This window comes from Paenibacillus xinjiangensis (assembly GCF_059686975.1).
This window is the reverse complement of sequence record NZ_JCAALS010000001.1, coordinates 115,344-230,686: the sequence shown is the minus strand read 5'-3', so window position 1 is coordinate 230,686 and position 115,343 is coordinate 115,344. Positions and strand designations below refer to the sequence as shown.

Below are 115,343 nucleotides of genomic sequence, written 5' to 3'. Positions count from 1 at the left end.
CAACGTATGCGCCTGTATCAGACTTATCCATTGCCTCTCGCAAAAACACAGGGACTGGCGACTGCAGAGCACCGCCCAACTCTTCAATGCGGAGGCCAGACGAGTTAAGGTCTTTTTGTGATATGACGAGTCCAAATGGTAAGAGCGGGTGTTTGACCAGCATTTCATGCTGCTCATCATCCGAGAACGTACGTAAGAAGGCGGTACCGTAAAAGACATCGACACGAGCGGACAATTCTTCATACAGCCGCTTGAGATCCGCGTTTGCAACCCAGTGCTCAGCGTCGGAGAGAGAAAGATCAAGTTGCTTTTGCCAGAACGATTCTTGTGCCGCCTCCAAAGTTAAGGTCTGATCGCGCATCATCACTTCCAATTTGGTAACATGGCGCGTGGCATCGACCCCATTTAATGCCAACAAGTCTTCTTGGAGGATACGTGAAAGGTCCCGTTTTACCCGCTCTTCATCTGCTTCGCGCGTTGAAATGTTCTTTTCAAGCTCACGTACTTTCTCGCTAGCAGCCTGCTGACGCGCGAGGGACTCGGAAAGCCGCGCATTCACACTCGACACCTGAAGCGCTGCTTCTTCGACATTATCACGTGCTTCTTCTTTTTTCTCCCAGGCATCGCTTCGCTTGCGTGTCGCATCATTTAGCAGTTTTGAAGCTTCTTTTGTTAGGTAGGCTTCGTAGCGACGCTCATACGCCTCATTTTGCCTTCTGAGTTCTGCGATCTCAGCCTTGTTTTGTTCGATTTCGCGTACAGCCGTCCGCTCTTTATCATCGTGCTCAAGTTGACGTTCTCGAAGTTTCGAGCTTAATGTCTCGTAACGTCCCATCTCTTCGGATATGTGATCGCGGAGCACTTTCCAGGCAGTTTTTGCGGCTTCTTCCGCTTGGTGTAACTGCGCTGCACCATCCCCTTTTTGCGCAGCGAGAACACGCAGCGCATCAATTTGCTGATCCAACTGATTTATAGCTGACATTTCATCCTGCCATTTTCGTGCTAGCACCGATAGTTTGGCTATTTTTTCTTCGCTTCTTGAAGCCTCACAATCCTGATTAATTTCTGCAAAGAGCAATTTACCTTTTTCAATGTCTGTGTTAATCTGCTCCATTTCACGATGCTGCTTGGCATAGATAACGTTATCTTTTTCGTAGCGAAGCTCATCCTCCGCCTTTTTTTCCTCTACAATTCGGACAGCGATTTTAGCCAGTGTATCCTCTTCTTCTTGTTGCAGATGAAGAAGTGCGCTATGCAGCTTATGTCCTTTCAGTTCTAGTTCTTTTTGCATGTGTTCCTGCCCTTTAAGCGCACCAGCTTCCTCCTTCAAAGGTCGAATGGCACTTAAAAACTCATGATGCGCCCCTTCGCGAGTTAACAATATCGGCAAGTTTTTAGCTATCGAAAGGTTACTTTTAAAAATCTCAACCAAATCGTCCATACCTGGTTGCTGGTTTAACCTTAAGCTCACTGCAGGCACGATTTTATAGCGCCATAAATTTGAGTCATCTTCAGCTTTTTCAAAATATTTTCCAATGCCGCCTTCGTTCTTATTGATTTCCTTTAGAATGTCCCAGTCTTTTTGATCAATCCCATAGGAAAGAAGCAGCTCAATATAGCGCTTGAGTCGCTCGTACGTTTCAAAACCAGCTTCTTTGAGCCTCTTTACCGTCACCTCATAATCTGTAAGATCCAGCAAAGGAAACAAGCCCACGTCATCGATGTCGCACAATTTGGTGTACATGGTGTATTTAGGAACAACGTTTGCCTGACGCTCTTCATCATCGCTTAATACCGTTTGCCGCTCTGCTGAAAACAAACCGCCTGAAATGAGGTACCCAGCGCCGCTGTCAAGCTCCCATTCCACAAGTACATGGAATACATAAGGAACGAATTTTTCTTTGTCGTTATAGAAGAACTGCTGGTACAATCGGTTGTTCTTTTCGCCCCACGAAGTGCCAGGCATCATTATTTGAAAGAGGGATTGAAGAAGTACTCCTTTCCCGCCGCCATTCATAAACGCAATCAGTGTGTTAACGGCTTCCTGACCGTCATTAAATTCAAAAGTTTGATCGTCGTACCGTTTACGCATCCCGTCGTATCGGAGCCCTGCAATGCGAAGGCGGTTGATCCTAGGCATGGACATCGGCCTCCTCTTTACTGAGCTCTTCTTCCCGCGTTAAAAACGAGATGACCTCTTGGTAACGATCATCATCACTGTAGGCGAAATCAATGCGATCAAACAGCTCTTGTCGGGGGTAGACATGTGCCACTGCTTCGTTTGCCACATAGATAAGCCCTTCTTCTTCTAAAAGTTTAAAAGCTGTGCGGATGAGACCGATGCGAGTACGGATGTTTGGACGTGTTTGGGTCGCGATGTCGGTGTCTACTTCAAGACCGTTCCATAGGGTCACCATTTCACCTGTTGCAAGGCCGCTACGCTCATCAGGTGCAAGGTCTGTCTCCCATTTACTCACCAAGGAATCAACCGTGCGCTCCATAGCATAATAGGTTACGCCTTCGCGGCGAGCTTTCAGTTTGACCGCTTGGTTTCTCGCGATACTAGCTAGATACACCATAAGGATGATGGAGATCGCATAAAAATACTTGCGGGTTTTCACGTCCGCGTATTTGCTCTTTAAGTGCGTAAGGTGCGTAGCAAAGACCGAACCATCTGCTCTAGCCACTAGATGGAGGCGCTTTGGTGTTTCTATCACTTGCGTGCCCGACTGCCTTGCCAAAAGATGAACGGCATTGCGCACGCCTTCTTCGTAATATCGGCTAAACGTCCCGCTGACTTCTTCCACCACTTTGTGTTTTAAAAGGTCAAAATACACCTCGGATGCTTTTTGGACGATTTCAAGGCTCAAAGAATAGCCCTCCTTAAATTCTTTATGTTAGGGTAAGCAAAAATGGAGTCATCGTCACATTGCCCCACAAAAGCGGCGGCGCCTTCGGGTCATAGTCGCTGATCAGCTTTTTACCGAGCAGAGCTTTTAAGGTTCCATTTTTTTGCATCAGCAGAGACAAAAGCACTTCTCGCTCGTCATCACCTGCTTGGAGCGTCTCAGACCGATGTGAAAACGTCTCAATCGTTATTGGCTCCCGTGTAAAGAGCATCCACAGCTCGCGCGATGCCTCTTCAGCCACCCAAAGCGCTTGTACGCTTTCGCTCAATTCAGGAAGCTGAGAAAGCGAAAACGAGCCGTTTTCAAGAAGGGACAAAAAGACAGGCTCCCACGCTGTTGTGACTAGTGGCCAATTGACGGTGCGCTTTAGCACCTCACCGCGATCTTCTTCATCCGTCTCTTCTTCCTCTTCAATAAGCGTCTCCTCCTCATCTTGTTCTTCCCATAGCCACGGAAGTGGTAGCATAAACTCGGGGAGCGGCGAAAAAAGTGAAGATAGCAGATAATAGGCCGATTCGTTGGATTGCATTCGCCCGCTTATCACATAGGGCTCATACAAATGCTCCGTAAAGCTGAGAACTCCTCGATCCCAAAATAGTGCAGGATTCTCGCTTTTAAGCCATATTTCCATTGCAATGCTATGAATGACAAGCCTAGCAAACTGATCGTGAACAGCGCGCGTTCGCTCCACCATCTCGCGAAGTAACGGCAGATCGTGCTCGTGATCCATATGATCAGAGGCGGCCTGAAGCCGATCGATAAGTGCCAAAATGTTCCGAAACTCTTTTTTCTCCGATTCGAACTGTTTTTCGATAGCTTCTTTGTTTTCTTCTCGCTGCTTATTTTCACTAAGCACTAATACTTTGGGGTCGTTCGCAATCTCCTGCTGGAACGCCTTTTCTTCAGAAATAAGTCGGCGGACTCGCGAGAGAAGCACTTCGAGGCTTCGTGTTGCTTTTTTGTAGTTTTTATTTTTAATGAGCTGTAAGCTGTAAAGTTGCTCAACCGTGATGGAGAACGCTTCGGAAATTTCGCGGCTTATAAAAATCATCTCTTGGGCTTCATCGGTGAGTTTGTAGACGATGCCGCCGCCTTGCGCCAGATCCGAAAAGAGCGGATCCATCGTAACATACCGAAATTCGGTGGTCTCCCATGCTTTTTTACTCTCGTTAAAATAAATTGAGTCAAACGGCTTGTTAAGTAGCTCGCTTCCTTGATATAGCAGACCACTCGCAATTCGCTGAATTTGCGCTTCATTAGCGGTAAGACCCATTGCGTGAATTGTCGCAGAGGCCATTTCCTCGATGTCAATGCGCCTTCGATCTTCACGGTCGTTCAGTTCGCGGTAGAAAAGTTCCAAAATGATACGAAATAAGATCCCTTGTACGTACGGGTTTAACTCGGCTCCCATTTCCATTCCCCGGCCGAGCGAGAAATAGGGGTTTAGCCGAAGCATACGTCGGCCAAATCCATCCCAAGCCTCATGTAACATGCGATTCCTCCCAATTTTCTACTGTCAGCACTTCTTGCGCAAGCCGATATCTTTTCGGCCACATTTCCATTACCAATTCTGATGCCGCACTGCTACCAAGCAAACCTATAAACACATCGCGGTCAGCTGCGTTATCCTTCTGTTCCTCTTCGATTGAGGAAGCTTTGGTGCCAAAAGCAGCCATGGCCTCATATATTCTATATGCGGGCACAATGTTCACATCTGGGTAACGCTCACACAGACGTGCAAAAATGCTATAGCCTTCAGGATCCAAGTCCCCTGCATATTCCACCATCGGTGTGTTGCCAGGAAACATTTCCTCAAAAAAACCAAAGCTGTTCTCAATTTTTTTACCTTGGCCGTAAATAATAAGGTCTGCCTGACTTTTGGAAATAGCTGTATGATAGAATGATAAGTTTTCGCTAATGAGCACTCGTTTTATAGCATTTGGACTAATTCCTGGTCGCAAATATGAAACAAACGGTTCTCCTCGGCGCTTTGCTTTTAACTGTTCTAATGAGATACCAAATTGGTTCAGTACTTTAATACCGCCACGAGTAAGAAACTTCTCCTTTTCGAATAGCTCAAGAGAGCGTTCTTCCACGCTGACAATCATCCGATTTGGCGCTTTTTGTAAAAAGCCGTGAAGCTTGAGAGCGATCTTCCAGTCGCGGTCCGTTTGCAGTTCAGGATTTCTCTTGTAGTATGAAAAATCCAAATGATCTGAAAGCTGAAGCATTTCCAGCTTGTCCCACTTAGGAAATACGGACTTTGGCAAGAGCCAATAACAGGCATGAAGTGATGGTGTACGACCGTTTGTGGACTTCGATTTAATCGCCTGAATGATACCTTCTTGTTCCAATTCGCAGATCGCTTTCCAGAACTGTATATAAGTATACTCATCTTGTTTCTGATAGACTTTTTCCAATAACTTGACATCTAATTTTATTTTTCGAGTGTTAGACTGTCTTATTAATACGTCTGTTTTAATCTCCATGGGGGTGATCATTGATATCCTCCAATAATTACGAATATTCTAATTATAACATCAAAAAGTAAAGGCAGGGGCATAAAGACTTAGCAGAATAGGAAAAAAGTAACATTCGCCTGAATCACTTAATATGGATAGCTCGGCCCATTCACAATCCCTAATAGTTCAATGGTTTGGTTGTTTTTTGAACAAAATGCTAAACGTGTTTTCCTTGTTGTTAAACTCGATTATGCCGCTTCACATATTCTGATTGAGTGGATTGTCTTCGTAATGACAATGACATTTATAACCTGCCATTGTTCAGAACTTATGGCTAGTAACTCAAAATATTATCATCTGAAACTACTAGGTGTGAAATTATACAACCTAACTTTTACTTAAAGAATCGATTTACAAATTCCCTGCATCCCATTTCAATTGTTCAAATTCCTAGCTTATTTTCAAATGAAAGGGACTTTACCAATTACCACGCTTAAAATTCAACAAAAAAACACCTCCTTTCACATATCTCGGGATATACCCTAGAGCCGTTAAGGAGGATTTATGCATTTATTTAACCCTATGATGTTGTAAAGAATAAATCAGACTGACAGGACCAAGCGATTTATGAGTTTTATGAGTTTGATGAATGATGCCTCTAAAAATTGAAGTGGACAGGAATTGCCACCTAAGGTACTCAACAAGTCAGTTTCACAAACACATTTATATGATATTTAAATCCTCAAGTGTTTTGGAAGTTTGTTGAATTAACTGATTCTTCAATGTCAATTTTGAAGCCAAATACAATTCTTTTTCTACGATCTTTGAAATAAAGAAGTCTGAAATGAATATGTCTTTTAGAATCTCAACCCTATCGTTAATATAAGCAATTAAACCAATGTTTACTTCACTTAATTGTTTAAAGTTTAAAAGATCTGTGGTAGTGGGATCCGAATGATGAATTAATTGAGAATATTCGTTATATAACCCATCTAATTCAGTTTTTTTATTTAACTTACCTATCAATCTTTCACCCATTTTTCTTCTTTCATGTTTCCTTATTGATGACTCAGCGAGGTGAGAATGAAAATGAGCATATAAAATTCTATACAATTTTTCAATTAATAATCTCAAAAGAGAATCTACTAAATACTTATCGTTAATTGGCACTATTAATAGCAATCTGCTTATATAACTTTTAAATTCATTTAATAGATTATAAAAATTTGCACTTTCATACTCTTTCTGTTTAAAGCAACTACACATAACGTAGAAATCATTTACTGAGAAGTATAGTTTCTTAAGTTTATCTAAATCATCCTCAGTTAGACTTTTGAAATATTTAGGAAAGCTCGTTTCTATATATTCTATATAATTGTTTACTATCCATGAGTTATTCATTTTTTTCTTCCTTAACATTCCTAGAGTATTTATTAATAATATTAGTTACATCATTAGTATGTATTAGTTCTTTTTGTTCTAATAAGCTTAGAGTAATGTCTTTAAATGATCTAACATTGTATTCTAATTCTTCTTCGGAATTCAACTGTACTTCCCTAATAATTCTTGCCAATAAAGCTGTTCTACTATCATATAAATATTCTTTAATACTCGTTTTCAATTTTAATTTATCAATAAGTTCCTTTATTTCACGATTATTTTTAAATATCTCTCTTGATAGCAACGTTGGGATTAGTACAGCATATAAATCCATTCTAGTTTGGTTAGGGTCTCGTCTTACTTCTAGCAATTTAATTCGTTTCCACAGCGTCATCATTTCCCATCACCTCCACCCTTCTAATAAATTCATCACATATTTTAGTCATCATTTCATCTAAGCTTTTATCATTTCTATCTACAATACTCTTATCGAAAGTCGAAGTAGATAATTTATTAGATTCATAAAAAATATTATCAAAGATATGGATCTTGTTATTTATAATAACCTCAGCTGTTTCTAGACCTTGCATAAAATCTGCCTGCTTGGGTTTTGATGTTAGTTGTACTCTAGTCCACATTACACCTAAATTTTTAGGTTGTGAATTTTTAAATACAGTATTCCTTTGAGAATAAACAATATCTTTAACAACTCTTTCCAACAAATCAACACCTAAAACAGAATATGCGTCAGGTACAGCTGGAACGAAATAGTAATCACTCGTATAAAACGACATTTCTGTGTAAACAGAATATGTAGGCGGGCAATCTAAAAAAATATAATCATATTGGTTTCTCAACTCTTTATCTATGATATAATCCATAAGTTTATTAGGAGTACTTGGATTTTGCTGTCTTTGCAAAAAAATTGTTTCTAATTCGCCAGGAATTAAATCGAGATTCTCGTTAAGTTCTAATATTACATGTTTTCTGTCCATACCTACCATTTCTTGTTTAAATATATTATCTACTGAACACTTATAATCAACATCTCCATTTTCTTTATAGAACGTCGTTTCTTTGCTGAATCGCTCTAATAAAGATTGTGTTAGATTTGCTTGAGGGTCTATATCAACTAACAACACTCTAGCAGCCTTCCCATCATTATGCGAATAGCGTTCTGATAAGTAGAGTGCAATTTCTCTACATAAGGTCGTTTTTCCAACTCCCCCTTTCATATTAATAAATGAAATGACCTTAGCTTGTCTATCCATTTGTAAATCCCCCTGTACAGTAATGTACATTTTAATGCTTCTAAACAACTGACTTTCTTGTGACATTATACCTATTTCATTCGACTAAAGTCATCATTTTTCCTGCTTTTCTCATGAATTACTGCAACAGAGCTAATCCAATGAACAAACGAGAAAGAAAAGGACTGAAGTTCAATCCAATGCGGATCATCGCTCGAGTTACACAGTGGAGAAGATGTACAACGTTGGAGGTTTAGAGTATTACAGATGGGAGCAAGTGTTACACATTGAAAATAGCTACCGACGTAGCGTAATAAATTGCTGCCGGTATTGTTGATGGTGGCTGTTCTTCGACACCACACCATCGATACCGGCAGCCCGAAGATTACGTTGCTACTACGAAGCTATGGAACAGTATCCACGCGACTAATAAGCAAAATCATGAGCGGGAACAGCTTGTGTTCCCTGTGTATCCAGGAAGTTTAAAATGACCCCCACGAACTTGAATCACAGAAACCCAATTGCGCTTAACGTGCTCAATCAGAGGTTTGTCGCTACCGCGCCCAGCTAGAATGTTCTGGTTGGCCTTTCTTTATGGTTATTATTCGATGACTGTTGCCGGGAGAAAGTTGTGACTTTAGGAGCAAAAGCCCACACACAACTACCTGTTGTACCGCAATAGGACGAAACGTTTACAGAGCTGAAGCAAGTAACCAGGCATCATTAGTTTGTGACATTAATGTTCGTCCAAGCGCAAAGTTAAACGCAAGAGCATTGCTCGAACAGGTCTTTTTAGCTTATGAGGAGATCTTGTATGCTCTGCTCTCTGTAACGTCGCTAAATGTGCAAAAGCATTAGGATCTTGTTGGAAACGCTTCAAGCCTGCTCTGGAAAATCCTAATTTGGACGTTGGGTTGATGAGAAAGCAAGACGACTGCGAGAGATTTTGTAACATTTGCGAGCGAAGCCTAGCAGCCAATCTCAGACTTCAATCTTAAGCAACACGGTATCGTTATTCCTTTCATTCATGGAGCCTTTAAGCGATCTTGAGAAACAGATAAATGAACTCTGCATCTGATTTACCTGAGGTAGAATTGTTGAAAAGCATACCTGGCATCGGGGATAAACTGCTGCTGCGTTATCGCGGAAGTCGGAAACGTTCGACAGTTAGAAAGCTCTAAACAGCTTGTGCGTTTGGCGCAGACCCTGGGATCTTTAGCACGAAGAAGTTTACTGCCACAAGTTCACGAATTACAAAGTAGGGTTCAAAGAGACTCCGTCGATCGTTGTATTTAGCTGTGCTATGCGGAATCCGGGGAAGTACTAACAAGTTGAAAGATGTTGGTTACGCTTTTCTAGAGAATTGAATTATCGATGTAGGAATATGCAAATTGATCACAACATTCAAAGTGTACTTATCAAAAAAACTTATTCATAAATTCGTCCCCAATCTCGTCCCCAAGATCAAAAATTCTGCTTGATGAGCATATGTTCTGATAAAATTACAAATAAAAAAACCCTTGCTCCGCAAGGGTTTCAACGATTTTAAGTTTGGTGGAGCCTAGGGGGATCGAACCCCTGACCTCATCGCTGCCAGCGATGCGCTCTCCCACCTAGGGGTGTTACACTACCATATTTTTATCACAAGCCTTTGATTACATAAGTTACAGTTGATCAATTAGGTATGAATCCTGTGCGCTCTAGTTCTTTATTTCCTGTGGAATTATAATATGTAATACATTCCAAATCTTTTAGTCGAATTTCATTATTCTTAGTGTTCTCTGTATTTCTCATGGAAGCCGAAACTGTTCGGTTTACTCGTTGACTTTTCGTCCTATAACACCTTTAGAATTTGTAAAACACCTTCGGGTGAGTGACAGACATGTTAGACGTTAAAACCTTAAACATTTATAGACTGATTACGGTCTAATCTGTAGCTGATAAATGTCAGCAATGAGGCAGCAATCGCAATAATCCCCCCGAACCAAGACACATCAATCAATTCCTTGTGCGTCGTAACAACTCCCCCAAGAGCTGATCCAAATGCTATTCCGACGTTTATGGATACAGGAGTCAATGATGAAGCCAAATCCTTCGCAGTCGGAAAATATTTATCAGCCAAATCAATGAAATACAGCTGCATAGTAGAGTTCATTATATAAACGATAAGAGCAATGAATGATATGCTAATCAACCCCGTAGCAATCGAGTTGAAGGAGACATAGAGCGATGCGAGAATGACCGCTTGAATAAGAAACACATACCTGAGCTTTCTAATCCCGTTGCGATTTGCCAATCTCCCACCAATTAAAGTACTGAACACGGATACAACTCCGTAAAGTAAAAATACAAGACTAATATACTGGTTAGGGACAAAAAGTACTTCTTGCATCAGAGGAGTTAAGTACGTATATACGGTATATGTCGCTCCAATACTTAACGCAGGAATAGAGAATGCTATTATAATACGCGAATTGGTTAATAATTCGAGTTGTTTTTTTAATGAACTTTGAAGCCCTTTAAGTCCTTTGGGAATTGTCGCCGCGCTTGCGATCAGAGAAATAATTCCTAACAAAGTAGTAAACCAAAAGGCCAATTGCCAACCACCCCATTGTCCAATATAGGTACCAAGAGGGACTCCGACTACACTAGCGATTGTAAAGCCCATAAAGACGATTGAAATCGCTATACCCCTCTTCTCGGCGGACACTGTTTCGCTGGCAACCGCCATTGCAAGTGCGATCAAAACTCCGGTCACAATAGCAGTTATTATTCTGGAAATAAGGAGCAGCGCGTACGAACCGGATATAGCGGTTATGATATTACCTATAATAAATACCCCAATCAAAGAGAGCATAAGCGGGTACTTGGAGAACCGACTGAATATAGCCGTTAATATGGGGGTACATATTGCAAAAGATATGGCAAATGCTGATACTAGAGCCCCCGCTGTTGAAATAGAAATGTTCAAGTCGGTTGATACTTCAGCCAACAGTCCGACAATGACAAATTCACTTGTTCCTAAGACGAAGGTCAATAAAAATAAATTTAAGGTCAGAATCTTTTGATGTTTACTCAAAGATGAATCTCCTTTCCATGTAATCTTCTTCAAACTCTTTCGACAGCAATCTGGACTTCAGCAATGTAAGTTTCCGGATCGCCTAATTTTTCATGAGGAAGACAAATTTCTCGACGGGGCTCATTCCCCTTTATGCGGAAACCGTTTCGTTCAATCCAAAATGCTAATTCTGTGCTCGCCATACATGAGCTCCTCGTCCGACAAACATGGACAAGCGTAGCCATCGTCGTAACTTTAGGCAATCGTGTTACCATGAAGGGAGGGCTGCTCGGGATTTCGTGAGTTAGCGGACGAGCCACTTCGATATCTATCTCGTCCTCACTTTCTTCACAGCCGTGCCAAAGCACAATTTGAGATGATGAAGACAGACCTAATTTCCCTAAATGATCGTCCAGTAGTTTAAATAACTCAGGTATCTGCCTATACGAAGTTCTACAGCGGTAAGAAATCACAAACTTAGGCTCAACTTCCTTTAAAATGACATCGTGTGACGTTTGGTTTTCCCCCTCATTCTCGAGGTAACACAGACGTTCTTTGATTCGAGTGAGTCTATCCTGTTCCTTATCTAGGGTGGACTGAATTTCATTTTGTTTGATCCGAAACATCCCCCTAATTTGTTCAATCGGGACTTGCTCGCACATCATTTGACGAATTTGTTCCAAAGAGAAACCCAATTCTTTATATGCCAAAATACGATTGAGTTGAAACATTTGGTCAGCCGTATAATAACGATATCCTGTAAATTTGTCAGTGTGAGCTGGTGTGAGCAAGTTCAATTGGTCGTAGTAACGAAGTGTTTTGACAGACACTTGACTAATCTTCGAAAACTCACTGATTTTAAACATCGTTACACTTCCCTTTCATGAATATTTTCAATTCTCTCCTTGTCTTTACCAAGTATAACTATCCTGTCAAGGGGAGAGTCAAGTGAGATTTAATATCCTTAATTTTGCAAATAAGCAGTGTTATAATACATCACAAAAATCTTGATATCGTGTTCCTACGATAAAGCTCTAAGTGCAGTGTCTACCACCCAAACAATAAAAAAACCCACTTCGAATGAAGTGGGTTTTTTTATTGTATGGTGGAGCCTAGGGGGATATAGCTCGTCTAACTCGCTTACCCACTATGGGATGTATGAATCTTGATCTAATGGCTGACGAAGCGTACACGACGAGGACTTTTAGCGGTAGATTCAGACGCCGTGCTCCTCCATTTGAAGCATTTTCTTCGAAGCATAATCTTCCATTCCGTCCGCGCGGACTGAACCCCGGGGTTCGCCCCTGGGCAATTCCACCAAATAAACAGAAAACCACGTCCTCTGGACGTGGTTTGAATTGTTTATTTGGTGGAGCCTAGGGGGATCGAACCCCTGACCTCTTGCATGCCATGCAAGCGCTCTACCGCCTAGGGGTATTACACTACCATATTTTTATCACAAGTCATTGATTCCTTAATCTACTGATGATCAGTTAGGTATGAATCCTGTGCGTTCTAATTCTTTATTTCCCGTGAAGTGATAATATGTAATGGCTTCAGCGTCTTTTGGTGGAATTTCATTATCAAAAATAATAATCTGATAGTCGCTGGAAAAGGCAGCTAACTGCTTAAAAAAGGATTCCTTAATACTATGATTGACCTCTTCATTTTTCCCATTTTGCTCTTTGTCACGTTCTTTATACGTGGTTAATGGAGAGTCTAAGATCACGAACCCAGGATGAGGAAGTCCACGGCTAAAACAATATTCCATTATGGATAAAATAAACGCTGAATTTATTATTGCTCTAGCACCTTTTCCATACGATGCTTTTGTTTTTTCAGCAACGATAACATCATTCGTTTTTTTATTAAATACGACTTCATCTTTATTGTCGATTAAGCCCCAATTTTCAAGGAATATCTTAATAAGATCGCAGAATTCAGACATCAAATCATCCGATAGTTTTTTGATTTCAAATTTATTAGTATCTGATTTTGTGTTGTTAATTTTGTCGGTAAGTTCCACAATACGATTTGTCATATCAGTTACCTTATCTTTACTTTTTTGAATTTCTTTAATATCGTCTCTAATTTCTAGATACTTTTCATAATCAGATATCATACTAGAAATAAAGGTTGATTGTTCACTCAATAGTCTTTCCAATTGTTCGATATCTTTTTGTTTATTCTGTATTACTCCAACGTATTCTAATAAATCATTGTCAAAGTCTAGAATAGTATCATCTAAATCAGAAAGGTGAGCTTTTAATTTTTGCTTTTCTTTATCTATAGCTATAAAGTAAATCTCCTTTGTTCTATCATTATCTTCATTATCCATTGAAGAATTACACACTGGGCATTTAATATTGACTAGTTGATCAATGTAGTTGTGTGACTGATCTATAAAATCCAGTCTTTCGATGTCTGATTCATAGTTCTTTTTTAACAAACGGAATTTTGATAAGTTATCCTTTATTCTTGATTTTTCAATCTCCAGCAGTCTATATTCATCTAGTACTAATTTGTGATTTTTCTCATATATTTCAATTTGTAATTTATATTCCTTAATAACAAGTTCCATTTCAGTTAATTTATCATTAACATTTCCAACATTACTATCTGCTACTGACTTTTCCATCTGAACAACCTTAATCTTTAATTCATTGCATAGTAAGGAGAGTTCTTCAATTCTACCTCTAAGCTGAGCCTTTTTTACTTCTATGCTTTCAGATTTATCATGTTTTTTATAATCAATGCCTGATAATATTGTGAAAAAAACCGCTATTTCTTTAGACGCATTTGAATCACGTTTTGTATCCCCAAGAAATATCGGTGAATTACGTTGGGCAATCCTTGAATCATTTAACATCGTCAAAGAGACAAATTTTCTAAATGTAAAAGCCTCTGTTTCCCCTTTAGATGTTGATTTCAATATGTATTCATAACTACAATCACATAAACTCATAAGCTTTGATGATAAACTATTTTTAGCCTTAGAATCACTTGAAAGAATTTCCTCTGACACAGTGCTAATATGATAAATATCAGAAATATAATAGTATATCTTTGTTTTTTTATTCTCATCCAGACTTCTTTTCAATGTAATATCTTGACCTGACTTTTTATCAATGAACTCTAAAAGTACAATATCATAGCCAATGGACTCTTTCGGCTTTTCAGGGACATCAGTACCACCCAAAATATAATTGATACACTCGTAGGCAAAGGATTTCCCTGTATCAGATGCCCCTGCAACAACGTTTAACCCCTTGTTAAAGGTTAATATGGCATCTTCTTTTCCAGGACCTTGCAGTACTAATTTTTTTATAATTATTCCAAACTTATTCAACCTTAGCACCCCCTGAATTATATTCTTTTTCAAATTCTCCCTTCCATGAGCCTATGTGTTTATTAATATATTTATAAATTTGGACATCGGAAAAATCAGAAAACTTTTCGTTTACCACAGAGATATTTCTCTTCAAATGTTCGACATATCCATTGAAAAATAGTTTCACAAAAGGATCTGTTATTTCATTCTTTTTATAATAAATCCCACTTTTTGTGTATTTAATATCCAATAACCCTTTAGAAACCAACAACGTCAGCCCATTATTAATAATATTTCTTCGAATTGCTATTTCAGAAGAATGATTTGGATTATCTGGATGCAAGCTGATGTATTCGTTATCAATATCGCCTAAATGCAAAATAAAGTAATCGTAATACATTATTCTCTGTGAACTCATTCGTTTGTTGCATATTGATAGAATAAATAATATTCTTGTACCAACTTCTTCAGGTGAATTAAATATATTATTCTTGGCTGTTATCATATATCCAATTCATCTCCCCATCATTAACCAGCTCATGACATATTCCACTTTTCTCCAGTACATTAATGGCTCCTAATTCAGAACTGCTAATGGGGAGAATCTGAGATCTTGATATGGTTTCATCGACACGTTTCAAGTCACTCTCATGTTTTGTCTCACACGTTGATATGACTCCGTGAAACACTTGATTTTTAACACTATTATAGATATCATCATTTATTAATTCATCACGAGCAAATCTTTTTAAAGCTTGTGAATTATGAAAACACTCTCTCTGCCGCTTAAAATGACTATGCAAATTTCTCATTGTTTTAAGGTTATCTATATCCTTAATAGGCATGTTCTCTTCATTAGAGTAAACCTGCAATAATTGGTCGACATATTTCATTCTTAACTCATCAGCTTCAAGATCCTCTTGGGGTTTATCAACTTTAGGACGTTTCTTCAACCCACCACCAAAATGATATTTGTACCAGCCGGTTTTAGCAAACTGCTCAAGCAGAGTTACAGGAGCGATTTCAGCGACTATAGAAAAATCAAAATCTTGTATATATGTCTTCAATTCAGGAGACAAAGGTAATCCAGAAGATAATATTTTTCTTTTTCCTGCACAGTATTTACCCCAAGTATCAATCAACTCTTTATTTATTTTAGTTGGATGTTCGACTAAATCTCTTAGATCTTGCCCAATACCATTGCTCGCGACAATAAAGTATTTTCGGGGTTTATTGTATTTTCCAATCATTGTGTAATAGCAGAGCTTTCCAAATTCACTCATGTAAACTGACGGAGAAAGAGGATCTTTATATCTCTTACACTGAAAAATATCAAATTTTTGCATGGAATCATCAAGATAAGCAACAATATCACGTCCTGAATCTTTAGAACCACCTATTTGAGCAACACTTTTATAGTTATCAAATTGAGTTAAGTAGCCAGATGCCCATTCGCATGCTATATCTTCAAACTCACCAGCTTCAATAATTCTCAGGCGAACCAGTGGATCAATTGTAGTATCAAATATTCGACTAGTATCCCTAAGCTTGTCTGGAATTGACACAGGAAATGTTTCCATACAGAAGTTATTCCACTCCTTTTAGATCAAAATTGATATAAAAGATTAAAATCAAGCATCTATTTAACGGTCTCTAATAACCTCGTAACTAAGTCTATTTTCCTAATATTAGCACATTATGACATTGGAGTCTTCCACAGTTAAATAAATCAAGAAGGAACGCCTTTTTTGTCGAACAAGTCCCCATCATCATTATTTTTAGCATTCAATGATAATTAAATAAAAAAAGCTCATGCCACGAATTTGGCATAAGCATATTAATGAAGTTTGTTTAATGTGACAGTATTGTTAGTTAACACTCTATTTGTATCAACGTTCATGAAGTTCTCATTTAACATGTTGATACCCATGATACCAACAAACTGACTGATCCGCAGTTTGAAATCAATTTCAAGCCGATCCCGAAGACACCCACCATAATTTAACATTGAATTATTGGCTATCCTGCGTTTGCGGCTTGAGTATGGTGTGTTAACACCCTGCCCGTATCAACCTGCAAATACTTATCTGTCAACATGTTCATACCCATCACACCTACGAATTGACTGATCCGCAACTTGAAGTCAATTTCAATCTTATCCAGATGAACGGTTACTCGATTAATGATTGTACTAAGCATCATCTTCTGCTTAGCGTAAGACGCTTGCTCAAACACCTCACGCCATACTGGGACATACTGCTGAAGAACTTCAATTTCGGCTTGTTCTACTTTTTTAGATTGAACTTCTCTTTCAGCACGATCAATATTCTGCTGAATTTCTATCATCTTCGTTTTGGAGTTTTCTATTGCTTCATTTAATGTTTCATCTGAAAATCTACTCTCGCCATTGAGTACCTTGATAACCTCGGCTTTGTACTTCGACAATTTTACTTGCTCAGTATCAAGATCCTTCTTGAGCTTCTGAAGCACCTTAATCTCATTACCTGAATTTTTCTTCATCATCTCTTGGATCTTACTGGAGAGATCAACCGTCTGGAGTTGGTTCAGATAAGCGAATACTTCATCTAGCACGATTTCTTCCAGCTTTTTCTGTGCGTATGTCGTTTGACCGCTACACTTGACCTTTTGCAAGCCTTTTCCAGAACATCGATACTTAGGGTAGTTTTGCACTATTTTTGTACCGTCTTTAAGCTGATATTTCTTTTTGTTCCAAGTCGTTGTGAGCGGGTTTCCACAACAACCGCAATTAATCTTACCGACTAGGATCAATGAACCCTTGGTGTTCATAATCACTTTAGTAACTTCATTATTTTTGGTATTCTCTGGGTTTCTTGATTTACGGACTTCTTGAACTCGTTCCCACTTAGCCTCGTCAACGATAACCATTTCAGGTATTTGATTCTTTGACATCACTTCTTTATTAGTACCCCTGCCATAAGACATATAGCCCTTATATATGGGATTCCGAAGGACGAAACTAACCGTGTTTGATGCCCAAGGCTTACCTGTACTGGTCTTAATGCCTTTCTCATTGAGGTACTGCGGTATTCGATACTGACCATAACCTTCTAGATCGACCAAATTGTACATTAATTTTACAACCTCTGCTGCCTCAGGGTCTACAATAACCTTTAGCAATTCCTTGCCTTTCTTATTGAAATTACCAGATGGAGTAGTCTTGTAACCGAATGGAACTGTTCCGCCTCGAAAAACACCTTCTTCGACCATTTGTCGATGCTTCTCATTAACCCTATGAGAAGTGTTCACACTTTCAGTATTTGCACTCCAGAACCTAAGGTAGTTCATCAACTTGTCCATCTGACCTTCAATTTTTTGTTGACCATCCTTCACCGACCACATTTCGATCCCTTGTTTCACGAACCACTCCAGAACAAATGGTGTTTCATCATCGATTCGACCAAGACGGTCAAACATAAACACTAACAAAACATCGAACTTCCCTTGAAGAGCATCCTCTTTTGCCTGTTGAATGACGTCTCTATCTTTTGCACGAGTCTTAAAACCTGAGACACCTTTTTCATAGTACTCACATTCCTCAACTAATACCCAGTCGGCTTTGCTGTTAATAAACTCTCTACATGCCTTTCTTTGAGTCGGAATATCTCCGCCGTTCTCAGATGGATTTAACTGATTTTTAGTAGAAACTCGATAGAGTGTTGCAACCCTAATCACACGCCGTGTTGACGCAACAAGATTCATCGTGGCTTGAAATTGATTCCTAATCGGTTCCATATTTACAACATTCATGTTCTCTACTGTTACAATACTTTTCTCATTCGTTACACCAGATTTTTCTACCATTTTGGCTGCCATCCTTTCGAGATACATATTGGTTAATTTCACAACCGTGTTGTTGTAATACCATGTTCCGAGCACTTGTTCAACTTGTTCTTTAGAATGGAGCAGTCTGCTTTGTTGTCGCAAACTGCTCCATTCTAAACTAAACATATGTGTTTACTTATATTTATAGCAAACTAACCCGAAGCTCATCCCAACGGATTACGCAACGATCTACTATCTAGTTTTACGATCAGAAAGAAGATGCTGCGCTTCCGCCCAAACGCCATCCGCCACAATTGCCAAATCCTCGAGGTAATCCGACATTACCTCGTTTGGCTTACCACGATTTATGACCATGTATCCTTTATAGAGCGGATTTCGGAGTATTGCCCTCACAGAACTTGAAGTCCAGTAGCCACAACCACTCGTTCTACAACCAGCCTCATTTAATATCCGAGCAATATCAGTCGTCGGATAACCCTCCTCAATGTACAAATCGAACATCAGAGCAACGAGAATCGCATCGTGGAACTCAATCTCAATTTTCAACAAGCGAACACGGCGCTTGTTTTGAACCCCTGACTCCACCAACTTATAGCCATATGGAACGCTACCCCCACGATACAAACCTTTACGAATCATATCCCTCATCGCTTCCCGTGTTCGCAACGAGGTCATATAACTAATTTCATTAGCCATGTGATGACGCAGATAATTAACATGAGCATCCATATGTGTTTTTCCTGAACTAGCAGGACGATTAAACAAAGCCAAAGTAACCACTCCTATTTTTTATATTAAGCAAAACCTAGATTAGAGAGCAGAGGAAGACACCTGCTCGTCTAAATATGCCGACTCCAGTAAAGCTAGTAATTCTTCTGATGCATTCGAATCCTCAACAACAAATCGCAATTCTACCCATATCTTATGCCTCGAATTGAACCTTTTAAGTCCGACAACAACCCCCTCAGATAAAATGACCTCGTACTCCTGACCGCCAACTACTACTGAATTTACTGTGGACATTCACTATCACTCCTGCATCAAGCTCAGAGCCGATTTGCTCCTGCCCACCTATTAGAAGTATCAGTAAAAATGTCCCAAAGTCGAAAGGATCTCATAGCGAATTAATAACCCTACAACCTAGACACAATCCCCCAACATAATAAACCCAATACCATGCGCTTCGAATACCCCCAGCAAATGATCAACAAAGTTCGTATCACGACTTAACCTTGAGAAGTCTACAGCGAGGATCGTATTGAAACACCCACGTGACCCGTCAACAAGCAACTGGATCAGTGCCTCACGATCATGCCGACATACACACTCCGTATCGATATAAACATCGAACACCCCAAGAGCAAGATCATGTGCGAGCTCAAACAACATTTTCTGCTCAAACAAAGCCATCTCACCACCTGTATTTCTGATATAAATCGCCGCCAACTTTGGATTACTACTTTTAAGTGCCATACCTATTCCTCCACGCTCATATTAGTAGGGAACTAAACCTACAAAGACATAAGCTGTATTCCAAAAAATATGTATAAATTCATGCATGTCCGACCACAACCAACCCTATTGATACCCCAGCAGGAAGGAAGCAGAATAAAAAGGACAGATACGAGCTATGACGCTATGAACGAGCGTCTTCGCCGTATCTGTCCTTACAAAAAGCCACACCACCCACTAAGCAATACTTTGCACACACTACAAGGCATAGACCATTATACCAAGCTTCGAAATTTACTTATAAGGAATCCGCAGGAGGATTAATGTTACCCGCTGAAAAATTAGCTGCATTTTTTATCGACTTTATCTTAGCCAACTGTTCCAAGTCCTTATGCCTATTTATTTCTCGATACAGGGTAGACTTGGATATCCCTGCAATCTGGCATATCTCTCGCAAAGAATGCGTCTCAGCACCTAACAGCTTTACCGCCTTTTCTAAAGCCTTCTTGTCCACTTTCGGTCTACCTCCGATCCGACCTCTGGCTCTGGCGGCTGCAAGCCCCTCATTCACCCGATCTCTCAGCGTATCCCTTTCAAATTCGGATAGAGCCGAAAGCATGCTGAGCATAAACTTCCCAGTTGTCGTACTGAAATCGAGTCTTTCCTTATGAGAGATAAATGTGATCCCACGATCCTGCCAGTCAGCCAATAGAACGAGCAGGTCGGCATTAGAGCGAGATACTCGGCTTAATGACTCAACGACTACCGTATCGCTCTCTCTGAGCACTTGCTGAAGCTGATTGAGAGCTGGTCTGTCAGACTTGGCACCGCTGATCTTATCGCAAAAAATATCAACCTTAGCAACCCCATGTTCCTTCATTAAAAGATCAACCTGACGGTCTTCATTCTGCTCTGTTTTACTAACGCGAACATATCCCCAAAGTTTAGAACCCATCTCAACTACACCCCATTCCCATTGATTAGACCAAATGAACTGATCATTGAATATAGAAATAGATGCGTCCCACAAACCACCGTTATTAAAAATAGATAGGTTTTTGGAATATACCAAAAAGATAGATTTATGAATCCTCTCAATTGATACTATTTTTGAAACCAATTTTTTAGCCGAAACCGCCACTAACCATGCGGCTTTCAACCGATCGCAAAAACGATAGTTTTTGAAACCACCTTATGATTAAGAAAATACCCTTATTGGGAGTCCCAGACTCACAATAAGGGCATGCGATGGAGAAGCACCATAAACCTATATTAATGCGGCATTAGCAACGCTCAATCTTCTCAATGTGAAGGATCGGCACTGATACAAACTGTCCACGTTGTGAAAGGTCTGGAAGCGACATGTACCCCATAGAAGCACTGCTGCTCCAATCCGCCCATTTTGCCATCTCAGCCTTCGACGGAGAGGAACCCAGCCAAGCAGCCACAACCGCAGTGTTGAGTGTCGTTACTAGAGGAGGACACAAGCCTCCAGCATCACGAAAGGTTATGCGCACTCTCTGACGGCTTAAGATGTCTTTGAGCCGTAAAGCAAAGCGGTTCACCGCATAATAGGGAAACAAGTGCTTCGAACTACTCGTCCCTAAAGTCCGCTTGCTAAGAATGATACCATCCACATCCGCAAACATTCGAACTGCGGAATAAGAGCCGCTACTCAGCTCTTTATAAGAGGTTGAAAGCTGTTGGGAGAATCGATCTAACCCCTTTCCCCTAGCCGCAGAAGCAAACCCAGACTCATGCGCCTTCAAAATCTCAGGACTCTTAGTAACTAAAATGTACTCCCACTGCCCACCCGACCTCACCTCAGCAACACATAGGCTGGATGATAACAAATAAGAACTAACTAGAGATTCACGATGATCATGTACAAAACCAGCAGGTAAATGGATACCTTCCTGAGCTAAGAACGCTGCTTGCCATTTAGCGATCCAGCTATCAATAGGATACCCATCCAACCCCAGACTCCTGACATCCTCAGAAGCAATCAGCGGATACGGATGTGGGCAGTTAAACTTATAAAGCCGATCAAGCTCAAGCCCCTTACCTATTAAATAGCCGTGAAGTTGATTACCAACACATACCCCAGGCATAAACACTTCTGCGCCTTTATAGGCGAAACTAGACGGATGTGAATTTAATTTGACGACCATACGATCACTCCTCAACATTGGTATTTTTACAACTGATGCTAATCGACAGATAGTTTCGGTGCGGCATAAATGTAGCCATCTTGCAAATGAGCTAACGCCTCGACAGGCTCTAACTCTCCTTCTAAACAACGAAAGAGATAACCACGTTCTGTCATGTAACTGCGATCATTTTGAGAAAGAATGTATAACAGATGCTCTAGTTTCATCCGATCCAAAGATTCTAGTACCAAAGAGAAATTACTACGTGTAAAATGAGCCAGAAATCTAAGCTCCTTCTCGCAAGTGCCTATGTCTACCCCAGCATCTTTAACTGGAGTGAACCGATCATGAATCGCACTGATAAACAAATCAGTGCTTAAAGCACCCGTACCAAGAGCAAACTCACGCTCAGCGGAAGGAATGTCTCCAGCCTTCAATAATTCAAGTGCGCTACCGATGCGTTTTTTTAACCGACCAGACCCATACGAGACAGTCACATGTAATGACTTGACCGATACTCCGAATTTTTCGGCTGCCTCTTGGTAGTCATAACGACTTTGCAAGAAATGCTTGAGCTTACTGCGAGACTTACCATGTGCCAGCCATACGAAGCTGTTGATATAAGCAATCATGCGCAGGAGCAAATCCAGCCTTTGTTCATCAAGAGCAGTGTCAGCCTCTTCACCCCAAACCGCCAAACGATCTCGAACCTCACGAGCCTCTTCTTCAACTTCCTTAAATACCAACATTCTCTGACCCTCCTTCCCCGCCATTGGCGAGCTAACTGATGAAGTCCCTCCAAAGGAGCAGAATCCTCACCCCTGACAGCCATTACAGGAGAGAGATGAGGACTCCGAAAATAACTGAAAGAATACTACCAAAAAACAGCCACAATTTTTGTAAACGATTATTATTTTCAGAAAAACCCAGTGATACCAAGGCATACAGCCTTTGCGAAAAAATACCGAGAAAGAAAATATACTTTTTGAGGGAGTATCCTTTCAGAGAAATGTAAAACTGCCTTCCATTTTAGGTGCATGGCGAGCTAAAGTTTTCTTAAAGCAGAGAACCCCTTCAAAACAAAAAACAATCTGAGTGCAGAATCGCTCGATCTGCATTCAGATTGTACTTTTCTTTTGATATCTTATGAGACTGATCCATCAAAACCAGCAGTCGTCCTGTAGGCGACTTTGCTTGGGGATTACAAACCCTCTCGTACCTAGCCGCCAGACCAAGTCCTGCTGCATTCGATACCCCTCAAGGAATACAGGCAGGGAAACGATGTGCAGACTGCACCAATGACCGACTATTTAAGACCTCCTATTTCAGGCAGACCACCAAACAATCATGATACGTTTCTTAACTCTGAAATTTACCGATGCTTTGCCCGCAACAAGTGTGTGGGAAAGTGAACTGTGGGTTCAAGTCTTGCCAACGGTGGAGCATTGTGTGATTTGGCGAGTGGCTCCGACTGCAAACCGATGGATGCTGTGTGATGGGCTGTACTTTCGGGATCTTGGAGGGGAACAGGTGGAAAGTGGGACAAGTGTGAGGGAGAGAAGCGAGTTGCTCGAGTTGAGATGACCTAACCGATCTGAGCAAATCATGTTGCCTCTACTTGGGTATCCAATTTGAGTAGTTCTTGCCTTGAACGTATATTCTATGTCGTTCGTACTATGCAAAAATTCAACGCATTTGCAGAATTAGAAAATAATTGTGCCCTCCGCAGTTGATACCGCAGAAGGCACTTGAACGTAGGTAATGAAGGTAATGAAGGTAATAGAATTGAAACGTAGGTAATACCAACCGCATCGAAGGTTTTAGAACCATTACAGGCTACCACTGGCTGTAGTCTATATGGCAGACCTGCTCCACTAATGAAACAGGAATGTCGAAGTTTATCCAGAGGTATTCGTCATTCCTGCGCCCAGCTGTCGCACTTGAAGATACAAATACATTTTTAAGATAAAGCTTCTTCCAGCCAGCCGCTACAAGGCGATCATAGCACTCATTGTCGTAACCACTAAGTGCCACTTTCATGTCTGTAGCGAGTAGCTTGTCGACTAGACTAACATGATCCTCCAATGTCCAAGAACGATCTCCATAATGATTCTCTTGAACCATACTTTCGGGTGTGTACGGTGGATCGATATATGCGAATGCTGAGCCATTCTCACCGACCAAATCCAATAATTCGAGTACTCCTCCATGCGTGACCTCAACGTCCGCCAAAGTTGGGTAGAAATGATCTAGATCCCGTACTCGCTTAAAATAACTGCGGAGCCGCTTCTTATCACTGACCCTAGAAGTATCGAATGTTGTCATATCCGCCGCCCACGATTGCATGGCAAGGATAAACGTGTTTGCCGCAGAATGGATCATGTTTAACTTAAAATCCGAGCCATGCGCCCTCATCCGATCTTCGTACTCCTTCGCATGCTTAGCACGTAGAAACACATCTTCACCACAACCTAAGCTTTCCAGCAACGCCATAAGTTCATACAGATAAGCCTTATCCCCAAGACAAGCGAACATCCTGCACAAGCCCAAGTCCATGTCATTATAGGAGCGGTGTTTGAAAAGCTCAGGCGGCAGGTTTAAGAGCATCCTCGCACCACCACCGCACATCTCGTAGTAGCTACTCAGACCGTAAGCTGTTGCTGCGTATTCGATTACAGGTACTATATTTTTTATTAGGGCGGATTTCCCTCCGATGTACGAGATAATGCTCTTTCCATGCCCGTTATCATAGCCTAAACCGCCAGGTCGCCTTATCGCACCCATCTATACCCCTCCCAGTGGCTACTCTTGACCAAGTGCATCGATCTTGAAGATGTAAAACCGCTTATACTCTGCGGAGCTAATATTGGGCTTAACAGGCTCTTGTATGCGAGATTGGCGACTCACCTTGAGAAGGAATTTCTGCTCAAGCCAGCCACGAGTGATCTCCATAAAACGAACGCTCTTAGTGCTACAGTCAAGATCCAGAATCTCCATCAAAGCCTCGGTGGTAATACCAACAGCATTTTCACCGTACTTTTCGAGATACTGCTCAGAGTCAAGAATTACCCCTGAACTAATATTATGCTTATACAAATCTGAACTGATGGTCGGAAACGCCTCAGGATCGCTTAGAATAGCATCTGATACCATTTCAAATAACTCTTGGCTCTCATCATCGCTGGCAGAACCCTCTATTACCGAGAGCAAGTTCGGCACTCTTCTGAAGATACCGTTAATTTTAAGGTACTTCACGTAATCGATGACTTTATGTAGCTCGGCTTTCTCTAAGCTCCCAAAAACATTCAAATCTCTGAGATACTCATCAAACCGATCACGCAGATCGATAACCAAAAAGCACTTCGATGCATTACCCTCAAGTCGTGTCGTGAAATTAACTGCATATGTAAGTTCCGTATAGGCAGGGTGTTTTCCATACAAAAGCTCGATTCTCCACAAGTTTTCAACTGGATTCACGACATCTTTCAATTCCTTGCTAGACGCAGTAACACTGCCACGTTCTTTCACTACCTTCAACATCCTGAAAACCCCTCTCTAAGATGGATGCACTACCCCTAGCACGATCAGAGGAATGCGACATAAAATGACAATCTTAGATACCATTCTATCAAATCCCATGTGATCTGGGTATCCATATTTTATGAGTGAAGTGAAGGTGGTCTAAATGCAAAAGACGACCCGCTACCCTCGAGTCGTCTTTACGCCAAGTGCTACTGAGCTATCTAAGTCGCAAACCTAGCGCTTAAACTGCACAAAAAAATACCCCTTATTGAATACAAGTATGAGAGCAATGGAGGATCGATGCGCCGAGCTACCTCCATGAAAATCTTGTTAACTGTAGTATTTTGAGTTGAATCCCTTACCTAACTGCAACCTTAGATTAAATATACGCAACAGGGCTTCTTAGCTCTCATTTTTATTGAAGGAGCGTAGCAGTTCAAACCTGCTTTAACCATTTAGCCATATTGTCGACCCAAACAGGGAAGCAGTCAAATCCGAAGCCCCTCTCAAAGCCAAAATAAAAAGACAATGACCGTTGAAGGACATTGTCTCTTAACAAGAATATGCAACTTAAAAAGTTGGTGCGGAGTAAAGATATGTTCCGCTTGCAGGGCTTGTCGAAGTAGGTAAAGTCACCTTTTGGAATGTCCCTGCCGCAGGCATGTACCAATTGCCGTCGATTTTCACAACTGCGTTGGCATGACCTGGGTTGGCTATGATTGCAGTGCTGTAACCTGCCGCATCGAAAACTGCTGATATTACCTGTGCGTCACTGTCACAATCGCTTATCAGATTTACAAGGGCATCATATGCACTGCGGGGACTGCTCCCTCTTGGTGCATCGGCTTTATTTGTTAACTTATAAGCAACTTGAGACAATTTGTATACATCTTCTGCTGTTTTAGAACTTACACCGTTATTTATCATCTCACCAAAAACAACCTCAGCTGCTTTTAAACCCCTGTGATTTTCAGATCTTTCACCATCAAGGTAAGACTTGTAATGAACTCCCATCATGTCATTGTAGTCAGAAAGACTCTTATCTGCATACCCTGTCATCGCTTTGTCTACTAGTTCCATTACCTTATCGTACTGCGCTTGGCTTGTAGAACCATAATTATGCTTACCGTACTCTACCTTGATGCCAGAAACTTGACCTGAGCCTTGATCTACTTGACCTCCACCAGCTTTAACACTAGTAATTACCGCTGTGTTTGTACTTGCTTGCCACTCAACTTTTGCACCAAGTGCCTCTGCAACGAAACGCAATGGAACCATCGTTGAACCGTTGATGACCTCCGCTTTAGCCGTTAGAGTGACGATCTTGCCGTTGACATAAGCAACAGACTCACCAACCGTCAACTTGACTACAATGTCGCCTTTTGTGGCAGTTACCGAGTGAGTGCTTTCGCTCCACAAAACCTCAGCACCCAGAGCTTCAAAGATACCCCTGAGCGGCACGAGAGTGCTGCCAGCCTTTATAACCGCAGACTGAGGGAACTCCTGAACCTTTCCGTCAATCACTACGGTAACCAGCCTGTACAGCTGTGTGGCAGACTGAACCTGCGCTGCGCCAGTTTGACCTTGTGCGGCGACTGTACCGCCTGTAGCCAACATAGACACGACTAGAGCCGCGCTGAGGGCTGCAGAAACCTTCTTCCTCTTGTGGATGACCATGAACATACCTTCGATAAATTTTTCTGTGGTGAGCGGCGAGAGACTACTGTGAGCCGAGCAGATAGGTGGGCGAGATAAGAGGGATAATCTGACCTAAACCGTGTAGTGTCCACTTGTCCAGCTCAATCTCCCTGTTGAACTATCATCGTTTTTTCCCAGACTCCATTATCTCTATGTCGTTTATCCCTCGGCGACTCCCAAATTACTTGATGTTTCTTGTAGTTTCTAAGAAAACTCCCCTATAGCCATCACCAGTTATAAAACCAAACTCGGCATAATTTCGTAGGCATCAATGGCATCGGGTGGTTTATAACTGTTTAGATAGGTTTCTCAAGCCAATACGTAGGTTTTCACCAACACAGAACGCATGTTCTATTTTAATAAATATACATTTATTCCCTTTTTGTTGGGTACTCGATCTGGTGTTTATATTATAGCGTACTGACAATGGTTGTAAAAGGAGTTTTCTCTCTTGAATGACCATTCCTTGATCATAAAACAAGTCATTGGCAAAACCATTAAAGCTATTCGCATTAAGCAGGGATTAAGTCAGGAGGATCTTGCAGGGTTATGCAATGGTGACCGAGCGTACATATCTCTTATAGAAGTCGGCAAAAACGAACCATCTGTCAGCAAGATCTTCGAACTTTGTGAAGTACTCCAAATAAAGCCTTCATCCTTTTTCAAAATTATCGAAGCCGAGTACGAGAAACTCAAAGGCTCAAGTATTGATAGTGATTAAGCCTTAGAAGCTACCAGACAGTCGCTGGTAGCTCTATTTGTTTAATTTTACCTTAGGTTTGTCGATATTTCAGTTGACTATGAGTAAAACAGATTGATTTGACCTACAACTTTAGTCCCAAAATACCGATATTTCTTTATAAAGGAATTGGTTATGTTTGGGAGGGTCTTAGCGTGGATATACGTGTGGAGTTTGGACAACGATGCAGGGAATTAAGGGCTCGGTCGGGCATCGGTCAAGAAATGCTATCCAATCGAGCTGGGCTTGATCGGAGCTACGTCAGCTCGTTAGAATCAGGAAATCGAAACATTAGCATTATGAATATTCAAAAGATTGCTGCTGCACTTAATATCTCCATTGAATACATGTTCTCAAGTGAACGATTTTCGGCTACCCTTGCGTATCAACAGAGGGACTTCACAGAACCGTTTCTCAAGCGGTTTCAATATCATGTCGATCCTGAGACTAGCGTATTGGCTTTTTCCGTGAAAGGTCTTCTGACCCCTGAAAATGTTGAATACATGGATAGAACCTTGATCGGAATTTGCAACGGTTTTGGTATCGGGGAATTGAACGTACTCGTGGATCACCGCGACATGCTAGCCGCCGATGGGGAACCTGTAGTATATTCACCAGAAGTTGCTGAGAAAGCAGTTGCGTTTCAGCAGAAACTCTTAAGGTCAACTAAAAAAGTCGCCGTCCTATGCAACTCTGAGTTTATGGTGCATAACCTTCGGCATGTAACAAAAGAGAGCGGCATTTATGATCATTCCAATCCGCTGTTTGGGAAAGACAAAGACATGGTACAGCAAGCCTATGAACTTCTCGGCATTAACGGAAATGATCTAATTAAAGAGAAGAAGCATTAGAGCCGCCAAGGATTAACTGGCGGCTCCATTCGGTGTTTGAGTCAATTCTTGACGTTGAGGTTGTTCAGAAGATGCTTCCAAATGGAAAGTCCATCTTCAACCCCTGAATAATACATCGATTCTTTTTCAAGTGTGTTACGATGGTTTAAGACTTCTTCCCATTCAAGGATAAGTTGATACAACTGCGGATCTAACTTGACTTTCAACTGCTTCTCCAGTTCAATTTGCCTAAGCCGTAACGGTTGAATCTCAGGTGATTTCCCAGCTACTCTAGCCTGTTCAATAAAGCGCAAATCAAATGCTGGTTTGAACCATTCTGGTAACGAGTGTAGCTCCAAAATAAAATCCCCTTCCAAGGTAAAAGTTCGTTGATCTTACCGTAGAAGGGGATTGTTTTCAATATGCAGTTTTGGTTAACAATCTTTGTCACGAGACATGTTCGATTTTTTGCGATGCTTCTAATTGCTCGATAAGAGCATGCCTTGCCGACCGTAAGCTCTGAATTTCTTTGATGATTTCGCGCCGCCGAGCTATTGTAGTAATTGCTTTGCCATGTTCAAGGGCAAGCTTGCAATGGAGTCTTGCCATTTCTAATAATTGCGCAGATGTCGCATCGTCCACCACTAGTCCGATCAAGGAATAGCGATTTTGTGTTGCGGGTTTAACGGCGGGCTTCGAAGCTGTCATTACGGTCGTAGCGTTCATGAATAAAATCCTCCAAGTCATCAAGTTTTGTTGATGTTAACTTGGACAGGAGGATTCAGCAAGTGTCAGAGTTAGTTGAATGAGCGATCGATTTCCTTCAAAATCTAGTCGTTACGAAGATTAATATCGTATTGTCTATACTTGTAGGAGTTGCTTCGCTTAACCTTATCAGGATCTTTTTTCATTTGTTCCACAATTATTTCCTTCTGCTTTTCTGAGATCTCATGGTTCGAGTATTCCTTCATATATTCCATAACCTCACCCATTAATGGGCTTTTGACATACTGAGGGGAAATCATACTACCCTTACTGGAATTAATTAAAGTATTTTCCCACTCATCCTCATTGCTCATTTTGACAATGGTACAGATTAATATCCCCGCAAGATTCGAGTAAATATAATATCCCTCTCCATATCCGTAAGTTATATAAGTGTATCCATATGAGCTCGTTCTAAAAAACACATGAGGATTGTGAGAGGTGATTTCATCAGTTGTACTTTCAATTGTATCAAAGAAGAAAATATGGTTTTCGATTTCACCAATATCATTTCTTTTTCCGAGTAAAAAGTCCTTAAGGATTCTTTCTGCTGCTATTATTTTCTCAAGTGCATATACAGGAATGTCCCCATTACTAACAAAATCAAGTATGTCTAAATAAAGGTTCCTCCAATTTACCGAGCTCACAAAATAATTCAGCCAACTATCATATTCAAAGTCCGTAACTGAACTGTTTTGGAAAGGATGGAACACCTTATTTGCAAAGGCAGTTTCATTCTTAGAAAATATGTCCTCACATTCACCACACAATAAAGGACGTTTTTCGCCGTCCTGTATTCTTCTGTTTACGTTCGAGGTACTTCGCATATAGCCTGTTGCTGAGTTCTTTAGAATATACCTGAAAACGAATTTGGAAATAATATGGCTATTTTCAAGTTCAGCTTCTTTATCACATAAAGCACACTTCGGCATACATATTCTCCATTCTCATAATCAACACTTGTCTGAGTGATCAAAAACAAATATAAAAAAAACGGCATCTCTGCCGTTCTGAAGGTAAGGTTGGTGGAGACTAGCGGGATCGAACCGCTGACCTCTTGCATGCCATGCAAGCGCTCTCCCAGCTGAGCTAAGCCCCCACGATAAATCAACTTGCAATTTCTATGGTAGTGTAACCACCCATACTTGGACTCCCAGCTGAGCTAAGGCCCCGTATGTACAAACTGCAACAAAATTGATAGTAGCATATTGTCTTAAATGTTGTCAATGCGACAACTAGAAAAAAATATTTTTTAACTCTCCTTCACAACCTAGACTGCAGCCACCTTACAGGTACGCCGCTCCGCATCTCGAGAGCTATCAACTCCCCCTATCATCGGGAAGGCGACAACATGCGGTTGTATCCTAAATAGAATCCTTAAATAGTCATAGCAAAGAATGCGAATGTGCATTTATTTACCTAGTCTTTAGCCAATTAGGAAGGTATACAAGCCATAATGCAGTTATTAAATCTGATTGCTTCTATTAGAAGAAATGACCTATGAATATAATGTAAAATCGCAGGTCTTTCTGCTCACAGGCGTATCACGACAATAAAGAATGCACTTTCGCAGATCATTCTTGTCACCCTCACTGCGCTCGATGCTTAGCCAGCCAAATTATCGTGGTCGAGCCTCTTTCACACTACCCCACAACATAAATACCTCACGAACCAATCAGCTATCAACGACGACCCTATAATGTAAAAAACAGTACAGGATAGCCGGGACTGGAACAACCCTGCAAATTCCTATACTGCTTTTTTCCTGACCTGATTCACTCATTCACTTACTCTCGTCACTAGCTAAACTGCTACTTCCAGACAACCTCTTCGCCATAATTTTTGCCCCAATCGTACATGAGGCGAAGAACAGGCATGAGGCTCACGCCATAATCGGTCAATGAATATTCGACGCGAGGAGGTACCTCAGCGTATACTTTGCGCGCGACGAGCAGATCCTCTTCGAGCTCACGCAGCTGATTCGTCAGCATCTTCTGGGTAATATGGGGAATCATCTTCTTCAGCTCGCTGAACCGCTTCGTTCCTTCCAAGCCGAGATGCCACAATATAATAAGCTTCCATTTGCCGCCGATCACCGCAAGTGTCAGTTCCTTCTCGCAATTGATTTCCCGCAGATTAATTCTTTCCTTCAGTTCTTGTGCCATCTTAAGACTTCCCCCTTCCTTACCTAGTATACATGACGAACCATGCGACTTCTATCTATTCGAGATTAGCATGACTGCCGTACATCGTTCCCGAATTCAAGCCCTTCATCTCCATCAGCCGTAGAATGACTGCATCATAGAACAGCAGCAGACCCTGCTCGAACAAGGAAGCCATCGGCTGTATCGTCCCGCGAACCCCGTCATTCACTTCTTTCGGCGAAGCCGGCAACTCAATAGTAATATCTGCAGCCTGTCCAAGTGTGGAGTCCGGCTTCGTCGTTACGACGGCCACCGTGCCTCCTTCAAGCTTCGACGCCTTAGCAGCCATCGCAATCAGGCTTCCCGTCTCACCCGAGCCAGAGCCCAAGATAAGAACATCTCCTGCCCCATATCCTGGTGTAACGGTCTCGCCTATCACATAGGCATTGAACCCCATATGCATCAGACGCATGGCAAAAGCCTTGCCCATCAGCCCCGAGCGTCCAGCACCCGCTACGAATATCTGCTTCGCTTCCACAATCGCATTCGCTAACTGTTCAGCCGCTTCGTCTGGAACAGCCTGCAATAGCTGCTCCAGCTCACTTAGAATCGTACTTGCGAATTGTTTCGTCCACATCGCTTCGATTAACCCAATTTAATCAGACGCTGCATAGCTGCTGCAACTGCTGGTTTATCTTCTACACCTGTAATGCCGCCGCCTACGATAACGAGATCAGGACTGGCTTTGATTACTTCTTCCAATGTATCCAGCTTGATACCACCAGCTACTGCTGTTTTGGCATTAGTCACAACGCGTTTTATCGCAGCAAGCTCTTCGAAGGAGTTTTTGCCTGAAGCTTGATGATCGTAACCGGAATGTACACAAATGTAATCTACGCCGAGCGCATCGATTTCTTTGGCGCGTGCTTCAATGTCTTTCACATTAATCATGTCGACCATGACCTTCTTACCTTGCTTCGCTGCTTCTGCAACTGCACCGCTAATGGTGGAATCGTCTGCAACGCCTAGGATCGTAATAATGTCTGCACCCGCTTCCGAAGCCTTCATCACTTCATAACCGCCAGCATCCATAACTTTAAGGTCAGCAAGCACCTCCAAGGCAGGGAAAGCTTCTTTGATCGCTTTTACAGCATGCAGGCCTTCGTTAATGATGATAGGCGTACCAATCTCAACGATATCGATGAAGGACTCGACTTCTTTCACCAATACGATTGCTTCTTCAATGTTCACGAGGTCTAGTGCTAATTGTAATTTCATTTATAATATCTCTCCTTGTAATTGTATTATACCGCTGCCCTTATTCTAGGCTCCTCCTTTCCAAATAGGAAGTACGCACTTGAAAGTGGTGTAGTTACTCATAGGATACTATTGTGTGGGGCAAGGGATTTCAGCGTAATGCTTCATCACAAAAAAGGATACCCAGCAGCCATCGAGATGACTGAGGATACCCTCCATTGTGAACCTATAGCTCATGCTATTAGTTTCCTCCGCCATTAAGCGGATGCTTGGACAACAGACTGTTCAGCTCTTTCATGAACATGTCGATATCCTTGAACTGCCGATAGACCGAAGCGAATCGCACATAAGCGACTTCATCAACCGGATACAGCTGTCCCATGACGATCTCGCCAATATCTCGGCTTTCTACCTCAGCAAGAGCTGTCGTACGAAGCTCCTTCTCTACCTCAGACACGATAACTTCCAATCGTTCTACCGGGACAGGACGCTTCTCACAGGCTCTGATCAATCCGCGAAGAATTTTATCACGGCTGAACTCCTCGCGGCTGCCGTCTTTTTTAATAACAATTAGCGGTGTCTCTTCAATCATCTCGAAGGTGGTGAAGCGCCGACTGCACTTTTCACACTCACGCCGTCTGCGAATCGATTTGTTCTCATTGGCCGGACGAGAGTCCAGAACTTTCGTGCCTGCATAGTCGCAATATGGACATTTCATATTCTCACTTCCTTTCAGTACATGCTTTATATTTTTTCCAAAGGTTCCCTGTTATGAAGTTCGCAATTACGCACATAATACTGTTACCAACCGCAAGGAGGTGAACATCAATGAGCCAACGTAGCAGCAACCAATTGGTAGTACCGCAAGCAACTGCAGCACTCGACCAAATGAAATTCGAGGTTGCACAAGAGCTGGGTATTGCTATTCCACAAGACGGATATTACGGCAACTTTACAACTAAAGATGCTGGATCCATCGGTGGATACATTACTCGCCGTCTAGTGCAAATCGCTGAGCAATCTCTTGCCGGCAGCAAATAATTAATTCATCACATGTATAGAAAAGACAGAGGCTTTGGTTGTCCCGTCCTGAAGCGGCGGGCAACCAAGGCTTCTTCTATTTCATTTCCACCGTCAGAAGTTCGGATACAGCTCTTTGTACTTATTATAATAATAAACGACCCGTTGTACATAGTGCCTAGTTTCTCCATATGGGATATCATCGGTCGTATTAAGCGTGCCATCCCATTTGTTGGAATCCAGCCACTTGCGAACATTGCCTGGCCCTGCATTATAGGCTGCGATTGCCGCGATCTGATTCTGACCGAATTGCTTGTGCAGCGATTGCAAATACCAGGAGCCGACCTCGATACTGACGTCAGCGCGGCTTCGCAGAATGTCTTCTGACACTTCCTTAAATCCCGCTTGCTGAACGACCCACTTCGCGGTATCTGGCATAATTTGCATGAGGCCGAGTGCCCCTTTTTTGGATACCTTACCTGTCGTATAATTCGTTTCTGCTCGAATAATTGCTGCCACCAGATGCGGGTCAACGTCATAGTTCGAGGCGCTTGCACGTATATCCTCTTGATAGTGAATCGGGTACATCATACGTGCCAGCCAGCTTGAATTAAGAAATAATAATGCGATAAGTCCGATGAGTAAGAGCAGCAGCACTCTTTTTCTAAGAAGCCACCTCATGGCAGCCCCTGACTTTTCCAGAAGGCCTCGATCTGCTGCTTCGTCTCTTCCAGCGTACCGCTGTTGTCAATGACCCAGTCTGCTCTTGCTCTCTTGTGTTCAATACCCATCTGCAAAGCGATTCGACTTGCTGCTTCAGCCTCACTAATTGAATTGCGTATCTGCAATCGCTCCAGCTGCAGCTGCTCAGGCACATAGACAACCATAATGCCGTCATAGAGCGACTCCTGGTTAGTCTCGTAGAGCAGAGGCACATCCGCGACAATAAGCTTCTCGGGATGATCCGCAGCATAATGGCTAATACGCTCCTGCATGCGTTGTCGGACCGCTGGATGCAGAATGCTCTCTAAGTAAGCTAACAGCTCTTTATCCTTGAATACGATACTGCCAAGCGCTGAGCGTTTCAATGTTCCATCCGTATGTAATACAGCTTGTCCGAACTTAGAGGCAACAGCCTCCAAAGCGGGTTCACCGGGCATAACAACTTCTCTTGCGACCTGATCGGCATCGACCAGCAGGGCTCCGTGCTCCACAAGCATAGCAGCAACGGTGCTCTTGCCAGTCGCAATACCGCCGGTTAAACCGATCTTCATTAGCTTCACCTCGATCTCGATCTATAGCAGCTTTAATATCCCCATCACAATGAGCAGCAATCCTGGCAGTACCGATAAGGCCTGCATGCCCCTCCAATTCGAGAATCGGAAGCCGAACCGAATACCACTCAGTAGAAATAATGCGCTTGCCGCAGCAATGACTAACGCAGTCATCACGGAAGGCAGCCCTATCATCGCAGCGCCAATACCTGCGCCAAAGGCGTCGAAAGACAATGCCACGCCAAGCATTACGGCTTCAGAAGCCGATATCGTTCCTGATTTATCAACATCCGCCGCTTGCGGCGTCCGCAGTATTTGGATGACTAAGCCAAGCCGCTTCATCTCTACGATGACGATTAGCACAGGATGTGCTTTCTCAGCTGATGCCTGCTCTTGTCTATCGCTTGCCGGCAGAGGAGCAGATTCCTCTCCATCCGAATCAGCAGGTCCCCGGCTCTCACGACTTCTCCTAAGCTGCAGCAGCGCCCATCCTCCAATACCGACCAGCACGACTGCCCCAATCGATTTCGCAGCAAGCGGTGACAAATACCCTGTCATCCATGTACCTACCTGCATCGATAACCAGATGATCAATCCGGAGCAGCATGCAATAATGACGACCGATAGGAATGGAATTCGAATTCGCCGCAGCCCATAGGTCATCCCTACTCCGAAACCATCCATACTAACGGCAAGAGCAAGCACCAGCAAAGATGCCAAATGCGCGAACATGCCACGTTCCTCCCCGCATACCGAATGCTCTTAGCTGCAAGCCTCCATCGAGCTTAAGAAGCTTGAGACTAGTCATTCGCCTATTGTTCGTAACAACAACAGCATATGCGGAAGAAGGTTTACGGTGCATCTTAGGCTGCAGCAGGAAGGCTTATTCAGCAGGCTATCCTGCTCTGCGCCTAGGATTGAACAGTATTCTTGCTTACACGGGGAGCAGGCTGACAGCGTCTGCATATATGCGTACCTCTGCCGCCTACTACGAATTTCTCAATGGCATTACCACAGCTCGGACAAGGCTCATCCTTCTTCCCGTAGACGAGCAGCTGGTGCTGGAACATGCCCATCTCCCCTTGACCATTCACGTAAGATTTGATGGAAGAGCCCCCAGCTTGTACAGCCTTCTCAAGCGTTGAATGGATCGATTCGAATAATCTCTTCCACTCTGCTGGCTTCAGGGAGTCCGCTGTACGCTCAGGGTGAATTCCTGCTTGGAACAAAGCCTCATCTACATAAATATTGCCAAGCCCCACGATATATTCCTGATTCAGCAGCAGGGGCTTGATCTTGGTCGTGCGTTTGGCGAGCCTGCTGCGAAGCGTATCATAAGTAAATGCTGGATCAAGCGGTTCAATCCCCAGCTTATTCAGCGGGGGAAGCTCGAACTCCGTACCTGGCTCGAACAAATGCATCGTGCCGAATTGTCTTACATCCTTATATCTTAAGTCTGTTCCATCATCGAAATGAAACAGCACATGGGTATGAAGCTCAATCGGCTCCCTGCTGCCGAACACGCCATATCGGCCTTCCATCCTTAGATGAGATACGAGCACGAGACCGTCCAGGATGATTCGCAGAAACTTCCCGCGTCTTTCTACCGTTTGAATCGTTCTGCCAGCAAGTGCGTCAGCGAATTGCTCCGGCTCGGCCGGCCGCTGAATAATTCTCGGCAATCTTACGGTCACGGATTCAATCCGTTTCCCTGCGACTAGTTCGATTAATGTGCGTCTGACTGTTTCTACCTCTGGCAATTCAGGCATTTCTCTTCACCTCAACAACCATTATACCCGATTTAGCCCCCTAATGGGTCACTTCGCTTCATACCAATTGACACCGTAATTCACATCCGCCTTGAGCGGCACATCCAGCTTAAGTGCGCCTGCCATCACGCTTGGCACAAGCTCCTTCATCAGCTCCAGCTCATCCTCCGGCACCTCGAATACCAATTCATCGTGTACCTGGAGCAGCATCCGGCTCTTAAGCTTCCGCTCACGGAGCGTCTCATCCATTCTAACCATTGCGAGCTTAATAATATCAGCTGCGGTTCCTTGGATAGGTGTATTCATAGCTGTACGTTCAGCGAATGAACGAATGTTGAAGTTCGAGGCCTTAATCTCCGGCAAGTACCGTCTGCGCTCAAGCAAGGTCGTCACATAGCCGTCATTGCGTGCTTGCTGGACGATATCATCCATATACTTGCGTACACCCTTGAATACGTCAAAATACTGTTCAATAAATTGTCCGGCTTCTTTACGGGTAATGTTCAAGTTCTGTGACAAGCCGAAATCACTGATTCCGTATACGATTCCGAAGTTAACCGCCTTCGCAGAGCGGCGCATATTCGAATCCACTTGGTCCGCGGTTACGCCGAAGACGTCCATCGCTGTTTTCGTATGAATGTCCATATCGTTGATAAAAGCTTCCTTCAACCGGTCATCGCCTGAGATATGCGCGAGCACTCTCAGCTCGATCTGCGAATAGTCGGCTGCCAGAATGAACCAGCCCGGCTCGGATGGAACGAACGCCTTGCGAATTTTACGGCCTTCCTCCAGACGGATCGGAATGTTCTGCAGATTCGGGAACTGGCTGCTGAGCCGGCCGGTAGCTGCTATCGTCTGGCGGTAATACGTATGAATCTTGCCTGTGCTCCTCCGAATCTCTTTCAGCAGGCCTTCCACATAGGTCGATTGCAGCTTCGCCAGCGAGCGATAATGGAGAATAAGCGGCACAATCTCATGATAAGGCTCCAGCTTCTCCAGTACCTCTGCATCGGTGGAATAGCCGGTCTTCGTCTTTCTAATGATCGGCAGTCCGAGCTTATCGAACAGAATGTCGCCCAGCTGCTTCGGTGAATTAATATTGAACTCGATTCCCGCGTGCTTATAAATATCACTCATCGTAATCGCTAGATTACGTTCTAGCTCACTGCCGAGCTGCTCCAGCTCCGCCGATTCGACCTTAATGCCTTGCTGCTCCATCGCAGCAAGCACATGAGCAAGAGGCTGCTCCAACTCATAATAAAGCTCATTCATACCGCTTTTCTCCAGAGCTGCACGCTGCTCAACTACGATGCGGCGGACAGCATCCGCCTTCATTGCTAGATGACCGTACAGCCTGTCAGCATCCGGTACTTTGAACTTCGCCCCTTTGCCGTATACCGCATCATCTGATGCGACAGCAGGCTGACCATAACGGTCTGCCATACCGGTAAGCGATTGATTCGCCTCCGTCGGATCCAGCAAATACGCGGCAAGCTGCACGTCGAACTCTGCACCTTTCAGTACAATGCCTCTCCAGCCTAGAGCAAGCTCAGCCTTATGCGTGTCGAATCCGTACTTCGGCTTGTCCGCAGCAGCGAGCCAGCTGCGAAGCGGCTCCGTGAAGGGCTGCTTCAGCACCTCGAACGGAAGCACATACACCACGTCCTCCATTGCCGCTGCTAGTCCAAGAAGCTCGGCATGATGAGGGTTATCTCCGATGGCTTCGATGTACAGACCATGAGTGGCTTTATCATCCTGAAGCGCATCAACCATAGCTTGCAAGGAGGCTTCATCGTTATCCGATTGAATAGTAATCACATTCAGCTCTGCAGCAGGCTCGCCCGCCCCTGCTTCACCAGCCGTGCCCTCTGCGCTAAGATCAAGCCTTTCCATCAGCGACTTGAACTCCAGCTTACGGAACGCATCAGCAAGCTTCGCAGGCTCATAGCCGTCGTAGCGAATGTCGCTTGCTCCATGCTCAATTGGCACCTCACGATAGATCGTAGCCAGCTTTTTACTCATAATGGCGTCTTCTTTATGCTGCTCGACCTTCTCCTTTATCTTGCCCTTCAGGCTATCGGTATGAGCAAGAACTTCCTCGACAGAGCCGAATTCATGCAGCATCTTGAGCGCCGTCTTCTCTCCAACGCCCGGAATACCCGGGATATTGTCAGAAGCATCACCCATCAGCCCTTTGAGATCGATAATTTGAAGCGGTGTTAGGCCATATCTTTCTTGGATAGCTGCGGGGGAGAAATGCTCCACCTCACTAATGCCTTTGCGTGTAATCGCAATCGTGACATTAGCTGAAGCCAGCTGCAGCATATCCTTGTCGCCTGTTACCACAAGCGTCTCTACATTCTCCTCATCTGCGATTCGGGTCAATGTGCCGATAATATCATCCGCTTCGTAGCCAGACAGCTCGAACTGCGAAATCCCGAAGGCGCGAAGCAGATCCTTCATGATCGGGAATTGCTCGGACAGCTCGGATGGCGTTTTGGCACGCCCGCCTTTATATTCGGTATAGCCCTCATGGCGGAATGTGATTTTCCCTGCGTCGAATGCTACGAGCACATGAGTAGGCTTCTCGTCCTCGAGCAGCTTGAGCAGCATCGTTGTGAAGCCATATACGGCATTCGTATGTAATCCAGTTGAATTCGTCAGCGGCGGCATCGCGTAAAATGCCCTGTTAGCGATACTATTGCCATCAATTAATATCCACTTGTCCATTAAGACACCTCACCTAAACATTTCTACTGCTATCATACCACATGCGGCCCCTTACTCCGTAATGAGCAGCTTATTTGCTGTGAAATTCTCTAATCCCTGCACATTCGTCAACATTCTGATTCTATGCTCTTTGAAAATAAAACAAGCCTTCCCGAAGCCAGCTTGCTGCTCCTGAAAAGCTAAGTTCTTCCACCTGATATCATTGTGGGCTGCTGCCCAATTTGCCTGGCCTGCCAAGCAAGTAGCCTTGCGCCAGCCGCACGCCCATTTCTTGCACCCTACTCAGCTCATTAGCATTTTCGATGCCTTCGGCAATGAGCTCAATGCCCATTTTGTGAGCTAGCTGAATGAGGGTGCTAAGAATATGCTCCTTCATCTCATCCTCATCAATATTCTGAATGATCGAACGATCCACCTTGATGTAATCCGGTCGAAGCTCGACGATCGATTGCAGAGAGGAATAGCCAGCCCCCACATCGTCTATAGCGATCTGATACCCTTGCTTGCGATAATGCTCGAGCACCTTCTTGACCGCTCCGAAATCATGAATATAGCTGCGTTCCGTAATTTCAAATACAACATTATGAGGTGACAGATGCTGTCTCTCCAGCAGATTCAATGTCTGGCCTGGGGTGAAGCAGGGATCATTCATAATTTGAGCGGTCACATTAATGAACAGCTTCTGCCGCTCCTGCAGGCCAACGGAGCCGTCAATAGCCTTCTCACGCGCTAGTCGATCAAGAGAATAGACCATACCTTCCTGCTCAGCGAATTCAAAAAGCTCCATCGGCCCGTTGAACCAGGTATTATCCGTACAGCGTGTCAAAGCCTCGTAGCCGAACACGCTGCAGCTGTTGTGCTGAAGAGCCATAATGGGCTGATAGACGGGATGAATCAGCTGCTTATCGATTAGCTGCTCCAAGGCACGCAGCTTCATGCTTTTCTTCAACGCCCCATCCGTCTGACCATGAAGAATAGCCCGTTTCGACGCATCATATAAAGAATCAGCCCAATCGACGCTTGGCTCCATGATAGCTATACCCGCATGAATCCGAGCAATAGCTGCCTCTTCCAGTATTTCCTTCCGCAATTGGAGACTACTCTCCCACTTGGCTTGCTGTCTGCACACAAGCTCCAGCAGCCAATCTACCATCATTTCTTGAGGACCTTCCGGCAGGTCTACAACAAGAAATAGATCATCATGCATCCAATACCTCCTGGCAAGATAAGCGGATTCCTCCATCTCTGCCAGAACAACTTGCTCGGCGAAGCTCCTCCAATACGCTTGAAGGGCGTCTTGCTGCTGTGCCGGACTAGAGGACGAGGGAGTATAATGACAAGACAAATAGATGACCCCCTGACTCCCGCTCGACTGATCATCCATTCTGCTCATCTGTAAGGCCGCGCGTAGATGTCCGTATCCCACTTTCACATTCGTTCCTCTCCATGATGCGATGCTAGAATTGTTTCCATTACGTACACACTGCCTCTACGTGCCTTCGCCTGCTTCTTCAGCTTGGCCGAAAGGCTTGAGATTAGCTCAGGAGTAAGTGATGAACTATACTCACTGAGTATTAGCGACAACGATAGCGTTACGCCACTCTGCTCAATAATATTGCCATGTCGATCCTCTACTGCCCTTACATCAATCCCACCGTAGAAGTTCTTAACTCCCTGATCGAACCTCTCAATGAACTGTGAGCACAGCTGCTTGGCATAGGATACCTCCGTCACCAAGATGAAGTCATCGCCCCCAATATGGCCTATGAAGTCTCCAGGGGAGCCGCTGCGCTCCTTCTCCTCACGCAGAATATCTGCTAGAAAGCGGATTAAGCTATCACCCATACTGAACCCAAAGCAATCATTGAACCATTTGAAATAATCCAAATCCGCATAAATCACGGCGAATGCTCTCCCTAAGCGGATACGGCGCTGCAGCTCCAGCTGGATACCGACATTGCCCGGCAATCCAGTAAGGGGATTGGCTGCACGCGCAACCTCTGTCCGCAGCATCGTCATACACTCCAGAATCGACCGAATCGAGGCGGCTCCAATTAACCAATCATCCCGAGTGATGATGACAATATCGTAGAGCTGTGCAATATCCCTCGACATCGCGAGCTGGGATACCTGTTCCACCGGCATGTCTGCTTCTACAATAAGCGGCTGGACATTCATGATCTTCTTCACTGGCCGATTCCAATACAGCGGCAATCCGAACTGACCAGCTAATTGCTGATGGAGCTGCACCTTCATTAGCAGCCCCACTGGGCGCCCTTCATCGGCTATGATTGCCCCCTGCACCTTCGGATTCGTCTCGAACAAGTCCGCTATCTCAGATACCAAGGTCTGTGAAGAGAATACGGGGTATGGAACAGCCAGCTGACCAATACCGAATGCTTCTCCGCTATCGCTATTGGAGTCCATTCTCTCCGAATGACCAGCTACCATCACCCGCTCCACAGCATCGGCTGGCAACAGTAGCTCATGAACAGCTGCTGCCATCGCGTCCTTGATGGCCTGGAGAACCATTCCTTCCGTAGAGCGTTCTCTATCGGTCTGCACGGCAGCCATCCCTATACGGGCAGTACTCTTCCTAAGACGGCTGTGCAGCTGGTCTGCCAGCTTCTGAAGCATAGCTTCCACTGGTTCTGCTGATCCAGCTGGGTCAGCATGGTTATCGCTTCTGAACCAATACAATCGCTCATCGTCCATCTGCTGCCTCCACAGCAGCAGATGCTGACCCATTTCCCACTGACGAAGCTCGTCCTCCACAGCAGCAACAGCTTTGTGAAGCTTTATGTACACTAGCCCTACAACACCATGCTCCTCGATGGAGCGCAGCATTGTTCGATTGAACAACCCTTCTCCGACTTCAATCACTTCGATCCCCTCGATGACTGCTAATTTATCGCCTAATTTATAGGTATATTGTACCAATGATTTGTGATCAGAGTACTAACGCTGCGTAAACGAATCGTTAACACAACGGCCAAAAAAACCGAATAGCTCAGCCTTTAGCTCTGATCCCATTCGGTTTCCTATACTTGCTTATTCCATTATACGTTCAGATCTGGACGGCTGTTCGTCACCAGATAGACGACGCTCTCTCCGATGTTCGTAGCATGGTCACCGATACGTTCGATGTGGCGTGCTACGAAATTAAGCACAGATGCCTGCGTAATATTGCGAGGGTTCTCCATCATCATCGCGAGCAGCTCGCGTGAGATTTGGGCACATAGCGCATCGACCTGATCGTCGTCGCTTGCCATTTTGTAAGCAAGATCTACATTCTCTTGTACGAAGGATTGAATCGATTCATAGGTCATTGTCTGGACGATTTCCGCCATTCTGGGCAAGTCAATCAAGGGCTTAATTAAGGGCTGTCCGTCCAGTCGGATGACCAGCTTGGCAATGTTCACGCATAGATCACCCATACGTTCAAGATCAGAGGCGATTTTGAATGCAGATAGAATACGGCGTAAATCCTTGGCAACAGGCTGCTGAGTAGCGATAAGCTTAGAGCCAAGATCAGTCACCTTTTCCTCAAGTTGATTCAGATTATGGTCTTCCTCGATAATCTTCTTCGCTTTCACGCTGTCTGTCTCGCTCAGAGATTGCATCGCATCAGCAAGTGCTCCTTCTACGAAGGTACCCATTTGTACCAGCAAGTCATGAAGCTGCTCCAAGCCATGGTCGAATTCTTTTCTAGTCGTCATCATCGCAAATATCCCCCTTAGTGGTTAACCGAAGCGTCCACTGATATAGTCTTCTGTGCGTTGATCCGTCGGATTGGAGAACAGTTTCTCTGTATCCGAATACTCAACTACTTCACCATTCAAGAAAAATACCGTTTGGTTCGATACGCGAGCGGCTTGATGCATATTGTGGGTAACCATAACGATGGTATAGCGGTCTTTGAGCTCCTGCGCCAGCTCTTCAATCTTGAGTGTCGAGATTGGGTCCAGTGCAGAGGTTGCTTCATCCATGAGCAGGACATCTGGATTAACAGCAAGTGCACGCGCAATACATAGACGCTGCTGCTGTCCACCTGACAGACTGAAGGCAGAGCGCTTCAAGTGATCCTTCACTTCATCCCACAGCACAGCGGATTTGAGGCTCGTCTCCACGATCTCATCCAGCTTCTGCTTGTTGCGAATGCCGTGCAGGCGAGGTCCATAAGCAATGTTATCGTAGATGGATTTCGGAAAAGGATTCGGCTGTTGGAATACCATACCGACTTTCTTGCGCAAGGTTTCTACATCCACCTCGCTGGAGTAGATTTCCGTACCTCCAATTGCGATACCACCTTCAATCCGAGTGCCTGGAATCATGTCATTCATTCGGTTCAGTGTCCGAAGAAGAGTTGATTTGCCACAGCCGGAAGGTCCGATAAAAGCGGTAATTGCTTTCTCAGGAATGGTGAGCGTTACTTCCTTCAAGGCTTGGAATGCTCCGTAATATAAGTTAAGTTTATTGATTGTAATTAATGATTCCATGATGTTCGCTCTCCTTCGCTAATTGGAATTACACGTTTTTCTGGAATTTGTTACGAAGTAGAATAGCTGAGAAATTCATGAGCAGCAGAAGCGCCAGAAGCACAATAATACCACTCGCGGCTAGCTCCTTGAATTCAAGCTGCGGCTTGGAGATCCAGTTATAGATCTGAATAGGCATAACCGTGAACGAATCTTTGAGTCCATTTGGCAGGAACGCTACATAAGTCAGTGCTCCAATCATTACTAGCGGCGCTGTTTCACCAATTGCCCGTGACATGGCCAGAATAACACCAGTAAGAATACCTGAGATCGATGATGGAAGGACCGATCGGGATACAGTCTGCCATTTGGTCGCTCCTAGAGCGAATGACGCATCACGTCGCTGCTTCGGCACGGCGCGTATCGCCTCTTGTGCGGATACGATAATAATAGGCAGCACGAGCAGAGTCATTGTAAGAGCTCCCGCAATCAAGCTGCGATCCAGCGCCATTAGCCGGACGAAGATCGTCAGGCCGAGTATGCCGTATACGATCGACGGCACGCCAGCAAGCGTACTGATATTAAGCTGAATCAAGCGAGTGAACCGATTTTTACCGGCATATTCCTCCAGATAGATTGCTGCTCCAACTCCGAGAATGAAGGAGATCGGGAGCATGATCAGCAGCATATAAATGGTGCCGATGATTGCTGATTTCATCCCTGAGCCATCTGCTTTGCGAGAAGGGAAGTTCGTGAACAGGTCAGGCTGCAGCCTGGACACGCCATCTATCAGAATATCGATAATAAGCGCACATAAAGCTAAGACTCCGATAGACGTCGCCAGGACGAATACGAGGTGAAGGACAAAGTCTGTACGGCGCCGGTTCGCAATTTGCTTGCGATTGGCATCTTGAAAAATATTCATCTCAATACTCCTCCCGGAATCGTCTAGCGATATATTGGGCAAATATATTCAGGATGAACGTAATGACGAACAGCGTCATCCCTACGGCAAAGATTGAACCATACTCCAGTGTTCCATGAGGCGTATCCCCTAAGCTTACTTGAACGATATAAGCTGTCATCGTCTGGATGCTGTCCAGCGGATTGCCTGTAAGATTCGGTGTTGCTCCTGCAGCTACCGTAACAATCATCGTCTCCCCAATTGCACGTGAGAAGGCAAGTACGGCAGATGCTACGATACCTGAGAATGCGGCAGGCACGACGATTTTGAGTGCAACCTCGAACCTAGTCGCTCCAAGTGCATAAGCTCCGTCCCGCAGGCTGCGAGGCACAGAGGACATGGCATCCTCACTCAATGAGGAGACCATTGGGATAATCATGATACCAACGACGATACCGGCGCTTAGAGCATTGAACACTCCGGCGCTTGGGAAAATATCACGAATGAGTGGTGTAATAAGACTTAGTGCAAAATAACCATAGACGATTGTCGGCACGCCTGCCAGAACCTCAAGAATCGGCTTAATAACCTGGCGGACTTTCTTAGGTGCGTACTCCGACAAATAAATAGCACTCGCAAGCCCAAGCGGGATTGCGACTAGACAAGCGATGACCGTAATCATCAGCGTGCCGTTCAGCAGCGGCAGAATACCGTAGCTTTTTGGCGTGATCAGTGGTGACCACTTCGTACCAAATATGAAATCAAGAATGGGAACTTTTTGAAAGAATTGATAGGTTTCAGTTATAAGGGTAACTACGATTCCGATTGTCGTTAAGATGGATACTGATGCGCACAGGAACAGGATAACTGGCATGATTTTGTTCATCACGCTAACTTTACTGTTTTTGAATGAGTACTTTTCTGACTCTGCTTTGCTGATTTGCGCCTTCGCTTCCTTATGCTGCATTTCATTTTGCATGTCGGCGTCCTCTCCTTGCCTTTACAATTCGTTAACATACGTGGCGTGAAAAATGTGATGTCCCACGAGACACCACATTCTCACCGCCCTGCCTTACTTATATCGTATTTAGTATTTAGTAGTTAGAGATTAAGATTCAAGCTTAGCTGCTTCTTCTGTGTACTTCTCGTCAGGAAGAGCGATGTAGCCAACTTCGTCTGCAAGAGGTCCGATGTTGTTGATGTAGTATTTGGCGAACTCAGCAACTTCTGGACGAGCAAGCTCTTTCTTGCTTACATAGATGAAGAGCGGACGGGACAATGGTGCATAAGAACCGTCTTTAATTGTTTCATGCGATGGAGTAATAACTCCTGTACCACCATCAATTGGAACAAGCTTCAGCTTGTCTTGGTTCTCTTCGAAGTACGCGAATCCGAAGTAGCCAATGCCGCCTTTGCTGCCAGATACACCTTGTACAAGCGTGTTATCATCTTCACTGAAGCTGATTTGCTTATCATTACGGATACCTGCTTTGTCAAGGATTGCTTCGTTGAAGTAGTCGTAAGTACCGGAATCAGCACCAGGGGAGAACATGACGATTTCTTCTGCCGGCCAAGTATCACGAACATCTTTCCACGTTGTAACCGTGCTGCCTGTTACAAAGATTTTGTTCAGTTCTTCAACAGTCAGGTGGTCGATGAAGTCATTGTCTTTGCTTACTACAACGGACAGACCGTCATAAGCAACAGAAAGCTCAGTGTACTCGATGCCTGCTTCTTTACAAAGCGCTGCTTCTTCTTCTTTGATCGAACGGGATGCATCAGCAATCGCGATCTCGCCAGCACAGAACTGCTTGAAGCCGCCGCCTGTACCAGATACGCCTACAGGAACACGAACATCTGGATGCTCTTTGTTGAATTCTTCAGCTGCTGCTTCAGTAAGTGGGAACACCGTGGATGAACCGTCTACTTTCACTTCACCGGATAATGCTGCTGCTGGTGCTTCAGTTGTAGCTGGCTCTGTTGTTGCGCCAGTATTTGCTCCGTTATTAACTGTTCCGTTATTCGCGTTATTACCACAAGCTGCTACTAGTAGTAGAGATACTACCATTGTCGACATCAAGATCCCCTTAAAACCTTTACCTTTCAACAACTCAACCACTCCTCTTATTAATCTAAATTAATCTTATCTAGTATGGCCTGAACCCTACGTCTCTTATCCTACAAGTCATTTGTAAATGGGGTATTCTTCTTTTGTAAACTCCATGTTAAAAATATGATTCTAGCAATTGATCGATTTCATTCGATACCCATTCGGTTTGCTGATAGGCTTGCTCAGACAGCTTGCCGATCTGCTCGGAGCTGCTTCTATTGTTAGCTGCGGCCTTGAACAGCTGTCCGAACACACGGCCAGCCTCCACTACATAGCCTTCACTATTGACCGCTTCCTCACGGCCCTCATGAGCAAGGCTGGCAGTCTGGCCAATAGCTTCTACAATCACTCGCGTAAGCTTCGTAATCTCCTCAGCAGACTGTTTTGTGGCGCTAGCCAGCTTCATAACCTCACCTGCTACTACAGCGAAGCCTCGGCCATGCTCTCCTGCACGGGCTGCTTCAATAGAAGCATTAATGGCGAGCAGATTGCTCTGCTCTGCCAGCTCTTTAATCAGCTTCGAGACATGACTGATAGAGCCGGCTTCAGCCTGGAGCTCGCTCATTCGCTGCTCCTGAAGCATGGAATTCGAGGCAAGCTTGCTGAAGGCCGTCGTTACCTTATCCAGCTCATTCTTACCGCTGAGTGTTAGATCGACCATCTCCGATGAAGACTGCTCTCCTGTAACCGCCGATTGCCTAACAGAGTTAACCGCTTGATCAATCTCCTTCAGACGACTGCCGACCCTATGTATCGTCTCAATCTGCCCGTCCACTGCTGCCTGCTGCAGCTTCCTGGACAAGCGGAGCAGATCCGATACAGTCAATACGCCAACGGGCTTGTCATCCTTCGTTACGATGACGCAGTCATAGAGCAAGCTGTCATGTCTATTCAATGCTCGATCTATTAACTCTTGAGGATCATGCCCGCAATCTACTACTAGAGGTGCCGCATCCATCAGCTCGGCGATCGATTTGTCATAATACAGATCCACACCGAAGCGCTGGCTTAGTCGCATGAAGAAACGGTTTCTCATCATTAGTCCAACAGGCTTGCCGTTCTCCTCACATACCATGACGCATTCACTGTCTTGATTCCTTTTGAATAAAGCGATCGTCTCTTTGCAGGTCTGGGAAACTTGAGCGATTGGCGCTTCTCGCAAAAAAGAAATAATGCCGTCAATTGGGGCACTCGCATTGAGCATGGGGTTACTCTCTTGATGTGTAGAGATGGCTTCGACAACCTGCTGGCTCTTTGGTCGCTCCAGTACCGTTTCAGTCATGGAATCTCACCCTTCTTTTATATGAACTTCACTCAATATAGGTCTTTTGCATCAACTCCAATACATGGAATTGTTATCGCAATGTAAAATAACAAAAAAAGAGCGCTCCTCAAGACCAAAGTCTTGTGGAACACTCTTTGTATAACAATTAGATTTTGAATTGAGCTAATTTCTCCAGCAGCTCCTGAACCATAGAGCTTAGTGCTTCCGAAGCAGAGGATATCTCCTCCATGGAAGCCATTTGCTCCTCCGAGGCTGCGGCTACATGATGAGAATTGGCTGCTGCTTCCCCTGCAATGTTAGACAGCACCTCTACCGATGCTGCGATCTGCTCCGTGCTGGCAGTCATTTGCTCAGCTGAAGCTGAGACATCCTGAATCTGTCCATTCACCTTATCCATCTCGCTCATAATCGATTCGAACAATACCCCGCTATCCGTTACCAATCTGACGCCTTGTCCAACCTGGGCAGAGCCTTTTGCCATTGCAACTGCGGCATGATGTGTATCTGTGCGGACATCTTGAACAAGCTCAGACACAAGCTCTGCGGCTCCCTTCGTCTGCTCAGCCAGCTTGCGCACTTCTGTGGCTACTACAGCAAACCCTCTGCCGTGCTCTCCAGCGCGCGATGCCTCGATTGATGCATTCAGAGCAAGCAGGTTAGTCTGCCTGCTAATATCTGCGATCAGCCCAATAACACTGCCGATCTTCTCCGATCGCTCACTCAGACGATGAATGGCCGCTTCAGTATCCTCTACAGCAGAGCGAACCTGCTCCATTTGAACAACAGCTTCTTTGATCCGATTGTTGCCTTCGGCTGTCTGCTTGCTAACATCACTCGCAGAAGCCGAGACGCTGACCGATGATTCTGCAATGCGCCCAACACCAATAGTCATCTCGCCCATCGCTTTGGCTGTATCAGTCGCATGATGATTCTGGGTTTCCGCACCGGCTGCCACCTCCTGTATGGACTCAGCAATCGTCTCGGAAGCACGACTGGTCTGCTCAGCACTTGCTGTAAGCTGCTCAGATGTAGCTCCTACAGCCATAGACAAATCGGATACAAGCTTGAACATCCCTCTAAGCTTATCTGTCATCACATTAAAGTATTGCGCCATTCTTCCGAATTCATCATTTCCTCTGACAACCATCTTCTGCGTCAAATCTCCTTCGGCCATTAGCTGAAGCTTGGACACCAGCATCCTAAGATTGCGAAGCACCATATAGCGAATGAGTAGAATGGTTACAGCAGCCAATAGAAGCATAGCCCCTAATGCCAACAACGCCGATTGTATTCTGACTTCATAATAGGTAGACATAATAGTCTTAACCGGAACTACCGTCTGCGCATACCACTGGCCTTCCGTCCCTGGAAGGGGAATAGGCTGGAAGGTTCGCATAACAAAATCTCCTGTAGAATTCTGCGTATACCCCAGTTGTTTATTTCCTGACTTCACATCCTGCCATAATGCTTCCTTCTCCGGCGTATCTCCATATGGATTACCCAGTGATTCCGGGTCATTGGCATTAGCTGCATATGTGCCGTTCCCAGATACAATGGCTACATACCCGCCAAGCGGCTTGTAATTCAATGCATCCATTTGCAGACTATCGAGGGATAAGTCTGCTCCTACAATCCCAATAAAGTTCCCATCTTTATCTAATATCGGTTGGACGATAGACATCATCAGCATATCTTTACCTGCAACTCGGTATTTGTAAGGGTCAATGTAGGTCAGCTTCTTGCTGGCCTTCGGAAGCAGATAGAAGTCGCCTGCGCCTTCTTCGTTATAACCCTTCAGAGGTTCAGTTACCATCCCCTCGCCGCTTCGAACAATATAAGGTAGAAATCGTCCCGTAGCATCATCATAGCTATTGCGGCTTTCATATTTTACATCATTATTGTCAAAAGCATTCGGCTCCCACAGCGTATATACACCAAGCAGCTCAGGGCGATCCTTCAATAGTCGCTCCAAGAATGAGACCACTTCTTCACGAGACATACTCTGATTATTTCTTGCTTCTAGTAGAGTATCTGACAGAAGCAGCAGCGTCGATTGTACCGAAGTCAGCCTATTCTCGAACATCTGTGAGAAATCCTTCCCTGCATTCTGAGCCTCTAGCTGCCCCTTGCTTATACTTACCTTTTCCAAGGTTTGTAGATTAAGCAGAATTAGAGCTCCGAACACGACAACCAACAGTACCCCCATAGACGATACAAATTTCACAGCGAGCGGCAAGTCGCGGTACTTCTTCAACATATAACCAACCCCAATTCGACAATATAGGACATTAATCGACATTTGGAGTTCATTTCTTAATAGCCTTTTCGAATACTTCAACATTTTGTGTTGAACAGCTGATATCCATATGGAATAATCTGTTTCTCAATCCTACATTCCCCTAATTTAAGGAACGAATAGGAGCTGAATAAGTATCATTAGGCATCTATGTGATGGGACGGTGTCCGAATCGATTATTCTCAGCAAATGCAATGTATGCTACACTAAAATTATCAGTATTTACCATTTTTAACAGGATAGATTATTATTGAAGGGCTGGTTAAAGCTCGAAGTATGGTTAGAGGGGTTGATTAATTGGCCGGAAATATCTTATATATACCATATACAGCCTTGATGATGATTGGTCTGATTATTCTTATTGTCGTTACCATGGTTAAAAAAAGAAGCAAATTCGCTAGAAATTCCTTAGTTATTTCTTTACTCATTGTTCTTTTAGTTCAATTTTACTTTTGGAATTCTACATTCAATGATTATGTACAAAGCTATCTATTCTCAAGTAAAACATTTGTCTGTGAGTACGATGAACAACTAAAATCAATAGCTATTCCTCTTCCCGCAAGAACTGTATTGAAAGGAAAAGAAGACCACTGTTCTCCATTCTATTCAACCTATGTGAATGAGAAGGAGTTCGAATCCTTCTATCAGGAGGAATTAACGACACTGAAGGAAACAGGAGACGTTCAAGAATATGCTAATCTGACGGATGAGGAGCATGGTTATAAAGGATTTGAAGTCGAACTGTCCTCGGGAAATTCGCTTATCATTGCTTTTGATCATAACAGTATGATTAGAATCAAGATTGACATCATGCATTAGAGCCATTGTTTCAGTTCGATGATCGGCCTTCTGGCCGAGCTTCATTGTTGACTTTTTTGCAACATTCGGACGCGTTTCAGCCTCTATCCCGCCTAATTGTTGACTTTTTTGCAACATTATTTATTCACACTACTTCCTGCTGGATCAATGTGAAATAGGCCACCCTACGCCAAAGAAGGTGAACCTTTTGTTGAACATTTTAATAATTGCCTTTTCACTCGTCGTTTCAACGTTTGTATCTGTATCTATAGTAAGGAAAAGAAATAGCAAATGGTTGGGCATGCTGCTAGCTTTCTCAATACACACACTCATTTTGGTCATGGCAGCATGGCTCCTCTACAATCTAGATGAATCAAGAAGATTTGGCATTGATTTTGCTGGTCGCTACATTTTGATCATATCTATCCCTATCCTAATTTGGATTAACTTTTTAATACTCTCATTTGTAAAAAGCAGCAAGGCTAGAGCAAACCATTAGGCCTACTTGTTTGTGCAAAAAAAACCACGATTACAATGCGCAGTGCACATTGCAATCGTGGTTTACTTTTTATTAACGAGCCTGACGCTTCAATATCCGTACACTGTAAGCTGGGAGCTGAAGAGTCCGCTCAAGCTTACCGCCTTCAAGAAGATCTTCATATTGATCGTTCTCCAATTGAATGGACTGCTCATTCCCATTGAAGTTCTGAACGAATACGTAATCACTTACTCCGTCCGTACGCAATTGAGCCGTTACGCCATGCGGCAGCTCGGTATCAATAACCTTCTTAATCTGCTCCTGCTCAACAATTGTCTTGAAGAAGTCAGTGAAGAATGGTTCTTTGTTACGGGAAGCCACATAATAAGCTTTACCTTTGCCAAGACGATTCACAGTAAGCGCTGGACGTCCTGCATAGAAGTCTTCGCCGTACACAGCAAGCGCTTCGGCACCTTCGAGGTGAATCAGATCACACAGCTCATGCGCTTCATATTGACCGCTTAAGCCAAGAGCATTGCCTTCGGACATGATGACTTGGTTCGTCTCATCATCATGCAGAGAATCGATCTCTTCCGACCAAATACCGAGCGTTTTGCGCAGTGGTCCAGGGAAGCCTTCCAAGAAGCAGAGGTCACTCTCATTCACAATTCCAGTCCAATAGGTAGCAACGAATGTTCCACCGTTCTCAACGAACTTCTCGATGCGCTCGCCAACACCAGGACGAACCATGTACAGCATTGGAGCTACAAGCACCTTATAAGAATCGAAGGAGCATTCGGAGTCGATAATATCGACAGGAACACCTAGATCCCAGAATGGACGATAATGGCGCTTCGCCGTCTCCTCGTAATGAATACCGCCGTTACGCGGACCTTGCGAGTCTTTCACTGCCCAGCGATTCTCCCAATCATAGATCAAGGCTACTTCTGGCTTCACGGAAGTGCCGACTACTTCTGACAGCTTATCAAGCGCATTACCAACGTCGGTAACGTCATTGAATACACGTGTATGCTCATGTCCAACATGGTCTACAACTGCACCGTGAAGCTTCTCACTGGAGCCGCGGCTCTTGCGCCATTGGAAATATTGAACAGTATCTGATCCATGAGCAACGGCCTGCATGGATGACAGCAAGTGCATCCCTGGCTTCTTCAGCTTGCTGACAGGCTGCCAGTTCGTCATACTTGGCGTGCTCTCCATGAGCATGAATGGCTTGCCGCCTTTCAGTGAACGGAAGACATCATGATTGAAGCCGATCCATGCCGCTTGCTCACTGTCGTCCTTCGAATCATGCCAAGTCGGGTAAGCATCCCATGAAATAACATCGAGCAGCTCTGCGAACTTCCAATAGTTAAGCGGTTCAAAATCAAGCATGAAATTCGTTGTAATCGGCAGCTCTGGATTAATCTTGCGAAGCGGCTCCATTTCATTACGACAGAAATCAACCGTCTGATCCGTCACAAATCTTCTCCAATCCAGATTCATGCCGTGTACAGCTTTTTCACCGCGAGCTGTTGGCGTATCCACTTGGCTCCAATCCGTATACGTATGGCTCCAGAATGTTGTCCACCAAGCGTCATTCAAGCCTTCAAGCGTGCTGTATCTCTCTTTCAGCCAATCTTGGAATGCCACTTTACATAGATCGCAATGACATTCGCCTCCGAATTCATTGGAGATATGCCAGCCAATAACTGCTGGATGCTGAGAGTAACGCTCAGCCAGCTTCCTGTTCATGATCTTGACCTTCTCCCGATAGACAGGAGAGGTGAAGCAATGGTTATGACGTGCGCCATGCAGGTTGCGAATTCCATTCTCTTCTACACGCAGCACCTCTGGATATTTGTTTGACATCCATGCTGGTCTTGCACCACTTGGTGTTGCCAGCAGAGCGAAGATGCCGTTCGCTGCAAAACGATCCAGCAGCTGATCCATCCATTCAAAAGTAAATACGCCTTCCTCTGGCTCGAGCGATACCCAAGCAAAGATGCCTACTGACATCACATTGCTCTTGGACAGCTTCATGAGACGAATATCTTCTTCAAGTACATGGGGATATTTAAGCCACTGATCCGGGTTATAGTCCGCACCGTGCAGCATTTGTGGTATTTTCGGGCTAATTGGCGGGAATTTTTTAGTCATAGGATGTTTGCCTCCAATAGTAGTGTTAAAATACATAGGTTTGAATTGCTATAACGATATTCATATTATATATTTAAATCAAACCTAATAAAATCACATAATATTATTATTTATATAAAAATATGAAACAGAAGGTGTGCCAATATGGATAATATGGCTTTCCCCATCATGACGGAGACCGATCTCCATCTGCCCTTATATTTAGAAATAATAGGCCATTGGGACAACCAAGAGGCCATTGAACGTCCGCAAGGCTTTCCGAAATTCCAATGGCTGCAGGTAGCCTCCGGTGAAGGTGAGCTGTTCATTAGAGACAAGCGTTATGTTGTTAAGGCGGGGCAGGGCTTCTGTCTGTTTCCAGATGTCCCCCATCGCTATCACAGCTTGCGTGAGCCATGGGACGTGTACTTCATCAGCTTTGGCGGCAGCCTGTCTGAAGAAATGTACAGGCAAGCGGGCATCGAAGAGTCAGGAGTCTATTCCACCGCGGATAGTGACATTATCATCTCTCATCTTCGGAATATATATGCCATGACGCAATCGGACCGTTCTTTCCTCGGATTGGAATGCTCGAAGCTCGTCTACATGTTCTTGCTCGACTTAATGAAGGTCATTCTAGTCAGCTCACATTCCGTAGAACAGAGCTATTCTAAGCTGCATCCAGTTATCCAATATATTGAGGCGAATGTGGATCGTGTCATCACGATTGCTGACTTGGCTGGATGTATCGGAGTTACCCCCCAATATCTATGCCTGCTGTTCAAAAAAACGATGCGTATGCGGCCAATGGAATATGTGAATCGCGAACGGGTGAATCGAAGCAAAGAAATTATGTTCAATCAGAGCGAGCACAAAATGCATGAGGTTGCTCGTATGGTTGGCTTCGACAGTGCGAGCTATTACAGCTCGGTATTCAAGAAGCTGGAGGGCCTCAGTCCCGAGCAGTTCAAAAAAATTCACGGCATGCGTTAAGACACTGTAATGCCATTACGGTATACTATTACGAGTAGAAATGTTCAGGAGGACTAAGCATATGTCATTGAAACAACAGATATTCGATACGATCGAGCAGCAGCAGCATACATTCAAAGCGATTTCTCGAACTGTAGGAGCAAGCCCAGAGCTCGGTCATGAGGAATTCCAAGCCGCTGCCCTGCTTAGCGGAGAATTGGAGAAGCAAGGCTTCACTGTAGAGCGGGGGACACTTGGACTGGAGACCGCCTTTGTCGCGACATTTTCCACCGGCAAGCCTGGCCCTATCGTGGCATTCTTGTGCGAATATGATGCTCTACCGGATATTGGCCATGCCTGCGGTCATCATCTCATTTGTGCAATGAGTCTTGCGGCTGCGGTTGGTCTGAAGTCTGTGCTCTCTGAGCTTGGTGGAACGATACGTGTCTATGGAACGCCAGCGGAGGAGACGCGAGGAGCCAAGGTCGATATGGCCAATGCCGGACTGTTCGACGATTGCGACTTCGCACTTATGGCACATCCCTATTACACCTTCGAGAATTCCGGGGAATCGCTCGCGATGGATGCGCTGCAATTCGAATTCTGCGGGCGGTCAGCACATGCTGCAGCGAGTCCCTATGAGGGTATCAATGCACTTGATGCAGTTATCCAATTGTTCAACAGCATTAATGCTCTGAGACAGCAGACAAGAAGCGACTCACGTATCCACGGCATCATAGATAATGGCGGTACAGCGCCTAATATTATACCTGACTACGCGTCTGCCAAGTTCTACGTTCGCTCTGCTACACGTGACTATACGAATGAATTGAGCGCCAAGGTGCTCCGCTGTGCCGAAGGGGCCGCTCTCCAGACAGGCTGCATACTCAAGACGAACGTTTACGAATATTCTTATGATGAGCTGATGACGAATCAATCACTGTCCGAGCGATTCAACGCCAATCTGTTGGACGCCGGCATAGCGCCTGAAGCAATCGAGGCTGGCAAAGACCATGGGTCTCTCGATCTTGGCAACGTATCCAAGCGCTGCCCAGCTATCCATCCTTATGTGAAGGTCGTTGAGGAGCGGCTTCTGCTCCATACGGTAGGCTTCCGGGATGCAGCGATGACAGAGCAAGCTTTGGACCGGATGATCTTCGCTGCCAAAATGCTCGCAGCCACCGCGTATGACGTCTTCGCAGAGCCTGCGCTGCTCGCTAGTATTCGTGCGGAGTTCGAGCAGCATACTCTTTAGAGAAACCGCGGCAGCACAGATCAGCCTTTCTTGCACTGCGCTGTCTTGCACAGCACTGCACTGCACTGCGCTGTGCTGTGCTGTGCTAGTTTCAACTCGCATGAATAGACAGTTAATGGAACCCATTTACCTTACTCATGAACCTACTTTCCTTAATCGAACAAGCCTGCCCCTCCACAGCGGATACAGCGAAACTGATTTCCTTATTAGCGAACCTCGGTTCACCACTAACGAAACCCAATTCGCTAGTTCAAATTAGACGAATCGATTAAGTACAAATAAGGCAGTTACTTTCGCTAATAGCGAAATAACTTCGCTATCTTGATTTCACCTATCATCTGCTCCTTCCACCATCATCTCGTTAATACCGCACCACTCTGCTCTAACGCAAAAAAGCCCATACAGCTGCAGAGAATACAGCCGTACGGACCTTCACCTACTACTTCTTATGACTTCAATTCAGGAATAACATACTGCGGCTCTCTGCCGTACAACGCATCCACTAGATTGCGGGCAGCGACCATCGCCATTTCTTGTCTCGTGCGATGGGTAGCTGAGCCGATATGCGGCAGGGTAACAACGTTATCCAGCTTCAGCAGCGGATTGTCCGCACTGACAGGCTCTTTCTCATACACATCAAGCCCCGCACCGAAAATCCGTCTGCTGCGCAAAGCTTCAATGAGTGCTGCTTCATCAACGGTTTCCCCGCGGGAAACGTTAATGAAGACGGCGCTTTTTTTCATAAGCTCGAACTGCTCCGCACCGATCAAATGCTTCGTCTCCGGGGTAAGCGGCGTCATGAGCACGATGAAATCCGACTCCGCCAGAAGCTCATCCAGTGATTGATAGCTGACGCCGAGCTGCTGCTCAACCTCCAGCTTCCTGCTGCGATTATGATATGTAACCTCCATCGAGAATCCGTACTTCGCCCTTTTTGCAATGGCTTCACCAATTCGTCCCATTCCGATAATGCCCAGCTTCGCATGATGCACATCAACGCCGAACAGCTGCTCGCCAAGGCCGCGCTGCCAGCCGCCTTCCCGCACGAGATTATGCAGCTCCGTTACTCTGCGTGCAGCTGCCAGCATCAGCGCTAGCGCTAGATCGGCAACCGTATCATCTAATACATAAGGGGTATGAGTCCCGATAATATTCCTTTTCTTCATAGCCTCAAGATCATTATGATTGTAGCCCACCGAGATGTTGCTGACCGCTCTCAGCTTAGGCGCCGCACTAAGAAGCCGCTCGCTGACTGCATTGCCTGCCGTCATCAATCCTTCCACATCCCCAAGCTGCTCTGCCAGCTGCGGCCCGGTTATGGCCTGTTCACCCTGCCACATTTCACATTCACAGTGCTCGTCCAAATACGCTTTTACCTCATCTGGGACTTTGCTTGCGATATAAACTTTCGGTTTCATTCGAATCCTCTCCTTCGTTCTACTTCTATTAGTATACAAGGATTCCCACTGTTTTCGCTATTCAGTTGCCTTTCCTCAGTAACAACACTACAATGAATATTGTCGTTTCATTATAATACGCGGAGGAGGATCAGCGTTGGAAGCCGTAAATGAAAAAGTAGCCTATGAGAACCCTTTGCTTTCCTTGCGCGTATTCCAACCGCTTCGCGAGCACGAAGGATTAACGAACTGGCATTATCACAAGCAGCTGGAGCTGCTGTACATTATAAAAGGCAAACTTGATGTCTATGTTGAAGAAGAAAGCTTTCATCTTACCCCAGGTGATGTGATCATCATTGGAGCGTCACAGCTTCATCGAGATCGCAGTGAAGGCCATCTGGACTATATTGTGCTTCAATTCGATCTGGAGCCTTTTTTCGATCACAGCACCATCCCCTATATGCGATATTTCTCAGAGACGGAGAATAAGCTGAGCCAAGCCAATTATATATTTCAAGAGAATGCATTGGTTAAGAAGCAGGTAGGCGATTGCATCAAGCAATTGCTGGGCGAAGCAACGATTAAGGATACCGGCTATGAGCTGGCGGTAAGTATGCTTATTAAGCAGATCCTGCTGCTGCTGCTGCGGAATGATCATCGGAAAGTGCTTGCCGAGCAGGATGACTTCGATCGTATTCGCCTTAAGCCTGTCCTAGATTATGTGGAGAGCAGGCTGACGAATCGCATTCAGGTTGAAGAAGTGTGTAAAATCGCGAATATGAGCTACTATTATTTCGTGAAATTTTTCAAAAAAACAATCGGCATGTCTTTCACCGAATATGTCAATTACCGCAAGATCAAATGGGCTGAGCGCATATTACTGACAAGAGACCTCAGCATCTCGGATGTCGGTGAACGAATCGGAATGCCTAACATGGCTCATTTCTATAAAATGTTCAAAAAATACAATGATTGCTCACCGAAGCAATTCCAGCGCAAAATGCTCGAGTGGAACCGGCAGTAGCCTCCTCCGCCCCGAACAACAAAAAAACTCGTCACCTTATCCTTTGGGTGTGACGAGTTTTTTTGGCATAACCAGCTTATAGCCGACTCCGCGTATGGATTCAATCTGTACCGATTGCTGGCCGAGCTCCAGCTTCTTGCGTAATGAGCTGACATGAACATCAACGGTGCGCTGACCTCCGATATAATCGAAGCCCCATACCACGTTCATCAGATCATCCCGTGTAATAACCATCCCTGGGCGCTGCACCAGATAGAGAAGCACCTCGAATTCCTTCGGGCGAAGCGGAACGGTATCACCGTTCAGGATGACCTCATACTTCTCTGGATAAATAGATAAGTCCCCAGCTGTAATGATCTTCTCACCTGTGGTGACAGGTACCGTATCTTCGTTCTGAGTACGCCTAAGAACAGCAGATACACGAGCCAAGAGCTCAGCTACGCCGAACGGCTTCGTAATGTAATCGTCCGCTCCATGCTTAAGCCCCTGTACAACCTCTTCCTCCGCATTGCGTGCGGTCAGAATAATAACAGGAGTTCGCACATTGTTCTGACGAAGGCGATTCAGAATTTCGAACCCGTTCATCCCAGGCAGCATAATATCGAGTATGATCAGATCGAAGCTGCGCTGCAAAGCAGTCTGCAGACCTTCCCCGCCGTGATCGATGACTGTCGTTTCGTAGCCTTCTTGGGTCAAGTTATACGACAAGAGCCGCGCTAATGTCGGTTCGTCTTCAATAACTAGCACTTTATACGACATGTTAACCCCCAGCTTGTATGCTTATATTCAAATCTATTTTATCATGCTTTTGTGAAGAATGGGTAAATCTTTTGACACGTTTATGTGATCATTTACTGCTGAAGCACTGGCAATTCGATTGTAAACGTAGATCCTACGCCAACTGTACTCGTAACCGAGATCGTTCCTTTATGCAGCTCAATAAGATGCTTCACGATGGAGAGCCCAAGGCCCGTGCCGCCTGAACTGCGCGATCTCGCTTTATCCACCCGATAGAAGCGTTCAAATATGCGTGGCAGATCCTTCTTCGGAATGCCTATTCCGGTATCGCTAATTTGAATGCGAATCGCATCATCGTCTAGTCCTACGATTTTGACTGATACCTTCCCGCCCTCCGGCGTATAGTTGATGCCATTAGCGAGTAAATTCATCATAATCTGCCGCAGACGATCCTCATCCGCTTCCACATAAAGGCCGCTCTCTATGTCCATTTCGAACTCAATCGATTTGCGGGAAGCCTCCGTTTTCATTAATGTAACCGTTTTGTCGATAAAAGTATCCACCTCCACCGGTGAGAAATAGAGAGGAACCCGGCGCGATTCGATTTTGGACAGCTCCAGAATGTCTCCAATCAGACGATTAAGACGATCACTCTCGTCAAAAATAATCTGCAAGAACGAACGCGTTGTCTCCTCGTCCTTCACAACACCGCCTAACAGCGTTTCTGCGAAGCCCTTCACCGCCGCTAACGGCGTTTTCAGTTCATGGGACACATTGGCTACGAATTCACTGCGCATCCGTTCCAGACGACGAATAGCCGTCACATCCTGCAGGACCAGCAGCACGCCGCCGAATTCATTGCCTTCTTGCAGAATCGGAACAATATTCAGATCAAGCAGACGCTCCTCTGGAAAATAGAACGTGATTTCCTCGCGAATATGCTCGCGTACCGTCAAGCCCTCTTGAATCATCTGCTGCAGCTCATACTGCTGCTTGGCCTCGCCGAAGTTACGTCCGACCAGCTCTTTGGCAGAGAAACCAAGAATCTCCTCTGCTTGGCGATTCATTAGTACGATAAGACCGTCGCGATCAATCATAACAACACCATTAATCATATTATCGAGAACGCTCTCCAGTTGGCTTTCATTCTCGCGAATTCGCGTCATTTGCACATCAAGACTGGCCGCCATTGCATTAATGGCGTTCCCAAGCTCGCCGATCTCGTCCTGCTTCCGCACCTTGACACGAGCGTTGTATTCCATATTCTTAATACGCTTCGCCACTCTTGTAATTTGCTCCAGTGGGCGCGTAAGGCTGAGCGCAATCCGATAGCTAATAAGTGCAGCCACCAGGAAGAATACCAGCAGACCGCCAATGAGAACCGTCCACAGGTTAAAAATGCTTTGTTCAACTTCATTCAAGCTCAGCGCTAATCGAATAACATTCGCATGGGGATCAGCAAGATTCGTAGAAATTGCCACATACAATAGATTTTGCCCCAACGTATCGCTGTGTCGAATTTCCCGTCCAATACCATTCTTATGGGCCTCCACCACCTCAGAACGGTTCATATGATTATCCATTGTGTTAGCTTCATGATCGGAATCACCCAGAACAGTTCCGTCTCCGGCAATAAAGGTGACCCTTGCACCAGTAAGCTCCTTCAAGCTGACGGCTTCCCCAGAGAAATAGGGGCTAACCTCGCTCTGACTGCCCGTCTTCCAATCAAGCTTCGCAAGTATAATATTCATTTCCCGAATCATGCTGTCTTCCAGCGTATTGATGTGGGTTTCTTTGTAGGTCTTCGCCATAATCAAGCCCGCTGCGGTAACAGACAACGCGATCATGGCAATCATAATGAACGTTAGCCGATTGCGAAAGCTGTTCATTCTTGTGCTCAACTCCTTAAGGTTATAGGTCGCACAATTCGGCTTAGTCGATAAGGCCCGAATAATGACACCTGTTCATCGTACATGCCGTACTGCTGTTTCGCCACCCTTGTTATTATTAAGTTTTTGTAAAATAAAATGATGCAGCGTTGCTAGCGGCTGCTGTACAAGTATGGATAGCACGACTGGAATCGCAGCTAGCGGGCTGAAATACCCCATAGCAAGCACGATTCCAAGCGATATGTTGCGCATGCCTGTTGCATAGGAGACTGTCGTCTGCAGCTCGCGATCTCTTAGCTGAGCAGTTCCAAGGAACCCTATCGCATAGCAAAGACCTACAAGCACAATGACAACAGGGACAAGCTTGACCATATCCTGCTTCAGCTGCTCCACATAAGGAGCAATAGCAGAAGCGTTCAACATGACAACTGCAACGAAGCATAGCTTAGACAATGGAGCAGCGACAGGCTTAACACGCTCCTGTATGCGTCCTTTCGTTAGCTGATTCAACAGCACCCCTATCGCAGTTGGCAGTACGATAATAATGAACAGATCAAGCATGATGGGGCCCAGCTCGATATTCACGGCAGTATCGAAGAACAGATGAATGCCCGCAGGAACAACGAGCGGACATAGCAGTGAATCCAGCACGACCATGGCAAGCACTAGCGGAACGCTGCCTCCAGACATGCCTACCCATAAGACAGTCGACACGCCAAGCGGTATAATCGTGAACAAGACAAGTCCAACTACATAGGGCGATGATGCCCCGAATAAAGCCGAGCCGAGAAGATACGCTATGATCGGCGATAGGATATGAGCGAGCACCAGCGTCCATATCATTACTCCAGGCTTTCGAATTACTGTCCGCAGCTCACCTATCCCACAACCAATTGCCATCGTTAACGTAACATAGGCGAACAGGTAAGGAACTGCTTCCACCATTGGTTGAAGCGCATGAGCAAAAAGAAAACCCAGGACTAATGATCCCGGGATAATGAGAAACATCCAGCGTTCAAAATAACGATTGAAATCCAGGCCCAATTGCCGCGTAAGTCATCCCTCATTTTCTAAGATCTGGTCGACAAACTTCATAAGCTTTATAATAGCATAGACTGCTTAATCCTCATATGCTTGCTTAAAGGAGAGAATATTGTTATGGAGAGCCATTTCTTCGCATATATGTACCGGCTTAAATATATAGAACGCTGGAGCTTGATGCGCAATACAACCAAAGAAAACGTGGCTGAGCATACTTTTCATGTAGCTCTGCTCGCTCACATGCTATGCGAGATCGGCAACAGCCTATTCGACCAGACTTATAATTCGGATCGCGCCGTCACCTTAGCATTATTCCATGATGCGACTGAAGTGTTCACAGGTGATATTCCAACACCCGTCAAGCATCATAATCCGAAGATGCTCGCCAGCTTCCGCGAGATTGAGGCGATGGCCGCTGAGCGGCTGCTTGGCATGGTGCCCCCACAGCTGCAGGCTGCTTATTCACCACTACTCGGCATTCAGACAGGAGACATGTCTGAGGAAGAGAAAAAGCTGCACTCATTGGTGAAAGCGGCAGACTTGCTCGATGCTTATCTCAAATGCTTGACCGAGCTCTCTGCCGGCAACCGGGAATTCTCGATCGCCAAAGGCCAGACCGAGCTTGCCCTTGCCGCACTCGGCTTGCCTGAGGTCGAATGGTTCCTCGCCCACATGGCACCAAGTCTCGGCATGACACTCGATGAGCTGTCTGAATAATAAAGCAGAGACAGTCAAACTAGCGCAAGCTGTTTGACTGTCTCTCTCATTACTTACTTGTTCTTCACCTAACCCTAAATCTAGCGCTGCTGCTAAACGCGCCTAATCCTGACTTTTTTGCAACATTCCTGACCCTATTGCTCTCCAAACAGGCCTAATCCTGACCTTTTTGCAGCATTCCTGACCCTATTGCTCTCCAAACAGGCCTAATCCTGACTTTTTTGCAACATTTCTCAACCATCTGGACTTCACGCGTGCCTATCGTGACCATTCTGCAACATTTCTCAACCATCTGGACTTCACGCGTGCCTATCGTGACCATTCTGCAACATTCCCAATCTTGGCTCGTTCCACATTGACTAGCTGTAGAGAGCGAATGGACGACAAGTAGCTAATCTCAAGCTGTTAATCTCAAGTTACAAAACACAATGAATGTTCATATGGTGGCTAGCAAAAAAGCGTGTTACATTGGATAATATCCAACGTAATCCGCTCTTTATTTCAAACTATAATAGACTGATCGAACCAGTCTATTCACTCTGCTCATTAATTTAACCTGTGGCAGCGGAGAAAGCGGATGAATTCTGAAGAAGCGAAGCGTTCGCCTTTGCCCCCGGATTTCCACCTCTTCTACTTTAATAAAAGAAATCCGGGGGCAACAGCGATCGTAAGAATCATCCTCTTTCGCAGTGGCACACAGGTATCCCCCTCTACTCAACCTGCCACCCGAACGGGTAAGCAACCGAAATCTCTAGCGGAAGCTTGCCGCTAGGAACCAGCTCCCCAGTCAGCACCTTAGCTGCTGATTGAAGCGCAAGTGGGCGGCATTCGTAGACAGCCAGATAGGCCTTTACACTTGGATAGACATTAATATCAAGCGGATTCCGCACAGAGACTGCCACAGTACGGTCTCCTGCACGCTCAATCACCTCTCGCGCGACTGTACGCTCCAGCTCATGCTTCGTCGCGTCATAGGTGACGACAACAATCTGCTCGAAGGAGTCCAGATCAGCAAGCAGATCACTCTCGCCCATGCTACGTTCGACGATATGCGCCAGCCGTCCCTGCAAATATTCGCCTAACGTGCCATCGCTGGACAGAATTTCATCCGCGACCGATACCGGCTTGATATCCGGCCAGAGCACTAGCGTCTTCGCCGATTGGCGCAGAGGCAGCAGACCACCCTCATTCTTCACTAATGTAGCGGAAGCCTCGCTCCACTTCGCGGCTATAGCCCGGTTCGCTTCCGTACCGATAGCAGACGCCACTTGCTCCCAAGCTGCCAGAGGCTCATCCAGCATAAGCTTGTTTTTCAGCTTCATCACACGCGCAAGCGATTCGTGAAGACGTGCCTCGGACAATTCCCCATTCTCCACCGCAGCAACAACCGCTTCAACAGCCGCTACCTGCTTCTCGAACGTATGGCTGACCAACACCATATCGGCCCCAGCCTGCAGGGCAAGAACTGCACCCTTCTCCGGACCATAGAATCGATCAATCGCATCCATCTCCAGGCAATCGGTCACAACCACGCCATCATAGCCCATGTCCTGTCTAAGCAGACCGCTTAAGATCGGCTCCGACAAGGTGGACGGCTTGCCTGAAGGATCAAGAGCTGGCAGACATACATGGGCGGTCATAATGGCTGCTGTTCCAGCAGCAATAGCTGCACGGAAAGGAGCAAGCTCAATCATATCCAGCCGATCGCGATTATGCAGCAGCACAGGCAGATCATGATGGGAATCGACCGAGGTATCTCCGTGACCTGGAAAATGCTTGACCGTCGCTGCAACTCTCGCCGATTGATAACCGAGTACAGCTGCCTTACCAAGCTCACTGACCACAGATGAACGGTCCCCGTACGAACGAACATTAATAACCGGGTTATCGGGGTTGTTATTCACATCAAGACAAGGGGCGTAGTTCATATTCACACCAATCATACGCAGCTCTTCCCCGCAGACACGAGCCGTTTCACCAGCAGCTTCCACAGAGCCTGTTGCACCAATAGCCATATTGCCGGGCATTAGAGTTACTCCATTAATAATACGGGCAACCATGCCTCCCTCTTGATCAATCGCAACGAACAGATCAGGCTTGCCTGCATTCCGCGATATTGCCTTGATCGATTGGGACAATTGATGCACCTGCTGCGCATCCTTCACATTACGGGTGAAATAGATCGTGCCACCGATTCCATAGGTTTCAATCAGATGTGTAATAGACTCGCTCGGCTCATAGCCGTGGAAGCCAAATACGAAGAGCTGCCCTACCTTCTCCCGCAATGTCCAGCTGTCCCATACGTCCCGCTTCTCTCCCATGCATAAGCTCCCCTTTTTCGCTGTTCTACTAGCTGTTATTCACCGTATTCGTAGCGTCCCCTGCCTGCTGATGCTTGTTTCTGTAATCCGTCGGGTTCTCCCCTGTATATTTCATGAACACCTTCGTGAAATACCGACGCTCCGCATAACCGACCTCTTTCGCAATTTGCGCAATGCTCTTCGGCGTAGTTGCTAGTGAAGCCTTTGCCTTCTCCATTCTCTGCCGCGTAATGTACTCAATGAAGGTTTCATTGAAGGTCTGTTTGAACAGCAGACTGAAATACGAGGAGCTCAGCCCAACATGAGTAGCCGCTTCCTCCACGCTTAAATCACGGCATAAATTCCGATCGAGAAAAGCCCTGGCCTCCGACATCGAGCGCTCTGACTGCTTCTTCTTATCCATCGATTTATCCGCTACCGCATTCGTTACCTGCTGGATGACAGACAGCAGATCCTTAACACAGAACCGTCTGTCCAGCTTTTTCCACAGCAGCTCTTCGAGTTCACGGGAGAAAACCCCCATCTCTTTCGTCTCCCGCATCAGATTCAGTGCGAAGAAATGCAGCATAGGCTTGAGCCTGCCTATAGACAGTTCATTCAGACTCTGCAGCTGCATCGTCAGGCGCCTCAGCTCATCATCTACTCCCGAAGCATCGCCACGTTTCACCGCGCCAATCAGCTTCTCCGAAATATCCCAGAATACTTGATCCTCCTGTGTGGACACTATGGAATCATCCGGATAAAAGGCAATAGCTTCTTGGTTCGGAGTCAGCTGCATCCCTTGCTGTACTAGCTTATAGGCTGCTGACAATTCAGCAACAGCGGCATATTCATGATAGATGCCAGCGTATAGCGACAGCTTCACATGGCTTTTGACAGCAGACAGCAGAAGCTCTGCCCACTCTCTTACCAGCTCAATTCGATAGGCTTGCGATTTCTCGCATTCGATTAGGACACTCCACTCTCCATCTCGGATCTGAATAACCGCATGCGGCAGACCCTTCTGCTGCAGCTTCTCTCGCAGAACGTTGCAGACCGCGAAATTCCATAGCTTACGCTCTTTATCCGACCAATCCCGCCAATCCTTCGTCCGTTCCGAGCTGACATCTAGATCAAGTACGATTAATACATACTGCTGCTCCTTCAGCTCCTGCTCATCGCCAGCGAACATCCAGTTGACACCAGAAACCTCTGTATAGTCCATTATTAAGTCGTATAAAATCTTTTCATTGGCCAAATCAATCATTCGGCCCATTTTTTGCCGTTCCTCGCTTAGCTGCTTCTGCTTCATACGCTGATTCGCCATAACCCTTGCAATGACTCCCGTTAATTCATCATAGGGAATCGGCTTGAGCATGTAGTCCTTCACACCGTATTGGATCGCCGCACGTGTATAAGCGAAATCCTGATAGCCCGATAGCATAATGATGTCGCATTCAGAGCCTTTGTCGCGAATATGCCGTACAAGATCAAGCCCATCCATGACAGGCATTCGAATATCACATAGCACCAGATCATAATGCTCCGCTTCCATGAGCTCAAGAGCCTCTACGCCGTTCTTTGCTGTGCCTGCAACGGTTAAGCCAAGCATATCCCAAGGGATGACTTTCTCCAGATTGCGTGTAATATGCGGTTCATCATCTACCAGGAGCACTTTGCCATTCATATTCGTTCACCTCTGTTTTTTGGGATGGTACAGCGAATAACGGTGCCGTAGCCTTCGGCGCTGCATATCCTCAATCCGTAAGATGGACCATAATGAATACGGAGACGATCCGCCACATTGCCTAGACCGAGCCCTCTTCGTTCCCCTAGCTCAGCGGCATTGCGTCTCTTGCCAGATTGGCTGCTCTGCTGTGCCAGCCTGTTCAGAGTCTGCTCATTCATCCCGATGCCGTTATCACTAACCATAAGCACGATCTGATTCGCTTCAACCGTAACCTCGATCTGGATTTTCCCTGTGCCATACTCCAATCCCTCGAAGCCATGCTGGATACTGTTCTCTACAAGCGGCTGGAGGGTTAGCTTCAATATCGTGTACTCCAGAGCATCCTCGGCAACGTTTAATTCATAAGTGAACAAATCCTCGAACCGATAGATCTGGATTTCCAAATAGCTGCGGACATGCTCAACCTCTTGAGCTATCGAGATTTCTTCGGAATCATGCATGCTTGTGCGAAGCAGATTGCTCAGCCTGCGTACCATCAGCATAATTTTGGGGCCTTCATTCTGGGCTGCAAGAGCATTAATCGATTCAAGCGTATTGAACAAAAAATGCGGCTTGATCTGGGCTTGCATAAGCATCATCTCTGCATGCTGTTTACGCTCCTGCTCCGTTCTAACCTCACTTAGCAGCTCCCCAATTCGTTCAACCATGCTGTTGAAGCTGTTGGCTAACAGTACGGTTTCGTCCTTGCCATGCGCATTGACGCGTATATCAAGCATGCCCTGCTCGACCAGCCTCATTTTGCGAACAACCATAATAATCGTCTTAGCAACACGACTCACGAAGAAAGTGTTGAACAATATCGCAGACAGCAAGCATAGAATCGTAATCATGCCAATCCACTGCACGAAGCGAACATTCTCATTCGTAAGCGAATTCCATGATTTCACCGATACGAGCACCCAGCCGTTGCGATCCAGATTGTAAGAGGAGACCAGACTGTCCTTCCCGCTGAATTTCAACCGGTCACTGGAATAATTAACCGTCTGCTGCGGCAGCATATCGGTGTATTCACTGACATTCGTCCCTTCCATCTCTTCGCTGCTATCAAGCAGAATAAGGCCCTCTTGATTCACGATAACATATCGGGAATCAGGTCCTTCAGCCGCCGGATTCAGGAACGTATTGAGCATCGAATACACTTCTTCTGTTTTGTACTGCGTAACCATAATGCCCAGATCATTGAAGGTTTCATAATCCTTAACAAGCCTCATCTGCGTGAACAAAGGAGGCTCGACACCGGTCAGCTCTTGCTGCTCATAAGGACCAATCCATTTGGGTCTTCCCCCAAGCTGCATCGTCTCCTCATACAGGGGCTGCTCCTTCAACGCTTCGAAGGTGATGGGACGGAATGTCGTTGGATCATTACGGAATGCCCGGAACATCGTCCCATCCCTCGCATACAGAACAACATAGCTGACTGCTGGATGCTGGAACAGAATTCGCTTCATTTCTTTCTCAGCTTGGTTGACTGCAATGATCGTGCTGGCATCATTGCTCGAAGACGGACTGTATTTCAGCGTATCCTGCACTTCCGAGCTTGTTAGGTTGCCATCGGATAATTGATCAAGCTCCTTGAAGAAATATCGAATATTCCCGCCAACAGCCTTAAGCGATATTTCCGTTTGCTCGCTATATTTTTTCTCCAAGAGTGTTTCCGAATTAAGAAAAGACACGATGCCGAGCCCGATCATCGGCAGTACGATCAGCCCTATAAATGCGAGCATCAGCTTCGGTCTTAAGTTCATCGAGTAGAGCCCCTTCCACTAGTACCGATCAGCCCTTCACGCTTCCCGCTGTCATGCCTTCAATAATTTGACGCTGCAGGAACACATACACGACGAGCACTGGCACAATGCTTATAATAACGGCAGCCGACAAGGAAGCGAAGTTCGTCCGGTAGCCGTCATTGAAGCTTGCCATACCCGTAGGCAGCGTGCGAAGCGATTCAGAGGTGATGAATAATTGCGATAAGATATATTCATTCCAGTTGCCTATGAAGTTCAGGATCGTTACGGTAACAAGAGCAGGAATCGAGATCGGAAGCACGACTTTTACGAACAATCCGATTGCACCAAGCCCATCCATAATTCCCGCTTCTTCAAGCTCCTTCGGAATGGATAACATAAAGGCATAAATAATAAACACAGTAATTGGTAATGCATAAGTGCAGTATACCAAAATCAGTCCTAAATGCGAATCATAGAGATGTATGCCATTCAGGCTTAATTTCTGAATCAAACGGTACAGCGGAATGAATAAGGCCCCAGGCGGAACCAGCAGACCGAACAAAATAAATTGATACACATATTTATTCATTCGAGTAAATTTCATTCTGGATAATGCGAACGAGGTCATTGCCGCAAGCAGCAGGGTCAGTAGACAAGCAGCAACCGTTACATATAAGCTGTTGAGCGCATAGAGGCCGATTTTGGCCGTTTCCCATGCTGCCTTATAATTATCGAAGTTAAAGCTTTTTGGAAAAGCCCATGTATTGACCGTTATTTCCCGGTTCGTTTTGAATGAAGTCATCAGCAGCCAGAGTAAAGGGAACAGCGTTACGACGACATAGGATAGGAGAAAAGAATGCATCCAAAATTGGCTTTTACGAATTACGTTCATTAGTACTGCACCTCCTCATGCTTCGTAAGTCTCTGCAGGATGCCGGTAAGCACGAGTATAAGAATAAACATCGCTACGCCGATGGCGCTTCCATAACCGAGCTCCATCGAACGGAAGCCGACCTTGAGCATGTAAGTAGACATGACCTCTGTCGATTGAAAAGGTCCGCCGTTCGTCATAATCTGAACGATATCTAGCACCTTCATCGTGCCGGACACCGTAAGAAGCAGCATAACGAACAGGATCGGTCTAACTAGCGGCAGGGTAATGCTCCATGTTTCGGTCCACCCATTAACACCATCAATCTTAGAGGCTTCGATGATTTCCTTCGGAATGTTCAGAATAGCAGCTAGGCATAGAACGATGAAAAACCCGATATTTTGCCAAGCATTCGCAATAAGAATGGAGAGCATCGCCAGCTTCGGATCTGACAGCCATTCACGAGCCCAGCTCTCTGGAGCAATAAGGCGAATAAATTGATTGATTAGACCGGAATCATAGTTGTACAGCACGCCGAACAATATAGCGACCGTTGCGGTCGAGATAACGACCGGCACGAATACGGCCGACTTGTAGAAATCACGCATCTTGCTTACCTTACTAATGACGATGGAGATAAGGAAGACGAGCGGAATGTTCACAATTAGGGAGAACGCCATGAAATAAAAGTTGTTGACCATCGCTTTCAGGAACACGGGGTCACTCCACAGCCGGATAAAGTTATCAAAGCCGATAAACACCTTGTCGGTAATGCCATCCCAACGGAAGAATCCATACACGAACGATACAATAACCGGATATACGAAAAATAAAGCATAAAGCGCAAGCGTCGGAATAATAAACGCTATATACGTAAATGGATTTCTGAGCGCTTTGTTCATGACTACCCCTCCAACTAACCTTCTTTTCTTTTCTTTCCTTGCCTTTTCTTTCTTGTCTTTAAAAAAAGCTAAGGTTCGAGGTAAGCAAACCTTAGCTTTTTAAATTGTTTTTTCAGTTCTTAGCTGAGCCTTTTTAGAACTATATCGATTGCCACGGAGTGGGAAGTACAGTCTGGAGAAGCGGAGCGTTCGCCTTTGTTCCTGAATTTCAGCCGCTATAGCGGTTTGAAATGAAGAAATTCAGGAACAACAGCGATCGGAAGAATGTACTTCACACGCAGTCGGCTATATCGATACTACAGTTTCTAACTCCAGCGAAGATAAGCTTATTGTGCCGCGTTAGCCTTATCCTGAGCAGCCTGAATCTTAGCTGCTACCTTCTCAGGCGTGCTTACCTTACCTATCAGCTCTTGAAGGCCTACGTTTACTTCAGCACCTACTGCAGGCTGAACAATCGCGTCATAGGCTTTCCAAGACGTTGATGCCGAAGACATAACTGTCAGGATTTCAGTTGTAAGCGGATCTACACCAGACAGATCGGACAGCTTCATCGAAGGAAGCAATTTGTCTTCTACCAATGTGCGTTTTTGCACTTCCTCTGTGTAGAAGTTAGCAATGAATTTTTTCACAGCTGCAATTTTATCTTCGTCCAGGTTAGCAGAGAAACCAAAACCATTCGAATAAGAAGCGTTGATGGAGGTTTGGTCACCTGCGCCGCCAGTGATGGACGGGAATGCGAAGTAACCGATTTGGCCTGCTAGATCGCCAGCTTCTTCACCGGAGAAGCGGTTAGCATCCCAAGTTCCTGTGAATACCATAGCCGCTTTACCAGACAGCAGCTGTGCGCCTTGATCTGCATAAGCTAGGCCTAGTGAGCCTTTCGTGAAATAATCGTTGTTCACAAGCTCCGCATAGGAAGCGAACCCTTTAACAAAGTTCTCGTCTGTCCATTTTGCTTCACCCGTTACGACTTGGCTGAACGCTTCGATACCGATGTTGCGCTCCATAACTGTGTTCCAGAGCATGCCGTTCACCCAGCCGTCTTTCGCTGCAAGACCGAATGGCGTGTAGCCAGCTGCTTTGATTTTCTCAGATACGTCAAGCAATTGCTCCCAAGTTGTAGGGATTTCAAGACTTAGCTCAGAGAAAATCTGCTTGTTATAGAAGATCGCTTCGCTGTAACCGCCGAAAGGCAGTCCATATACTTTGCCATCGATTGTGAACTCATCAAGGCTTGCGAATTTGTCTGTGATGCCCAGCTCTTCAATAATTGGAGTCAGGTCAAGCATACGGCCGGCTTTCACATACAGGTTAAGATCAGCGCCGCCAAATACTTCGAAGATGTCTGGAGGATTGCCGGCAGTCATCTCTGCTTTCAGCTTCTGATCACGGTTGACAACTTCATCAATACCTTCAAGCTTAAAGGTCAAGCCAGGGTTTGCCTCTTCTGTTTTCTTCACTACATCCTCTAGAATCGCTAGTCTTGTTTTACTTGTCTCTTTAATTTGAGTATGACGGAGGGACAATGTAACATCCTTCGCTTCAGGTGTCGCTTCCGTTGTTGCAGCCGGTGCGTTCGTCGCTCCATTCGTTGCAGCAGGAGCATTGTTGCCGCTGGACCCACAAGCGGAAATAACGAGCATGATGGATACTAACATAATGGCGGTAAAGGTATAGCCTCTCTTCATTTAGTAGACCTCCTCGATAATGATGTTGCTTGTTTGCCTTGCACCTTTATTATAGGTTCGCTTCCACAATTGAAGGAGGTCGAAAAACCGCCGGATGAGGGATACAATTCTATTATTTTGACCATAGGGGATAAAAACACACAGCCTGCCGGGTTACTTTTCCCCAGCAGGCTGTGTGTTTACTCTTCTTATATTATTCGCGTATCGCACTCATATAGGCTCTGATTGACCCGTAGAAGGCTTTCCACTCCGCATTCGCTTCATCCTCAGAAGCCTGCTCCGGTTCATTTGGAGCTGCCGTCTGCTCAGCAGAAGGCTCTATACTTCCAGAACGGCGCTCAGCCATCACTTTCGTTAGTTTATCTCGCAGCTTCTCTTCGGGCATTTATCTCCCTCATTCCTTCAGCCAGTTTTTACGAAGCGAGAACAGCTCCTTGAGCTCATCCGTAGACAGCTCTGTAATCCAGTGCTCCGATTGACCTACGACCTGATCATTCAGGTTCTGCTTCCGCTCAATCATCTCATCAATCTTCTCTTCAAGCGTACCCAGCGTAATGAACTTATGAACCTGAACCTGCCTTGTCTGTCCAATGCGGAAGGCACGATCAGTCGCTTGATTCTCGACAGCAGGGTTCCACCAGCGATCGAAGTGGAACACATGATTCGCCGCTGTCAGGTTGAGGCCTGTTCCTCCAGCCTTCAAGGACAAGACGAATGCCGAGCAAGGCACCTCGGGATTCTGGAAGTTATCGATCATCTCATCCCTCTTAGCCTTCGGCACACCTCCATGCAAATACGGCACCGTCATGCCCAGCTTCTCTTCCAGCAGCTGCTTCAATTGATGGCCCATATCGACGAATTGGGTGAAGATCAGGCATCTCTCGCCTTCGGCCGCAATTTCCTCTGCCATCTCCAGCAAGCGTGCGACTTTATTCGAACGCTCCTCGTCCCAAGTGCCTGATGATTCGTTTCCAATTAACGAAGGATGATCGCATAGCTGCTTCAGTCTAGTGAGTGAGGCTAATATTAATCCGCGTCTTTGCATTGGCCCCAGCTTATCCAGCTTCTCCAGCAGATCAGACACCAGATTCTCGTACATCGCACCTTGTTCAGCAGTTAGTGTAATATACGTTTTGGATTCGATCTTCTCTGGGAGAGACAGCTGAATCGCCGGGTCCTTCTTAATTCTACGCAGCATAAAAGGCTTCACCCACCGCTGCAAGCCAGCAATAGCCTGCTCATCACGGGTGCGCTCGATCGGTGTAACAACCGCCTTGCGGAATTCGTTAATGCCGCCAAGATAGCCCGGATTAATAAAGTCATAGATGGACCACAGCTCAGTTAGGCGGTTCTCCATCGGAGTACCCGTTAATGCAACCCGGTGATAAGCAGGCAGAGCCCGAATCGCGGCAGATTGCTTCGTATATACATTTTTAATATTTTGCGCTTCATCCAGACAGAGCGCATCCCACTGTACGAGCCCAAGGTCCTCCTCATCTATCTGAGCAAGAGAATAGGATGTAATGACGAGGTCCACATCGTTAACTGCTGCTTGGAAGGAATCTCCCTTCTCCCGCTTCGGTCCATAATGCAGATGTACACGAATGGAAGGCGCGAATTTCTCCAGCTCCTTCTGCCAGTTGCCAATGACAGAGGTTGGACAGATGAGCAGGGAAGGACTATGCTGCTTGGTCTTCTTCTCTTTCACATAAGCGAGATAGGCCATGAACTGAATCGTCTTGCCAAGACCCATATCATCGGCTAGACAGCCGCCAAGACCGAATCGACGCAGGAATAGCAGCCAGGATACCCCTTGCAGCTGATAAGGCCTTAGATCGCCAAGGAAGCTCTCCGGCTTCTCAATTAGCGGAATCTCCGATGTATGTTGGAGCTGCTCCAGCCACTTGGTCAAATGATCGTTCAGCTCTACCTCTGCCCGAAGACTGACCGAAGCGTCTTCTCCTTCTTCAAATGGCGCATTCCCGAGCAGATGCATCTCCATCACATCACGGAACGACAGCCCTTTGCGTTTGCCTACCCGCTTCATCCAATCGCGAATTTGCGCAACATCATTCGGGTCTAGATGCACCCACTCGCCGCCAATATTCATCAAGCGGCGATTCTCTTCCGCAAGCCTCATGAATTCAGCCTCAGATAGGTCAATGTTGCCAAGTGCCATTTTCCAATCGAACTGCACAATCTGATCCAAGCCGAACATCGGCTGAGTCTCTGATCCGACCGAGGACTTCATCTTCGCCTTCAGCCTCAGCTTGCGAGAACGGACAGCCTCCCACCAGCTTGGAAGGAGAACCGGACAGCCTGCTTCCAGCAGCTGCAAGCTTGCCGTCTCCATGAACAACCAGGCCTCATTATCCGTAAGAGCAGTCTTTATCCTTCCTAATTGGTTAGCATCCTCCCAATCAGGCAGAGCCAACAGCCATTTCCCTTGCTCCTTGGTCAGCTTGGCATCTAGATGAGACATCCAGTCTTCGGGAAGCGGTCTATGATATTCTGCTTCTGCTATCCAGTCTCCACTATATGCATCACGCACGATAGCTATCCATGCCCCGCCGTTCCGATCTTGAAGAGCAGGTCTAAGCTGCCAGCTTGATTGCTCGTTAGGCTCAACAAGCTGCAGCGCGACCTTGAAAGGAAGAGAATCCCGATGCAGACCAAGCGCAATCAGCCAATCCTCTTCATCCGCCGCTTTACGCTGTAGAATGGCTTCGCCGCCTGCGGCAGCACCTATGCTGCGCCAAGCTTCTGCCGTTGGATCATTCTGCTCGATGATCTGTTCCACCGCCTGACTTAGCCAGTGCTCCACCCCTTGCTCACCGTTGGCATGAGCATCCCTTATCGCCTGCTCCCAGCTCTGCCACCACTCACCCTCAGCGTCTGGAACAGCCAGCTTCCATGCACGTGTCTGTTCGGACCACCCCGACCAATCCGGTTCGAACCACCCCTGCAGAAGCGCTTGTCGTATCATGCCCGCCATATCCATTAGCAGCGTCAAGCGCTCTGTCCATTCTACCTGCAGCAGCCTTGCATGCTGCGGGGCAGACAAATAATCGACGGCAAGCAGTGGGCTTACCTTGAGCAGCTTGCGTTCAGCTTGATCCGCTTCCTCAACCTCTGTACCATACCAGGACGCCTTATGCCAAGCAAAGAGGACGGATCTCAGACGTCCAGAGCCTTCACCTCGTTCTGTCGCAGAGAGCATGATGGAGCCGTTGCCTGATTCATCTTGGGTCCAGAATCCGTCTACAACTAATGTTCGTGCGCCGATGAATGATTTCATGTAACGATTTTTCCTTTCCACAGCTCTTCCTGGAACGCCCTTAGACGTTGATTCTTCCGCACAATTCCCGCAATATACTGATCCCAGCGATCCATCGTTTTTTCTGTCTTATACAGTCTCTCCAGCTTCTTCAGCTGCTTAACAGCCATGCGATAGCCTTGGCGGTTGCGTGAGTTAATCCACTCATCAATGGATTGGTGGTAGATCGGCATCAGCACCTGTGGCGAAGCCTTCGATACCTCTCTTAGATCCTGCACGCCCATATCCTCCGGCTTCACTCCGATGAGCAGCTGCAGATCAGCCCAATCCTCGTATTTCTTAATCGCCAGCCAATGCTCTGACAGCTCTACATAGGAATGCGGCAGAAGCTCTGTCATGTATGAAGTCCATCGCGGCTCATCTGGCTGATCCACATCGGCACGTCGACATAAGGTTACGAATGCCCCGATCGTCCTGCCGCTTCTTGTTGGATAAATATGCTCATAGAGAAAGCTCATCCACAGCCCGAACAACTCCCACTTGCCTTCCTCCAGCCGCTGAGCGGCACATGGATAGATTACTTTTTGCGAGCGTTGGAAGTCCGTCTGGGAGAAATGCCGAAGCGCTCCCTCATCATTGCCATCGAAGAAATGAAGCATAGCAGCTGCCGTATTCACGAAGGACAGATTTATAAATTCTCCATCGGCTTGATTAGCTGAGCTGAGCATCGTAGCAAGCTCTATTTTGTGCCAGCTCTTGTTCTCCGACATCTTCTCGCATAACGCCAGATAAATATAAGCCCAGTCGAATAGCTGCTGCTCCGTCTTAATCGCCCGGCTGTATGCATAACGAACGATATGATCCACCCATGCGCGTTCGCGCGCATCCATCTGTGTAGGCTTAAGTTCAAGCACAAGCGTATAATAATGCTCCACCCATGGCTCAGCCATTCGGAGGAAGGACATCTCATGATAATATCTGCTGAAGGAGTCAACTGACTTAATCGCATGCTCCGCCTGATCTAGTATGAACAAAATCACATTCGCCCAATGAAGCTTCTGATGAGGCTTCTCCCAATCTCGAGAAGTTCCCTTTAGTGCCGATAATATCGGCTGCAGAGAGTGCAGAGAATGGCGGCAGACTCTCCATGATTGGCCATACTCTGCTTCTATCCATTCCTGCCAAGCAGCTGGTGATCCTTCATGACTCGGCACAGCAATTGACACATGGACAGGCGAAACAGAGACGGAAACGGTCTGAACCGGCCTCGGTCCCAGTCCAAGAACACGGCGATAAGCATCCTCAGCTGCAACTCCGGTTCTGTCTTCGTCATTGCAATAAGCAAAATATACAGCTGCCATATGTTTGCAATAGCCCGTATAGAGACAAGTGCATTTACTGTATCGTAATTGGTCCGCATCAAGTACAACCGCATATATTTCAGAACCTTGGACGGTGCCGTACAATGTGCCTTCATCTGCAAGCTTCACATTTTTCACATGACCGCTGCGGTAATACTCCCAGCCCCGTTTAATGATGGTTTCATTCATTTGATCTTTCAGACTGCTCTCAAGCGTTTCCTGAAGCTTATTGTCGAGACTCGCCAAAGCTATTCACCTGCTTCCTTCCGTACATGTTGCATTCTTATTAGTATACCACAAGCAGAATCGACTTTGTCGGGTCTGTCATGCAATCCGCGATCTCGTTCCTTCTGGTGGAGAAAGAAAAAAAACGGCAGCCTCCGACTCATAGCTGAGTATGGAAGCGCCGCTCTAATCCTCTATCCTTGCTTATTTGGAATACGAATGAGGAAACAAATCTGATCCTCATCTTCTGAGAGCACATGAATACTGCCCTTGTATTGATCGGTTATCGTCTTAACGATAAACAGACCCAGACCTTGATGCTCATCATCCTTCGTGGAGAAGCCTGGCTCGAACAGAGGCTTGGCCATCATTCCATCTGCATGGTCACAAGTGTTGCTGATGGTGAATTCCAAGAAGCCGTTCGTCTGATTCCCCACCAGCTTCACATGACGCCGATGCTCCGGATACTTCAGCACTTCATCAAAGGCATTATCGATTAAATTGCCAAGCACCCGATTCATATCCAATGTCTTCAAGCCCATCTCAAGGCGATTGAGCCCATCGAAGGAACAATTAAAGTGGATTCTGTAGCTCTCAGCTTGCGATATTTTGGAACGAATGAGTGCGGCGATGGCCGGATTACCGATATTGATAATATCGTTCATATAGCTGATCTCACCAGTCAACTCTTTCGTATAAGCAACAAGCTCCTGCGATTTATTCAGCTCAGCGAGTGAATGGATCGTCTGTACATGATTCAGAAAGTCATGCCGCTGAGCACGAATCGCCTGGAACATCTGATTGATCTCATCTACATAGGTCTGCTGGGTAACCTGAACCATTCGTTCTCGAGATTGACGGAATAGATTCATGGCGAATGCAGCGATGATGACACTAAGCCCAGTAAGAATAACGATTATAAGTCCAATATTAAGAAATTGAGAGTCAAGCTGCTTCTGTATGACTTGATAATCCGACACGATGGAGAGAACATAGCCGTTCATTTTCTCCCCATTCTGATCTACGATGTTAATGCCATTGTCTGTCGTAAAGACGGGAATGAACATTTTGAACACATGCTTGCCCTCTATTTGCTGATTGAGCGTAACAATGTCCCCACTCTTATAAGCATTCGTGATGTGACTTGCATCGCTATCCATTCTGTATGCATAGGTTCCGTAAATAATCGCCTTCTGAAGAATATGCTCTTGAACATCCCCATTCGGGTGAACCGTCTCGAACGGGCCTTCCGCGAATGTATCCGGGTTAATGACAGCGACCTCCATCAGCGATTCACTGCCATTGATGGATTTCTCAATAACCGTATTCACACCCGTCAAATTCTCATAGTCCATAAGCTTCTCGTAGCTGACGTAAGGATCAATAATATAATTCGTTGTTCCGTCATGATAATAACCCCACTTGTAAATACTCGCGGGATCGGTGGAAGCTACTTCAAATGGGCCGCTCCAGAAGTTAGGCAGTGTCTGCCCGAGCCAGTCCACATCTACCTGCTTCGTATCAAACAGCTGATTGAATGCGATATACCAAGGGTCCCAAGTCTTCGTGCCCTTCCCGAGCTCCTTCTCATCGGAGGATCGGTACAATACGATGTTGTCTTCCGTTCGCTTCAATAGCGTAATATGATTAACGCCAAGCTTGGCGCTTAATTCCTTGAGCTGGTCATTCGTCACTTTCTCCACATCGGGATCGAGCGCATATTGCGCGGCAATCGAGACTACTCTGAGCTCTCGGCCAATCTGATCTTGGAACTTCTCCGCTCCTAATCGAGACTGCTCGACGGAATATTCTATTTGCTTAGCTATTGCACGCATTTCATGGTTCATCGCTTCCTCAAGCGAATGCTTCGTTACAAAATAGTATATCGTGTTATTCAATAATATAACGACTACAATTACGCTAATCGCCATGAGCCATACATTGCGCTGCATAGGGAGCCCCTCTATCTATGTAATATACTTTGATTATGTACGATTTCGCATCAAACAACAATACAGCTGTCGCACATAATCATCATGAAGTTTTTTACATCAGCCCGCCCATTTTTTGAAAAGCAAGCGAAGTGCCCACTTCCGTTCCACCCGTTTCTTATATTTCGGCAGCATGCGATAGATGCGAAGTCCATCCTCAATAGCCGTCTTCCTATCCTCTTGCTTATTCATCAGCTTATAAATATCAGCCAGCCTTGCATAGGCCTCACAGGATGAAGACTGAATTTGTTGGAAGTCATCAATATAAGTCAGTGCTTTCACAGCATCCTGTCCAGAATAGTATGCTGCAAGCCTCAAATAAGGAGCACCGTACTTCACGCGTGGGTTAATGGAAAGCGCACGGAGAACAGCAGCTTCTCCCCGCTCCAGCTCTCCCGTCTGCATGTAGCTCACACCTAGGTCATCCCAATATTCAGCGGATTCATCAAGAATATGCTCCATCGGCTCAAGCAGCCTCAGCGCTTCTGCATATTTTTTCTTTTCAATTAAAATTCGTGAAGCTTCCAGCTTAGAAGACGTGTCATTAGGCGACAGAGCGATCTGTCTCTTCAGCTTGCTTAGCTGGCGTGATCTGCGGATCGGCTTCAATAAACTCGGAGTCAGTCCGACGAATCGGCGATCCAGAGCATACAAAATAACCAGCAATACAAGAATGGCAATAATAGGGCTTCCTGTAAGCCAGGTTAAGAAAAAGAATAACAATACTTTAGTCATAAAAGCCTCCCGGATCCAATTATCCATCCAATTGGTGGAATTTGTATTTATCATATCATAACGGCAATCCCGTGAGAATAACACACCCAGAGAACTATACTCTAATAATATTCAAGCTCTGTGGATATAGTAAGCCCATATTCTGCCTTTTCAAAAAATGAACACGGAGGTTTAGCTGCATATGAATTCCAATGAGACCAACGGAACAAACGGAACAAATGTAAGTAATCCTGGGGATGCTAGCGATCTCCGCACAGCTTCGCAAGAAGCCGAGGTCACGTTAACGGACAGACAAGGTCATCCGATCTCAAACAATCAGAATACAAGAACGGTCGGCAGTCGTGGCCCTGCTACGCTGGAGAATTACCAATTCATCGAGAAAATAACTCACTTCGACAGAGAGCGTGTACCCGAGCGTGTTGTGCATGCCAGAGGCGCAGGGGCTCATGGTTATTTTGAGGCTTATGGAGCCTATGGAGAGGAGCCGATTAGCAAGTATACGAGAGCGAGGCTCTTCCAGAACAAAGGGCATCAGACTCCGGTATTCGTCCGTTTCTCCAGCGTTATCCATGGTGGGCACTCACCGGAAACCTTGCGTGATCCCCGCGGCTTCGCCACTAAGTTCTATACCGAGGACGGCAACTGGGATCTCGTGGGCAATAATTTGAAGATATTCTTCATTCGCGATGCCATGAAATTCCCGGACATGGTTCATGCCTTCAAGCCTGATCCGGTTACGAATATACAGGATATGGAACGATTCTTCGATTTCGTATCGAATACGCCAGAAGCGACACATATGATCACCTTCCTGTTCTCCCCATGGGGAATCCCCGCTAATTATCGCCAAATGCAGGGTTCAGGTGTCAATACATACAAATGGGTTAATGCAGACGGTCATGCTGTTCTTGTCAAATACCACTGGGAGCCGCTGCAAGGCATCAAAAATTTAACCCAGCAGGAAGCGGAAGAGCTGCAAGGCAAAAACTTCAATCATGCCACTCAAGATTTGTATGAAGCCATTAAGAAGGGTGACTTCCCTGCTTGGGAGCTATGTGTTCAGATCATGGAGGATGGCGAGCATCCGGAGCTGGATTTCGATCCGCTGGATGATACCAAGCTGTGGCCGCCTGATCAATTCCCGATGGTTCCAGTTGGGAAGATGGTTCTCAACAAAAATCCTGAGAATTATTTTGCAGAGGTCGAGCAAGCGGCTTTCGGAACAGGAGTGCTGGTCGATGGACTTGATTTCTCTGATGATAAAATGCTCCAAGGCCGAACGCTCTCGTATTCCGACACGCAGCGCTACCGCGTAGGCAGCAATTATTTGCAGCTTCCTATTAATGCACCGAAGAAGCGTGTTGCCACGAACCAGCGTGATGGCCAAATGGCCTTCTATGTAGATGTGGCTCCAGGACAGAATCCTCATATCAATTACGAGCCTTCCTCGCTGAATGGGTTAACAGAGGCTCCTGACTCGGGCAAGCCTCATGAGCCAAGCTATAACGCCAAGCTCGTTAGAGAGCCGATTGAACGGACGAACAATTTCGGTCAAGCAGGCGACACGTTCCGAGCGTTCGAGCCATGGGAGCAGAATGAGCTGATCAGCAACCTCTCCGCTGCTCTCGCTACCTGCAGCCCCGTCATCCAGGACGCAATGCTCTCCCATTGTACTGGGGCAGATGCCGAGTACGGCAGACGCTTAGCTGAAGCGCTGAAGGAGCGTACGCAAGCCTCACAAGCATCTGCACACATGGGAACTCCCGCTGCCCGAGAAGGCATGGAGCTGTCAGAGGAGCTTGGACACCGCACAGACGGCTATTAACATTACACATCTCTGTTTGGACATTCAGTAGAAAGAAACTCCTTTCGTTAATAACGAAAGGAGTTCTTAAATTCCGCTACTGCATGGCCCGTTGCAGCTAATAGCGAAAGCAAATACCTTAATAGCGAAAGTCGTTGCGTGACTTAAGAAATAAGTTACTCTAAACCAATAGGCAAGCAGCTAGCTTGGAGCATTAACGTAATCAGGTTCATCAACAGTGTAATTAGGTTCACTATTGGTAACGGACTCGTGAGAATACGACGGAATAACGCAGTGCTTCTCCACCACAAGCATGGATGATCGCTACCCTCGAGCGTGGCTAGATCGTAATTTTGATCAACACTTTGCCCTGCTTATATTGATAGAAGATAGTGCCTTTGTATTTCTGGACGGTTGTTTTGACAATCGTCAGTCCATTGCCTCGCGCACCATTGACGCCTGCTTTCGTAGTAAAGCCAGACTGGAACAGCTGCTGTTCCTCCTCGGCAGTCAGCACAGCTGAATTTTCTACTGTGAACTCATATCTATGCCCGACCGCTTTGCACGCCACACGAATTTCTCTTGTATACTCCTCCGGAACAACCACGACTGCCTCCAAAGCGTTATCCAATAAATTCGAGAATATTCTGACCAGATCAAGTGATTCCACTCTGGAGAATTCATTCCATTCCATATCGACATTCATTTGGATTTTTTTCGATTGGATGGCCTCATATTTACTCTGGAACAAGACCATTAGAACAGGATTTTTCACCTTCAGGGAAAGATCCAGTATATTCGCGCCGACAGATACCTCCTTCAGATAATCCCTCGCCTTCTCATGTCTTCCAATCTCAATCAGACCGCTAATCACCTGGAAATGATTCAACATATCATGTCTGCTCGATTTCACTGTCTCCATTACCTTAGTAAGCTCCTTGATATACAGCTTCTCAGTATCCTTCAAATCCTGATTAACCCGGAGCTTGTACCACTTATGCAGAATGAACACAACCGTTAGAAGCAGAACTGTGAAGAGAATGTCGATTAGTATAAACAGAGCATTGCTCTTAATCACTTGATTCCCTACCTGCTCCAGATCCCCAGCCGCAATATCAATCCCGACTATACCGATTAAGTCCCCTTCATCATTATATAGAGGATAACCAACTGATAAGTAAATCCCATTCAAGCTGTCATCAATTAATCCCGTGTAATAAGCGTGCCCTTGCTTTGCTTCATTTACTTCTCTGGGCGGAACCGTGCAAGGAAAGAAAATAGGTGGCTGCGGGATGCCTTCAGGAAAAGCCGAGATCATTACTTTGGCAACATCCGTATCATCCAGTGCAAGGAGATATACATACAAAGAATTGGTTTTCTCCCGATACTCACCCAAATATTTCGAAATATTCTGCCTAACCTCATTGTCAGCCGGTGCCTTCAAAAACTCCTCGTATGCCTCCGTATCCATACCTTCCGCAATCTTCTCGGCAATCCCTATATATTTCTTGGCAACAGCGACATGCGCCGACTTATGTATTGAATAATAAGAGTAGAACATTTTCAATCCTGTAAGTGTACTCAGAATGATGACTGCAATAACAATAAAATATATGATTTTTCTCCTTATATAAATGATATTTCACCCTTTATGTTGAATTATTCATGATGCAAGAATAGCATAACATATTATAATAATCTGTCACGTTACATATTATCATTTATTGATTTTTTAGATTCAGTTATAGGAATGTAATGGAATAGATAACATCCTCTTATACACAAAAATAAAGACAGCATATATCATTATGCTGCCTAGACTTGATGCCCTATTTTTTTATCAGGACAATAGCCCCGAGAAAGAAGAATGGAGAGATCTCTTGCTGCTATATGACTAGCTCCCCAAGCTTTATCAGCTCGACAACCGCTTGTGAACGACCTTTAACGTTCAATTTCTGCATGACATTGGAAATATGGTTGCGGACGGTCTTCTCGCTAATAAATAATTGCTGTGCGATATCTCTTGTTGTTTTATCCTGTACTAGCAGCTCGAATACCTCGCGTTCACGATGCGTCAGTAAAAACTTGCTCTTATGGTCGCTACCCTTCAATGTTTGTCACCCCTCCTTGCTCGGGTTTTTATGGTTTAACAAGGTTAAGGGATACAGTCAAATTATATTATGAAGGGGCTGCTGCAATGGTGCTGTACATAAGGAAATTGGGCGCATGTTGATTAGAATGAACTCATAAAAGGGCAACGATTTGCTCTTGTCCCACTACTTTCCTGCACCTTCACGGTTTATCCATTGATTAGACAAGCATTGGACATATAAATTTAAGGTTCAGCTAAGGTTTCCTCCGTAAAATTAAAAGCATCAACCCCACAGTTGATACCATATCTAGGACAGGCCCGCAGCAATGCGGGCCACTTTTTTTGTATACGGGACCTTTGTCCGATTTATCCGACCTATTCAACCAATGGAGCGTACTGCTCTTCATACTTCTAAACAAAACAAAACGACACCCAAATGAATGGGAATCGCTTGTTTCATTATCATACATAGCTAGAAGTCCGAATCCAGCAGCTGCTCCTGACAATCCATCATTCTAGCCAATGCGGATTTCGGATAGCCTAGCTCATCGGTTTTTGTACTGCACAGCCCGCAAGAGCAATGGATTTTGCCCTTAGCAAAGCTACCCTCATGCTTCACAACCCATCCCCAGTGTGAAGAAAGTCGTTTTTTACGCTGAATGACCCGATTTCTGTGATGCCGTACATAGGCTTTACTGCGATTTTTTCGGTAAGGCTTCATGCCATCACGCTCCCTTGGAAAAAGGCTCCGCCCGCAGGAGTGACCAAGGTATCAGACTGCTACGGGCAGAGCATGATGGTATTCCAGCTGATCGCCATACACTTTTCACCTCTTCATATAGTTAAGTTATTTCACTTCAATATGTATCCGCACCTATCAACAGTTATAGGTGTGTTTTGTCATCACATAATATCATTCATATTAATGAAGATAAAGACCGACTGCAATCAGTCGGCCCGGCATAATTCCTATTTAACGGTTGCGGTCGAAAATAGTATTGCTTTTCATACCATCTGCTGCATTGGCTGGGAATAGACGCTCCACCATCCCATTGAATTCCGCTACAAAGCCTTGAATCGGATGACCTAACCGTACATCATTCATATAACCGTTCATCCGGCCGACAAAGTCCGGGTTAGCCGATACATACACATTTTCTACCTTCGGATACATTCGTTTCACTTCTCGGGCAATACTAGCCTTAACCTCATCCGTCAGAGAATCTTCTCCTGTGGACATCGCACTCATTTTTCTATGCGTGCTCGTTACTCCATTGGTACGGCTTAATTCCTTGGGATTCGTGTCATTGTAATGATCTGCGAATGATACCGCGACATAAGCATTGTTATTGCTCAGCATGACATAAGCAGATTTAACCTCGTTCATACCAACAAGCTTCTCAGCGATCTTGTCGCTCATTTCGATTTTATAATTCTGATGATTCCCGACAATATTATTGCTGTTTAATCTGCGGCCATCTACACGATTCATGTCATTCATCTGGTCATTAGCGAACTTCTTGTCCGTTAGTTTATTGACATTGTTATTCAAGGCATTATTTTTAATTGTATTGTTTCCATTAAGCATATTTCCATTAGCATCATACCTTACGCTATTGGGGCGAATATTACGGTTCCCCAGGTCTCCCTGATTGCTCGCACATCCAGTTAACATAGCCGTCAACGCTACACTCGCCGAGATCAATATAAATTTATTCTTCATGTAATTCGCCAGCCTCCACTCAAGTTGTATTCAGGCCTCATACCCGATATTAGCCTGTGCGGATTCGCTTGTCGATATTCGCTGACGGCTCTTACAGTGCTTGACAAATCGATTGTAAATGAGTAAATTATTATCAGATATTAGTATCTGGTACTAATTATAAAAAAGGAGTGGTTAATGATGACGACCCTTATTCAATCAAATGCTATAATTACGGCTATAGGCACTTATGTACCAGAACGTATTCTTACAAATGCAGATTTGGAGAAGCTGGTTGAAACCTCGGATGAATGGATTGTACAACGAACAGGTATCCGGGAGCGCCGGATTGCAGCCGAGTCACAATATACAAGCGATTTATGTATGGAGGCCGTACGTGATTTAGTGGCAAGGTATCATACTTCCGTCTCCGATGTAGACTATATCATTGTAGCTACCTCCACCCCGGACAGCTACGTGCCGAGCGTAGCTTCACGTATACAAGCGCAATTCGGAATGCCGAATTGCGGTGCTGTCGATATTGGAGCAGCCTGTGCCGGATTTACAGCAGCTATACAGCTGGCTAATGGACTGCTCTTGTCAGGCTTGTACCATAAAATTCTCATAATTGGAGCTGAAACCTTGTCCAAAGCGACAGACTACACCGATCGCACCACTTGCATTCTATTCGGTGATGGTGCAGGAGCGATATTAATGGAGGCAAGAGAAGACGCTGAAGGCGATATCATTGCCGCTGCATCAGATACGGACGGAAGCGGCGGCCATCTTTTGTACAGAAGCAGCTTAGCTACTACTATTGGCAGTCAGGAAATCATCGGAACGAGCAATCTTGTGCAGAATGGCCGTGAGGTCTACCGGTGGGCAATCAGTCATGTTTCGGCTGGCATCATTAAGCTTCTTGAAGGTAGTGGTCGGAGCACCCGTGATATCGAATGGTTCATCCCCCACAATGCCAATCAGCGAATAATCGACGCACTCTGTGAGAGAACCGGATTTATGCAGGAGCAAGCGTTGTCGAGCATTGAACATTATGGAAATACATCAGCGGCATCGATTCCGCTTGCTCTAGATGCCGCTGTCAAAGAGGGACGTATCTTGCCAGGCCATCAACTGCTCCTATATGGCTTTGGAGGTGGACTGACGCAATCAGGTGTAATTATTCGCTGGTCTATCCCAGCAAGGGCTTAGACGCTCAAATGATCGGGGAACAATACGCTGAGCATCGTATGGATCCGATTCGCATACGTATGCTCACGCAATGTTCGGTACATGCCGCGCATTGCAATTTCCTTTCGCTCCTGCTCATGGTTTAGATAATAATCCAGCTTCTCGATCATATCCTGAGGCGAGGAATACGTAACGATCTCTACACCAGGCGTATAGAAGGAAGCAAGATCCTCCCTCTCATCTGTCAATTGCATAACCGCGCAAGCAGATATCTCGAAGGTTCGGGGATTGGGTGATGCAGCAGGGATGCCGATGATATTGCTATTGAATGTCTTATCATCATATGCGCGGTGCATATTGATCACAATTTTGGAAGCATTATAGGCATGAGCTGTTTCTTCTGGCCCCATCCAATGGTCCATCCTGATTTTGGAAGCGAGCAGCTCATATTGATCAAGCCGATCCCACCATATGCCGGATATGAGCGTGTCTTTCGTGGATAGATAAGATGCCGCTTCATTGAAGTATTGCACCCTATTCAAATAAGCAGAGCCGATGAAGGAAATTTCCTTGCGGCTCGAACGCTCTGGATTAGCTGGCCGGAATTGGGAGGGCATCACACAGAATGGCAGGTAATGAACGCGAGGACAGCCAAGCTGCTGATAATATACAACGCTATTCTTCTCCAGCGTAAAGACCTCATCATAATGTGGTACTAGGGTTGAGGTAATGTCCGTATAATAAGGGTCATCGGTCAGCCAAATGGCGGTGCGGATTCCCTGCTCTCGCATAGCGATCACTTGGTTGATGTCGAATTGCAAGCCATCCAGAACGATGACGATATCAGGTCTTAGAACAGCTGCAATCTCAGCAACAGGCTGCTGGGAAGTAACCACTGTTAATTGCTGAACGAACGTTGACAGCGTTATTCGAACCGCTTCATCGAGCGGCGAATAAGGGAAGCCTTTCCCCGTCTCCACGAACAGTACGTGAATAGGCCAGACAGCCGCTATCGGCTGAATTCTGCTCATGACCGACTCACATTGCCCGTACCAATGTCCATGCTCCCATCCGCTGCTGTAGCCATCAGCACGCCCCAGTTCCAAGGAGTAGTCCCGATTCTTATTCTTCTTCACCGATCCGGCAGCATTCACTGACTTAACCAACTTAATCACTCCTTCATTATGAGTTTGTAATGAGCTGCAGCAGCGTTCCTATTCTTGTAGTAAAGGTATGATCATTTAACGTCCGAATATATCCCCTCATTGCGATCTGGCGGCGCTCCTCTTCATGCGATAAGTAATACTGGATTTTGGAAGCCAGCTCCTCTGCATTCCCGAAGGTTTCGATCTCATAGCCAGGCCGATAATAGTGAGTGAGATCCTCACGCACATCTGTCAATTGAAGCGTAGCGCAGGCTGCTATCTCATACGTCCGCGGATTAATGGATAGCCCCGGGTACTGCAGCGAGTTGAAATTGTCGAGGCCTCCTTCCGTCGTTCGATGCATGTTGATTACGATCTTGGCGCCATTATAGAAAAGTGCGGTCTCTTCAATCGGTACCCAGCCCAGCCTTATGAAGTTCTTCAGGCTGGAATAATGCTGCAGCCGCTCCCATAGCCCACCAGCTATAAATACTCTTCTTCCACTCAGCTGCTTCGCAATCGCATCAAACAGCTCTACCCGATTCCAGAATGCCTGACCAATAAAACATATATCGCTTGTATACTCAGGCCCTACCTTTATTGCTTTGTATATATTTTCATTAACAGCCAGCGGCAAATAATGGACTTGAGTACAGCCCAGCTCTTGGTACAACGATATTGTGCTCAGCTCATGCGTCAGCACAATATCATAATGCGGCGCTGCCAGAGCCGTATCTGACGTCATATACGGGTCATCAACGAACCAGACTGCCGTGCGAATGCCAAGGCCCCGAACCGCATCCATCTGCTCCAGATGATCATCTGGGAATACATGCAGTCCATTTAATACCAGCACGAGATCTGGATGCAGCTCAGCTGCTTGCTGAGCGATTCCAATACTATCGCCTATGAGAGGTTCCAGTATAGAGGCCTGCAGCGCCTCAATAATGCCTCTATCTATCGCTTCAAAGCCTTGCGGTATATACAATATCCGTAGAGGAAGCTTTTCTGGTGTTGCCTTGATGGCTGCCTGCATGATCGCTTGAGAGGCTCCATTTCTCCAACCTGCATCATAACCGACCGCATGGCCCTCACTTCTTCCAAGATCATAGAGCATATTCCCCTTGTCCCTTGCTCTCGAGACCATTCATTCACCGCCTTAACGTATAATGGTCTATTCTTCATCCTATACTCTCTTGTAACTATATGCCTGGAGGGTGAAATGCTCATCGTCACTTGTCCCCTATCATGAAAAATTGGCGTTTGACCCGTCATATAGAGCCTGCTTTCTCTTCCCATCACACAAAAAAGCCTTATCCTCTGTCACCCTTAGAAAGTGGGTGAATAGATGATAAGGTCTAATTCGATACCTATTGCGGCGTGCTGACCGTTACGGCGCCTGCTCGTAAGCCAGCTGATGTCCGTCCTCGAAGCCTTTGGCAAAGCCTGCGTTATACCCATCGTTATAGGTCTGATTAAAGCCATCGTTATAGCTTTCTTTGTTCAATCTTCTATTCCTCGTAGTTGGCTTACGTCGACGTATCGTACTCTTCCTGGTTCTCTTGCTGGCAGGCTTGCGAGCAGATGGTACCGTACGCCTGCCAAGCCTCCTTGAACGCGTCTTCCGTTTCGTTCGCCGACTGCGAACAACGGACTTTTTTTTCTTTTTCACAACGATTTCCTCCCGTTCATATCCGAATCGTGTGATGCCAAGCTAAGCTGTGGATTAAGCCAAGGGCTTACTGGATGGCCCATACGAATACGATTACGCCGTAGAGACAATCCAGTTACCGTCTCCGCCATTGCTTCCTGCATAGCTGTCAATACAACAATGTTCTCACCGATTCGCTGAGCTGTCCCCGTGGAGACTTCCGATATGAATGCTACACTGTCTAGTATTCTAGCCAGGGCGAGTTGGCTTTTGGCAATTGAGGACAGAAGCTCCAGCTTCACCTGATCTTCTTGAGCATGTAGCCGAATCAATCTGAGTCACCGAGGTTTCGTCCGCCGAACTGGAAGTCCTGGCCATCAGAATTGTTACCATCTTCTGAGTCATTGCTCAGAACCGCCCGCAGAACCGACACAATGCCTTGGCTCATTTTATTGACGCCATCAAGCACCTCAATAATTTGATCATGCAGCTGCAAAGACTGCTTAAGCTGTGTATGCTCACCAAGGAAGGAGTCGGCCGTAATATGATTACAGATCCAGTTACGCGCTTTCTCCGCTTCTTCCGCTTTCGCTTCCAATATAATGGCGACGTTCCACTGCATATTGGCGGTGGCACCCAGCATACGCATATATGCCTGATCGCGATCCATTATGCACGCTCCCCTTCCTGCTCCTTATTCCTCATCTTCTGAATCCAGCTCACGAATCATGAATGTTAATTGAACGGCAAGCGTCTCCTGCAGCTCCGCAATGCTATTCAAATAGGAGATCACGCTCCCAAGCAGCGTTTGAGAATTATCGAGCAGCCCGTCAGTCCCTCCAAAATTCGGATTTTCATCTGGCAGCGCCTTAATAACCTCCGTCATTCTCACCGCAACGTGACGCTTCGCCTCTACAATTCGAGCCATCTGGCTATGTGAATGCGATAAATGTGTTATTATCTCTGTGACGATCTGCTGCATGCCACTATCCCTCCAGATTGTTCCTAACGATGATCACGGTTGTTAACAGCATATGCTGGGTTTAGGAAGGTGATACTTGCTCACCTGTCATAGCACCTGACGGAGCTTGACTGGAGGGATTAGCGGAAGACCCTCTGGCAGCGCACTCCACTGCTGAGCAGTAAGAGAAACATGCGGCCTAGTATTCAGCCCCCATCGATCAGCCGAAGCTTCTGTTATTATCTTCCTCTTCCATCCATGCTCCATATAATACAAGAAGCCGTCCAGACCGCTTGCAACTGTACCATGAAGGGAACCGTTAAGCCCCCCGGCATGAATATGCATCCATTTGTCCATCGCAGTTACCCCGCTTAACTCCTCAGCGATCGGCCAGCGCCGCACATCAACCTGAGGTAGTCGGGTTACATGCCCTGTCCATTCTCCTTGGATAGGATGCCTGCGACCATTCTCAATCCAATAGACTGTATCGCCGACACCTTGGACCGCAACACTATCAGGATAGAAAGCCGCCTCGCCTTTGCTAGCTTTATAATGATCGCCATCGCGCTGCTGTTCATTCTGCTTAATCTGGTGAATCCATTCATAGGGGTTGCTCCACTTATTCATATAGAACACCATATTACGATTATTCACTTCCTCGAGCTGATTGCCCAGAGCCTTAATACTTACACTGCCATAATGATGAATGAAGCAATCATGTGCAATGACGAGTGAATACCCTTGCAATCGTACCCGAATATTATAATCATCATCTTCAAAGTTGCCGAACTCGAACCCTTCATCCAGAAAGCCCGTTTCCTCCCACAGCTGCCTGCGGAATATAAGGCAGAATCCCGTTAGTCTATCTGTCCTCTGCCATCTCTTCGGATCTGCAATATTGTTCATCCTGGCGAACGCCGGCATATCATCGACATGACTATATGGAACCTTAACCTGCTGATCACCGCTAATATAATTCGTAACCGGACCTACCATGCCAATCTCAGGACTGCTGTTCAAGCAGCCAAGCAGATTCTCCAGCCAGTTATCCGTCACGAGAGTATCGTTGTTCAGAACGAGCATCGTCGTTCCTTTGGCCATCATCAGCCCCCTATTAACCGCACCGGAGAACCCATAGTTTTCTGGTAAAATGCAGTATCGGACCTGCCCATCCAGTTGCCGCAAATAAGCCGCCGTCTCATCAGTCGAAGCATTGTCCACCACTATGATTTCATGAGGAAGCTCCGTATTCTCGATAATGCTGTCTATGCATAATTTCAAATAACCGGCTTGATTGTAGCTCGGTATAATGATACTGGTCCCTTCAAAAAGCGTATCATAGCAGCCGAAGCCGGCTTGAACGCCTTGGCTGTAACCTGCTTCCATGCCAGCCTTATAGCTGGCCTCGCGCTTACTGAGCTCAGATTGCGCGAATGGCCGGGATTTGAGACGGCGGGCACGCCGCTTAGTTCGTCTCATCGCTGATCTCTCCAATCTATTCAAGTTCCTCCCTGAGCCTTGCCGCTGCCTCTTGGAGCGATTCGAATGTGCCTGCATCCGTCCACCAGCCTGTCAACGTCCGATAGGTTAATAGACCGGCTTCTGCATACACATTATTGAGATCGGTAATTTCCAGCTCTCCTCGATCGGAAGGCTTAATATGCTCAATTAATTTAAATACATGTGAGTCATACATATAAATGCCAGTCACGCACAGGTCAGACCTCGGCTCTGCAGGCTTCTCTTCAATACGTTGAATAGAACCTGTTGCATGGAAGATCGGGACACCGTAGCGCTCTGGGTCCTGTACTTGCTTGAGAAGAACCATCGCCCCGCCTGGTTGACGCTCATACATCTCGACGAACGGAGTAATATCTTCTTCGAATAGGTTATCGCCGAGCAGCACAATGAACTTCTCACCCTCTGCTATGAATGGACGTGCCAGCTGCAAGGCTTCAGCTATGCCTCCCGCTTCTTCCTGTATTCGATAGGTAATAGAGACATTCATTTCACTGCCGCTTCCCAAGTATTGAATAAACATACCGGCGGAATGTCGACCGGTGACTAGTAGAATTTGTTCAATTCCGGCTTTTCTCAATCTATTGATTCCATAGTAAATCATAGGATTTCGGCCGACCGGAAGCATATGCTTATTCATTAGAGAGGTTAACGGCTTAAGGCGTGTTCCTGTCCCTCCAGCCAGAATAACTGCTTTCACTTATAGACCTCCTTAAAGCCCGCAGTGCAGCAAGCATAATCATCTGCCCAAGCCACCTCTGCCTCTTCATACTACCGCAAATATTTATAATGCCATTTCACGCCTGCGATTGTGATCTTCATAACCGCCCCGATCATCCGTCTGCGAAATAACCCAATGAATAGCCTCCAAATGATCGCCCATGATGAGGTTCTCAAGTGGATTACGTCTTTCCCTTCCTGTCCTCCGCTTATTGATCCGGCCCACATTGACAGAATGAACCGCGGACACTTTCAGTCCTTTTAAAATAGCTTTGGCATGGGCAAGCGGTGGAACAGCCAGCGCATCCGCTCCAATCACTTGCAGACATCTCCGGCTAATGGCATGCGGAACTGCAGTGAATGAGACACCTTGTAGATCAGGCCGCCGCAGCATACTATTAAGGGCATGCTTGGCGAGCACAACGCTGTGCACAATCGACTTGCCGACTGGGCCGGAATAATCGTTCAGTGCCGCATCTACACCGCTCTCTTCCACTGCCTTAATAAAAGGACGCAGCTTCGACGCGGAGATGACCATATCTCCATCAATAAATAACAGCACATTTCCCTTTGCAGCTTGAGCACCTATACTTCTGCCAACATCATGCCCGAGCGGCTCGGCATAGATCAGCACTCGTGCCCCCATCCTCTGGGCGATTGCTGCTGAGCCATCCGTGGAACCGTTAACTACAACAATGACCTCGGTTCTTGGATGCACGCTAGCAGCCTCTCGAATGACACGCCTTATAGTAGAACGCTCGTTCATCACAGGTATGATGACCGATACTACTGGATCAGGATGCGGCATAAGCGAGGATAGCCTCTTGGACATAGACAGGCGTTCTCTCTTCCTCATGCCTATTGTACGTTTAGCACGTTTCATCCGCAGATTCACCTCGGTATATGTCCAGTTATTAAAGAAAGATAACGATTTACAACACATTGTATGTGACACACGAATACGCGCAACGGCATATGTACAACTCCCATGACGTCTGTCCCTCTTCATAGCAAAAAAATAGAGGGAGTGCGCGTCATGCACACAGCCCTCTTTCTACTAGACGGTTACAAGAGAAACCGTAATTAGTTCCCAATTGCAATCCAGTTAATACAGCCGTTCGGTTGCATACTTATTCGGGTACGGACTAATGAGATGATTGCGCTATCCCTTCTTTTGGATTGAATGACTGTATAGTAGGCAGACTGGTCACTCGATGCAACCAACACATAGTCTTCATTCGCAAATGGTGAATCAAAAATAATGATAATATCACAATGCTCATCCTGAGTTTGCAGCCTGTATGGGCTAAGACCGAATTGCTGTTTTACAATCCCAGTTGCATCAGGTGCAATGACCGGATTGAAGGATAGGGAGGACAATCCCAATGACTCTTCGGCATGCCCGCTTGTCATCGAGATTTCCTGAAGCAGCTCCGGTGCGAGCTTGCCTTTTGTAATCGCTCCGTCTGCTATATGCTCTCCAGCTACACTTCCGCTTGCCAGCTTGGCACTTGTCACGCTTGCATTGCCCAGCTTCGACTCCGTCACGCTCGCATCTCTTAGCTTCGCTTCTGTTACGCTTGCTGTACCCAGCCTTGACTCTGTCACACTGCCTTCGCTCAACTTCGCTTCCGTTACACTCTCATCCGCCAGCTTCCACTCTGTCACACTTTCGTCCGCAAGCTTCCATTCGTTGACGCTGCCATCTGCCAGCTTCGACTCCGTCACGCTCGCATCCGCCAGCTTCGCTTCTGTTACGCTTGCTATACCCAGCCTTGACTCCGTCACACTGCCTTCGCCCAGCTTCGCTTCCGTTACACTCTCATCTGCCAGCTTCCACTCTGTCACACTTTCGTCCGCAAGCTTCCATTCGTTGACGCTGCCATCCGCCAGCTTCGACTCCGTCACGCTCGCATCCGCCAGCTTCGCTTCTGTTACGCTTGCTATACCCAGCCTTGACTCCGTCACACTGCCTTCGCTCAGCTTCGCTTCCGTTACACTCTCATCTACCAGCTTCCACTCTGTCACACTTTCGTCCGCAAGCTTCCATTCGTTGACGCTGCCATCTGCCAGCTTCGACTCCGTCACGCTCGCATCTCTTAGCTTCGCTTCCGTCACGCTTGCTTCGCCCAGCTTCGACTCCGTCACGCTCGCATTCGCCAGCTTCGCTTCCGTCACGCTTGCTTCGCCCAGCTTCGACTCCGTCACGCTCGCATTCGCTAGCTTCGCTTCCGTCACGCTCGCATTCGCCAGCTTCGCTTCCGTCACGCTTGCTTCGCCCAGCTTCGACTCCGTCACGCTAGCATCGCTAAGCTTCGCTTCCGTCACGCTAGCATCACTCAGCTTCGACTCCGTCACGCTAGCATCACTCAGCTTCGACTCCGTCACGCTCGCTTCGCCAAGCTTCGACTCCGTCACGCTCGCACTCGCCAGCTTCGACTCCGTCACGCTCGCTTCGCCAAGCTTCGACTCCGTCACGCTAGCACTCGCCAGCTTCGACTCCGTCACGCTAGCATCGCTAAGCTTCGCTTCCGTCACGCTAGCACTCGCCAGCTTCGACTCCGTCACGCTAGCATCGCTAAGCTTCGCTTCCGTCACGCTCGCACTCGCCAGCTTCGACTCCGTCACGCTCGCACTCGCCAGCTTCGACTCCGTCACGCTTACTTCGCCCAGCTTCGACTCCGTCACGCTTGCTTCGCCCAGCTTCGACTCCGTCACGCTCGCATCGCCCAGCTTCGCCTCTGTCACGCTAGCATCGCTAAGCTTCGCTTCCGTCACGCTCGCACTCGCCAGCTTCGCTTCAGTCACGCTAGCTTCGCTCAGCTTCGACTCCGTCACGCTCGCATCGCAAAGCTTCGACTCCGTCACGCTAGCATCACTCAGCTTCGCTTCCGTCACACTAGCTCTCGCCAACTTCGACTCCGTCACGCTAGCTCTTGCCAACTTCGCCTCCGTCACGCTCGCATCGCTTAGCTTCGCCTCCGTCACACTAGCATCGCTCAGCTTCGCTTCCGTCACACTGGCATCACTCAGCTTCGCTTCCGTCACGCTCGCATCACTCAGCTTCGACTCCGTCACGCTTGCATCGCTCAGCTTCGCCTCCGTCACGCTCGCTTCGCTCAGCTTCGCCTCAGTCACGCTAGCATCGCTCAGCTTCGCCTCAGTCACGCTCGCACTCGCCAGCTTCGCCTCCGTCACGCTAGCATCGCTCAGCTTCGCCTCAGTCACGCTCGCATCACTCAGCTTCGACTCCGTCACGCTTGCATCGCTCAGCTTCGCCTCCGTCACGCTCGCACTCGCCAGCTTCGCTTCCGTCACGCTAGCATCGCTCAGCTTCGACTCCGTCACGCTAGCATCGCTCAGCTTCGCTTCCGTCACGCTAGCATCGCTCAGCTTCGCCTCCGTCACGCTAGCACTCGCCAGCTTCGCCTCCGTCACGCTAGCTTCGCCCAGCTGCCTGCTAGTAATTGTCGCAACCTTAAGCTTGAAGCCATCTATACTCTCATCAGACGCTCTGTCAAAAGACAGCACCTGACTTGTCAAATGTGCTGGCGTAATAGATCCTTTGCGGATGTGGTAGCCTTGAATCGTCTCCGCCTTCAGATGCTTCCCAGCAATCGTCTCAAGCTGCAGATGCTCACCCGTCACCGCATCATATGCCAGCTTAACAGATGTCACAGCACCGTCGATCAGAGTGTGGTCAGAGACGCTGTCCGCCGCCAAATGCTCATTGGTTATGACACCCGGCTGTAACTGCGCAGTCCCAACAGCAAGAGGTGCCAATTTATCATTCGTTACCGACCTTTCAGCCAAATGATTCGGTTGAATAGCATGCTGCTGAATAGCTGCGGAGGATACCGAATTATTCTGCAGCTGTCCGCATCCTACACTATCCGGCGCAAGCTTCGCCTCTGTTACGGATTGATCAGTCAAATGGATATCGTGAACACTATTCACAGCAATGTGAATGCCCAGCACAGATTCATTCGCCAGATGTCTACTCTGAATCGTCTCGTTCGCCAAATGTCTGCCCTGCAGCGCACCATTCGCCAGCTTCGATGGGGTTATAACGCCATCCTCCAGGGCATCCATGCCAATCGACTGACTTCTAAGATGCTCAGCACCAATTGAGCCTTCTTCTATATGCAGGCCAGTTATGGCTTTGGCCTGAATATGATTGCCTTGAATCGCTTCCGGGCTTATTGAGCTGGAATGAATTGATTCCGGAGATAGCTTCGCTGCTGTTACACTTTCATCTGCCAGCTTATCAGCTGTCACACTTTTATCGAGCAGCTTATCTGTCGATACCGACTCCGGAGACAGCTTCAGAGAATTGACCACATGATCGGCCAGATGATGCGCGAACACGACACCAGGAGCGAGATAACGCTCGGTTACCACTCCAAACGCCAGCTTGCTTCCTGTCACTGAACCGTCTTGAAGGGCGTTCGTACCAATTGCATTAGCCGCCAAATGCTGCTTCTCAATAATGCCATTCTGCAGATGGGAACCAGATACAGACTCTGCAGCTATAGCATCCTCCGTCACAGAGCCAGCCGAGAAATGATAAGCTCGAAGCGCTTCCGGCGCTATTTTATGGAACGTAATCAGCTCATCCTTCAGATGCTTCGTTTCGATAGAGTCCGCTGTCAGCTTGGAAGCTGTTACAGCACCATCGGCGAGCTTGTTCCCTGTAATCGCTTGGTCAGCCACTTGTGAGGTGCCTACTGCTGCTTCCGATATATGCTCCTGCTTGATCGCTTTCATACTAATCTTGTCTTCATTAACAATACCATTCTGCATATGCCCTCGCTCAATCGATTCAGGCTGCAGCTGACTGCTGGATACCGACCCATTAGCAAGATGACGATGCTGTATTTGCCCATCTGACACTTTGTCAGCTGTAATGCTCGCTCTTCCGAGATGACGGTTGTGTACAGCATCCTCCGCTAGCTTAGCCGCTGTAACACTCTGATCTGCAAGCTTAGACACCGTTACGGAGTGATCAACCAGCTTAATGGTGGACACGGATTGATCCAGCAGCTTGGAGGCTGTGACCGATTGCTCAGCGAGATGACTGCTTTGAATTTGCTTGGGTGCGATATGTGCGCCTTGTACGGCCGCTGCCTGCAAATGGGTTGAATGGATTGACCCTGCGGCGACGCGGTCTGCGTCGACTGCTCCGAATTGCAGCTCTCTTGTTCCCACTGCCCCTTCGGCTAGATGCTCGGAGTCGATTGCGTCCGGGGCCAAATGCTTTCCCTGTACGACACCTACAGCAACATGCTCGGCCAGCAGTATACCCGGCTTCAGATGAATGGAATCTACAGCCTCAGCTGCAATCTTGTCGCTGCTTACAGCCCCGTCTCTGAGCTTGGAGCGTGTCACCGAGCCTTCCGCAAGCTTGGAGTTGTTGACAGCTTCATTAGCAATATTTTCCGCTTTCACTGCCCCGCTTCTAATCTTGTCAGACGTAACCGCATGACTATCCAATAACTGCTCGGTAATGAGAAAATGCTTCAAGTGCTTCGTTTCAATAGAGCCCTCTGCAATTTTATGGGAGCTGATCGTCCGGTCCGCAAGCTTATCCGACGTGATGCTGTTATCCTCAAGCTTCGTTCCGCTAATGGAATAATCGAGAATTTTGCCTCCGGTAATCGAATTGTTGGTCAGATGCTCGCCACTAATCGATTCCGGCTTTATTTTGGCGCCAGTAACCGCTCCGTTAGCGATATGAATGCTGTCTATTGCATAGTCTGCGATAGATGAAGAGGTGATGCTTCCTGCCTTCAATTTATCGCTATCGATCGCTCCGGTAGCTATCTTATTGCCTGTAACCGCTCCTTCTACCAGATCATCGGTATAAATAAAAGGACGCGGCTCATATAAATCCTGCTTTTCCACAAGCTTCTCCAGCTTCTCTTCATAGCTCGGCTGGACATAAGCTGTGATCTCCTCAACAAGATGATCGATTTCAGGCTGCTGCTCGCTGACATAGGGCTCCTCCATTACGAGCTGCGTGTAGAGCTCATTAGCCGGTGGAGCTGATATCGCGTTAATGTTGACCGGTTTAGTATCCTCCTGCTCGATAATAGGTGTCGGTTTTGGTGAGATAACCTGGGCCTTTGTTTTGTTTTTATTCAATTCATCCAGCCACTTTAATTCGGAAGCATTCGGATTATCGACATAAAAAAGCGGCTTTCGCCCTTTTGGGCTTTTCGACTTTCTGCTTTTTACCATTGTCCTCTCCTTCTTCCAGCTCAATTGTCTAACGTAATATATGCACTAACCTATAGGCTCGCTACTAACGAATACATAAGGATGAGCAGAAGAAGGCGCTCGAGCATTGCTGCTTGAGCGCCTTCCTCTTATCATTCTAACAAGCTCTACTTCTTGACTGAGGCATGAATATGCTTATTATCCTCATAGAATACCCAATCGAATCCAGCATCGACAGCTAACTGTCCAAGTCTACCCAGCTTGCCTCCATCAAGATCGCTCACCGTCATATCGGCTCCGCGGCCCTCATAATGTGTGCTTGTGGGGCTATGCTCGTTGCTCTCGTCCCAGCATTCCGTTATTCTAACCTTCTTACCGGGCCACTCTGTCTTAACAAGCTCAGCAAGCTTGTTAAGCTTCTCCTCCATACGAGGAGTCATAAGCTTATCTGCTGCAGTAGCCTCTTCATCCTTGAATATGATATCCGCATTCGTGTTTTGGACGAGAGCATCGAACTCTGGCGTTCCTCGTACGACCTTAGCGGCAATGGCGCCCACCGCATCTAATTCACTCGTATTTGGCACTTTATCATATAACTTCAGCACCGGCTTGGAGGGCTGTACGACTGGAACTGTCGCTTGTGCCGTACCCGTCACCTTGGCACTGTTGGCTAGAGGCGCATTGGTTGCTACATCATTGCTCTTGCCAAGCGGCTTCGGGATACCGTTACTCATCCGCTTTATCCTCGGCGACTTGTGCACAGCTTGTTGGAGGATAATACAGCTTGGCAAATATATCGGCAACAGCACTATCACGGTTATTCAGTATTTGTTGTGCCTGATCCTCACGCTGCTGACGCTCCCGCAGCAGATCATTCTCCAGCTTCTTGGTACGTATCGTTTCTTTTTGCAGGCTTTCCGAATATTCATCAAGCGCATTGCCCTGCCCCAGCAGTGCCTCTACGATAATGCCCTCCGTTCGAAGAACATGCTTATTCGCTGCTGTAATAATACCTGCAACCTGAATTTCTGTACCTGTCGCTTCGTCCTTGTAGGTTGACGTGTAATCCTTCTTCACCCGCAAATAATTGGAATAAGGGACATCTTTTCCTTCAACATCCTTCATCACAACATCCTCAACAAATGTATGATGCCGATCCTTATAATCGAACACATTCACAAGCTGATGCAGGATAGACTTGCGAACAAGCGCTCTTTTGTCAGCTACAATGGTGTCGTTAAGCAGTGCATCCAGCTGAGGAAGCGTCGCTTCACGATAAGACGGCACTTCCTTGCCATTGATCGTGTCGACACTGAAATATCCGATCCGGATATCTGTCAGATGAAGAAGAGTAATGAACTCTTGGTTCATTTGGCGGAATACGAAATTCAACGTCCGACCAACGTTAATATTCTCGATCTCCCTCACAATGGCCGTTTCTTCAGAGGAGGTGGTTTTCTGCTCATAGCTGGTATTGATCTGCATATCACGGTTGGATGATGCTCTAGCTACGTGCTTCTGAACAGCATTGGACATGTTTTTGGCAAATTCCTCACGAGCGCCATTCGTCCCGCCGCTAACCTCACCGTTAATAGATGCGCTACCGAAGCCCCAGCTTGCCTTGGCCTCCGCACTCACCTTATATTTAAAGCTTTCCTCGTACCCTTTTCTATTGGATTGCTCGTTAGCCATCGATTTCTCCAAATCTGTTGCACTCTCATCCGTGAATGAATCCACTACACTAGACGCACTCTTGGATGTGGTCTCGCTCTGGGTATAGCTTCGCACACTTATCTTGGATTTCTCCCCTGGAAGAAGTGAGAACGTCTTCAGCGTCCGCCCCGCTCCATAATTGCCTAGATAAGAAGACAGCTGGTATTGCTCAACAATAATAAGCCGCTTCAATCTGGAGACTACCTCCGGCATAATGACGACTTTCACAGCTACAGTTGTCTCTGCTATATTGCCTGCCATATCTGTCGCCTTAACATGAATCGTTTGGAGTCCTGCTTCTCTGATGAGCAATGACCCTTTCCACTCCGACCAATCGCCAGAAGCTTTGGGCTGAGCTTCAATATATACAGGGCTTGAACCAAGTGAGAGCTCTACCTTCCGAATAGCATTCTCGTCCTGAGCCGTGCCTGTCACCTCAACCATTGCACCTTGAAGCTCACTGCCTGTCACTTCGGAATTGCCAAGCGGAGTGGCGATCATTACTCTAGGGTTTGTCGTATCCACACTTACCGTCATGCTGTGATGACTTGTATTGTTATTGCCGTCGGTAGCCGTAGCAATCAGCGTATGTGTCCCTGCTGCAAGGGTAATCGTCTTAAACCAATTCACCCATCCATTTCCTGTATCTGTAAGAACAGGGGCCTGCCCATCTACAGCAAGCTCAACCTTAGTGAGCATCTTATTATCGGATGCCGTTCCTTCAATCTTCAAGGTAACCGGGCTTCCTTTGCCAGACAGCATTTGACCGGCTGCAGGAGATGTAATTTGAACAGAAGGAAGCTCGGTGTCGGGCTGTGGAGCAAGGACCACATTCACACTGATTTGCCGCAGGCTTGTTTTCCCACCGCTATGAGTTACCCTGGCTGTAAGCTTGAGAGCCCCTGCTGTCGTCACCACTACGTTCGCTAACGTCCAGGTTGCTCCTGTTAAGGAAGCTAACTGGAAGATTCCGCTGCCTACCTGAACTTCCACTTTCTTAACAGTTCCGTCACCGGAAGTTACAGCAGCCGTACCTGTAATGTTGAGGGTGGCGCCTGCGAAAGGGCCGTTAATAGTTGAACCAGCTGCTGGCGATGCAATCTCAACGGACAATACAATGGGAATTGGGTCTGGATCAGGCTCCGGGTCAGGATCCTCAATTGGCCGCATGGCAACGATAGGCTCACCCTCTATCGATCGAAGTCCAGACGTGCTGGATACGAAGAGAGCTTCCTTATTCATCTCACTGTCAATATAGTTATACGTCAGATTTCCATTCAAGGAACGATAGAGATTAAGCTGCTTGCCCTGCTGCTCCATTCGTTCAACTTCCGCTTGATCGATCCCCAAGCTCTTCAGATCAGCTTGCGAAGGCACAGCGGCTTGTGCTGCGGCTGATTGCGCGGCCAGCAGCGATACCTCAGCAGCAGTAGGCTTGAAGTAGCTCTCTGCAAACTGCAAATCTATGAAATTTCTGCCGCTATAAGTCGTTCCTTCCGGAACATTGTAGCTTAATATAGAAGCCTGCCCTCCCGGCTGAAGCTTCATCATCGGTTCTTTGGACATTATGTTTCCTCCTGAATAATGGGATTGGATAGCATTTCACCGATTATCCTCCCCAGCTCCTCAGGCTCGTTCGCATGATTATACATGCCTAGGAACGCACTAGTCGCCTGTGGATGGAGAGCGATGAGGTGATTAACAGCCTCTTGCTCCGATGTTAACGGCACATTGCGAGTCATCTCACAGGCTAACCGGAACAGAGGCTGAAGCTTGTTATCCAGCTCGGTTGTATATTGCGCCGCCATCTTATCCCACGGAGGGTTCTCTAGACTATGCCTACCAAGTACATCTCTGAGCAATCTAGCACTAAATATGGCATCGTGCATGCCTTGACCTATAGCAGGGTCCTTGAAAGACAGTGCGTCACCAATTAGCGCCCAACCATTGCCCATCGCTTCGTACCAATCATTGTCATAGCCTTGCAGCCCGCGAATAGGACCCTCCAACCTAGCTTCCAGCATTCTTAGAGCGAATGATGTGCCTTCGAAGCCAGATTGAACAACTTCTCTCAGTCCCGCCTCCGGGTTCGCATTCATTCGGCTTAGCAGATCTGTGCGGTTCAACGGGAACATGACTCCAACCACATGAAGCTGATCACTCGTCGGGAACACAATCGCCATATAATCCCTGATCTTATAAAATTCCGAACAAGGGCCATTTGGTTGATGATACCCCTTGATATAACAAACATAAGAAGCAAAGTCTGTCGGAACAGACTGTAGACATTGACTTCCTGCAAGAGTGCGTATGGTTGATCGTCTGCCATCTGCTCCGACAACAAGTCTTGCTGTATAAGTCCTAGTTGTGCCGACTGAATCGATGACTTCAACCCCCTTTACTGCCTGATCTTCCCGCAGCAGAGCGCTCACCCGACAATTTTGCAGAGCATGGACATGCTTCAACGAAGAGGCATGCTTGAATAAAATGCTGTCCAGATGTATCCGGCGTATACATAGGCAATCCGACTCTCCATTCACTTCAGGAAATACCCCTTCTATGATGGCATCATCCAGTTGGACATATGCCTGCTGGTACGTTGGTGTTCCTGTGGCGAGAAGCTCCTCCAGTACCCCCATCTCCCTCAGCATGGCTAGTGAGTTATTGAAGAAATTATGTGTCGACAGCACGTCGCTAGGGAAACGTGCTTTATCAATAAGCAGCACTTCGTAGCCAGCCTGCCCCAATTCATAGGCAAGCGTAGCACCTGCTATTCGAGCACCTACAATAATGACATCGTAATCCGTTCTCACCGTTCATTCTCCTCCTCTCTTCTTGATAGCCCCATCTTACCTCCGCAAGAGGATGGATCGCGTCTATCGAAAGATATAGAGGAGGGTTATAACTTCCCTAACAATCCGCTGCTCTCTGCAATTCGAATGGCCTGTACCCGGCCTTGAGCCTGCAGCTTGCTGTATACCCGATGGAGATGAAGCTTAACGGTTCCCTCCGTTAGAACAAGCTCAGCTGCAATAGCCTTATTCGACAGCCCCTGCGCCATCAGTATCAATACCTCTCTTTCACGATTGGTCAACGTATCTAATGAACGCCTTGATGATACGACGGCTGCCGGGTGTACCTCCTCTTCACCTTCACTTGCATACCTCTGCAGCATGTGAATAAATTCCAGCTCCTGTTCCGACCAGACAGATGTATGGGGAGAGACCGCATCATATTTGTTGAGCAGTCCTATGACAGCTTGGCCAGCATCCAGGAAGGGCCTGACGCAGCCAAGCTGACAGCCAATCCTGATTGCGATCACAAGAAAACGGCTGCTCTCAACCGAATCATCATTTTTCATATGAATCTCACTCAACAGCAGGAGCGCCTGAAGCTCACTTAATCGATTCTCTTGCGACTCAGCTATGGTTAGTGCATCACGCGCGCTCTCACAAGCGGCTTCTAGATCTCCTAATTGCATGAGAATTAGAATATAGATGAAATCGGTATGATTAGGGTAGAAAATACTTCTAGATGCTATCCGTTCAAACGTATCATATCTATGCTTAGTCACCCATTCTCGGGCATTCACATGGTCACCTAACTGGAGCTCGAGCTGTACCTTGCTTGCTATAAGCTTGCCATACCAGTCTGATGTATGCTGATGCTGACTTTGCAAGTGCCTCATTGCTTCTTCAAGCGCTTCTAGCGATGCTTGAATTCTCCGCTCTGCGACTAGAATATGGGATAATAGAATAACTGCAGGAACATAAGAACCAATTGTATTGAATTTTCGGCCTAATCGAATGGCTTCTTCCGCGTAGCTTCGCGCTTCTGGCAGCCTATTATTCAAATAACTAACCTCACCCATTGCGGTCTGCTGGTAGGAGGTATAGGCGCTCTCATGCAGTCCATTCTTCTCAATAAACGCTCCATAAGCGCGATGATACCTCTGCGCATAATCGATTCGTCCGTTAAAGCCTAGATTCCCACGAATGAAAGGCACTGTCCCCTCATTAAGCTCTAGTCCCATACTAAGCAGCAGCGGCGTCTTCGCATCGGGCAGATCCTCACGCTGACCATACTCTTCAATAAGCGCAAGTGCTCGTTCAAAGTTGCCACTCAAGATGGAATAAAAGTTCTCAATAATTTGAACCTCTTCTCTCATACGCGAATATCCTGAAGTCTCTTGCGGCTCAGCTTTCATCCTCTCAAGCGCGGCATTCAACTTAGGAAGCAGCAGCTCCGCTGATCCCTTCTGACCATCCATCAGATCAATCCAGAGCATAAGCAGCATATTCCCTGCCTCATTGCCCGTATGCTCGGATAAACGCGCAAGCCAGCGACGGAGAGTTACTGTTTCTCTGCTGTTCAGCCAGATGTGGGCATGCTGCTGAATCCATGCTCCTGCTCTTTGCTCATCTCCAGCAGAGAGAGCATGCTCGATAGCCTCCTCAAGAAAACCATGTCCTGCATACCATGCAGCCGCTCGACCATGCAGCACGGCGAGTCCGCATTGTTCATCACCGTGGAAGCTGGAACGTAGAAATTCAGCGAACAAATGATGATACCGATACCACTCCCGCTCGTCATCAAGCGGAATTAAGAACAATCCAAGGCGTACAAGCTCTTGAATGCGCTCTGCAGCATCAGGCTCATTCATAACCGCACTGCACAAGGAAGGGCATAGCCGATCCAGTATAGAAGTCTGATACAAGAAGCGTTTCGTTTCCTCTGACAAATGAGTGAATACCTCTTCCTTCACATAATCAGCCACATGCCGATTACGGCCGGACAAAGGCTTCATGATCCCTTTCATTTGTCCTGCAGAGTATGACAGGGCTGACAGCTGGAGCATCGCAGCCCAGCCTTCCGTGTTGCGCACCAGCAGATGAAGGATCTCGCCATCAGGCGCAGCCCCAGTCTTGTTATACCAATAAGCATTAATTTCGGAATCCGTGAACCGTAGATCAGACAAGCTAAGCTCATTGAGCTTCCCGTTAGCTCGCAGAGCACCTAGCGGTATGGGGATTTCATGTCGGCTGATTAGTGTAAGGTGAACCGTGGAGGGCAGTTTATCCAGCCAATCATAGAGCACATCATGTATGGATTGCGTTCGAATAGCATGATAATCATCCAGTACCAGCATGACAGGCTCTTCGTCGTGTGACCGTTCAATTAGTGCATGTAGAAGCTGAGCAGCTATTCTATCGGCAGATTCGAATCCACCTTGGCCCACTTCCGCATTCAGACTGACATGAAGGGCCTGCTCCACCATACCTGCCAGATAACGCCAAAACCGCAGCGGATCGTTCTCTTTGGCATCGAGTGACAGCCAGCCATTCCTCAGTCCAGTCTGTCGAATCCATCCGCTAATAAGTGTAGATTTGCCGAATCCAGGGGGCGCAACAACTGTCGTTAGACGAGCATTCAGAGATTGCTCGAGCTGTGGATTCAGTCTGCTCCTTGCCATGTATGTGGAGCTGTGATCAGGCAAATAAAGCTTCGTTCTCAGAAGTCCCTCAACCTGATATGGCTCTGTTAGATTACGTTCGTACGTCATTCGCCCTCTTCCTTTTCTCCATATTTTCCATTTTATGATATATTCATGAAGTGTCTATCATTCTCCTCCCTCTTAACAAATACCTTAAGCCCGAAATTCTTCTCCATAGAGAGAATCGGGCTAAGAAACAAACAAAAAACCGTAGACAACTAGCCTGTCTACGGTCAAATGCTTTATCTGGTTTTGGACAGCAGGTACAAGAAGTAAGGAGCGCCGATGATAGCAACTACGATTCCCGTAGGGATGGAAGTCGTTGATATGGCTCTTACAATTGTATCGGCAACGATCACGATTAATCCGCCTGTCATAGCAGATGCCGGAATGAGGATCTGATGCTGAGGTCCAACAAGTCTCCGCGCCAGATGCGGCCCGATAAGACCGACAAAGGCAATCCCTCCGCCGACTGCTACACATGCCGCAGCGAGACCAACAGCTGCTCCGAGCAGCCATAGTCGATCTCGTCCAAGCCGCGTACCGAGGCCAGTAGCCATCTGCTCTCCCAGATTCAATACATTGAGCGTTCTAGCCTTGTACATCGCGAATGGGATCAGAACGATCAGCCATGGCAATACCGCTAGCACGTATTTCCAGCTCGCTCCCCATATGCTGCCCGCCAGCCAGATAGACACCTGTTGATATTCCTCCGGATCTAGCGCAAGCGTCAATACGATCATCAGCGCGCTGATACCGGCTTGCACCGCAATGCCGACTAGAATCATCCGAGTTGGAATCATCCCCTGATATCGTTTGCTCGACAAAATGTAGATGATTGCGGCTGTAGCTGCCGCTCCGCCGAACGCTAGAACCGGCATCATGAATACATTCGTCAATTGCAGATCCGGGAAGAAGGAAACATACAGGACTACCATAAGTCCTGCTCCAGAATTTATACCCAGCAGACCAGGGTCCGCCAGCGGGTTTCGGAACAAGCCCTGCAGAATACATCCAGAGACGGCGAAGCCCGCGCCAATAAGAACGGATATAACGATGCGTGGAAGCCGGAAGTCGAATAGAATAAGCTCCTGCTTACCTGTGCCTGCTCCGAATAAGGTTCGAATAACATCGAGTGGTGACAGCCTTATGTAACCTGTATTCATACTAATGATAAATGCCGTAATAATAAGAATGCCAAGCGTCGTCATGACGATGGTGGCACGCTTTCTTCTCCGCTGCTCCGTCTGTGATAGATATAAGGTGTCCATTATAGCTCCCTCCTCTGTTTCACTGCGAGATAGAGGAAGAATGGAACGCCAATGAGTGAGATCAATGCACCGATGGGTCCTTCATATGGAGCGTTGATCGTTCTTGCTGCAATATCTGCCAGTTCCACTAAGATAGCGCCCAATACAGCCGAGCATGGGATAATCCATCGATAGTCGACTCCGACGAGGTAACGAGCCAGATGGGGAATAATGAGTCCCACGAATCCAACACCACCAGCAACCGATACCGCCGCTCCTGCAAGCACCAGCGTGAACAGCATGCCGACAAACTTGATTAGTCCCGTTCGCTGACCCAATGAAGCTGCGATATCCTCGCCCAAGCTAAGCAGCGAGATGGAACGAGAAATAATAACTGCTCCAATCAAGGCAGCGATAATCCAAGGAGCAATAATTTTAACCTGCGTCCAGTTCACGCCCGCGATGCCTCCGTTATACCAGAAGGCAAGTTCTTGACCGATTTTAAAATGAATCTGAAGACCAGAGCTGAGCGCCACGAACAGTGCGCTTACTGCAGCCCCGGCAAGCGTTAATCGAACAGGAGTCAAGCCGCCTTTGGCAAGGGAGCCAATTCCATATACGATCAAAGCGCCCATCGTTGCTCCGAAGAAAGAGAAGAACATAATATTCAGGTAGGATGTCCCTGGGAAGAAGGCAAAGCATATCGCTAGAGCAAATCCTGCGCCTGCATTAAGGCCCAGCAGGCTTGAATCGGCTAATGGATTTCGTGTCATACCTTGCATTATAGCTCCTGCAACCGCGAAAGCAGCCCCTACCAATGCTCCTGCGAGAGCACGCGGCATACGCAGCTCTTTAATAATCTGATGGTTGGTTATATCCGGGTTGAAGTGAAATACCGCTTCCCAGACCGTCGCAAGATCAATACTCGCAGCTCCTACCGAGATGGCTAATGCTAAGGAGAACAGTAGCGCAGCTGTACCACCGAATAAAATCAAGCTTGCCACAAGCGGTCTTGACCGAAATTTGACAGAGGGTTTAAGCTCTGTCTCTTGATTGGACGACATGATGAACAACCTCTCCATGAATACAAGATGTGATTAATGATAACGATTCTCGTTGTCAAATATACCAAATCTTCATGGTTAATTCAAATCTTTTATTATGAATCTATTCTTCTAACCGATGGCAAGCATCCTTAAAAAGAGCTGTCCGCAATCGCAGCTGGACTGTGGACAGCTCTCACGCCAGCCCTATCGGCTGTTAATGCTCACGCATCTTTATGCATAGATAGAGCTGCCAGATGCTTTGAACGCATCGGCCTTTTCCTGCATCCCCGCTTCAATAGCCTCCGCTGTGTCCATCCCGTTCTTAGCCGCATACTCGCGAATATCCTGCGTAATTCGCATGCTGCAAAATTTAGGTCCGCACATCGAGCAGAAGTGGGCAGATTTCGCTGCGTCGGCAGGCAGGGTCTCGTCATGATAAGACATAGCCCGCTCTGGATCGAGTGACAAATGGAATTGATCTCGCCAGCGGAATTCGAACCGGGCCTTGGATAGCGCATCATCACGTAATCTTGCACGTGGATGGCCCTTGGCAAGGTCCGCAGCATGGGCAGCAATTTTGTACGTAATAACCCCTTCCTTCACATCCTCCTTATTAGGCAGTCCTAGATGCTCCTTCGGCGTCACATAACAGAGCATTGCCGTTCCGAACCATCCGATCATTGCGGCTCCGATTGCTGATGTAATATGATCATAGCCGGGTGCAATATCCGTTGTCAGCGGACCAAGCGTGTAGAATGGAGCCTCGTCGCACACGGCGAGCTGACGATCCATGTTTTCTTTTATCAAGTGCATCGGTACATGTCCTGGACCTTCAATCATAACCTGAACATCATGCTTCCAAGCGATCCTCGTCAGTTCACCAAGCGTGTCCAGCTCGGCGAATTGCGCCTCATCATTCGCATCAGCTATTGAGCCTGGACGCAGTCCGTCACCAAGTGAGAAGGATACATCATAGGCTTTCATAGTGAGACAGATTTCTTCGAAATGCGTATACAGGAAGTTTTCCTTATGATGTGCAAGGCACCAGGCTGCCATAATCGAGCCCCCTCTGGATACGATGCCTGTCACCCTTCTAGCAGTCAGAGGTATATATCGCAGGAGCACGCCTGCATGAATCGTAAAATAATCAACCCCCTGCTCCGCCTGCTCGATCAGCGTGTCGCGGAATACTTCCCAGCTCAGATCCTCAGCCTTGCCATTTACCTTCTCAAGCGCCTGATAGATGGGGACGGTGCCGACGGGAACAGGCGAATTGCGGACGATCCATTCACGCGTCGTATGAATGTTCTTGCCTGTGGACAGATCCATGATCGTGTCGGCTCCCCAACGCGTTGCCCATGTCATTTTTTCCACTTCCTCCTCAATGGATGAAGCTACTGCCGAATTGCCAATATTCGCATTGATCTTCACGTGAAAATGACGGCCGATAATCATCGGCTCACTCTCCGGATGATTAATATTACATGGTATAATCGCACGGCCTGCTGCTACCTCAGAGCGGATAAATTGTGCATCCATCCCTTCACGCACAGCGATATACTCCATCTCGGGGGTAAGGATGCCTTGGCGGGCATAATGGAGCTGCGTCACATTCGCACCCTCCAGCGCTCGAAGGGGACGATCGACGTTCGGGAACAGCTCAGCACCCCGCTCCTGTGCTTTTTCCGCGGAGAGGAATCCGTTATCCTCCGGCTTGACTGTGCGTCCGTCATAAGCCTCGACATCCCCGCGCTCTTCAACCCAGCCCTTCCGAAGCTTCGGCAGTCCAAGCCTTACATTGGCCTCGTAGGCACTATCCGTATATGGACCGCTAGCGTCATACACATGAATCGGCTCATTCAGCTCCACACGGCCATCTCTTCCTTGGCTCGGCTCTAGTGCAATCTCACGCATGGGCACTTGAATATCCTCTCTTGCACCTCTCACATAGACTTTGCGGCTTCCTGGCAATGGGGTTGTTAAGATGGACATGAATAAAAACCTCCTAATGGAATAGTAAGAATCCACTAGGAGGTATGCAGCAGCGTAAGCATAGAAAAGCTCCGCGAATAGAAGTGCTCGCCTGTCATTACTCATCTGCAGCCCTATGAACGGCAGAGAGAATGAACAGGGGAGAGCATTCTCATTGCACTTCGCTCAGAGGGCTTCCAGCTGCAGTACGCATTAAACCGCAGACTAATAAAAAAACCGCTCCGGCGAAGGAGCGGTTGAATAGTGCGAACGAAGCGAATATTGGCCATACTCCCCCTATAAATGCAAGAGTACAGGCATACGCGCAGGCGGGCACGATTCCACTTTCCTACGCTGGCATAACCCAGATCAGGTTCAAAGGGACCAAAGCAATTAAGCTTTATCTCAGCCCATGGAGGCGCCCCTAGTGGATTTCCTAGTATGAATATAGCTTCCCCATCGCTATATTGTCAAATTCCCCCTCTACAATCCGCTCTCCCGAAGCACCCTCAGCCATCTGTCTGCCGTATGCTCCCATGAGAAATGCTGCTCGACGCGCTCTCGACTCTTCTGTCCCATATAATGCCGCAGATGCTTATCCTTCAGCAGCAGGAGCAGCTTCTCCTCCAGCTGACTCTCAATCCGTCTATGATCGATTAAGAACCCGGTTTCACCATCTCTAATAATTTCCTTCATCCCACCTGCATTGGTCGCAATGACAGGCAAGCCGCATGCCATCGCCTCTACATTCACGAGCCCGAATGCTTCGCGTTGTCCAGAGGGCACGACCGCCATATCCGCAGCTGCGAACCAGTTAGGGACCTCCGAATAAGGAACATAAGGAACGAACTTCACATTCCTTGGACATTTTTTACCTAGCTGCAGCAGCTTACGGGAATAAGCCGTTGAGCGATGTGAGCCGTAGAAGGGGCTTCCCACGATAACCACAAGCAGATCGGGATGGATACGAGCGAGCCTCGGGACGATTCTGAGCAGATGATGCACACCCTTCAATGGAATAAGCCTGCCGATAAAAATAACGACTTTTCTCCCGTTCAAGCCCTTGCGCTCACGTTCTGCGCTCCGTTTGGCTGCTCCCTCCTCCGTGAATTGGGAAGGGAAGCGATGTGTCTCTACGCCAGGGTAAACAACGCGAAGTCTGGAGGACGCCTCGGGAACCCTCGCAGCTACGATATGTCTTAGAAATTCGCTGTTCACGATGATTCGGTCTGCAGCGAGCAGACAGCGGCGCAGCTTGGAAGTCGAAATATGACTTGGTCTGAGAAAGGTCGACGAATGCAGATTCAACCAGACTCGAGCAGTGGGGTATTTCCGTTTGACGGTCAGTACGTAATGCGGTCGATTCTCGATCTGAATGCAATTGGGCGCGAAGCTGCGCATCGCTCTACCAATGGATGCGATATAATTGGCTTTATTCGCCGCGCGGAACCGTTCACAGACTACTCCGTTCACCAAGTTCTTACGGGGCAAATACCGCGCGGTTCTCCCATAGATGCGGGGCTCCACATTCGGCTTCAGAAGAGGAACGAACTTCTCGACTACTCTCTCTACAGAGCTGCTCTTCGAAGATGGAATGGGGAATGATCCCGGCGTAATGAACGCTACTTTCGCAGGTGCCATTTGATGCGGACGCCTCCCACTATACCTTTTTGAAGTTAGCATACGTTTCTAGCTGCTCACTTGCTATAGGTACCGCGCGGATTACCTGACGCTATTCAGACCCATTCTTGCCAGCGTATATACAGAAATGTAGGCTGCTCCTGCCAGAAATACAGGGTCAAGGAACAAGGCATGAATCTCGGTCATGAATACCGTATCATCTGCTATGATCTGGAATATTCCTGCGGCACTGATCGTGATAACAAGAAACAAGGCTACAACAGCTATTCCATCCATCAGCTTCATGATTCGGGGACTCCTATAGCCTATCCATCCGATTAGGACTGCTGCTACTGCAATCACGATTCCAATGATCATCATCATCCTGAAATTTTCACCTCGTACAAGAGTATGGTCTGACCTAACGTTTAATAAAATAAGGACATGGTGAATATGTAGCCATAAGCGTTATTCAAAGACTATGAAGAAAGAGGTGAACGGTTATGAACCGTGTATATCGCTTCATGAATGCCCTTGGACTACTTCTCGTCCTCGTGATCAACGGCCTTGCAGAGTGGCTTCCGCTTGGAGGCCGAACAACGGGAGAGTTGTCTGCACAGTACCCTGTAATGATTACACCTGCAGGCTATGCTTTCTCTATTTGGTCGGTTATTTATGCCCTGCTTATTGGATTCGTCATCTATTCCTTTACCCCAAGCGGCAGCAAGAATAGCTCTATTAACGCTATCGGGCCCTTCTTCTTCATTAGCAGCCTGCTTAATTCAGCTTGGATTGTCGTATGGCATTACGAGAAAGTGTACAGCAGCGTCTTCGTTATGCTAGCTTTGCTGCTAACTATTATGATCATTTATTCCCGTATAAAAACACCGGGAGGCTCTGCTTCTGAAATATCTGCGGGTGAACGCCTATTCGCACAGCTGCCCTTCAGCTTGTATCTCGGATGGATTAGTGTAGCAACGATCGTCAATATTGCGACTGCTCTCTATGCAGCACAATGGGATGGCTTCGGCCTCTCCGACACGACCTGGACCGTTATTATGCTCACCGTCGCCATGCTGCTAGCCATAGCTGTCGGTTCGCACTATCGTGACCCAGCGTTGGTTCTGGTGTTCATCTGGGCATTCATAGCTATTGCCGTGAAGCAGCAGGCTTATCCCGCCGTGATGAATACCGCCATAATCTATGCTTGCATTCTAAGTGCATTCCTCGTATTCATCGCAGCTAAGAAGCTTCTGTCCTACACGCAACGGCCCATTATTCGCTAGTTGCTGCCTTCCTTTTTCTATTGCTTTGTAGAGCAGGATATGTCACACTGTTCGAAGGTTGAATGACTATCTACAAGCAGGAAAGGACGTGACGGTACGAGCATGACAAGCTGGTTACTTCGTGCCATGACGGAACTAAGCTCACGCAAATGGATTTCAAGAATAACCGGTCGCTTGGCACAGTCCAGAGCAAGCCGAGGCTTCATTGGACGCTTTGCTAGCATGTACGGCATTAAGGTCGAGGAGGCGGAGAAGCCCCTTAACCAATACAGCACGTTGAATGAATTTTTCACACGGCGTTTGAAGCCAGGATCTAGACCCGTCCATGCTGAGCCAGGAGTGCTCGTAAGCCCAGTCGATGCGTTAATTACTGGGGCAGGCGCTATCCAAGCAGGTACAATTGTTAATGTCAAAGGACAGGACTATACGATCGAAGAGCTGCTCAACGGCTCTCCCCGCATGGAGAACTACCGTGAAGGCTATTATATGGTCCTTTATTTGAGCCCCACTGATTATCATCGCATTCATGCGCCAGTAGAAGGACGTATTGTTGAGCGTGAGCATGTACTTGGCAAAGTCTACCCTGTCAACGATGTCGGCCTTCGTCTGATGCGACGAGTGCTTAGCCGGAATGAACGTCTTATTACCTACATAAGGCATAGTGGCGGTGAGACTGCCGTCGTAAAAGTCGGGGCGATGAACGTAAGCAGCATCCGTTATGTAGAGCCTATCGCGGAGGCTACCTCAAGGGGCGGCGAATTGGCTTATTTCGAATTCGGCTCTACGGTCGTACTGCTCACGGAGGACGATACATTCATTCCTCGCGATGATTTGAAGGTCGGTCTCCGCGTGAAGATGGGCGAGCATTTAGGCAAGCTGAAGAGTTAAGCGACAAAGTGTGAAGTGGTGAAGCAAGCAAGAGTTCCTCTTGTATGCTTCACCACTTTTTTTTGTTGGCTAATATTGATTGGGCTGGGCATCTTGCGCAGCACCCTTATGGCGCATTTAGCGAAAGCAGGTTCGCCAGTAGCGAAGCCATTTTCGCTAATTCATCAGCTTGGCGGGGTCACGAGCGTATTAGAGTAACGTTGTACCTTATTAGCGAAAGCACGTTCACGAGTAACGAAGTTAGCTGCTCTATTACCCTCGTGGAGGGTGAGCTCGGCGCATTTAGCGAAAGCAGGCTCGCCAGTAGCGAAGCCATTTTCGCTAATTCATCAGCTTGGCGGGGACACGAGCGTATTAGAGTAACGTTGTACCTTATTAACGAAAGCTCGTTCACCAACAACGAAATTAGCTGCTCTATTACCCTCATGGAGAGTGAGCTCGGCGCATTTAGCGAAAGCAGGTTCACCAGTAGCGAAGCCATTTTCGCTAATTTAATCCATAACACGGGCTCAGGCGCCCTTTCATCTTTTCCAGCGTGTCTACAGCGGCTTCAGTGCCTGCCAGCATGCTCCGATACGCTGGATACCTTCCGTAATGGCTGCTTCGCTAAGATGAGCGAATCCGAATAAGGCTGTCGCTCTCGCAGCCTCAGCAGGCTCCAGCCAGTAAGCATCCCCGCTGCTCCAGCTGACCCCCGCAGAGCGGCAAGACTGCCGCAGCAGCTCGTAATCAGCAGGATCACCCTGCCATATTGCATATTGGTGCAAGCCTGCATCTGACCGCGTGAACTTGAACATGCCACCAAGACAACGCTCGGTTTCTTCGCGAAAGTGCAGCAAGCGTCGCCCATAAATCCGGCGCTGCCTCCTCATGTGCCGAGAATAATGCCCTCCTGCCATGAAGGCGGCCAACGCCCTCTGCTCCGCAATGCTGCTAGGATGCGGCTCCAGCATGAACTTCGCTCTGCGCAGCGGCTCTCGCAGGGATTGCGGGACGATGGCATAACCAAGTCTCAGATCGCTGTACATCGTCTTGGAGAATGAGCCGATATAGACTACCCGCCCCTCCCGGTCGAGTGCCTTCAATGGCTCTGACGGACGGCCCCCCCAGCGGAACTCACTATCGTAGTCATCCTCAACGATGACAGCCCCTTTTCTTGAAG

96 protein-coding genes, 1 tRNA gene and 1 riboswitch (2 of these 98 cut by a window edge) are annotated in these 115,343 nt (G+C 46.6%); of the genes, 12 read left to right on the top strand and 85 right to left on the bottom strand.

Going from position 1 to position 115,343, the window contains the following annotated elements; genetic code table 11:
• The 22 genes from AC6ESP_RS01025 to AC6ESP_RS00920 all read right to left on the bottom strand — a co-directional run.
• A protein-coding gene (locus AC6ESP_RS01025) for a coiled-coil domain-containing protein (RefSeq protein ID WP_497094809.1) crosses the window boundary here: on the bottom strand, nt 1–2,140 show its beginning. Its footprint begins 2,261 nt before the window's first position; the window shows 2,140 of its 4,401 coding nt (coding positions 1–2,140); it begins with the start codon at nt 2,138–2,140; the stop codon falls past the left edge of the window.
• On the bottom strand, nt 2,133–2,870 hold the full coding sequence (locus tag AC6ESP_RS01020; RefSeq protein ID WP_497094808.1) for a DUF6063 family protein: 738 nt from the start codon (nt 2,868–2,870) through the stop codon (nt 2,133–2,135). Before AC6ESP_RS01020 ends, AC6ESP_RS01025 begins: the two co-directional genes overlap by 8 nt.
• 22 nt (nt 2,871–2,892) lie before the next feature.
• Nucleotides 2,893–4,401: a hypothetical protein gene (locus AC6ESP_RS01015; protein ID WP_497094807.1), complete on the bottom strand. Its 1,509-nt coding sequence runs from the start codon at nt 4,399–4,401 to the stop codon at nt 2,893–2,895.
• Entirely contained in the window at nt 4,391–5,410 is a 1,020-nt protein-coding gene (locus AC6ESP_RS01010) for a Wadjet anti-phage system protein JetD domain-containing protein (RefSeq protein WP_497094806.1), read from the bottom strand. Before AC6ESP_RS01010 ends, AC6ESP_RS01015 begins: the two co-directional genes overlap by 11 nt.
• 684 nt (nt 5,411–6,094) lie before the next feature.
• Nucleotides 6,095–6,772, bottom strand: a complete 678-nt coding sequence (locus tag AC6ESP_RS01005) for a hypothetical protein (protein WP_497094805.1) — start codon at nt 6,770–6,772, stop codon at nt 6,095–6,097.
• Entirely contained in the window at nt 6,765–7,148 is a 384-nt protein-coding gene (locus AC6ESP_RS01000) for a hypothetical protein (RefSeq protein ID WP_497094804.1), read from the bottom strand. Before AC6ESP_RS01000 ends, AC6ESP_RS01005 begins: the two co-directional genes overlap by 8 nt.
• Complete coding sequence (locus AC6ESP_RS00995) at nt 7,123–8,022, bottom strand: ParA family protein (RefSeq protein WP_497094803.1); 900 nt, start codon at nt 8,020–8,022, stop codon at nt 7,123–7,125. The genes AC6ESP_RS01000 and AC6ESP_RS00995 overlap by 26 nt, the downstream gene beginning before the upstream one ends.
• A gap of 1,879 nt (nt 8,023–9,901) precedes the next feature.
• Nucleotides 9,902–11,080, bottom strand: coding sequence for an MFS transporter (locus tag AC6ESP_RS00990; RefSeq protein ID WP_497094802.1), 1,179 nt, complete (start codon nt 11,078–11,080; stop codon nt 9,902–9,904).
• A 29-nt stretch (nt 11,081–11,109) separates the two neighbouring features.
• The gene (locus AC6ESP_RS00985) at nt 11,110–11,925 is read right to left on the bottom strand and encodes a MerR family transcriptional regulator (protein ID WP_497094801.1); all 816 of its coding nucleotides are present in this window, start codon (nt 11,923–11,925) and stop codon (nt 11,110–11,112) included.
• Between the two features lie 623 nt (nt 11,926–12,548).
• Nucleotides 12,549–14,408, bottom strand: coding sequence for a hypothetical protein (locus tag AC6ESP_RS00980; RefSeq protein WP_497094800.1), 1,860 nt, complete (start codon nt 14,406–14,408; stop codon nt 12,549–12,551).
• Nucleotides 14,401–14,895, bottom strand: coding sequence for an ABC-three component system middle component 2 (locus tag AC6ESP_RS00975; RefSeq protein WP_497094799.1), 495 nt, complete (start codon nt 14,893–14,895; stop codon nt 14,401–14,403). The genes AC6ESP_RS00980 and AC6ESP_RS00975 overlap by 8 nt, the downstream gene beginning before the upstream one ends.
• Nucleotides 14,876–15,970: an ABC-three component system protein gene (locus tag AC6ESP_RS00970; RefSeq protein WP_497094798.1), complete on the bottom strand. Its 1,095-nt coding sequence runs from the start codon at nt 15,968–15,970 to the stop codon at nt 14,876–14,878. The genes AC6ESP_RS00975 and AC6ESP_RS00970 overlap by 20 nt, the downstream gene beginning before the upstream one ends.
• Nucleotides 15,971–16,409: 439 nt before the next feature.
• A complete protein-coding gene (locus AC6ESP_RS00965) occupies nt 16,410–18,308 on the bottom strand; it encodes a recombinase family protein (RefSeq protein WP_497094797.1) in 1,899 nt (632 codons plus the stop codon).
• A 138-nt stretch (nt 18,309–18,446) separates the two neighbouring features.
• On the bottom strand, nt 18,447–18,986 hold the full coding sequence (locus AC6ESP_RS00960; RefSeq protein WP_497094796.1) for a recombinase family protein: 540 nt from the start codon (nt 18,984–18,986) through the stop codon (nt 18,447–18,449).
• Nucleotides 18,987–19,025: 39 nt separating this feature from the next.
• Complete coding sequence (locus tag AC6ESP_RS00955) at nt 19,026–19,238, bottom strand: hypothetical protein (RefSeq protein WP_497094795.1); 213 nt, start codon at nt 19,236–19,238, stop codon at nt 19,026–19,028.
• A gap of 117 nt (nt 19,239–19,355) precedes the next feature.
• Nucleotides 19,356–19,688 (bottom strand): recombinase family protein, encoded by a 333-nt coding sequence (locus AC6ESP_RS00950; protein WP_497094794.1) that lies wholly within the window; start codon nt 19,686–19,688, stop codon nt 19,356–19,358.
• Nucleotides 19,689–19,965: 277 nt separating this feature from the next.
• Nucleotides 19,966–20,826: a recombinase family protein gene (locus AC6ESP_RS00945; protein WP_497094793.1), complete on the bottom strand. Its 861-nt coding sequence runs from the start codon at nt 20,824–20,826 to the stop codon at nt 19,966–19,968.
• 124 nt (nt 20,827–20,950) lie between these two features.
• Entirely contained in the window at nt 20,951–21,838 is an 888-nt protein-coding gene (locus AC6ESP_RS00940) for a hypothetical protein (protein WP_497094792.1), read from the bottom strand.
• Nucleotides 21,839–21,876: 38 nt separating this feature from the next.
• Nucleotides 21,877–22,566 carry a hypothetical protein gene (locus AC6ESP_RS00935; RefSeq protein ID WP_497094791.1) on the bottom strand — a complete coding sequence of 230 codons (690 nt, stop codon included), beginning with the start codon at nt 22,564–22,566 and terminating at the stop codon, nt 21,877–21,879.
• A gap of 1,087 nt (nt 22,567–23,653) precedes the next feature.
• On the bottom strand, nt 23,654–24,601 hold the full coding sequence (locus AC6ESP_RS00930) for a DNA adenine methylase (RefSeq protein ID WP_497094790.1): 948 nt from the start codon (nt 24,599–24,601) through the stop codon (nt 23,654–23,656).
• An 18-nt stretch (nt 24,602–24,619) separates the two neighbouring features.
• Nucleotides 24,620–25,357, bottom strand: a complete 738-nt coding sequence (locus tag AC6ESP_RS00925) for a hypothetical protein (protein ID WP_497094789.1) — start codon at nt 25,355–25,357, stop codon at nt 24,620–24,622.
• Nucleotides 25,358–25,909: 552 nt separating this feature from the next.
• Nucleotides 25,910–27,016: a stalk domain-containing protein gene (locus AC6ESP_RS00920; RefSeq protein ID WP_497094788.1), complete on the bottom strand. Its 1,107-nt coding sequence runs from the start codon at nt 27,014–27,016 to the stop codon at nt 25,910–25,912.
• A gap of 472 nt (nt 27,017–27,488) precedes the next feature.
• On the opposite strand from AC6ESP_RS00920, the gene AC6ESP_RS00915 reads away from it, so the two are divergent.
• On the top strand, nt 27,489–27,758 hold the full coding sequence (locus AC6ESP_RS00915) for a helix-turn-helix domain-containing protein (protein WP_497094787.1): 270 nt from the start codon (nt 27,489–27,491) through the stop codon (nt 27,756–27,758).
• Nucleotides 27,759–27,931: 173 nt separating this feature from the next.
• The gene (locus AC6ESP_RS00910; RefSeq protein WP_497094786.1) at nt 27,932–28,627 is read left to right on the top strand and encodes a helix-turn-helix domain-containing protein; all 696 of its coding nucleotides are present in this window, start codon (nt 27,932–27,934) and stop codon (nt 28,625–28,627) included.
• A gap of 41 nt (nt 28,628–28,668) precedes the next feature.
• Here AC6ESP_RS00910 and AC6ESP_RS00905 read toward each other — a convergent pair whose 3' ends face one another.
• From AC6ESP_RS00905 to nrdR, 8 genes are all read right to left on the bottom strand, one after another.
• A complete protein-coding gene (locus tag AC6ESP_RS00905; protein ID WP_497094785.1) occupies nt 28,669–28,965 on the bottom strand; it encodes a hypothetical protein in 297 nt (98 codons plus the stop codon).
• 88 nt (nt 28,966–29,053) lie between these two features.
• The gene (locus AC6ESP_RS00900; RefSeq protein ID WP_497094784.1) at nt 29,054–29,332 is read right to left on the bottom strand and encodes a hypothetical protein; all 279 of its coding nucleotides are present in this window, start codon (nt 29,330–29,332) and stop codon (nt 29,054–29,056) included.
• Between the two features lie 104 nt (nt 29,333–29,436).
• Nucleotides 29,437–30,303 carry a hypothetical protein gene (locus AC6ESP_RS00895; protein WP_497094783.1) on the bottom strand — a complete coding sequence of 289 codons (867 nt, stop codon included), beginning with the start codon at nt 30,301–30,303 and terminating at the stop codon, nt 29,437–29,439.
• A gap of 91 nt (nt 30,304–30,394) precedes the next feature.
• Nucleotides 30,395–30,470, bottom strand: a tRNA-Ala gene (locus tag AC6ESP_RS00890).
• Between the two features lie 712 nt (nt 30,471–31,182).
• A complete protein-coding gene (locus tag AC6ESP_RS00885; RefSeq protein ID WP_497094782.1) occupies nt 31,183–31,536 on the bottom strand; it encodes a winged helix-turn-helix transcriptional regulator in 354 nt (117 codons plus the stop codon).
• A gap of 55 nt (nt 31,537–31,591) precedes the next feature.
• Nucleotides 31,592–32,152, bottom strand: a complete 561-nt coding sequence (gene hxlB, locus AC6ESP_RS00880) for a 6-phospho-3-hexuloisomerase (protein ID WP_497094781.1) — start codon at nt 32,150–32,152, stop codon at nt 31,592–31,594.
• 8 nt (nt 32,153–32,160) lie between these two features.
• Entirely contained in the window at nt 32,161–32,793 is a 633-nt protein-coding gene (gene hxlA, locus AC6ESP_RS00875; RefSeq protein WP_497094780.1) for a 3-hexulose-6-phosphate synthase, read from the bottom strand.
• Between the two features lie 220 nt (nt 32,794–33,013).
• Entirely contained in the window at nt 33,014–33,490 is a 477-nt protein-coding gene (gene nrdR, locus AC6ESP_RS00870; protein WP_497094779.1) for a transcriptional regulator NrdR, read from the bottom strand.
• Between the two features lie 110 nt (nt 33,491–33,600).
• Between nrdR and AC6ESP_RS00865 the strand changes: the two genes are divergently transcribed.
• Nucleotides 33,601–33,813 carry an alpha/beta-type small acid-soluble spore protein gene (locus AC6ESP_RS00865; RefSeq protein WP_497094778.1) on the top strand — a complete coding sequence of 71 codons (213 nt, stop codon included), beginning with the start codon at nt 33,601–33,603 and terminating at the stop codon, nt 33,811–33,813.
• A gap of 93 nt (nt 33,814–33,906) precedes the next feature.
• On the opposite strand, the gene AC6ESP_RS00860 is transcribed toward AC6ESP_RS00865, so the two are convergent.
• The 15 genes from AC6ESP_RS00860 to AC6ESP_RS00790 form a co-directional block, all read right to left on the bottom strand.
• A complete protein-coding gene (locus AC6ESP_RS00860; protein WP_497094777.1) occupies nt 33,907–34,473 on the bottom strand; it encodes a lytic transglycosylase domain-containing protein in 567 nt (188 codons plus the stop codon).
• Nucleotides 34,470–35,066: a dephospho-CoA kinase gene (coaE, locus tag AC6ESP_RS00855; protein ID WP_497094995.1), complete on the bottom strand. Its 597-nt coding sequence runs from the start codon at nt 35,064–35,066 to the stop codon at nt 34,470–34,472. The genes AC6ESP_RS00860 and coaE overlap by 4 nt, the downstream gene beginning before the upstream one ends.
• 21 nt (nt 35,067–35,087) lie before the next feature.
• The gene (locus AC6ESP_RS00850; protein ID WP_497094776.1) at nt 35,088–35,798 is read right to left on the bottom strand and encodes an MntP/YtaF family protein; all 711 of its coding nucleotides are present in this window, start codon (nt 35,796–35,798) and stop codon (nt 35,088–35,090) included.
• Nucleotides 35,799–35,977: 179 nt separating this feature from the next.
• Nucleotides 35,978–36,835, bottom strand: coding sequence for a DNA-formamidopyrimidine glycosylase (gene mutM / locus AC6ESP_RS00845; RefSeq protein ID WP_497094775.1), 858 nt, complete (start codon nt 36,833–36,835; stop codon nt 35,978–35,980).
• Between the two features lie 48 nt (nt 36,836–36,883).
• Entirely contained in the window at nt 36,884–39,565 is a 2,682-nt protein-coding gene (gene polA, locus AC6ESP_RS00840; protein ID WP_497094774.1) for a DNA polymerase I, read from the bottom strand.
• 51 nt (nt 39,566–39,616) lie between these two features.
• Nucleotides 39,617–39,802, bottom strand: a complete 186-nt coding sequence (locus AC6ESP_RS00835; RefSeq protein ID WP_497094773.1) for a hypothetical protein — start codon at nt 39,800–39,802, stop codon at nt 39,617–39,619.
• Nucleotides 39,765–40,958 (bottom strand): EAL domain-containing protein, encoded by a 1,194-nt coding sequence (locus AC6ESP_RS00830; RefSeq protein ID WP_497094772.1) that lies wholly within the window; start codon nt 40,956–40,958, stop codon nt 39,765–39,767. The genes AC6ESP_RS00835 and AC6ESP_RS00830 overlap by 38 nt, the downstream gene beginning before the upstream one ends.
• Before the next feature lie 35 nt (nt 40,959–40,993).
• Complete coding sequence (locus tag AC6ESP_RS00825) at nt 40,994–42,448, bottom strand: GGDEF domain-containing protein (RefSeq protein WP_497094771.1); 1,455 nt, start codon at nt 42,446–42,448, stop codon at nt 40,994–40,996.
• Nucleotides 42,449–42,624: 176 nt separating this feature from the next.
• Entirely contained in the window at nt 42,625–43,284 is a 660-nt protein-coding gene (phoU, locus tag AC6ESP_RS00820) for a phosphate signaling complex protein PhoU (protein ID WP_497094994.1), read from the bottom strand.
• A gap of 24 nt (nt 43,285–43,308) precedes the next feature.
• Nucleotides 43,309–44,064 carry a phosphate ABC transporter ATP-binding protein PstB gene (gene pstB / locus AC6ESP_RS00815; protein WP_497094770.1) on the bottom strand — a complete coding sequence of 252 codons (756 nt, stop codon included), beginning with the start codon at nt 44,062–44,064 and terminating at the stop codon, nt 43,309–43,311.
• A 28-nt stretch (nt 44,065–44,092) separates the two neighbouring features.
• The gene (gene pstA / locus AC6ESP_RS00810; RefSeq protein WP_497094769.1) at nt 44,093–44,968 is read right to left on the bottom strand and encodes a phosphate ABC transporter permease PstA; all 876 of its coding nucleotides are present in this window, start codon (nt 44,966–44,968) and stop codon (nt 44,093–44,095) included.
• Between the two features lies 1 nt (nt 44,969).
• Nucleotides 44,970–45,914 (bottom strand): phosphate ABC transporter permease subunit PstC, encoded by a 945-nt coding sequence (gene pstC, locus AC6ESP_RS00805; RefSeq protein ID WP_497094993.1) that lies wholly within the window; start codon nt 45,912–45,914, stop codon nt 44,970–44,972.
• Nucleotides 45,915–46,055: 141 nt separating this feature from the next.
• Complete coding sequence (locus tag AC6ESP_RS00800) at nt 46,056–47,024, bottom strand: PstS family phosphate ABC transporter substrate-binding protein (RefSeq protein ID WP_497094768.1); 969 nt, start codon at nt 47,022–47,024, stop codon at nt 46,056–46,058.
• Between the two features lie 148 nt (nt 47,025–47,172).
• A complete protein-coding gene (locus AC6ESP_RS00795; RefSeq protein ID WP_497094767.1) occupies nt 47,173–48,339 on the bottom strand; it encodes a methyl-accepting chemotaxis protein in 1,167 nt (388 codons plus the stop codon).
• Nucleotides 48,340–48,487: 148 nt separating this feature from the next.
• Nucleotides 48,488–50,599, bottom strand: coding sequence for a methyl-accepting chemotaxis protein (locus tag AC6ESP_RS00790; protein ID WP_497094766.1), 2,112 nt, complete (start codon nt 50,597–50,599; stop codon nt 48,488–48,490).
• Nucleotides 50,600–50,935: 336 nt separating this feature from the next.
• Between AC6ESP_RS00790 and AC6ESP_RS00785 the strand changes: the two genes are divergently transcribed.
• Nucleotides 50,936–51,457, top strand: a complete 522-nt coding sequence (locus AC6ESP_RS00785; protein WP_497094765.1) for a hypothetical protein — start codon at nt 50,936–50,938, stop codon at nt 51,455–51,457.
• Between the two features lie 550 nt (nt 51,458–52,007).
• Here AC6ESP_RS00785 and AC6ESP_RS00780 read toward each other — a convergent pair.
• The gene (locus tag AC6ESP_RS00780) at nt 52,008–54,074 is read right to left on the bottom strand and encodes a beta-galactosidase (RefSeq protein WP_497094764.1); all 2,067 of its coding nucleotides are present in this window, start codon (nt 54,072–54,074) and stop codon (nt 52,008–52,010) included.
• A gap of 144 nt (nt 54,075–54,218) precedes the next feature.
• Here AC6ESP_RS00780 and AC6ESP_RS00775 point away from each other — a divergent pair, with 144 nt between their 5' ends.
• Both AC6ESP_RS00775 and AC6ESP_RS00770 read left to right on the top strand, forming a co-directional pair.
• A complete protein-coding gene (locus tag AC6ESP_RS00775; RefSeq protein WP_497094763.1) occupies nt 54,219–55,046 on the top strand; it encodes an AraC family transcriptional regulator in 828 nt (275 codons plus the stop codon).
• 61 nt (nt 55,047–55,107) lie between these two features.
• Nucleotides 55,108–56,280 (top strand): M20 family metallopeptidase, encoded by a 1,173-nt coding sequence (locus AC6ESP_RS00770; protein WP_497094762.1) that lies wholly within the window; start codon nt 55,108–55,110, stop codon nt 56,278–56,280.
• A 446-nt stretch (nt 56,281–56,726) separates the two neighbouring features.
• Here the strand turns inward: AC6ESP_RS00770 and AC6ESP_RS00765 are convergent, their stop codons facing one another.
• On the bottom strand, nt 56,727–57,698 hold the full coding sequence (locus AC6ESP_RS00765) for a 2-hydroxyacid dehydrogenase (RefSeq protein ID WP_497094761.1): 972 nt from the start codon (nt 57,696–57,698) through the stop codon (nt 56,727–56,729).
• Nucleotides 57,699–57,834: 136 nt separating this feature from the next.
• On the opposite strand from AC6ESP_RS00765, the gene AC6ESP_RS00760 reads away from it, so the two are divergent.
• Nucleotides 57,835–58,701, top strand: a complete 867-nt coding sequence (locus AC6ESP_RS00760) for an AraC family transcriptional regulator (protein WP_497094760.1) — start codon at nt 57,835–57,837, stop codon at nt 58,699–58,701.
• A gap of 36 nt (nt 58,702–58,737) precedes the next feature.
• On the opposite strand, the gene AC6ESP_RS00755 is transcribed toward AC6ESP_RS00760, so the two are convergent.
• The 3 genes from AC6ESP_RS00755 to AC6ESP_RS00745 form a co-directional block, all read right to left on the bottom strand.
• A complete protein-coding gene (locus tag AC6ESP_RS00755; RefSeq protein WP_497094759.1) occupies nt 58,738–59,460 on the bottom strand; it encodes a response regulator transcription factor in 723 nt (240 codons plus the stop codon).
• A 92-nt stretch (nt 59,461–59,552) separates the two neighbouring features.
• On the bottom strand, nt 59,553–61,328 hold the full coding sequence (gene pnpS / locus AC6ESP_RS00750; protein ID WP_497094758.1) for a two-component system histidine kinase PnpS: 1,776 nt from the start codon (nt 61,326–61,328) through the stop codon (nt 59,553–59,555).
• Between the two features lie 75 nt (nt 61,329–61,403).
• Nucleotides 61,404–62,273 carry a bile acid:sodium symporter family protein gene (locus AC6ESP_RS00745; protein WP_497094757.1) on the bottom strand — a complete coding sequence of 290 codons (870 nt, stop codon included), beginning with the start codon at nt 62,271–62,273 and terminating at the stop codon, nt 61,404–61,406.
• A 213-nt stretch (nt 62,274–62,486) separates the two neighbouring features.
• Here AC6ESP_RS00745 and yfbR point away from each other — a divergent pair, with 213 nt between their 5' ends.
• Nucleotides 62,487–63,086: a 5'-deoxynucleotidase gene (yfbR, locus tag AC6ESP_RS00740; protein ID WP_497094756.1), complete on the top strand. Its 600-nt coding sequence runs from the start codon at nt 62,487–62,489 to the stop codon at nt 63,084–63,086.
• Nucleotides 63,087–63,796: 710 nt separating this feature from the next.
• Here the strand turns inward: yfbR and AC6ESP_RS00735 are convergent.
• The 11 genes from AC6ESP_RS00735 to AC6ESP_RS00685 all read right to left on the bottom strand — a co-directional run bounded on the left by AC6ESP_RS00735 (nt 63,797) and on the right by AC6ESP_RS00685 (nt 79,913).
• Nucleotides 63,797–65,407, bottom strand: a complete 1,611-nt coding sequence (locus tag AC6ESP_RS00735) for a glycoside hydrolase family 3 protein (protein WP_497094755.1) — start codon at nt 65,405–65,407, stop codon at nt 63,797–63,799.
• Nucleotides 65,408–65,435: 28 nt separating this feature from the next.
• On the bottom strand, nt 65,436–67,073 hold the full coding sequence (locus AC6ESP_RS00730) for a response regulator (protein WP_497094754.1): 1,638 nt from the start codon (nt 67,071–67,073) through the stop codon (nt 65,436–65,438).
• Nucleotides 67,070–68,881, bottom strand: a complete 1,812-nt coding sequence (locus tag AC6ESP_RS00725; RefSeq protein WP_497094753.1) for a cache domain-containing sensor histidine kinase — start codon at nt 68,879–68,881, stop codon at nt 67,070–67,072. Before AC6ESP_RS00725 ends, AC6ESP_RS00730 begins: the two co-directional genes overlap by 4 nt.
• A 28-nt stretch (nt 68,882–68,909) precedes the next feature.
• Complete coding sequence (locus AC6ESP_RS00720) at nt 68,910–69,755, bottom strand: carbohydrate ABC transporter permease (protein ID WP_497094752.1); 846 nt, start codon at nt 69,753–69,755, stop codon at nt 68,910–68,912.
• Nucleotides 69,755–70,636, bottom strand: a complete 882-nt coding sequence (locus tag AC6ESP_RS00715) for a carbohydrate ABC transporter permease (protein ID WP_497094751.1) — start codon at nt 70,634–70,636, stop codon at nt 69,755–69,757. Before AC6ESP_RS00715 ends, AC6ESP_RS00720 begins: the two co-directional genes overlap by 1 nt.
• Before the next feature lie 326 nt (nt 70,637–70,962).
• A complete protein-coding gene (locus AC6ESP_RS00710) occupies nt 70,963–72,324 on the bottom strand; it encodes an extracellular solute-binding protein (RefSeq protein WP_497094750.1) in 1,362 nt (453 codons plus the stop codon).
• A 193-nt stretch (nt 72,325–72,517) separates the two neighbouring features.
• Nucleotides 72,518–72,709: a hypothetical protein gene (locus AC6ESP_RS00705; protein WP_497094749.1), complete on the bottom strand. Its 192-nt coding sequence runs from the start codon at nt 72,707–72,709 to the stop codon at nt 72,518–72,520.
• Between the two features lie 9 nt (nt 72,710–72,718).
• Nucleotides 72,719–75,622 carry a DEAD/DEAH box helicase gene (locus AC6ESP_RS00700; RefSeq protein ID WP_497094748.1) on the bottom strand — a complete coding sequence of 968 codons (2,904 nt, stop codon included), beginning with the start codon at nt 75,620–75,622 and terminating at the stop codon, nt 72,719–72,721.
• On the bottom strand, nt 75,619–77,208 hold the full coding sequence (locus AC6ESP_RS00695; RefSeq protein WP_497094747.1) for an SWIM zinc finger family protein: 1,590 nt from the start codon (nt 77,206–77,208) through the stop codon (nt 75,619–75,621). The genes AC6ESP_RS00700 and AC6ESP_RS00695 overlap by 4 nt, the downstream gene beginning before the upstream one ends.
• A gap of 173 nt (nt 77,209–77,381) precedes the next feature.
• The gene (locus tag AC6ESP_RS00690; RefSeq protein WP_497094746.1) at nt 77,382–79,139 is read right to left on the bottom strand and encodes a sensor histidine kinase; all 1,758 of its coding nucleotides are present in this window, start codon (nt 79,137–79,139) and stop codon (nt 77,382–77,384) included.
• Between the two features lie 99 nt (nt 79,140–79,238).
• Nucleotides 79,239–79,913, bottom strand: a complete 675-nt coding sequence (locus AC6ESP_RS00685; RefSeq protein WP_497094745.1) for a tetratricopeptide repeat protein — start codon at nt 79,911–79,913, stop codon at nt 79,239–79,241.
• Between the two features lie 181 nt (nt 79,914–80,094).
• Here AC6ESP_RS00685 and AC6ESP_RS00680 point away from each other — a divergent pair, with 181 nt between their 5' ends.
• Nucleotides 80,095–81,738, top strand: a complete 1,644-nt coding sequence (locus tag AC6ESP_RS00680; RefSeq protein ID WP_497094744.1) for a catalase — start codon at nt 80,095–80,097, stop codon at nt 81,736–81,738.
• 319 nt (nt 81,739–82,057) lie between these two features.
• On the opposite strand, the gene AC6ESP_RS00675 is transcribed toward AC6ESP_RS00680, so the two are convergent.
• The 4 genes from AC6ESP_RS00675 to AC6ESP_RS00660 form a co-directional block, all read right to left on the bottom strand.
• Nucleotides 82,058–83,278, bottom strand: coding sequence for a sensor histidine kinase (locus AC6ESP_RS00675; protein WP_497094743.1), 1,221 nt, complete (start codon nt 83,276–83,278; stop codon nt 82,058–82,060).
• A 325-nt stretch (nt 83,279–83,603) separates the two neighbouring features.
• Nucleotides 83,604–83,828, bottom strand: a complete 225-nt coding sequence (locus tag AC6ESP_RS00670; RefSeq protein WP_317964988.1) for a helix-turn-helix domain-containing protein — start codon at nt 83,826–83,828, stop codon at nt 83,604–83,606.
• A 453-nt stretch (nt 83,829–84,281) separates the two neighbouring features.
• A complete protein-coding gene (locus tag AC6ESP_RS00665; RefSeq protein WP_497094742.1) occupies nt 84,282–84,530 on the bottom strand; it encodes a hypothetical protein in 249 nt (82 codons plus the stop codon).
• A gap of 252 nt (nt 84,531–84,782) precedes the next feature.
• On the bottom strand, nt 84,783–85,532 hold the full coding sequence (locus AC6ESP_RS00660) for a YhcN/YlaJ family sporulation lipoprotein (RefSeq protein ID WP_497094741.1): 750 nt from the start codon (nt 85,530–85,532) through the stop codon (nt 84,783–84,785).
• A 177-nt stretch (nt 85,533–85,709) separates the two neighbouring features.
• On the opposite strand from AC6ESP_RS00660, the gene AC6ESP_RS00655 reads away from it, so the two are divergent.
• Nucleotides 85,710–86,720 carry a ketoacyl-ACP synthase III gene (locus AC6ESP_RS00655; protein WP_497094740.1) on the top strand — a complete coding sequence of 337 codons (1,011 nt, stop codon included), beginning with the start codon at nt 85,710–85,712 and terminating at the stop codon, nt 86,718–86,720.
• Here the strand turns inward: AC6ESP_RS00655 and AC6ESP_RS00650 are convergent.
• The 19 genes from AC6ESP_RS00650 to AC6ESP_RS00560 all read right to left on the bottom strand — a co-directional run bounded on the left by AC6ESP_RS00650 (nt 86,717) and on the right by AC6ESP_RS00560 (nt 112,391).
• Nucleotides 86,717–87,865: a CgeB family protein gene (locus AC6ESP_RS00650; RefSeq protein ID WP_497094739.1), complete on the bottom strand. Its 1,149-nt coding sequence runs from the start codon at nt 87,863–87,865 to the stop codon at nt 86,717–86,719. The two genes, AC6ESP_RS00655 and AC6ESP_RS00650, sit on opposite strands and share 4 nt — an antisense overlap.
• Nucleotides 87,866–87,881: 16 nt before the next feature.
• Complete coding sequence (locus AC6ESP_RS00645; RefSeq protein ID WP_497094738.1) at nt 87,882–88,991, bottom strand: CgeB family protein; 1,110 nt, start codon at nt 88,989–88,991, stop codon at nt 87,882–87,884.
• 243 nt (nt 88,992–89,234) lie between these two features.
• Nucleotides 89,235–89,516: a hypothetical protein gene (locus tag AC6ESP_RS00640; protein ID WP_497094737.1), complete on the bottom strand. Its 282-nt coding sequence runs from the start codon at nt 89,514–89,516 to the stop codon at nt 89,235–89,237.
• Nucleotides 89,513–89,827: a hypothetical protein gene (locus AC6ESP_RS00635; protein ID WP_497094736.1), complete on the bottom strand. Its 315-nt coding sequence runs from the start codon at nt 89,825–89,827 to the stop codon at nt 89,513–89,515. The genes AC6ESP_RS00640 and AC6ESP_RS00635 overlap by 4 nt, the downstream gene beginning before the upstream one ends.
• On the bottom strand, nt 89,824–90,165 hold the full coding sequence (locus AC6ESP_RS00630; RefSeq protein WP_497094735.1) for an alpha-helical endospore appendage domain-containing protein: 342 nt from the start codon (nt 90,163–90,165) through the stop codon (nt 89,824–89,826). The genes AC6ESP_RS00635 and AC6ESP_RS00630 overlap by 4 nt, the downstream gene beginning before the upstream one ends.
• Before the next feature lie 24 nt (nt 90,166–90,189).
• Nucleotides 90,190–90,477: a nucleoside-diphosphate sugar epimerase gene (locus AC6ESP_RS00625; protein ID WP_497094734.1), complete on the bottom strand. Its 288-nt coding sequence runs from the start codon at nt 90,475–90,477 to the stop codon at nt 90,190–90,192.
• Between the two features lie 87 nt (nt 90,478–90,564).
• A complete protein-coding gene (locus AC6ESP_RS00620; protein WP_497094733.1) occupies nt 90,565–91,935 on the bottom strand; it encodes a glycosyltransferase family 2 protein in 1,371 nt (456 codons plus the stop codon).
• Between the two features lie 16 nt (nt 91,936–91,951).
• Nucleotides 91,952–92,674 carry a sugar phosphate nucleotidyltransferase gene (locus AC6ESP_RS00615; RefSeq protein WP_497094732.1) on the bottom strand — a complete coding sequence of 241 codons (723 nt, stop codon included), beginning with the start codon at nt 92,672–92,674 and terminating at the stop codon, nt 91,952–91,954.
• Nucleotides 92,675–92,758: 84 nt separating this feature from the next.
• Nucleotides 92,759–93,577 carry a glycosyltransferase family 2 protein gene (locus AC6ESP_RS00610; protein WP_497094731.1) on the bottom strand — a complete coding sequence of 273 codons (819 nt, stop codon included), beginning with the start codon at nt 93,575–93,577 and terminating at the stop codon, nt 92,759–92,761.
• A 200-nt stretch (nt 93,578–93,777) separates the two neighbouring features.
• Nucleotides 93,778–98,934, bottom strand: coding sequence for a pentapeptide repeat-containing protein (locus AC6ESP_RS00605; protein ID WP_497094730.1), 5,157 nt, complete (start codon nt 98,932–98,934; stop codon nt 93,778–93,780).
• 146 nt (nt 98,935–99,080) lie between these two features.
• Nucleotides 99,081–99,647 (bottom strand): hypothetical protein, encoded by a 567-nt coding sequence (locus AC6ESP_RS00600; protein WP_497094729.1) that lies wholly within the window; start codon nt 99,645–99,647, stop codon nt 99,081–99,083.
• Entirely contained in the window at nt 99,640–102,192 is a 2,553-nt protein-coding gene (locus AC6ESP_RS00595; protein WP_497094728.1) for an Ig-like domain-containing protein, read from the bottom strand. Before AC6ESP_RS00595 ends, AC6ESP_RS00600 begins: the two co-directional genes overlap by 8 nt.
• Nucleotides 102,192–103,439: an FAD-dependent monooxygenase gene (locus tag AC6ESP_RS00590; protein ID WP_497094727.1), complete on the bottom strand. Its 1,248-nt coding sequence runs from the start codon at nt 103,437–103,439 to the stop codon at nt 102,192–102,194. The genes AC6ESP_RS00595 and AC6ESP_RS00590 overlap by 1 nt, the downstream gene beginning before the upstream one ends.
• Nucleotides 103,440–103,525: 86 nt before the next feature.
• The gene (locus AC6ESP_RS00585) at nt 103,526–106,189 is read right to left on the bottom strand and encodes a winged helix-turn-helix domain-containing protein (protein ID WP_497094726.1); all 2,664 of its coding nucleotides are present in this window, start codon (nt 106,187–106,189) and stop codon (nt 103,526–103,528) included.
• A 173-nt stretch (nt 106,190–106,362) separates the two neighbouring features.
• Nucleotides 106,363–107,391: a FecCD family ABC transporter permease gene (locus tag AC6ESP_RS00580; protein ID WP_497094725.1), complete on the bottom strand. Its 1,029-nt coding sequence runs from the start codon at nt 107,389–107,391 to the stop codon at nt 106,363–106,365.
• Nucleotides 107,391–108,452 (bottom strand): FecCD family ABC transporter permease, encoded by a 1,062-nt coding sequence (locus AC6ESP_RS00575; RefSeq protein WP_497094724.1) that lies wholly within the window; start codon nt 108,450–108,452, stop codon nt 107,391–107,393. Before AC6ESP_RS00575 ends, AC6ESP_RS00580 begins: the two co-directional genes overlap by 1 nt.
• A 195-nt stretch (nt 108,453–108,647) precedes the next feature.
• On the bottom strand, nt 108,648–110,408 hold the full coding sequence (gene thiC, locus AC6ESP_RS00570; protein ID WP_497094723.1) for a phosphomethylpyrimidine synthase ThiC: 1,761 nt from the start codon (nt 110,406–110,408) through the stop codon (nt 108,648–108,650).
• 308 nt (nt 110,409–110,716) lie between these two features.
• A riboswitch (TPP riboswitch) is annotated at nt 110,717–110,823 on the bottom strand.
• 47 nt (nt 110,824–110,870) lie between these two features.
• Nucleotides 110,871–112,028, bottom strand: coding sequence for a glycosyltransferase family 4 protein (locus AC6ESP_RS00565; RefSeq protein ID WP_497094722.1), 1,158 nt, complete (start codon nt 112,026–112,028; stop codon nt 110,871–110,873).
• Between the two features lie 81 nt (nt 112,029–112,109).
• The gene (locus AC6ESP_RS00560) at nt 112,110–112,391 is read right to left on the bottom strand and encodes a transposase (RefSeq protein ID WP_497094721.1); all 282 of its coding nucleotides are present in this window, start codon (nt 112,389–112,391) and stop codon (nt 112,110–112,112) included.
• Between the two features lie 119 nt (nt 112,392–112,510).
• Between AC6ESP_RS00560 and AC6ESP_RS00555 the strand changes: the two genes are divergently transcribed.
• The gene (locus AC6ESP_RS00555) at nt 112,511–113,293 is read left to right on the top strand and encodes a TspO-related membrane protein (protein ID WP_497094720.1); all 783 of its coding nucleotides are present in this window, start codon (nt 112,511–112,513) and stop codon (nt 113,291–113,293) included.
• A gap of 102 nt (nt 113,294–113,395) precedes the next feature.
• Entirely contained in the window at nt 113,396–114,181 is a 786-nt protein-coding gene (gene asd, locus AC6ESP_RS00550; RefSeq protein ID WP_497094719.1) for an archaetidylserine decarboxylase, read from the top strand.
• Between the two features lie 539 nt (nt 114,182–114,720).
• On the opposite strand, the gene pdxR is transcribed toward asd, so the two are convergent.
• On the bottom strand, nt 114,721–115,343 hold the 3' portion of the coding sequence (pdxR, locus tag AC6ESP_RS00545; RefSeq protein ID WP_497094718.1) for a MocR-like pyridoxine biosynthesis transcription factor PdxR. The gene runs 850 nt beyond the window's last position; only the last 623 of its 1,473 coding nucleotides appear in the window; its start codon lies off the right edge, out of view; it ends in the stop codon at nt 114,721–114,723.

Excerpts from the sequence above, each read along its gene's own strand:
- AC6ESP_RS01015 (WP_497094807.1), bottom strand. The coding sequence starts at position 4,401 with ATGTTACATGAGGCTTGGGATGGATTTGGCCGACGTATGCTTCGGCTA.
- AC6ESP_RS01010 (WP_497094806.1), bottom strand. The coding sequence starts at position 5,410 with ATGATCACCCCCATGGAGATTAAAACAGACGTATTAATAAGACAGTCT.
- AC6ESP_RS01005 (WP_497094805.1), bottom strand. The coding sequence starts at position 6,772 with ATGAATAACTCATGGATAGTAAACAATTATATAGAATATATAGAAACG.
- AC6ESP_RS01000 (WP_497094804.1), bottom strand. The coding sequence starts at position 7,148 with ATGATGACGCTGTGGAAACGAATTAAATTGCTAGAAGTAAGACGAGAC.
- AC6ESP_RS00995 (WP_497094803.1), bottom strand. The coding sequence starts at position 8,022 with ATGGATAGACAAGCTAAGGTCATTTCATTTATTAATATGAAAGGGGGA.
- AC6ESP_RS00985 (WP_497094801.1), bottom strand. The coding sequence starts at position 11,925 with ATGTTTAAAATCAGTGAGTTTTCGAAGATTAGTCAAGTGTCTGTCAAA.
- AC6ESP_RS00975 (WP_497094799.1), bottom strand. The coding sequence starts at position 14,895 with ATGATAACAGCCAAGAATAATATATTTAATTCACCTGAAGAAGTTGGT.
- AC6ESP_RS00970 (WP_497094798.1), bottom strand. The coding sequence starts at position 15,970 with ATGGAAACATTTCCTGTGTCAATTCCAGACAAGCTTAGGGATACTAGT.
- AC6ESP_RS00955 (WP_497094795.1), bottom strand. The coding sequence starts at position 19,238 with ATGTCCACAGTAAATTCAGTAGTAGTTGGCGGTCAGGAGTACGAGGTC.
- AC6ESP_RS00950 (WP_497094794.1), bottom strand. The coding sequence starts at position 19,688 with ATGGCACTTAAAAGTAGTAATCCAAAGTTGGCGGCGATTTATATCAGA.
- AC6ESP_RS00940 (WP_497094792.1), bottom strand. The coding sequence starts at position 21,838 with ATGGTCGTCAAATTAAATTCACATCCGTCTAGTTTCGCCTATAAAGGC.
- AC6ESP_RS00935 (WP_497094791.1), bottom strand. The coding sequence starts at position 22,566 with ATGTTGGTATTTAAGGAAGTTGAAGAAGAGGCTCGTGAGGTTCGAGAT.
- AC6ESP_RS00930 (WP_497094790.1), bottom strand. The coding sequence starts at position 24,601 with ATGGGTGCGATAAGGCGACCTGGCGGTTTAGGCTATGATAACGGGCAT.
- AC6ESP_RS00925 (WP_497094789.1), bottom strand. The coding sequence starts at position 25,357 with ATGTTGAAGGTAGTGAAAGAACGTGGCAGTGTTACTGCGTCTAGCAAG.
- AC6ESP_RS00920 (WP_497094788.1), bottom strand. The coding sequence starts at position 27,016 with ATGGTCATCCACAAGAGGAAGAAGGTTTCTGCAGCCCTCAGCGCGGCT.
- AC6ESP_RS00900 (WP_497094784.1), bottom strand. The coding sequence starts at position 29,332 with ATGAACGCTACGACCGTAATGACAGCTTCGAAGCCCGCCGTTAAACCC.
- AC6ESP_RS00895 (WP_497094783.1), bottom strand. The coding sequence starts at position 30,303 with ATGCCGAAGTGTGCTTTATGTGATAAAGAAGCTGAACTTGAAAATAGC.
- AC6ESP_RS00885 (WP_497094782.1), bottom strand. The coding sequence starts at position 31,536 with ATGGCACAAGAACTGAAGGAAAGAATTAATCTGCGGGAAATCAATTGC.
- hxlB (WP_497094781.1), bottom strand. The coding sequence starts at position 32,152 with ATGTGGACGAAACAATTCGCAAGTACGATTCTAAGTGAGCTGGAGCAG.
- hxlA (WP_497094780.1), bottom strand. The coding sequence starts at position 32,793 with ATGAAATTACAATTAGCACTAGACCTCGTGAACATTGAAGAAGCAATC.
- nrdR (WP_497094779.1), bottom strand. The coding sequence starts at position 33,490 with ATGAAATGTCCATATTGCGACTATGCAGGCACGAAAGTTCTGGACTCT.
- AC6ESP_RS00865 (WP_497094778.1), top strand. The coding sequence starts at position 33,601 with ATGAGCCAACGTAGCAGCAACCAATTGGTAGTACCGCAAGCAACTGCA.
- AC6ESP_RS00860 (WP_497094777.1), bottom strand. The coding sequence starts at position 34,473 with ATGAGGTGGCTTCTTAGAAAAAGAGTGCTGCTGCTCTTACTCATCGGA.
- coaE (WP_497094995.1), bottom strand. The coding sequence starts at position 35,066 with ATGAAGATCGGTTTAACCGGCGGTATTGCGACTGGCAAGAGCACCGTT.
- AC6ESP_RS00850 (WP_497094776.1), bottom strand. The coding sequence starts at position 35,798 with ATGTTCGCGCATTTGGCATCTTTGCTGGTGCTTGCTCTTGCCGTTAGT.
- mutM (WP_497094775.1), bottom strand. The coding sequence starts at position 36,835 with ATGCCTGAATTGCCAGAGGTAGAAACAGTCAGACGCACATTAATCGAA.
- polA (WP_497094774.1), bottom strand. The coding sequence starts at position 39,565 with ATGGACAAGTGGATATTAATTGATGGCAATAGTATCGCTAACAGGGCA.
- AC6ESP_RS00830 (WP_497094772.1), bottom strand. The coding sequence starts at position 40,958 with ATGAGCAGAATGGATGATCAGTCGAGCGGGAGTCAGGGGGTCATCTAT.
- phoU (WP_497094994.1), bottom strand. The coding sequence starts at position 43,284 with ATGACGACTAGAAAAGAATTCGACCATGGCTTGGAGCAGCTTCATGAC.
- pstB (WP_497094770.1), bottom strand. The coding sequence starts at position 44,064 with ATGGAATCATTAATTACAATCAATAAACTTAACTTATATTACGGAGCA.
- pstA (WP_497094769.1), bottom strand. The coding sequence starts at position 44,968 with ATGAATATTTTTCAAGATGCCAATCGCAAGCAAATTGCGAACCGGCGC.
- pstC (WP_497094993.1), bottom strand. The coding sequence starts at position 45,914 with ATGCAGCATAAGGAAGCGAAGGCGCAAATCAGCAAAGCAGAGTCAGAA.
- AC6ESP_RS00800 (WP_497094768.1), bottom strand. The coding sequence starts at position 47,024 with ATGTCGACAATGGTAGTATCTCTACTACTAGTAGCAGCTTGTGGTAAT.
- AC6ESP_RS00795 (WP_497094767.1), bottom strand. The coding sequence starts at position 48,339 with ATGACTGAAACGGTACTGGAGCGACCAAAGAGCCAGCAGGTTGTCGAA.
- AC6ESP_RS00790 (WP_497094766.1), bottom strand. The coding sequence starts at position 50,599 with ATGTTGAAGAAGTACCGCGACTTGCCGCTCGCTGTGAAATTTGTATCG.
- AC6ESP_RS00780 (WP_497094764.1), bottom strand. The coding sequence starts at position 54,074 with ATGACTAAAAAATTCCCGCCAATTAGCCCGAAAATACCACAAATGCTG.
- AC6ESP_RS00775 (WP_497094763.1), top strand. The coding sequence starts at position 54,219 with ATGGATAATATGGCTTTCCCCATCATGACGGAGACCGATCTCCATCTG.
- AC6ESP_RS00770 (WP_497094762.1), top strand. The coding sequence starts at position 55,108 with ATGTCATTGAAACAACAGATATTCGATACGATCGAGCAGCAGCAGCAT.
- AC6ESP_RS00765 (WP_497094761.1), bottom strand. The coding sequence starts at position 57,698 with ATGAAACCGAAAGTTTATATCGCAAGCAAAGTCCCAGATGAGGTAAAA.
- AC6ESP_RS00755 (WP_497094759.1), bottom strand. The coding sequence starts at position 59,460 with ATGTCGTATAAAGTGCTAGTTATTGAAGACGAACCGACATTAGCGCGG.
- pnpS (WP_497094758.1), bottom strand. The coding sequence starts at position 61,328 with ATGAACAGCTTTCGCAATCGGCTAACGTTCATTATGATTGCCATGATC.
- AC6ESP_RS00745 (WP_497094757.1), bottom strand. The coding sequence starts at position 62,273 with ATGGTGGAAGCAGTTCCTTACCTGTTCGCCTATGTTACGTTAACGATG.
- yfbR (WP_497094756.1), top strand. The coding sequence starts at position 62,487 with ATGGAGAGCCATTTCTTCGCATATATGTACCGGCTTAAATATATAGAA.
- AC6ESP_RS00735 (WP_497094755.1), bottom strand. The coding sequence starts at position 65,407 with ATGGGAGAGAAGCGGGACGTATGGGACAGCTGGACATTGCGGGAGAAG.
- AC6ESP_RS00730 (WP_497094754.1), bottom strand. The coding sequence starts at position 67,073 with ATGAATGGCAAAGTGCTCCTGGTAGATGATGAACCGCATATTACACGC.
- AC6ESP_RS00725 (WP_497094753.1), bottom strand. The coding sequence starts at position 68,881 with ATGAACTTAAGACCGAAGCTGATGCTCGCATTTATAGGGCTGATCGTA.
- AC6ESP_RS00720 (WP_497094752.1), bottom strand. The coding sequence starts at position 69,755 with ATGAACGTAATTCGTAAAAGCCAATTTTGGATGCATTCTTTTCTCCTA.
- AC6ESP_RS00715 (WP_497094751.1), bottom strand. The coding sequence starts at position 70,636 with ATGAACAAAGCGCTCAGAAATCCATTTACGTATATAGCGTTTATTATT.
- AC6ESP_RS00710 (WP_497094750.1), bottom strand. The coding sequence starts at position 72,324 with ATGAAGAGAGGCTATACCTTTACCGCCATTATGTTAGTATCCATCATG.
- AC6ESP_RS00705 (WP_497094749.1), bottom strand. The coding sequence starts at position 72,709 with ATGCCCGAAGAGAAGCTGCGAGATAAACTAACGAAAGTGATGGCTGAG.
- AC6ESP_RS00700 (WP_497094748.1), bottom strand. The coding sequence starts at position 75,622 with ATGAAATCATTCATCGGCGCACGAACATTAGTTGTAGACGGATTCTGG.
- AC6ESP_RS00690 (WP_497094746.1), bottom strand. The coding sequence starts at position 79,139 with ATGCAGCGCAATGTATGGCTCATGGCGATTAGCGTAATTGTAGTCGTT.
- AC6ESP_RS00685 (WP_497094745.1), bottom strand. The coding sequence starts at position 79,913 with ATGACTAAAGTATTGTTATTCTTTTTCTTAACCTGGCTTACAGGAAGC.
- AC6ESP_RS00680 (WP_497094744.1), top strand. The coding sequence starts at position 80,095 with ATGAATTCCAATGAGACCAACGGAACAAACGGAACAAATGTAAGTAAT.
- AC6ESP_RS00675 (WP_497094743.1), bottom strand. The coding sequence starts at position 83,278 with ATGTTCTACTCTTATTATTCAATACATAAGTCGGCGCATGTCGCTGTT.
- AC6ESP_RS00665 (WP_497094742.1), bottom strand. The coding sequence starts at position 84,530 with ATGAAGCCTTACCGAAAAAATCGCAGTAAAGCCTATGTACGGCATCAC.
- AC6ESP_RS00660 (WP_497094741.1), bottom strand. The coding sequence starts at position 85,532 with ATGAAGAATAAATTTATATTGATCTCGGCGAGTGTAGCGTTGACGGCT.
- AC6ESP_RS00655 (WP_497094740.1), top strand. The coding sequence starts at position 85,710 with ATGATGACGACCCTTATTCAATCAAATGCTATAATTACGGCTATAGGC.
- AC6ESP_RS00645 (WP_497094738.1), bottom strand. The coding sequence starts at position 88,991 with ATGGTCTCGAGAGCAAGGGACAAGGGGAATATGCTCTATGATCTTGGA.
- AC6ESP_RS00630 (WP_497094735.1), bottom strand. The coding sequence starts at position 90,165 with ATGGATCGCGATCAGGCATATATGCGTATGCTGGGTGCCACCGCCAAT.
- AC6ESP_RS00625 (WP_497094734.1), bottom strand. The coding sequence starts at position 90,477 with ATGCAGCAGATCGTCACAGAGATAATAACACATTTATCGCATTCACAT.
- AC6ESP_RS00620 (WP_497094733.1), bottom strand. The coding sequence starts at position 91,935 with ATGAGACGAACTAAGCGGCGTGCCCGCCGTCTCAAATCCCGGCCATTC.
- AC6ESP_RS00610 (WP_497094731.1), bottom strand. The coding sequence starts at position 93,577 with ATGAAACGTGCTAAACGTACAATAGGCATGAGGAAGAGAGAACGCCTG.
- AC6ESP_RS00605 (WP_497094730.1), bottom strand. The coding sequence starts at position 98,934 with ATGGTAAAAAGCAGAAAGTCGAAAAGCCCAAAAGGGCGAAAGCCGCTT.
- AC6ESP_RS00600 (WP_497094729.1), bottom strand. The coding sequence starts at position 99,647 with ATGAGTAACGGTATCCCGAAGCCGCTTGGCAAGAGCAATGATGTAGCA.
- AC6ESP_RS00595 (WP_497094728.1), bottom strand. The coding sequence starts at position 102,192 with ATGTCCAAAGAACCGATGATGAAGCTTCAGCCGGGAGGGCAGGCTTCT.
- AC6ESP_RS00585 (WP_497094726.1), bottom strand. The coding sequence starts at position 106,189 with ATGACGTACGAACGTAATCTAACAGAGCCATATCAGGTTGAGGGACTT.
- AC6ESP_RS00580 (WP_497094725.1), bottom strand. The coding sequence starts at position 107,391 with ATGGACACCTTATATCTATCACAGACGGAGCAGCGGAGAAGAAAGCGT.
- AC6ESP_RS00575 (WP_497094724.1), bottom strand. The coding sequence starts at position 108,452 with ATGGAGAGGTTGTTCATCATGTCGTCCAATCAAGAGACAGAGCTTAAA.
- thiC (WP_497094723.1), bottom strand. The coding sequence starts at position 110,408 with ATGTCCATCTTAACAACCCCATTGCCAGGAAGCCGCAAAGTCTATGTG.
- AC6ESP_RS00565 (WP_497094722.1), bottom strand. The coding sequence starts at position 112,028 with ATGGCACCTGCGAAAGTAGCGTTCATTACGCCGGGATCATTCCCCATT.
- AC6ESP_RS00560 (WP_497094721.1), bottom strand. The coding sequence starts at position 112,391 with ATGATGATGATCATTGGAATCGTGATTGCAGTAGCAGCAGTCCTAATC.
- AC6ESP_RS00555 (WP_497094720.1), top strand. The coding sequence starts at position 112,511 with ATGAACCGTGTATATCGCTTCATGAATGCCCTTGGACTACTTCTCGTC.
- asd (WP_497094719.1), top strand. The coding sequence starts at position 113,396 with ATGACAAGCTGGTTACTTCGTGCCATGACGGAACTAAGCTCACGCAAA.